This is a genomic window from Pedobacter ginsengiterrae (genome assembly GCF_039537385.1).
Taxonomy (GTDB): domain Bacteria; phylum Bacteroidota; class Bacteroidia; order Sphingobacteriales; family Sphingobacteriaceae; genus Pedobacter; species Pedobacter ginsengiterrae.
The window spans coordinates 1-115,343 of record NZ_BAABAK010000015.1 but is presented as its reverse complement, the minus strand read 5'-3'; the positions used below and the strand labels follow the sequence as shown (position 1 = coordinate 115,343).

92 protein-coding genes and 1 pseudogene are annotated in these 115,343 nt (G+C 39.8%); 51 read left to right on the top strand and 42 right to left on the bottom strand.

Features of this window, described 5'->3' with window-relative positions:
• Positions 1-299 precede the first annotated feature (299 nt).
• A complete protein-coding gene (locus ABD692_RS13560; RefSeq protein ID WP_344767824.1) occupies positions 300-683 on the top strand; it encodes a hypothetical protein in 384 nt (127 codons plus the stop codon).
• 174 nt (positions 684-857) lie between these two features.
• On the top strand, positions 858-1,112 hold the full coding sequence (locus tag ABD692_RS13555) for a cyclic nucleotide-binding domain-containing protein (protein ID WP_344767822.1): 255 nt from the start codon (positions 858-860) through the stop codon (positions 1,110-1,112).
• Between the two features lie 27 nt (positions 1,113-1,139).
• On the opposite strand, the gene uvrA is transcribed toward ABD692_RS13555, so the two are convergent.
• Complete coding sequence (uvrA, locus tag ABD692_RS13550; protein WP_344767820.1) at positions 1,140-3,644, bottom strand: excinuclease ABC subunit UvrA; 2,505 nt, start codon at positions 3,642-3,644, stop codon at positions 1,140-1,142.
• A 666-nt stretch (positions 3,645-4,310) separates the two neighbouring features.
• On the opposite strand from uvrA, the gene ABD692_RS13545 reads away from it, so the two are divergent.
• The 3 genes from ABD692_RS13545 to ABD692_RS13535 all read left to right on the top strand — a co-directional run bounded on the left by ABD692_RS13545 (position 4,311) and on the right by ABD692_RS13535 (position 7,454).
• On the top strand, positions 4,311-5,282 hold the full coding sequence (locus ABD692_RS13545) for an aldo/keto reductase (protein ID WP_344767819.1): 972 nt from the start codon (positions 4,311-4,313) through the stop codon (positions 5,280-5,282).
• Positions 5,283-6,113 carry a helix-turn-helix domain-containing protein gene (locus ABD692_RS13540; protein WP_344767817.1) on the top strand — a complete coding sequence of 277 codons (831 nt, stop codon included), beginning with the start codon at positions 5,283-5,285 and terminating at the stop codon, positions 6,111-6,113.
• Positions 6,114-6,485: 372 nt separating this feature from the next.
• The gene (locus tag ABD692_RS13535; protein WP_344767815.1) at positions 6,486-7,454 is read left to right on the top strand and encodes an NAD(P)H-quinone oxidoreductase; all 969 of its coding nucleotides are present in this window, start codon (positions 6,486-6,488) and stop codon (positions 7,452-7,454) included.
• A 144-nt stretch (positions 7,455-7,598) separates the two neighbouring features.
• Here ABD692_RS13535 and ABD692_RS13530 read toward each other — a convergent pair whose 3' ends face one another.
• Positions 7,599-8,417, bottom strand: a complete 819-nt coding sequence (locus ABD692_RS13530) for a zinc-binding alcohol dehydrogenase family protein (protein WP_344768482.1) — start codon at positions 8,415-8,417, stop codon at positions 7,599-7,601.
• A gap of 12 nt (positions 8,418-8,429) precedes the next feature.
• Positions 8,430-8,609, bottom strand: a complete 180-nt coding sequence (locus tag ABD692_RS13525) for a hypothetical protein (protein ID WP_344767813.1) — start codon at positions 8,607-8,609, stop codon at positions 8,430-8,432.
• A gap of 222 nt (positions 8,610-8,831) precedes the next feature.
• Between ABD692_RS13525 and ABD692_RS20985 the strand changes: the two genes are divergently transcribed.
• The 3 genes from ABD692_RS20985 (at position 8,832) to ABD692_RS13515 (ending at position 10,249) form a co-directional block, all read left to right on the top strand.
• Entirely contained in the window at positions 8,832-9,038 is a 207-nt protein-coding gene (locus ABD692_RS20985; protein WP_425567347.1) for a thermonuclease family protein, read from the top strand.
• Positions 9,039-9,466: 428 nt separating this feature from the next.
• The gene (locus tag ABD692_RS13520; RefSeq protein ID WP_316755490.1) at positions 9,467-9,757 is read left to right on the top strand and encodes an ATP-binding protein; all 291 of its coding nucleotides are present in this window, start codon (positions 9,467-9,469) and stop codon (positions 9,755-9,757) included.
• A gap of 120 nt (positions 9,758-9,877) precedes the next feature.
• On the top strand, positions 9,878-10,249 hold the full coding sequence (locus tag ABD692_RS13515; protein WP_316755492.1) for an ATP-binding protein: 372 nt from the start codon (positions 9,878-9,880) through the stop codon (positions 10,247-10,249).
• A 132-nt stretch (positions 10,250-10,381) separates the two neighbouring features.
• Here the strand turns inward: ABD692_RS13515 and ABD692_RS13510 are convergent, their stop codons facing one another.
• The 3 genes and pseudogenes from ABD692_RS13510 to ABD692_RS20980 form a co-directional block, all read right to left on the bottom strand.
• Positions 10,382-12,079: a hypothetical protein gene (locus ABD692_RS13510; protein ID WP_344767810.1), complete on the bottom strand. Its 1,698-nt coding sequence runs from the start codon at positions 12,077-12,079 to the stop codon at positions 10,382-10,384.
• 1,503 nt (positions 12,080-13,582) lie between these two features.
• Entirely contained in the window at positions 13,583-14,092 is a 510-nt protein-coding gene (locus tag ABD692_RS13505; RefSeq protein WP_344767808.1) for a hypothetical protein, read from the bottom strand.
• Positions 14,093-14,164: 72 nt separating this feature from the next.
• Positions 14,165-14,368, bottom strand: a pseudogene (locus ABD692_RS20980) (lysozyme inhibitor LprI family protein); the annotation flags it as partial.
• Positions 14,369-15,486: 1,118 nt separating this feature from the next.
• Here ABD692_RS20980 and ABD692_RS13500 point away from each other — a divergent pair.
• The 14 genes from ABD692_RS13500 (at position 15,487) to ABD692_RS13435 (ending at position 39,257) form a co-directional block, all read left to right on the top strand.
• Entirely contained in the window at positions 15,487-17,313 is a 1,827-nt protein-coding gene (locus ABD692_RS13500; protein ID WP_316755534.1) for a sodium:solute symporter family protein, read from the top strand.
• 21 nt (positions 17,314-17,334) lie between these two features.
• On the top strand, positions 17,335-18,516 hold the full coding sequence (locus ABD692_RS13495; RefSeq protein WP_344767805.1) for a glycoside hydrolase family 130 protein: 1,182 nt from the start codon (positions 17,335-17,337) through the stop codon (positions 18,514-18,516).
• Between the two features lie 489 nt (positions 18,517-19,005).
• Positions 19,006-21,831 (top strand): SusC/RagA family TonB-linked outer membrane protein, encoded by a 2,826-nt coding sequence (locus tag ABD692_RS13490; protein ID WP_344767803.1) that lies wholly within the window; start codon positions 19,006-19,008, stop codon positions 21,829-21,831.
• Between the two features lie 2 nt (positions 21,832-21,833).
• Positions 21,834-22,283: a hypothetical protein gene (locus ABD692_RS13485; RefSeq protein WP_344767801.1), complete on the top strand. Its 450-nt coding sequence runs from the start codon at positions 21,834-21,836 to the stop codon at positions 22,281-22,283.
• Positions 22,284-22,301: 18 nt separating this feature from the next.
• A complete protein-coding gene (locus ABD692_RS13480; RefSeq protein ID WP_344767799.1) occupies positions 22,302-24,101 on the top strand; it encodes a RagB/SusD family nutrient uptake outer membrane protein in 1,800 nt (599 codons plus the stop codon).
• A gap of 31 nt (positions 24,102-24,132) precedes the next feature.
• Positions 24,133-26,991, top strand: a complete 2,859-nt coding sequence (locus tag ABD692_RS13475) for a SusC/RagA family TonB-linked outer membrane protein (RefSeq protein ID WP_344767797.1) — start codon at positions 24,133-24,135, stop codon at positions 26,989-26,991.
• Positions 26,992-27,004: 13 nt separating this feature from the next.
• Positions 27,005-28,711 (top strand): RagB/SusD family nutrient uptake outer membrane protein, encoded by a 1,707-nt coding sequence (locus ABD692_RS13470; protein ID WP_344767795.1) that lies wholly within the window; start codon positions 27,005-27,007, stop codon positions 28,709-28,711.
• 11 nt (positions 28,712-28,722) lie between these two features.
• Entirely contained in the window at positions 28,723-29,283 is a 561-nt protein-coding gene (locus ABD692_RS13465; RefSeq protein WP_344767793.1) for a hypothetical protein, read from the top strand.
• Between the two features lie 27 nt (positions 29,284-29,310).
• Positions 29,311-30,870, top strand: coding sequence for an FG-GAP repeat domain-containing protein (locus tag ABD692_RS13460; protein ID WP_344767791.1), 1,560 nt, complete (start codon positions 29,311-29,313; stop codon positions 30,868-30,870).
• Positions 30,871-31,072: 202 nt separating this feature from the next.
• On the top strand, positions 31,073-31,780 hold the full coding sequence (locus ABD692_RS13455; RefSeq protein WP_344767789.1) for a ThuA domain-containing protein: 708 nt from the start codon (positions 31,073-31,075) through the stop codon (positions 31,778-31,780).
• Positions 31,781-31,804: 24 nt separating this feature from the next.
• Positions 31,805-35,224: a ThuA domain-containing protein gene (locus tag ABD692_RS13450; RefSeq protein ID WP_344767787.1), complete on the top strand. Its 3,420-nt coding sequence runs from the start codon at positions 31,805-31,807 to the stop codon at positions 35,222-35,224.
• A 151-nt stretch (positions 35,225-35,375) separates the two neighbouring features.
• Positions 35,376-36,869 carry a DUF5060 domain-containing protein gene (locus ABD692_RS13445; protein ID WP_344767785.1) on the top strand — a complete coding sequence of 498 codons (1,494 nt, stop codon included), beginning with the start codon at positions 35,376-35,378 and terminating at the stop codon, positions 36,867-36,869.
• Between the two features lie 198 nt (positions 36,870-37,067).
• On the top strand, positions 37,068-38,099 hold the full coding sequence (locus ABD692_RS13440; protein ID WP_344767783.1) for a glycoside hydrolase family 26 protein: 1,032 nt from the start codon (positions 37,068-37,070) through the stop codon (positions 38,097-38,099).
• A 9-nt stretch (positions 38,100-38,108) separates the two neighbouring features.
• On the top strand, positions 38,109-39,257 hold the full coding sequence (locus tag ABD692_RS13435; protein ID WP_344767781.1) for an esterase: 1,149 nt from the start codon (positions 38,109-38,111) through the stop codon (positions 39,255-39,257).
• A gap of 1 nt (position 39,258) precedes the next feature.
• Here ABD692_RS13435 and ABD692_RS13430 read toward each other — a convergent pair whose 3' ends face one another.
• A complete protein-coding gene (locus ABD692_RS13430; protein ID WP_344767779.1) occupies positions 39,259-40,134 on the bottom strand; it encodes an AraC family transcriptional regulator in 876 nt (291 codons plus the stop codon).
• Positions 40,135-40,437: 303 nt separating this feature from the next.
• Between ABD692_RS13430 and ABD692_RS13425 the strand changes: the two genes are divergently transcribed.
• The 3 genes from ABD692_RS13425 to ABD692_RS13415 all read left to right on the top strand — a co-directional run bounded on the left by ABD692_RS13425 (position 40,438) and on the right by ABD692_RS13415 (position 44,965).
• On the top strand, positions 40,438-41,631 hold the full coding sequence (locus ABD692_RS13425) for an AGE family epimerase/isomerase (protein WP_344767777.1): 1,194 nt from the start codon (positions 40,438-40,440) through the stop codon (positions 41,629-41,631).
• A 353-nt stretch (positions 41,632-41,984) separates the two neighbouring features.
• Positions 41,985-43,391 (top strand): glycoside hydrolase family 30 protein, encoded by a 1,407-nt coding sequence (locus ABD692_RS13420; protein ID WP_344767775.1) that lies wholly within the window; start codon positions 41,985-41,987, stop codon positions 43,389-43,391.
• A 2-nt stretch (positions 43,392-43,393) separates the two neighbouring features.
• The gene (locus ABD692_RS13415; protein ID WP_344767773.1) at positions 43,394-44,965 is read left to right on the top strand and encodes a carboxylesterase/lipase family protein; all 1,572 of its coding nucleotides are present in this window, start codon (positions 43,394-43,396) and stop codon (positions 44,963-44,965) included.
• Between the two features lie 1,281 nt (positions 44,966-46,246).
• On the opposite strand, the gene ABD692_RS13410 is transcribed toward ABD692_RS13415, so the two are convergent.
• The 6 genes from ABD692_RS13410 to ABD692_RS13385 all read right to left on the bottom strand — a co-directional run bounded on the left by ABD692_RS13410 (position 46,247) and on the right by ABD692_RS13385 (position 51,669).
• Positions 46,247-47,155 carry a hypothetical protein gene (locus ABD692_RS13410; protein WP_344767771.1) on the bottom strand — a complete coding sequence of 303 codons (909 nt, stop codon included), beginning with the start codon at positions 47,153-47,155 and terminating at the stop codon, positions 46,247-46,249.
• 1 nt (position 47,156) lies between these two features.
• Complete coding sequence (locus ABD692_RS13405; RefSeq protein ID WP_231490365.1) at positions 47,157-48,425, bottom strand: hypothetical protein; 1,269 nt, start codon at positions 48,423-48,425, stop codon at positions 47,157-47,159.
• Positions 48,426-48,427: 2 nt separating this feature from the next.
• Entirely contained in the window at positions 48,428-48,829 is a 402-nt protein-coding gene (locus ABD692_RS13400; RefSeq protein ID WP_231490363.1) for a hypothetical protein, read from the bottom strand.
• Between the two features lie 150 nt (positions 48,830-48,979).
• Complete coding sequence (locus tag ABD692_RS13395) at positions 48,980-49,645, bottom strand: response regulator (protein ID WP_344767769.1); 666 nt, start codon at positions 49,643-49,645, stop codon at positions 48,980-48,982.
• A gap of 6 nt (positions 49,646-49,651) precedes the next feature.
• Complete coding sequence (locus ABD692_RS13390) at positions 49,652-51,346, bottom strand: tetratricopeptide repeat-containing sensor histidine kinase (RefSeq protein WP_344767767.1); 1,695 nt, start codon at positions 51,344-51,346, stop codon at positions 49,652-49,654.
• A 113-nt stretch (positions 51,347-51,459) separates the two neighbouring features.
• Positions 51,460-51,669, bottom strand: a complete 210-nt coding sequence (locus tag ABD692_RS13385) for a hypothetical protein (RefSeq protein ID WP_231490358.1) — start codon at positions 51,667-51,669, stop codon at positions 51,460-51,462.
• A gap of 339 nt (positions 51,670-52,008) precedes the next feature.
• Between ABD692_RS13385 and ABD692_RS13380 the strand changes: the two genes are divergently transcribed.
• The 4 genes from ABD692_RS13380 to ABD692_RS13365 all read left to right on the top strand — a co-directional run bounded on the left by ABD692_RS13380 (position 52,009) and on the right by ABD692_RS13365 (position 56,356).
• Positions 52,009-53,094, top strand: a complete 1,086-nt coding sequence (locus ABD692_RS13380; RefSeq protein WP_344767765.1) for a hypothetical protein — start codon at positions 52,009-52,011, stop codon at positions 53,092-53,094.
• A 762-nt stretch (positions 53,095-53,856) separates the two neighbouring features.
• The gene (locus ABD692_RS13375; RefSeq protein ID WP_344767763.1) at positions 53,857-54,411 is read left to right on the top strand and encodes a hypothetical protein; all 555 of its coding nucleotides are present in this window, start codon (positions 53,857-53,859) and stop codon (positions 54,409-54,411) included.
• A 56-nt stretch (positions 54,412-54,467) separates the two neighbouring features.
• Entirely contained in the window at positions 54,468-54,980 is a 513-nt protein-coding gene (locus ABD692_RS13370; protein WP_344767761.1) for an SH3 domain-containing protein, read from the top strand.
• Positions 54,981-55,294: 314 nt separating this feature from the next.
• Positions 55,295-56,356: an HNH endonuclease domain-containing protein gene (locus ABD692_RS13365; protein ID WP_344767759.1), complete on the top strand. Its 1,062-nt coding sequence runs from the start codon at positions 55,295-55,297 to the stop codon at positions 56,354-56,356.
• 491 nt (positions 56,357-56,847) lie between these two features.
• On the opposite strand, the gene ABD692_RS13360 is transcribed toward ABD692_RS13365, so the two are convergent.
• From ABD692_RS13360 to ABD692_RS13345, 4 genes are all read right to left on the bottom strand, one after another.
• A complete protein-coding gene (locus ABD692_RS13360; protein ID WP_344767757.1) occupies positions 56,848-57,936 on the bottom strand; it encodes a nucleoid-associated protein in 1,089 nt (362 codons plus the stop codon).
• A 1-nt stretch (position 57,937) separates the two neighbouring features.
• Positions 57,938-58,816, bottom strand: a complete 879-nt coding sequence (locus ABD692_RS13355) for a DUF6602 domain-containing protein (protein ID WP_344767755.1) — start codon at positions 58,814-58,816, stop codon at positions 57,938-57,940.
• Between the two features lie 123 nt (positions 58,817-58,939).
• Positions 58,940-59,548 carry a hypothetical protein gene (locus tag ABD692_RS13350; protein ID WP_344767753.1) on the bottom strand — a complete coding sequence of 203 codons (609 nt, stop codon included), beginning with the start codon at positions 59,546-59,548 and terminating at the stop codon, positions 58,940-58,942.
• A 1-nt stretch (position 59,549) separates the two neighbouring features.
• Complete coding sequence (locus tag ABD692_RS13345) at positions 59,550-60,707, bottom strand: AAA family ATPase (protein ID WP_344767751.1); 1,158 nt, start codon at positions 60,705-60,707, stop codon at positions 59,550-59,552.
• Between the two features lie 191 nt (positions 60,708-60,898).
• On the opposite strand from ABD692_RS13345, the gene ABD692_RS13340 reads away from it, so the two are divergent.
• The gene (locus tag ABD692_RS13340; RefSeq protein WP_344767749.1) at positions 60,899-61,336 is read left to right on the top strand and encodes a very short patch repair endonuclease; all 438 of its coding nucleotides are present in this window, start codon (positions 60,899-60,901) and stop codon (positions 61,334-61,336) included.
• Between the two features lie 68 nt (positions 61,337-61,404).
• Positions 61,405-62,652 (top strand): DNA cytosine methyltransferase, encoded by a 1,248-nt coding sequence (locus tag ABD692_RS13335; RefSeq protein ID WP_344767747.1) that lies wholly within the window; start codon positions 61,405-61,407, stop codon positions 62,650-62,652.
• On the opposite strand, the gene ABD692_RS13330 is transcribed toward ABD692_RS13335, so the two are convergent.
• The 10 genes from ABD692_RS13330 to ABD692_RS13285 all read right to left on the bottom strand — a co-directional run bounded on the left by ABD692_RS13330 (position 62,653) and on the right by ABD692_RS13285 (position 74,508).
• Entirely contained in the window at positions 62,653-65,028 is a 2,376-nt protein-coding gene (locus tag ABD692_RS13330) for an AIPR family protein (protein ID WP_344767745.1), read from the bottom strand.
• A complete protein-coding gene (locus ABD692_RS13325; protein ID WP_344767743.1) occupies positions 65,009-65,995 on the bottom strand; it encodes a PD-(D/E)XK motif protein in 987 nt (328 codons plus the stop codon). Before ABD692_RS13325 ends, ABD692_RS13330 begins: the two co-directional genes overlap by 20 nt.
• Before the next feature lie 3 nt (positions 65,996-65,998).
• Positions 65,999-68,839 carry a Z1 domain-containing protein gene (locus ABD692_RS13320; RefSeq protein ID WP_344767741.1) on the bottom strand — a complete coding sequence of 947 codons (2,841 nt, stop codon included), beginning with the start codon at positions 68,837-68,839 and terminating at the stop codon, positions 65,999-66,001.
• Positions 68,836-70,293: an ATP-binding protein gene (locus ABD692_RS13315; protein ID WP_344767739.1), complete on the bottom strand. Its 1,458-nt coding sequence runs from the start codon at positions 70,291-70,293 to the stop codon at positions 68,836-68,838. Before ABD692_RS13315 ends, ABD692_RS13320 begins: the two co-directional genes overlap by 4 nt.
• 48 nt (positions 70,294-70,341) lie before the next feature.
• A complete protein-coding gene (locus ABD692_RS13310) occupies positions 70,342-71,097 on the bottom strand; it encodes an HNH endonuclease (RefSeq protein ID WP_344767737.1) in 756 nt (251 codons plus the stop codon).
• 64 nt (positions 71,098-71,161) lie between these two features.
• Positions 71,162-72,178, bottom strand: coding sequence for a CBS domain-containing anti-phage protein (locus ABD692_RS13305; RefSeq protein WP_344767735.1), 1,017 nt, complete (start codon positions 72,176-72,178; stop codon positions 71,162-71,164).
• Positions 72,179-72,242: 64 nt separating this feature from the next.
• Positions 72,243-73,172, bottom strand: coding sequence for a hypothetical protein (locus tag ABD692_RS13300; RefSeq protein ID WP_344767733.1), 930 nt, complete (start codon positions 73,170-73,172; stop codon positions 72,243-72,245).
• Between the two features lie 5 nt (positions 73,173-73,177).
• Complete coding sequence (locus ABD692_RS13295) at positions 73,178-73,489, bottom strand: hypothetical protein (RefSeq protein ID WP_344767731.1); 312 nt, start codon at positions 73,487-73,489, stop codon at positions 73,178-73,180.
• Between the two features lie 19 nt (positions 73,490-73,508).
• Complete coding sequence (locus tag ABD692_RS13290) at positions 73,509-73,943, bottom strand: hypothetical protein (protein WP_344767729.1); 435 nt, start codon at positions 73,941-73,943, stop codon at positions 73,509-73,511.
• 7 nt (positions 73,944-73,950) lie between these two features.
• Positions 73,951-74,508, bottom strand: a complete 558-nt coding sequence (locus ABD692_RS13285) for a hypothetical protein (protein WP_344767727.1) — start codon at positions 74,506-74,508, stop codon at positions 73,951-73,953.
• A 925-nt stretch (positions 74,509-75,433) separates the two neighbouring features.
• Here ABD692_RS13285 and ABD692_RS13280 point away from each other — a divergent pair.
• The 3 genes from ABD692_RS13280 to ABD692_RS13270 are packed head-to-tail and all read left to right on the top strand — an operon-like array spanning position 75,434 to position 80,692.
• Positions 75,434-76,060, top strand: coding sequence for a TlpA family protein disulfide reductase (locus tag ABD692_RS13280; protein ID WP_344767725.1), 627 nt, complete (start codon positions 75,434-75,436; stop codon positions 76,058-76,060).
• A gap of 2 nt (positions 76,061-76,062) precedes the next feature.
• Positions 76,063-79,314 (top strand): SusC/RagA family TonB-linked outer membrane protein, encoded by a 3,252-nt coding sequence (locus tag ABD692_RS13275; protein WP_344767723.1) that lies wholly within the window; start codon positions 76,063-76,065, stop codon positions 79,312-79,314.
• A 13-nt stretch (positions 79,315-79,327) separates the two neighbouring features.
• Entirely contained in the window at positions 79,328-80,692 is a 1,365-nt protein-coding gene (locus ABD692_RS13270; RefSeq protein ID WP_344767721.1) for a RagB/SusD family nutrient uptake outer membrane protein, read from the top strand.
• Positions 80,693-80,781: 89 nt separating this feature from the next.
• Here ABD692_RS13270 and ABD692_RS13265 read toward each other — a convergent pair whose 3' ends face one another.
• From ABD692_RS13265 to ABD692_RS13255, 3 genes are all read right to left on the bottom strand, one after another.
• Positions 80,782-81,162, bottom strand: coding sequence for a hypothetical protein (locus ABD692_RS13265; protein WP_344767719.1), 381 nt, complete (start codon positions 81,160-81,162; stop codon positions 80,782-80,784).
• A 142-nt stretch (positions 81,163-81,304) separates the two neighbouring features.
• On the bottom strand, positions 81,305-81,796 hold the full coding sequence (locus ABD692_RS13260) for a MauE/DoxX family redox-associated membrane protein (RefSeq protein WP_344767717.1): 492 nt from the start codon (positions 81,794-81,796) through the stop codon (positions 81,305-81,307).
• Between the two features lie 143 nt (positions 81,797-81,939).
• Entirely contained in the window at positions 81,940-82,503 is a 564-nt protein-coding gene (locus ABD692_RS13255) for a Crp/Fnr family transcriptional regulator (RefSeq protein ID WP_344767715.1), read from the bottom strand.
• 758 nt (positions 82,504-83,261) lie between these two features.
• Here ABD692_RS13255 and ABD692_RS13250 point away from each other — a divergent pair.
• The 9 genes from ABD692_RS13250 (at position 83,262) to ABD692_RS13210 (ending at position 95,260) form a co-directional block, all read left to right on the top strand.
• Positions 83,262-84,158 (top strand): metallophosphoesterase family protein, encoded by an 897-nt coding sequence (locus ABD692_RS13250; protein WP_344767713.1) that lies wholly within the window; start codon positions 83,262-83,264, stop codon positions 84,156-84,158.
• 52 nt (positions 84,159-84,210) lie between these two features.
• A complete protein-coding gene (locus tag ABD692_RS13245) occupies positions 84,211-85,296 on the top strand; it encodes an alkaline phosphatase family protein (protein WP_344767711.1) in 1,086 nt (361 codons plus the stop codon).
• A gap of 161 nt (positions 85,297-85,457) precedes the next feature.
• The gene (locus ABD692_RS13240; RefSeq protein ID WP_344767709.1) at positions 85,458-88,595 is read left to right on the top strand and encodes a SusC/RagA family TonB-linked outer membrane protein; all 3,138 of its coding nucleotides are present in this window, start codon (positions 85,458-85,460) and stop codon (positions 88,593-88,595) included.
• A gap of 11 nt (positions 88,596-88,606) precedes the next feature.
• Positions 88,607-90,115, top strand: coding sequence for a SusD/RagB family nutrient-binding outer membrane lipoprotein (locus tag ABD692_RS13235; protein WP_344767707.1), 1,509 nt, complete (start codon positions 88,607-88,609; stop codon positions 90,113-90,115).
• 2 nt (positions 90,116-90,117) lie between these two features.
• Entirely contained in the window at positions 90,118-91,074 is a 957-nt protein-coding gene (locus ABD692_RS13230; RefSeq protein ID WP_344767705.1) for a metallophosphoesterase family protein, read from the top strand.
• A gap of 90 nt (positions 91,075-91,164) precedes the next feature.
• Positions 91,165-92,538 (top strand): DUF5690 family protein, encoded by a 1,374-nt coding sequence (locus ABD692_RS13225; protein ID WP_344767703.1) that lies wholly within the window; start codon positions 91,165-91,167, stop codon positions 92,536-92,538.
• Complete coding sequence (locus ABD692_RS13220; RefSeq protein WP_344767701.1) at positions 92,531-93,694, top strand: TIGR03364 family FAD-dependent oxidoreductase; 1,164 nt, start codon at positions 92,531-92,533, stop codon at positions 93,692-93,694. The genes ABD692_RS13225 and ABD692_RS13220 overlap by 8 nt, the downstream gene beginning before the upstream one ends.
• 67 nt (positions 93,695-93,761) lie before the next feature.
• A complete protein-coding gene (locus ABD692_RS13215) occupies positions 93,762-94,349 on the top strand; it encodes a helix-turn-helix domain-containing protein (RefSeq protein ID WP_344767699.1) in 588 nt (195 codons plus the stop codon).
• A 212-nt stretch (positions 94,350-94,561) separates the two neighbouring features.
• Positions 94,562-95,260 (top strand): phosphonatase-like hydrolase, encoded by a 699-nt coding sequence (locus ABD692_RS13210; protein WP_344767697.1) that lies wholly within the window; start codon positions 94,562-94,564, stop codon positions 95,258-95,260.
• A 205-nt stretch (positions 95,261-95,465) separates the two neighbouring features.
• Here the strand turns inward: ABD692_RS13210 and ABD692_RS13205 are convergent, their stop codons facing one another.
• The 3 genes from ABD692_RS13205 to ABD692_RS13195 all read right to left on the bottom strand — a co-directional run bounded on the left by ABD692_RS13205 (position 95,466) and on the right by ABD692_RS13195 (position 98,914).
• Positions 95,466-97,178, bottom strand: coding sequence for a S41 family peptidase (locus ABD692_RS13205; RefSeq protein ID WP_344767695.1), 1,713 nt, complete (start codon positions 97,176-97,178; stop codon positions 95,466-95,468).
• A 497-nt stretch (positions 97,179-97,675) separates the two neighbouring features.
• The gene (locus tag ABD692_RS13200; RefSeq protein WP_344767693.1) at positions 97,676-98,266 is read right to left on the bottom strand and encodes a Crp/Fnr family transcriptional regulator; all 591 of its coding nucleotides are present in this window, start codon (positions 98,264-98,266) and stop codon (positions 97,676-97,678) included.
• A gap of 87 nt (positions 98,267-98,353) precedes the next feature.
• Positions 98,354-98,914 carry a hypothetical protein gene (locus ABD692_RS13195; RefSeq protein WP_344767691.1) on the bottom strand — a complete coding sequence of 187 codons (561 nt, stop codon included), beginning with the start codon at positions 98,912-98,914 and terminating at the stop codon, positions 98,354-98,356.
• A gap of 141 nt (positions 98,915-99,055) precedes the next feature.
• On the opposite strand from ABD692_RS13195, the gene ABD692_RS13190 reads away from it, so the two are divergent.
• The 4 genes from ABD692_RS13190 to ABD692_RS13180 all read left to right on the top strand — a co-directional run bounded on the left by ABD692_RS13190 (position 99,056) and on the right by ABD692_RS13180 (position 101,961).
• On the top strand, positions 99,056-99,967 hold the full coding sequence (locus ABD692_RS13190) for a LytTR family DNA-binding domain-containing protein (RefSeq protein WP_344767689.1): 912 nt from the start codon (positions 99,056-99,058) through the stop codon (positions 99,965-99,967).
• Positions 99,968-100,211: 244 nt separating this feature from the next.
• Positions 100,212-100,484 (top strand): helix-turn-helix transcriptional regulator, encoded by a 273-nt coding sequence (locus ABD692_RS13185; RefSeq protein WP_344767687.1) that lies wholly within the window; start codon positions 100,212-100,214, stop codon positions 100,482-100,484.
• Positions 100,485-100,517: 33 nt separating this feature from the next.
• Positions 100,518-100,754 (top strand): DUF3276 family protein, encoded by a 237-nt coding sequence (locus ABD692_RS20975; RefSeq protein WP_425567344.1) that lies wholly within the window; start codon positions 100,518-100,520, stop codon positions 100,752-100,754.
• 688 nt (positions 100,755-101,442) lie between these two features.
• Complete coding sequence (locus ABD692_RS13180) at positions 101,443-101,961, top strand: hypothetical protein (protein ID WP_344767685.1); 519 nt, start codon at positions 101,443-101,445, stop codon at positions 101,959-101,961.
• A 174-nt stretch (positions 101,962-102,135) separates the two neighbouring features.
• Here ABD692_RS13180 and ABD692_RS13175 read toward each other — a convergent pair whose 3' ends face one another.
• From ABD692_RS13175 to ABD692_RS13155, 5 genes are all read right to left on the bottom strand, one after another.
• Positions 102,136-103,050, bottom strand: a complete 915-nt coding sequence (locus ABD692_RS13175; protein WP_316755627.1) for a helix-turn-helix domain-containing protein — start codon at positions 103,048-103,050, stop codon at positions 102,136-102,138.
• A gap of 19 nt (positions 103,051-103,069) precedes the next feature.
• Positions 103,070-103,807, bottom strand: a complete 738-nt coding sequence (locus ABD692_RS13170; protein WP_344767683.1) for an SDR family oxidoreductase — start codon at positions 103,805-103,807, stop codon at positions 103,070-103,072.
• A gap of 13 nt (positions 103,808-103,820) precedes the next feature.
• Positions 103,821-104,798, bottom strand: coding sequence for an aldo/keto reductase (locus tag ABD692_RS13165; protein WP_344767681.1), 978 nt, complete (start codon positions 104,796-104,798; stop codon positions 103,821-103,823).
• 498 nt (positions 104,799-105,296) lie between these two features.
• Complete coding sequence (locus ABD692_RS13160; RefSeq protein ID WP_344767679.1) at positions 105,297-106,508, bottom strand: type II toxin-antitoxin system HipA family toxin; 1,212 nt, start codon at positions 106,506-106,508, stop codon at positions 105,297-105,299.
• A 47-nt stretch (positions 106,509-106,555) separates the two neighbouring features.
• Positions 106,556-106,846, bottom strand: coding sequence for a helix-turn-helix domain-containing protein (locus ABD692_RS13155; protein WP_344767677.1), 291 nt, complete (start codon positions 106,844-106,846; stop codon positions 106,556-106,558).
• Positions 106,847-107,965: 1,119 nt separating this feature from the next.
• Here ABD692_RS13155 and ABD692_RS13150 point away from each other — a divergent pair.
• From ABD692_RS13150 to ABD692_RS13140, 3 genes are all read left to right on the top strand, one after another.
• Complete coding sequence (locus tag ABD692_RS13150) at positions 107,966-108,385, top strand: hypothetical protein (RefSeq protein ID WP_344767675.1); 420 nt, start codon at positions 107,966-107,968, stop codon at positions 108,383-108,385.
• 8 nt (positions 108,386-108,393) lie between these two features.
• A complete protein-coding gene (locus ABD692_RS13145; protein WP_344767673.1) occupies positions 108,394-108,996 on the top strand; it encodes a cupin domain-containing protein in 603 nt (200 codons plus the stop codon).
• A 389-nt stretch (positions 108,997-109,385) separates the two neighbouring features.
• Positions 109,386-109,682 (top strand): Dabb family protein, encoded by a 297-nt coding sequence (locus tag ABD692_RS13140; RefSeq protein WP_344767671.1) that lies wholly within the window; start codon positions 109,386-109,388, stop codon positions 109,680-109,682.
• 50 nt (positions 109,683-109,732) lie between these two features.
• Here ABD692_RS13140 and ABD692_RS13135 read toward each other — a convergent pair whose 3' ends face one another.
• From ABD692_RS13135 to ABD692_RS13125, 3 genes are all read right to left on the bottom strand, one after another.
• Positions 109,733-109,957 (bottom strand): CDGSH iron-sulfur domain-containing protein, encoded by a 225-nt coding sequence (locus ABD692_RS13135; RefSeq protein WP_056087622.1) that lies wholly within the window; start codon positions 109,955-109,957, stop codon positions 109,733-109,735.
• A gap of 146 nt (positions 109,958-110,103) precedes the next feature.
• Positions 110,104-110,676, bottom strand: a complete 573-nt coding sequence (locus tag ABD692_RS13130) for a GIN domain-containing protein (protein WP_316755668.1) — start codon at positions 110,674-110,676, stop codon at positions 110,104-110,106.
• Positions 110,677-111,011: 335 nt separating this feature from the next.
• Positions 111,012-113,522, bottom strand: a complete 2,511-nt coding sequence (locus ABD692_RS13125) for a zinc-dependent metalloprotease (RefSeq protein WP_344767665.1) — start codon at positions 113,520-113,522, stop codon at positions 111,012-111,014.
• A gap of 225 nt (positions 113,523-113,747) precedes the next feature.
• On the opposite strand from ABD692_RS13125, the gene ABD692_RS13120 reads away from it, so the two are divergent.
• Positions 113,748-114,329, top strand: coding sequence for a hypothetical protein (locus ABD692_RS13120; protein WP_344767663.1), 582 nt, complete (start codon positions 113,748-113,750; stop codon positions 114,327-114,329).
• A 24-nt stretch (positions 114,330-114,353) separates the two neighbouring features.
• Here ABD692_RS13120 and ABD692_RS13115 read toward each other — a convergent pair whose 3' ends face one another.
• A complete protein-coding gene (locus ABD692_RS13115) occupies positions 114,354-115,190 on the bottom strand; it encodes an alpha/beta fold hydrolase (protein ID WP_344767660.1) in 837 nt (278 codons plus the stop codon).
• Between the last annotated feature and the right edge of the window lie 153 nt (positions 115,191-115,343).

Below are 115,343 nucleotides of genomic sequence, written 5' to 3'. Positions count from 1 at the left end.
TAAGCAATTAGCAACAACAACAGAAACATTTACCCTAATTCTATTACAATTACCGGGATTATTTACCCTAATTCTGTGACAAGAAAGCAATTGATTTACCCTAATTTTGTGACAAATTGTAGTTTGAAATTAAAATTGGTCAATTCTTAGGTAAGGACGATTACGCAAATTGATGGTTGCCGAAACCATACTTTATTGAAAGTGACGACATCAAAAAGGAGGGCAAAAGTGTGCGGGGTATTTAAATTACTTGTATTTTAGATATTTGGAAATTAGTTATTACCCTTAAAATAAAGCAAATGAAAAGAATCCTGATTTTAATTTCCGCAATTATTACAGTTATCGGTTGTTCAAAGGAGAAGAGTAATGATCAGTTCGGGCCAGAAATTCGGTTGTCAAACAGCAGCCAACTTAACTTTAAAAACGTCATCGTTGATACTGGAACTGGGCAAGTAAATTTTGGTGACTTAGACTCGGGAAAGCAGACAGAATATAAAAAATTTACTAAGGCATACGGATATGCATTTGTCAAATTAGAAATTGACGGGAAGACTTACATAATTCAGCCAATTGATTTTGTTGGAGAGAAGCCTTTAACTGATGGTCGTTATGCTTACCAGCTTAGCATAAATGGGAATCCAGGTCAATACAGCGGTTTGAATTTAAAGTTGATTAAGGAATAAATACGTTATACCTCTAATCCATGGAAACCCTTTTACTCAGAAAGCTGGTAAATTTCATGTTCGTACATTTTCCCATTTTTAGAATAATTGAACATAAGCGTTTAGACTGCTGGCTTAATTGAAACCACAGCACTCAGAAAAGGAAAATTACATTTTTAGATCTATATTGTAGCAATGGCAAAAGAAGAGCTCATCAATTTCGTTAAGGCGAATATTCCCAACATTAGCGTTACCCCGGCGGGGCTTGAAACCATTGCTGCACATTTCGAGGAAATCGAGTTTTCAAAAAATGAATTTCTTTTAAAACAGGGAAAGGTAAGTGACTATTATTATTTGGCATCAGGTTTTCTAAGGGCTTTTACTTTCGATGAGGTGTGTATTACTACCGAAAAATGTTCTCAACTCGTAGCGAGGGAAAAAATGGAATAAATTTATTTACTTTTTTTTTGATCGCTGCTAGGTTTGAATTGGATCTAAATATTGTTGAAGAAAAGGTGCCGTTTTGCTTTCCTTCACGCTGGTTAGGCCATTTGCTGGTCCGGAGAATAGGATCTTACCTCCCAGATCACCCGCGCCAGGACCGATATCAATGATCCAGTCGCTTTGGGCAATAACCTGCATATCGTGTTCAACAACAATGACTGTATTTCCCGCATCGACAAGATGGTTGAGCTGGATGAGCAACTTTTCAACATCGCCGGGGTGTAGGCCTGTGGTGGGTTCGTCTAAAATGTATAAGGCGGAACCACTCTGACTTTTTTGGAGTTCGGTGGCGAGTTTGACCCGTTGTGCCTCACCACCAGATAAAGCTGTCGCGGATTGCCCGAGCTTGAGATAACCTAAACCAACTTCCCGCAGTATCTCAAGCGAACGGTAAACAGCTGGATCCTGAGCAAAAAAAGTAAAGCCTTCATCGACTGTCATTTCCAATACCTGGGCAATATTTTTCTCTTTATAAATCACCTGTAGTGTATCGGGATTATATCTTGTGCCCCCACAGGTTGGGCATGGGGTGTAGACGCTCGGTAAAAAAAGGAGTTCGACCATGATGTAGCCTTCTCCCAGGCAGTGCGGACAACGGCCTTTGGCGACATTGAATGAAAACCTTCCGGCATCATACTTTCTCTTTTTTGCAAGAGGAGTACTGGCAAAACGTTTTCTGACCAAATCAAATAAACCGGTGTAGGTTGCCAGATTGGATCTTGGGGTTCTTCCAATTGGTTTCTGATCGACCACGATTAGTCTGGAAATCTTTTCCAGTCCCGAGGTAATTTTTCCCTGAACAGCAGGGGTTTTTTCGTTTGGTTGCAGGTCTTTTGCAGGCTCAGAATCCCCTTCAATTTGCTGACCCAGGCCATTGGCAACAAGCTCAACCAAAACCTGACTGACCAGGCTGCTCTTTCCCGATCCTGAAATGCCGGTGACGCAGGTCATTACCCCAAGGGGAAAGTCTATGTCAAGGTTTTTAATGTTATGGCGTGTTGCCCCATCAAGGCTAAGCATGGACAGGGGTTTGCGCGGGTCAGCTAAGGGGCGAGGTGCCCTATCAAAAAGAAAGTTGCCTGTCATGGACTTGCTGACTTTCTTAAGACCTTCAGGCGGACCGCTGTAGATAATCTCTCCGCCCTGCGAACCCGCGCCCGGTCCAACATCAATGATCCAGTCTGCATTTCTGATCACTTCGATTTCATGCTCGACGACAAAAATACTGTTGCCTGCCTTTTTAAGTTTGTAGAGTATGTTTAGCAATGCCTGGGTATCGGCTGGATGTAACCCCGCCGAAGGCTCATCGAGTACATATACAACTCCGAAGAGGTTGGAATGCACCTGGGTTGCGAGCCGAAGTCGCTGTAGTTCCCCCGGGGATAGCGTTGGAGTACTGCGCTCAAGGGTAAGATAGCCTAAGCCAAGTTCAAGCATAACAGAAAGGCGTGAACTGATGTCTGCGGAAATACGTTGGGTGACAATTTGCTTTTCGTTCTTTGCCTCTTGGCTGGCATAATGATTAAAGATTTGTGAAAGAACCGAAAGCGGCAAACGGGAAAGTTCAGCGATATCTTTACCTTCGAAGCTAACCGAAAGGGATTCTTTGTTTAGACGCTTACCCTTACAAATCGGACAGGTGGCACTGATCATATACTGCCTGACCCTGTTTCTCATCAGCTCGGACTGGCTGGAAGAAAACGTTTTAAGGATGTAGGGTTTTGCGCCGATAAAGGTGCCCATATAATCCGGCGTTCTTTTATCGCGGATTGCTTTGGCGGTTTCTTTTGGCGTGAAGCCGGGATATACCGGGGCTGTGGGCGTTTCCTGGGTAAAGAGTATCCAGTCACGATCTTTTTTAGCCAGCTCTTTCCATGGCACATCCACATTGTAACCCATTGATACCAGGATATCCCTTTGATTTTGGCCCTGCCATGCTTTAGGCCAGGAAGCAATTGCACCTTCACGAATGCTAATATTGTCATCAGGAACCATAGTTTGCTCGTTTATCTCAAAGACACTTCCAAGTCCGTGACACTCCGGGCATGCACCTTGCGGCGTGTTGGGTGAGAACCCTTCCGCATATATAATGGATTGACCTTCTGGATAATCTCCTGCCCGGGAATAAAGCATGCGCAAAAGATTGGATAGGGTAGTGACGCTTCCTACAGAGGAGCGCGTACTGGATCCGCCCCGCTGTTGTTGAAGCGCTACCGCAGGTGGCAGACCTTCAATAGAATCTACCTCAGGTACACTCATCTGGTTAAAAAGCCGGCGGGCATAAGGGGAAACCGATTCGAGGTAACGTCTTTGGGCTTCAGCGTATAGCGTTCCAAAAGCCAGTGAGGATTTTCCTGATCCGGATACGCCGGTAAAAACCACCAGTTTATCCCGGGGGATTTCCAGACTGACATTTTTTAGGTTGTGCTCCCTTGCTCCGCGGACTAGGATCATCTCTTTACTGCTTTTTTCTCTCATGGAGGTTTCGCTTTGAAGTAACTAAGGTAATTTAGTTCTTTATGGTAATGTCTTTGCACAACGCCCGCAGCTTCCCAGCATCAAGGTTAGGTAAGCGAAAGCGTTAGCGTTTTAAAGCGCATACGCACGATGAATTAAACTACGGCAAAGCTGAAAAGTTTGGTTTGGGAATAAAAAATCAATTCGCAGTGTTAACCAGATGGCCTCAAAGCCCGCCGTCCAACTATAGTCAAATTTTCTACAACCAAAAATCTAAGCGCTATTTCAATTGAATCTGTTCTGGGCAGAAGTTGTGATAAGTATGAATAAAACAGGTGCAAATCCAACAAGCTTTTTTTATCGTGCTACTAAAATATTCAAGGTTTTCTCTTTCCATCTCAGTCCATTAGGGCATAGGTTTGGCTAAAATCTGTTGTAGCTTTTCCTACTTATCGTTTACAGCAAGCTGCTTGGAGATTGTTAATGGAAAGAGCGATGTTAGTGAACTAAACAAACATCAATGAATATTTATTAAAAATTGTTCTTTCAGCTGATTATAAATGTTAGCTATTCACCCCCGCTGGCTTTGTTTGATATTTATTTAGCAACGCCCAAGTGAGCCGCACAAGCAAATTAATTGAGCTATCCAGACAATTTTATTTTCCTTGTAGACTGGATATTTGTGTTATGAGAAACATCAATCAAATTCAGTTAGGCCTAAATGGTCCTTTTGTATCCAGTCTTGGGCTGGGTTGCATGCGAATGTCCTCCATCTGGGGAGGAGTCACTCCAGATGAATCAGAGAGTATCGCTACGATTAACGAAGCTTTGGATCTTGGCATCAACTTTTTAAATACCGGTGATTTTTATGGTGCCGGCCACAACGAAATGCTTATCGGAAAAGCGATAAAAGGGAGACGGGATGATGCTTTTATTAGCGTCAAGTTTGGAGCGATTTTCCATAACGGTCAATGGTTGGGCCTTGATCTTAAGCCAAATTCAATCAAAAACTTTGTAAATTACTCACTTACCCGCCTTGGTATCGATACCATTGATCTCTATCAGCCTAGCCGGATGGATGGTAGCGTACCCCTGGAAGATATTATCGGAACCGTGGCTGAGCTGGTTAGCGAGGGTAAGGTCCGATACATCGGCGTATCAGAAATTACCGCTGAGCAGCTACGCATGGCCAACGATATTCATCCGATTAGTGCCCTTGAAATCGGGTATTCTCTAGCGGATAGGCAAATAGAAAATGAATTACTGCCAGCAGCCAGAGATTTGGGGATTGCCGTAGTCGCTTTTGCAAATACAGCGGAAGGTTTACTCAGCGGAGAACTAAGGGCACCTCTTAGCGATCAGGATTACCGTCAGCATTTCTCCAGATTTCAAGAAGCGAACCTGGTACATAATCTCCAAAAAGTTGAAATATTGAAAGATTTGGCATTCGCAAAAGGATTTACGCCTACACAGCTTGCGATCGCTTGGGTAAAACAGCAGGGCAAACAGATCATGCCTTTGGTAAGCATGAGTAAAAGATCGCGCCTGACTGAAAATATCGCAGCAATGGAAATTGAATTTAGCGAGGAAGAAATGAATACATTAAATACTACTTTTGCAATAGGGGCCATTAAAGGAGGTACCTATTTAGCGCGATAAATGGAAAGTCCAGCAGAAATTCTTCCCGGTGTAATCTTTTACTCTTATCTCTCTAGGCAACGGAGACAGAAAGCATGTTTTTGGAATCACCATACCCTAGTACTGCAGGTTTCCGGTGAATTCACACTGGAAACCTCTGAACAAAGCATTTCGATGGGAGCGGGAGAAATGCTACTAATTGGCAAAAACCAATTGGGTACCCTCACCAAGACGCCCGGCGAGAACGGGAGCTATGAGACCATTGTAATCTCACTTCAGGAAGACTTAATGCGTAAAATCGCCTTGGAAGAAAAAATTACCTCTGTTGGCAAATATATCGGAAGGCCAAACTTACTGATTCCCTCTAATGAATTTTTGCAGGGCTATTTTCAATCCATCGTTCCCTATGCAAGAAGTTCAGGAGCCAGCATGACTGATGAGATGGGTATACTGAAAGTAAAAGAAGGCATTAAACTATTACTCCTGGCGCTTCCCTCATTACGAAATTTCCTATTTGATTACGCAGAACCTTATAAAATTGATCTGGAAAAGTTCATGCTTAATAACTTTCAGTTTAATGTGCCTATAGAGAAATTCGCTCAGCTAACTGGCCGGAGCCTGGCGGGATTTAAGCGGGATTTTCAAAAAGCTTTTGATCTTCCACCTCGCCAATGGCTGCTATCCAAACGCTTAGATGCAGCAAAATTTTTGATTGAAAACAAGCATCAAAGACCTTCAGCTATCTATTTGGAGTTGGGCTTTGAAAGCCTTTCGCATTTTTCTCATTCCTTTAAAAAGAAGTACGGGTTAATTCCAAGTCATCTGACTAAGCGTATCGTCCGCCCAGAGTAAGATTATCAGGTCAGTAAAAGGAGAATTATTGCCATAATAGCATTTGATTTTTTATAGAGATTAATATTTTCTGGTGGCATCGCAAATCGCTGCAAAACTGTTGAGGTCAGACAAAGAGATTTTCGAAAAATACCTCGTCTGGAGATCAAAGATTTTCAAACTTGATAAATAACATAAATGGTGCCTTTAACATTGGTCACTATCAATGGCGTTAAAAATGCAGAAAGCCACCTAAGGGCTGGTCCATTCTGAAGTGGTAATGGATGCACTTTTCGATATATAAACAGGAATGAATTAAAAAGTGCTTACTATTTGGTATACGGTTTGTTATTATTCTCCAATCACTGGGGACCAATCTATAGAAAATAAATAATGAAAGCAGTTCAAATCACTGGCCAGCAAAGTCAACAGGAATTACAGTTGATGGATTATCCTGACCCATCTCCATCTGATCAGCAGGTCAAGATAGACGTTAAAGCCTCCGGGGTGAATAGAGCCGACCTAGCGCAGCGGAAAGGGAAATATCCGCCTCCTCCGGGCGTGCCGGAAGATATTCCCGGACTTGAGGTGGCAGGCATCGTGATGGAATGCGGAAAGCAGGTCGCCAGGTGGAAGAAAGGAGATCAGGTATGTGCACTGCTCGCTGGCGGGGGATACGCAGAGCAGGTGGTGGTAGAGGAAGGGCAATGTCTTCCAATCCCTAAGCGGCTATCCTTCGCCCAGGCGGCTAGCCTGCCTGAGGCTATATTTACCGTATGGTCAAATGTTTTTCAAAGAGGAGCATTAAAAAAGGGCGAACACATTTTAATCCATGGCGGTAGTAGTGGTATTGGCATTACCGCTATTCAACTGGCAAAAGCATTTGGCGCAAAGGTTTTCGTAACGGTTGGCTCTATGGAAAAAGCCAAAGCATGTATCTCGCTGGGCGCGGATGTTGCGGTCAACTACAAAACCGAAAATTTTGAAGACTTGCTTATCCATCAAGGTGTAGATGTGGTGCTGGATATGATTGGCGGGAGTTATTTACAACGCAATATCTCCATCATGCGTCCCGAGGGCCGAATTGTTTATATTAATGCGATGGAGGGAAATACTGCTGAAATAAACATTGCCCAGGTGATGCAAAAGCGGTTAACCATAACAGGTAGTACGCTCAGGGCAAGAGAATATGCTTTCAAAAAACAGCTTGCAGCAGAAATTCAGGATCAGGTGTGGCCATTGCTGGAAAGCGGTAGTTTTACACCCCAGGTTTATAAAACCTTCTCATTCGAGGAGGCTATGCTCGCGCATGAGCTGATGGAATCCAGTGAACATATCGGGAAAATTGTTTTGGTGCGTTAGTGGGACAGGATGCATTAAACGAATAATAGTAAAATTTTATCATTAGAAATCCAAAACAGCCTTATTGAGGAAAGCTGTTTTGGTTTACAAAGAGGCTTGAGATATGGGACTCATTTACAACATCAGCCTCACCTTGCTTTTGAATTAGTATTCAATTACGATTTTACCGATGGTTTTACCACTTTCCAATAATGCATGTGCCTGTTTTAGATTTTCGGTGCTAAAACCGGTGAGGTGCTCTTTGATTGTGGAAGTGATTGTTCCATTTTCGAATAACGTTGCAGCCTCACTTAAGATGTGGTGCTGACGAATCATATCTTCTGTTTGAAACATGGACCTTGTAAACATCAGCTCCCAGTGAAAACTTACGCTTTTCCCTTTCAATTGCCTCAAGTTCACGTTTTCTACTGGATCACTAATTGAGCCGATATGACCTTGCGGTTTGATTAGTGCAACCATGGCATCCCAGTACTGGTTGACATCCACAAAATCAACAATGAAGTCTACCTGATTGAATCCCGCCTGTTGTACCTCCTGCACAAGATTTTGATGGTCTACTACAAAATCTGCGCCTTGCCTTTTGCACCATTCTACGCTTTCCGGCCGGGATGCGGTAGCGATGACCTTTAATCCGGCAACCTTCTTTGCAATTTGAATCGCGATCGATCCCACCCCACCTGCGCCGCCGATAATGAGCAATGATTTTTCTTTGTCGCTTTCATTAATCCGGATGCGGTCAAACAAAATCTCCCAGGCGGTGAGTAGGGTCAAAGGCATGGCAGCAGCTTGTGCAGGAGTAAGGTTCTCAGGTTTCCTTCCCACGATGCGCTCATCTACCAATTGGTATTCAGAATTACTGCCGCTTTTATTGATGTCCCCCGCATAATAAACCATATCCCCTTTTTGAAATAAGCTTACCTCAGGGCCTGTCTCTTCAACCTCACCCACAGCATCCCAGCCAATTACTTTTGGCTGCTACAGCACCTTTTCTTTTGCGCTATTTTGACGAACCTTATAATCCACCGGATTGACGCTGATTGCGATAATTCTTACCAAAAGATCTCTGCCCTTTGCCTTTGGCTTCTCTGCCTGGAAAGTGATAAAGCTTTCTTCTTCGATAATTGGTAACGATTTTTTAAATCCTATTGCTTTCATTCAATATATCTTTGATTTTGTATTAATGAGGCTTGTAAAGTAGCCCTTCCCTTAAATATTTAAGTTCAGAAATATCTTACTAATTTAAAGCTCTTAAGGAAGAATTTTCATAACGGGGCTGTCATTTTAAAACTAGGGTAAGCTATGTGTTTGGATTTTGGACTTGTAGATTTCTTATATTTAGGCCTTTTCAAAACTAGGGTTTAAACTTCTGGGCTCAATATCGCTGTTATAATTAACGATAAAACAGTTGATAATCAGGAAATGGTTAAGCTGGGCATGGCCTGGCATTTTAAAAGGTACTCTAGCGATTCACTGTATGCAAAATTGGAAAATATCGCGAGGAAAAAGAAGGTGGGTTTATGGCAAGATAGCACTGCAATAGCACGATGGGATTGGCGGGGAACGAAACGTGCTTTGGTGAAGTAGGTATATTAAATCAACCATCAATCTGTTCCGGCGAATCCAGAATAAGCCTTATTTAAACAACTTTCTGATTAACAATTGCTTGCAAACAAAATTACGGCTAAGTAACTATCCAAAATGACTATTATTGGGCTCAAATGTTATCACTGAAATTTACGAAATGAATTTGCTTGACACAAGAAAAATCATTAAGCTATAATAAGCTATAGAGTATTAAGAAAGCCGAAAAAACTAATTTTTGTAAACCAGAGTTATTAAATCGCCATGAGTAACGAAGCTTTATTAAAACAAAAACTATCTATCAACAGCCAAAGTAACTCATTTTATATAAGTTTTGGCTGAAGATATTTTTTTATCCGCAGCCAAAACACTAAATTTTAACAATGTTTTGGCTGCAGATAAAATTGTTCTAATCTCTTGGAAGAAGAAATATGGAATTGCTCATCGGAAGAATAGCGGAAAAGAAAATATTGTCAGAGGCGCTTGCTTCGTCCTCATTAGAGCTCTTAGCAGTCTTTGGCAGGAGAAGAGTCGGAAAAACTTTCTTGATCCGATCGGTCTTCCGGAAACAGCTCATTTTTGAACTGTCGGGCGTTCACGATGCGAATGCTAGCGAGCAATTACTCAATTTCAGCAAGGCTATCGCAGATGCATTAGGCTCAGGATTAACTCCTGCAGCTCCTATACTTAAAAAAAGAAAAGCTGTAATTTTCCTTGACTAGTTCCCTTGGTTAAGCTCGCATAAATCAGGCTTTCTTTCTGCATTCGAATATTTCTGGAACCAATGGGCCTCACAGCAGCCGAACCTGATTGTTGCTATCTGTGGATCTGCGGCCACTTGGATGATCAAAAAAGTTGTCAACAGTAAAGGAGGCCTGCACAATCGTTTAACGCGTAAAATCCGTTTGTTACCTTTCACATTGCACGAGACAGAACAGTACCTAAAAAGCAATAATATCCATATGGACCGTTACCAGATGCTGAACATTTTTATGGCAATGGGCGGTGTGCCACATTATCTAAAAGAACTCAAAAAAGGGGAAAGTGCTAACCAGGCCATTGACAGGCTTTGCTTCACCAAGGATGGCCTTCTTTCAACAGAATTCGCAAACCTTTACCGCTCTCTGTTCGAAAACGCAGACAGGCACATTTCCGTAGTCAAAGCACTCGCGGTCATTAGGGCCTTTACACTAATTACAATCTTACTTATTTGATTTATGATGATATTGGTTCTTCAGATTTTATCGACGCACCTTTTCCTAGAGAATTATAAGGCAAAATCTCGCTGTTGAAATAATTTATTTTCTGTTCTGATTTTTTTTCTCCACCGTTTAAACTTAGAAGACTTAACTGGCTGATGACTTTTTACCCACATGTTGAACTAATAAATTGGCCCATTTCCCGTAAACCTTTTCTCTCTGTTTCACTATAAGCATAAGATTTTCCACACCATATTGCAAAACTACTATTTGATAGATCCGCTCTAATGTTTCTTCAAGCTTAGCAGGATGATCCATTTTCAGCCTCCTATCACGGTCACTATCGATTTTGGTAATAAGCCTTTTCATAAAGGCTTCCGCCGAATATTGGATTAACTGCTTTGTGTACAAAGCGATACTATCATAATCCGCATGTTCATCCAAATATGCTAATAGTCCTTTAAAATCCCCTTCCAAATTTCGCAGCGCGAGCGAAAAATCTGCAGCATCTTTATAAAACCCTGCAAGCTGTCTTGCATTTGCCAAAACTTGATTTCTCCATTTTTTAAATTGGGCATCAAGGTCAATACGGGAAAGAACAAAGGTATAATTGTCAAAATTAGGCTTGTATAGCAGCTCCCTTGAAAGAACTCCAACAAGCTTCTTGTCATCTTTGGTTTGGGTATAAATCTGTTTCAATCTTACCACATAATCCCTATCGTAAATAGAATCGGTGTTTTGATTAATTTGCTCAATACAGTAAGTTTCAGCAGTACTCAAATCTCCAAGCTCGATTAGAGAATCTATTAATTTAATGTTATACGCAATAGCATGCCTGATCGGCTGGAATATATCCTTGTATTCAGTAAAGTTTTTATTGATTACTACCATGTGCAGCAGCAACTGCAATAATTCTTTCGAGTCCTCGACTCTTTCATCTTTTCTAGCCTGATAAATTTCTGCTATAATCCCTGTTATCTTAGAGCGCATCTGGTCTGAGCTGGAATTAAATATATGCACGAATATATTCGTGTATTCCCGTCGAATCCCGGCATAACCATCAAGAAAAAATTCTTTCGAAAAATAGGATAGGCATTTAGTGGAAGTCTCATCATCGCGAATATTTAATAAAACCTCTTCTATCTGAGTTAAGATTTGCTTGAAATAAGTCTCAAACCTTTTACTGCTTGTGAGTATTCTATATTTGTATTCAATCACAGTAGCAATTAGGGCATGAACCTGCTTAAAATAATCTTCATTAGCTGGCTCAGCAAAATAGTGATCCAAAATCGGCTTATGAAGTTCCATCCACAGATCGACGATCTTTTTCACCTCAAAAACTTCGGCTTTTCGTCTTTTACTAATCACTGCCCTTACCGCATCATGGGTTAGCGCAATAATCTCCTCTGGTGTATAATTCTTGGATTTATCAGAGAATTCATTCATGAAAGCAATACTCAGATCCTTGTTTTTTTTCAACGTCTTTAGAACCCATTCTTTGATTTTTTCGGGATCAGCTTGCTCTATGGCGTGGTTTACAGGGTCAATCTTTTTGCTGACCGTGACCTTAGCGGCTGGCTTCATCCCTTTGGCAATAAAAGCCAAGAGTGCAATCTTATGATGGCAAAATGAGAGATTACTTTTGCATTCACAATTAGCGATGATCACGGCGCCTTTTTCTAACTGTAAGCTCACGTCATAACTTTTATCAAGTTCATCAACGTACGCCTCGAAATCTCCAGCCTTAACCTCATCACACTCTCTGACTGTGCAGCGCTGTGATTTTTTGATCAGCTCACTATCTAGTTTAGTCTTAAAATTCTTGCTGGTAATTTCGTCTTTCATTGTTCAAATTAGAATACTCAAAAATAGGTTTTTCACCCGATTATCTTAAGTATTATAGTTTATACACAAAGCAAAACGACTTCCTTAGCTTAAACTTAAGTAGATCTTCAAAGTTTAGTTTAGAATCTTAAGGAAGTTTAGCTTAACCAAAATTATTATGTTTCCCTGATTTAAGATAACCAAGTTGACGGTTTGGTATTATTGTTTCGGCGATTTTGAACAGCGAGATGTTTTGGTGAGGTTGACCATATATCCAATAAAGAGGATCATATTTTTCCTAGCCTTGCTTACCAAGGGCAGCATAGGGTTATTTGTAAACAAGGGATCACCTGGTCTAAAGTTTAATGGATTATAAAAAAAACATGTGACATCATTTTCCCGCTCAAGAACGTGATTCTTATAATACGAGACAAGTAAAGCTTGTGAAAGAAATTTAATCTTCCGTTATTCTCTAATAAAATTAGAAGAATAAAAGCTTGAATCAGAAAACGACCATTTATCTATAAATCAAAAAAAACTGGTAAGTTCGGAATCTGCCCACAATTATATTATCTATCGTTAAAATGTGAATTTTTGATAGGTCCTAAGATTCGCTTTTTTTTTTGTCTAAAAAAACGAAGATGTTTAGGTTTTAACAAATGCCGTATTAATGCCAATACAACAACTGGTCACTTTACTTTCAACATTTTCGCTCCATAGACTGAGTTTGAAATAAAAATTAGTTCGTAAAAAACTAAGGCAGGATTGAGATCAGCCAGGGCAAGAATAAGAAAAGGAGGCAAGCCTGCTGGATATATCCAAAACACGGTTGCAAAAATTAAAGTGGTTAAAATTCTTTATGACATTGCTGATCACCAGTCTGAGCAAAAGATTGCATAGAGTCTTTATGTAAGTTGCGCAACTGGCTAAAGGTATCTAAAAGTTTCTGATAAAATAACTTATGCTACAGGCAAATAGACTATAAAATAATATAGGTCAACGAGCTGTTGACTGATTGCCAACAAAATTCAAGGACATTTAGAGGTCTTATGTTTAGTTCCCCATTTTCTCTAAATTTGCAACCCAATATTGCAGAATTTAAAATAATCATACAGTAATAGAAGATTTCATATCGGATATATCCATCTTTAAGTATCAAATTATTAACTAATGTCGTTATTTTTCAACTTAAATAGTACTATTACTTTTGGATCCTCTATTTCCCGGATATCATGATCTTGTTAAAATAATTGATGTAATTAAAATACCTGTTGACCGACGCGTCTAATCTAAAATCTATTTTATCACAGTGTATTTTTTACGCTAAATAAAAAAAATATTTCCCCTTGAACTTGAACTTAATGGTGAAAATCACTGGGTTCTTTTAGTAAACATTAACCCAAGGTTCGCCAGGTTCAACCACACCATATTTTACAGGCGATTTTAATGAAAATACATTTAAGCCAGGTTTTGAAAAGCAGCAATGGATAATTTACATAGATATGCTAGAAAACATCTCTCATCTTATTTGCAGTAGTAAGCTTCGAAGTGCCCTTTAAAATCAATATTCTGTTCCGGCCATTTCACATTAACTTGACCGCTCACCCTATCCCCTGTGATGGAACTGATGGTGATAATGGTTTGTTCTGAAGAGAATAATGAACCATTCTGACCGCTTGGATCGCCCGGATCATTAACTAAGATATATGTATCATTGCCCGAAAAAGTGCCTGTCTTTCTGGGCACCGTCAGGCGTATCGAAAAATCACTCAATGGTGAACTACAGGTTTTGGATCCATCTCCTGTCATGTATATACTGAACAAGTCTTCGGGGCGGTAGTTGTTCATGCCAAATTTTGTGTAGCGCTCCAGTATGACTTTTGCCGTAAAAGGCGATCCGTATAACTTACCTGTAACAACCGGCGGTAGATCTATGTCAGGTTGGGGTTGATCTTCCTTTTTCTTACAGCAAGTGAATATGATGATCAGTAAGATTAAACTAAAGAATCGTTTTAGGAGCTGATAAAAAGTCATTGTTAGTGGGTTGGGTAAAAGTATATTGAATTGGTAGGATTAATAAATGCATCATTGAAATACCAGAATGTACTATGATTTCATCCTGACCGAGCCCAGACAAACTTCACCTTCTTGGATTCCGATAATCCATATATTTAAAAATTTAATCCGGTCTTTAGTCAGCGTTTCTAGGTATATCGATTCGCACATGGGTGCCACCGAAGCATAGGTTCCACGGTTAGGGTATTTTGCGGCCAGTTCTGAATCACGAAGTTGGATCCAAAGCCGCTGAGCATTCCTGAATTTTTACTGAAAATTGTTTCCCTGGAATAGCTTTTAAGGATCTTTTGGTATACGACATTTAGTTCCGCATCTGCCCTTTTAAAGTCTGAATAGGCCTTATTCATGGCGGTTTGAGACTGTGCAAAATTCGGAGCGATAAAGAGCATAATCATGACGAGAAAAGCCAATAGGAAAATCTGGGATTGGTACAGCTTTTTCATGGGTTTGATTATGGGTATTTGCAATCTAAACCATTGAAAGATTCTTTTGTTTTAGCAACTTGTTCACCATGCCCCGACACATCAAACATTCGGCCCGTTCTCGCCAATTTACAAATATAAAGCCGATCAAAAACTTACAGCAAATCTATTGCTGGTGGAGTCGGGGGCATTTATCCAGGTTTATCCATCACCTCCGATATTTTAAATTAAGGAAGTCATCCATTTTCAATGATACATCCGATTGTAAGCAAAAATAATCCTGGCAGTTGTGAGTTTCCCAATCTTCTGAACGAGGTTTATACTCAACTCTAGAAGCAGCCGAGTTGAACAACGGATTTCTGCCTGTGAACTCTGGAAATTTGAATGCAAGGCGAATAGAAATCCGCGGTCATTAAAATATGGTAAAATAAAATTGTACACTTCTCAAACGTTCATCTGCAAAACCACCAAGTCGCCTTTCCGGCTCTGTGTTGAGAAAAGGCGATTCAATGAAAAGGATGATAACAGGTAATAACAAAATCTCTCAGGCATACTCCAGCCAATAGATAATTTTGGTAAAATACTATCGACGATATTCACATTCCCCACCAACATTTTATTTACTTTATCAAAATCCTATCAGCCAATTATATCTCGAGAATAGGAGTTTATGCATGATATACATGTTTATTTCTTTACCGTAAAGCTAGCGTATGCTTTTAAAATACAAACATTGGATAAAATAGTATTAACATTTCATTCTTTTCAGGGCTACTTTTGATACATAAAAAAGCTGCGAATCTTATATTCGTTATACACTAACCAAACATCATATGAGCCATACTCCCATTTTAATTGAGGACGTTTACCACCTCGAATTTTCAGTATCAAACCCTTATTCATTAAGCAAACAAGCGATAAACGATTAAGATGAAGCTACACCTACTCGATATTTTAATCTTGGTCTTTTATTTAATTATGATGGTCTTTATTGGCTGGTATTACCGCAATAAAGCCCGTTTAAATAAAGAAAGCTACCTGATGGGCGGCAAAAAATTGCCTTGGTATATGCTCGGCTTAAGTGATGCTTCAGACATGTTCGATATCAGCGGAACAATGTGGATGGTGTCGCTTTGCTTTGTTTATGGACTCAAGAGCATCTGGATTCCGTGGCTATGGCCTGTTTTCAATCAGGTTTTCAACATGATGTTTCTTGCCAAATGGCTAAGACGATCAAATGCTGATACTGGTGCGGAATGGTTAGCCACACGTTTTGGCCTAAAGGGCCGGGGTGTAAAGGCGTCCCATAACGTGACCGTCGTTTTCGCCCTAATCGGTTGCCTGGGATTTTTAGCATACGGTTTCATTGGTCTTGGCAAATTCGTCGAAATTTTCATACCCTGGAACATCGTGGAGCCATACGTACCTTTTAGCGTCAGCGCACAATATGTTCCCCATTTTTATGGTATCCTGTTCACCTTATTTGCAACCTTTTATTCCATACTCGGGGGAATGCATAGTATTGTATTGGGAGATGTTATCAAATACATCATCATGACCATAGGCTGTATTGCCATTGGTTATATAGCCTTTACTCACCTGCAGAGCCAGTCCATCCAGACCCCAAAAGGTTGGGCCAACCCATTTTTTGGATGGAAACTCGAGCTGGACTGGTCGAATATAGTCTCTGATGCCAATAAAAAGATTGCCGATGATGGTTACGGTTTATTTGGCTTATTTTTTATGATGATGCTATTTAAAGGCGTCTTTGCAAGTCTGGCAGGCCCCGCACCAAATTACGACATGCAAAAAGTACTCTCGACCAGCTCCCCGAAAGATGCCTCGAAAATGACAGGTTTTGTTTCTATAATACTTTTACCCGTCCGATATACTATGGTCATCGGGCTTACGGTTCTAGCACTTTTATATTATAAACAACTCGATTTAAGTTCTCCAACAGGAACTGATTTTGAGCGCATACTACCAGCAGCCATCAATTCATTTTTGCCGGTAGGGGTATTGGGTATCGTACTTACAGGTCTTATGGGTGCATTTATGGGCACTTTTTCAGGAACTTTAAATGCCGCTCAAGCTTACATCGTAAACGACATTTATCTTAAATACGTAAAGCCTGAAGCTTCTACTAAGCAAATCATGACCATGAATTATTTAACCGGGCTAGTGGTGGTTGTGGTGGGAGTCTTTCTGGGTTTTTTTGCCAGAGATGTCAACAGCATTTTACAATGGATAGTTTCAGGTCTATATGGGGGCTATATTGCCGCGAATATGCTAAAATGGTATTGGTGGAGATTCAACGCGAACGGCTTTTTCTGGGGCATGCTTGCAGGGATCGCTGGAGCTTTGGTCTTCTCTCACTTCTTTAGTGGTATTGAATTCCTTTATTATTTCCCGGTACTGTTCGTCATTTCCATCATCGGCGCTCTGGTGGGAACCTATAGCGCTCCTCCAACAGATGAGCAGGTTCTAAAAAGCTTTTATCGGACCGTTAGGCCTTGGGGGTTCTGGAAGCCTGTTCATGAACTGGTGGTAGCAGAAAGCCCTGAGTTTAAAGCAAACAAGCGCTTCAAACTTGACATGTTCAACGTAGCGCTGGGGATTCTAGCCCAACTTTGCCTGACGGTGCTACCGATGTATTTTATCCTTTGGATGAAAACGCCATTAATCATCACCATTGTACTTATTGCCATAATTGGGCTGATATTAAAACGCACCTGGTGGAATAAATTAGAAAATTAGATTTTTAGACTTTAACATAAAATGAATTTTAACAGCAGACTGGAAAAAATAATAGCGCAATATGAATCGCTCATCGGTCAAAAAAACGAAGCAATAGATTATACTAATGGGATTTTTCAGCGTTACGTAAATCCCGTGCTTACCGCCGGCCACGCGCCTTATAAATGGAAGTATGATTTGGATGAGAATAGTAACCCTTGTTTAATGGAACGAATCGGCATCAACGCAGTTTTCAACTCCGCGGCGATCAAATTTGGAGGTAAATACGTGCTGATGGCAAGAGTGGAAGGGAGTGATCGGAAATCTTTTTTTGCTATTGCCCAAAGTGATAACGGCATCGATAACTTCAGGTTTTGGGATAAGCCAGCCATCATACCACACCTTGAAGGCGAAACGAATCTCTATGACATGCGCCTTGTTCAGCACGAAGATGGTTGGATTTATGGTGTGTTTTGTACCGAAAGCCGTGATGCTTCGGCTCCTGATGCAGATCAATCTTCTGCAATTGCGCAATGCGGCATCGTTCGCACCAAGGACCTTATTCATTGGGATAGATTAGCGGATTTCAAAACCCATTCCGCCCAGCAGCGAAATGTCGTTTTGCATCCAGAATTTGTGGATGGTAAATATGCATTCTACACCCGCCCCCAGGATAGCTTCATTGAGGCAGGCAAAGGTGGAGGCATTGCATTTGGACTTGCTGATGATATAGAGCATGCCAGCGTAGATGTGGAAACTGTCATCGATAAACGAATATACCATACAATTTACGAGGCGAAAAATGGCCTGGGTCCCGCTCCGATAAAAACCGAAAAAGGGTGGTTGCAGATGGCGCATGGCGTACGAAATACTGCCGCCGGTCTTCGTTATGTTTTGTATTTATTTTTGAGTGATGCAAATGATCTCACAAAAGTCACTCACAAACCTGCAGGTTATTTTCTCTCCCCAGAGGGCGAGGAGCGGGTGGGCGACGTATCAAACGTTGTCTTTTGCAACGGCTGGATAGCAGACGGGGACGGACAGGTGTTTATTTACTATGCTTCCTCTGATACCAGAATGCATGTGGCTACATCAAGTATAGATAGGTTGTTGGATTACACTATGAATAGCCCACAGGATGGATTCACCAGCGCTGCTTCAGTACAGGAAATATGTAAGCTGGTTGAAAAAAATCAACAATTGGAACTCATAGAAAAGCGCTAAGAGATTCTGTTAACATACAAATTCGCAATTAATGCATTAGGATAGGTTAAAATACTATCAGTTTTGGGTTAAATGAAAGAATTTTTTTGAAGGTAGTAGGTTGAAGTGAATTTTTAATTGGTTTAGCCCTTGGAGGGCCCGTAGTAATATGGGTCCTTTTTTTGCCTTTTTAGCAGCCTGCAACTTTAGACAACAGGCAATAAAAGCCATATCTAAATAAATGAAAGATAATCATCGACTTTAGGCACATCGGCAGCTAACAGAAGATTCAATTTACCATAATCATTCAATAAACTATCGCGCTACAAATTCTCCTTAAAAAAATTTTGAACAAGCAGAACAATAACGTACAAATTCATTTGGTTTTAAAGATTATCTATACGAATTATACCACATTTTGTTAAAATACCATTAATTAACGGGCAATTTCTTAACTAATATTGCCTATACAATTTGCACCCTGCAAATCAACTAACCAAAATAATCTTTATGAAAAGTTTTTTACACACAACAGCGGTGTGCCTAACCTTTTTACTGGCCTTCACTTATCAGCTCTTTGCCCAGCAAAGAAATGTGACAGGCGTAGTCAGCGACGATAGCGGCCAACCCTTGCCTGGTGTTTCGGTGATGATAAAAGGTACCCAGCAAGGCACCTCCACTAATGGCGAAGGGCAATATTCCTTAAATGTATCTTCATCTTCTGCAATCCTGATTTTTAGGGCAGTTGGTTACGCAACCCGTGAGCTCGAAGCGAGAAGTTCAACAATCAACCTTTCATTAAAATCGACTACCGGCGATTTAGATGAAGTTGTAGTAAAAGGATTTGGAACCCAACAGAAAAAAATTACAGTAACGGGTTCGGTCTCTACCATTGGTGGCAAAGAACTCATATCTACCTCGGTATCCAATATATCCAATATGCTTGTCGGTAATGCTCCGGGTGTGTCAGGGTTACAGCAAAGTGGAGAGCCTGGTCGCAATAATGCAGCCATTACCATCCGAGGGGTATCCACCTATGCCGGGTCAACTGATCCACTTATCGTTATCGACGGGGTGCCAGAGCCGCCTGAGCAAACCTACTCGAGGTTGAACTCTATGGATGCCAATGAAATTGAAAGTATCAATATTCTCAAAGATGCATCTTCCACTGCAGTTTATGGCGTGAGGGGTGCGAACGGTGTTATTATCGTGACCACAAAAAGAGGTAAACTTGGCAAGCCTGTTTTAAGCGCATCAACGAATTTCGGTTTCACAACAGCAGCCAATTTGCCAAAGAACGTAAGCTCTTATGACTTTGCTCTAATGCGTAATGAGGCCATTCGTACCGAGCAGAGCACCTATGGCGTATCTGCTTTTAATGATTACCTTTTCGATAGCAGCGATCTGTGGAAATTCGCGAACAACCGGGATTATACCCCGGCTGAAGTAGCTAATTATCCAGGCCTCACCAGCACTCAAAGGGATGCATTGAATGCCAGTCCTGCACTATATTATTCAAGCCGCGATCTCTTTAAAGACCAGTTTGGTGGCAAAGGCCCACAGCAACAATTTAACTTAAACATCGCTGGTGGTACTGAAAAAGTAAAATATTATACCTCACTAGGTTATTTTTCCCAAGGCTCCATACTTCAGAATACAGATTATTATGGCGCCAATACCAAATCAACCTATGACCGCTATAACTTCCTGTCCAACTTTGATATAAACGCGGTGAAAAACCTGGCCATCTCGGTTAATCTATCCGGGCAGTTCGGCACCATCGTTGGACCTGGCATCGACGGGGGCACTTCGCTCAATGACCGCTACAAGATCATTATGCAATACCTTTATGACACCAACGCAATGATGGCGCCAGGTATTATAGATAATAAACTCATCAACAGTATTGCCGGTAATCCAGGTACGGCATCCAACCCACTGGGTCGTAAAATCGGAAGTTTACTGGGTAACCAGAACTCTATCAGGAACTTACTTGCCAGCGGAACAGAAACAACATATGATTCGAGATTAACCGGACGTATCGGGGCTAAATACACCATGGACTATTTAACTAAAGGTCTATCCCTTCGGGCTAATGTGAATTATGAAAATAATTACTCAAAAGCAACAACTTACCGCGTAACTCTTCCAGAGTTTTCTGTCCGCCGAAATCCCATTGATCCAAATATCCTGGATTTTTTTGGTGGGGAGCGTACCTCCTCAGGTACGTTTAATCCTAACCCCAATCATAATAGTGTGAACCGTACTTTTTACGTGGATGCAGGAATTGACTATGCACGTACTTTTGGTAATCATAGCGTTACGGCCCTTGTTCTTGCGAATGCACAAAAGTATTATCTGCCTATAGATAATTTTAATACCCCATCAGGAAATATGGGACTTGTGGGCAATGTCGCCTATAACTACAAAGAGCGTTATCTGGCTGAAATCAGCGTTGGATATAACGGCACCGAACAGTTCGCTGAAGATAAAAGGTTTGGCCTTTTTCCTGCATATTCACTGGGATGGGTCGCTTCAAACGAATCCTTTTTTCCTAAAAATGACTGGATAACTTTCTTGAAATTCCGGGGGTCATATGGACTGAGCGGGTATGATAAAATTGGTGGCGACCGCTATGTGTATCTTCCCAGTACTTTTGTGATTAATCAGCCAGGGTATTATTTTGGCAACGGTGACGGATCAACCCCAAATACGCTAACCACAGGAACAAATGAAAGTAAACTTGGTAATCCGTCGGTAACCTGGGAAGAAGAAACCAAAAGAAATTTAGGCCTGGAGGCGAAATTTTTCAAAAATAAACTGTCCTTAATCATTGAAGGCTTCAAAAATGACCGGACTAATATTTTCACCCAGCCTGGTACCATCCCGGCAAGTTATGGGGTGGCAGTAGCGAATGTGCCAAGAGCAAACTTGGGCATCATGAATAACAAAGGTTATGAGGTAAGCTTAGGCTGGTCAGAAACCAGGGGACAGGTTGGCTATAACATCAACGCTTACCTGAGTTATGCCAAAAATAAAATCGTTTACAATGCAGAGGCGCTCAACCCATACCCTTGGATGAATACCTCAGGTTATAGTTTTGGTCAGTACAAAGGCTTTGTATCTGATGGTTTTTACAATACCCCGGCAGAGCTTAACAACCGTCCTGTATTAACTTATAATGGTAACCAGGCTGCCCTTGGAGATATCCGCTATAAAGACATCAATGGTGATGGTCTAATAGATGCATCAGATCGGGTGCCAATAGGTTATACCAACCGGGCATTGTATGATTTTAGTTTAAAAAGGGCATCAATTATAAGGGCTTTGATTTAAACGTGCTTTTCATCGGCAAAAGCAAAGGTTCATTTAATATCAATAACGGAATGAATCATCCATTTGTGAAAAATGCAGGAAACGCATTCCAATGGCAGTTTGACGGTAGATGGACCCCTGAGAAGGTAGCCAATGGGGAGAAGATAACTTTTCCTAGAGCCACCATCGCCGGTTCAGCCAGTGAGGCAAACAATTACCAAAATTCTGATTTCTGGTTAGTTTCTACAGCTTTTAAGAAGTTAAAAAATATAGAACTCGGTTATACTTTCAATAATTACGGATTTATGAAAAAAGCCCGCATCAGTTCTCTTAGAATTTATGCAAATGGCAATAACCTTTTCACATGGGACAATGATTTTGATGAGATTGACCCTGAACAAACTGATAGCGGAACTTCTTACCTTTTTCCGCTAACCAGGGCTTTCGTTTTCGGCGCCAATATTCGTTTTTAAACCTGATTATCAAAAAATATGAAAAAGATAATTTACTTCATCTCCGCAATAATAGGCGCAACTGGCCTTTATTCTTGCCAGAAAGAATTTTTAGAAAAACCTGAAACTACAGGGAATACGACTATAGAGACGGTTTTTGCCTCCTCTGTTGAGGCGACCAAGGCGCTCGCCAATGCGTACAGGACTTCGCTTTGCCAAGGTCTTTTTGATAATGGCGGCACCAATATCGGAAACGGCACACTTTCCGGCATTTCTGGCGAGGCCATGCCTGGAGAAAGCTGGGCGGATATTTATGCTGCTTACAGTTTAGCAGGACTTACCTCAGAAAGGAGTACTGATAATTTTGCAAATAACTTTGTAGCCATCAGGCGTAACTACATCATCTCAGAAAACATTGATAAGGTCCCTGATATGGATGGGGCCACGAAAGGTTACGTAAAAGCTGAAATGGCTGGCTTAACCGCCTACCGTTATATGGGCATGTTCATCCGTTATGGCGGTGTGCCGATTGTGAATAAAACCTTTATTTCTTCAGATGATTTAGCTATTCCCCGGGCTACCCTGCAGGCAACACTCGATAACATTATCCAGTTAAGCGATGCTGCTTACGCCGGGCTTCCAGACAGCTGGCCGGATAAATCTGTAGGCAGGCTGACTAAAGGCGCTGCACTGGCGATAAAAGCCAGAGCATTGCAATATGCTGCAAGACCTTTATTTAATTCGGCAACACCGTATTTGAGTTTAGGGGCAAACAACAATATGATATGCTTTGGAAACGTAAGTCAGCAAAGATGGACTGATGCGGTTACCGCCAACGAAGCTGTCATTGCGTGGGGAAAAAGTCATGCTACCGACATCATCAATACCGGAGGTGGTGCAAATACCCCGAACCCCAATGCACTTGATGACTACGGAACTGCAACCTCAACACCAAATAATAAAGAAATATTACTGGCCTATAAATTGGATAATAATGCCAATAACATTAAAATGTTCAAGTTCTATATCCCTGTCCGAGGATCTTCAGGAAGAGGCGGTAATGACATTAATAACGAAAGATATCTAACGGATAATGCAGGGATGATCACCAATTTCCTTCGCATTTATTATAAAGCAGATGGTACTAACCAGGACTGGCCAAAGGTAGGAGATGCGGCAAGACCATACACCGACTACAATACGCGTATGCAGCAGATGGAGCCAAGATTTAAGGCAGATAATTATGCACATGGAATTGATGCCTGGAATAACCCGGGAAATTCAGTCTGGTCATATGATAACATCAATTCAGGGGTGAATATCTCAGGATCCGGAAAAGGCGACGCACAAAGCACCAAATTTTATTACAAAGCAGGTACTCGCTCGTGGTTTGAGTGGCCACTGTTCCGTATGTCTGAATTCTACCTGAATTTAGCTGAAGCATATAATGAACTGGGTAATACGGCCAAAGCGCTTCAGAACCTAAACATTGTACACAATAGAGCAGGTCTTCCAAGTATCACAGAAAGCGACCCTTCAGCGCTTCGCCTTTTAATACAACGGGAATGGAGCATAGAGTTTTATAAAGAAAACCGCAGGTATTTTGATGTTAAACATTGGAAGCGTTCTGATATTGCCAGTGGGGTGATTGGCGGGCAGTATGAAGAATTCAGGTTTACTTTTGCTCCTGGCAAAAGCAATCCAGCCATTACTGCAGATATATTATCCTACACCAATAACAATACTTTGAGCCCCTATTGGAACGCAAAGATGTATTTAGAACCCATTCCACTTTCGGAGATTAATAAACGCATACTGGTGCAAAACCCAGGTTATTAAACGCTGAAAACAAACTAACCATACAGGAAATATGACTAACCAATATATAAAAAGCACTGTTCTCTCCGCCTGCCTGCTCCTGGGCACAGCGATGAATATTGCCGCACAAAATAAAAGCCTAAGGGATAGCGCGGCCATGGATACCGCGCGCATAGAGCCGGGGAGGCTGCTTAATATCAAAAAAATTAACTCAACCGCTGCCGTCTCATCTGTGAGCGGTGAGGCTTTGTATCAAACCCCGACCATGAATTTAACCAATACACTGTACGGCAGGTTGAATGGCTTGAGTGTCAACCTTGGCTCAGGTGAGCCAGGTTATGATAATGCCGCGCTTGGAATCAGAGGCGTGGGATCGCTATCCTCGAGCTCTGCTGGTGGCTATAATACCTTTAAGGTATTTGTCGACGGCTTTGAAACCAATCTCAATTACCTAGCTTATCTCTCCGCTGCAGAAATTGAAAGCATCTCGATTTTAAAAGATGCAGCAGCACTTGCCACATTCGGGATGCGCGGGGCCAATGGGGTGATTTATGTCCTCACAAAAAGAGGAAAAGTCGGTAAGCCGACCATTTCTTTCCAGGCAAGGACCGGTATTCAGAAAGCGATCAACATCAATAAACCCCTTGATGCTTTCGGGTATGCTAGCCTGTATAACCAGGCCATTAGCAACGACAAAGGCAGGGTATGGTCGCCTCTTTATTCCCCTGCGCAGTTGCAAGGTTATAGAAACGGCACGGGAACCAATGTTGATTGGTTTGATCAGGTGTTAAAAAACCATGCGCCATATACTGACGGTGACCTGAGTTTTACCGGTGGGGATGATAATGCCAGGTACAACATCGTGATGGATTACGCCAACCAACAAGCCTTATATAATGTCAAGCAAACCGATGCCACTTCAAATTCGACAGTCAAACGTTATAATTTGAGATCAAACCTGGACTTTAAAATGTTTGACATATTTGAAGCTAAGGTAGATCTTGGCGCTAGAATTGAAGACCGCAAAGCGCCAAACTACAGCGGAGCCAACCTGTGGCAAAATCTCTCGCGTTATCCATCCAATATTTATCCGGTAAGGGATGGGGCTACCGGAAATTACTCTGGCACCTCGCTTTTTCCCGATAACCCCGTAGCATCTATCAATTCACTTGGCTGGTTTTCTTCTCACAGGCGCATCCTTCAGGGAAATTTCACACTGAAAGAGCGTTTGGATGAACTCACACCGGGCTTATATTTAAGTCAAGCCTATTCATTCAATAGCTATTCGCAGAGTAATTACTCTAAAACGGCAGATTATGCCCGGTTTTTTAATGGTCAGCCCGGTGGTCCAACAAACGTACTCACTCCGCTCAGAGCAACGGGCATGATTCCCGGTGGACAGGAAGACTGGAAACAGCTCATGGGTACAATCGGTTATGAGAGAAGTTTTGGAAAACACCAAATTTTATCTGCACTAAATTACCACCAGTCTGATTTTAAAAGCGATGGGGGCGCCGATGCTTATATCTATCGTTACCAAAATATCAGTGGACGGGCCAACTATAGCTATGATAACCGCTATGTTGCCGAACTTGGTTTTTCTTATTTCGGAGCAGATGGTTATGCGCCAGGCAACCGGTGGGGATTTTATCCCGCGATTTCTGCCAGCTGGATAGTTTCCAATGAGGAATTCTTAAAAGACAGCAAATCCATCAGTCTGTTGAAACTACGCGCATCTGCCGGAAAGACCGGAAGTATGGATTCAGAAACCCAGAATAGTGGACGCTTTCTCTATCAGCAGTATTACAATAACAGTGGCACTTTTTACACTGGAAACTCCAGCATCACGGGTAACTCGGGCCTAAATCAAAACATTTTAGCCAACCCCGATATCTTTGCCGAACAAAGCCTAAAATACAACTTTGGGGCAGAGGTGACTTTCTTTAAAAAACTCAGCCTGTCGGCAGATGTATTTTTAGATAAGCGTAGTGGTATCCTTACCCGCGACAATACCATTACCGGAATTTATGGCACAATAAATAGCTTTGCCAATCTTGGTAAAGTAACCAATAAAGGCTTTGAACTTTCTGCCAATTTCTCAGATAAAAAAGGAGATTTTAGTTATGGCATCTGGGGACAGGTGGCTTACAATAAAAACAGAATCGACTATTTTGCTGAAATTCCCCAGCCTTATGAATACAACCAGCAAACCGGGCGCTCAATAGCCCAGAATTATGGCCTTGTTTCAAACGGGTTTTATCAACTCGAAGATTTTAATGCCAATGGCACATTAAAAGGCGGTCCGGTGCCTGCCTTTGGCCTTGTTCAGCCTGGAGACTTAAAATACCAGGACCTTAACGGGGATAATATTATTGATGAAAAGGACATTACCTCAGTTGGTAAATCCCTATTTCCGCAAATGACTTATTCCTTTGGTGCAAACTTTAGCTATAAAGGTTTTGACTTAAGTGCACTATTTCAGGGTATTGGCAGCTCATCAGTGAATATTTTAAGTGCAGCCCCTAATCAGATTCAAGCCTTCGTTGGCAATGGAAATGTATTTCCGGTTGCACAAAATGCATGGGCTTATTATCCGGACCAGGGCATTGATACCAGGGCTAGCGCGAATTATCCACGCTTAACTACGGCCGCGAACAATAATAATTACCGCGCGAGTGACTTTTGGGTGAAAAGCAGGGATTTCCTGCGACTGCGTAACGTAGAATTAGGTTATACTTTTAGTCCTGCTTTTGTTAAAAAGCTTTCACTTTCTAACCTGCGCTTTTATGTAAATGCTGTCAATCCATTAACCTGGAGCAGGCTGGAAAAAGACTACGGATTAGACCCGGAAACGCTAAGCGCTTATCCAGGCATTAAATCATTCAATACCGGGCTGTCGGTTACTTTTTAATTTAAAAAATAAAATGATGAAAATCAGAGCACCATATTTGACCCTCTTTTTCGCCGGCCTGCTTTTAATCAGTGCCTGTAAAAAAGATTTTTTGGATACCAGGATGGATACACTTCCAACACCAGAAACCATTCAGACCACAAGAAGTTCGCTGACCGGCTTTGCGAATGCATTTTATGCACCGATTGGTTTTGCTGTAGGATTTACTACTTTAGACAATAGCTTTTTTGAAGCTGCCACCGATGATGCACAGCAAACCCTAACCTTCGCCCAAGGGGTAATCCCTTTTAATCAGGCGACTTTGAGTGAGGCTAACCCTTCGACAGAGGTAAACAAGTATTATGCCTGCTACGAAGGTATCCGCGCGGCGAATTTCTTTTTGGATTATTCTAAAAACTGGAAGGCAATGATCAGCCAGAATCGCGATACCCTGACGGACGTGACAAATTATAACCGCGATAAACTCTTCATCAGTGCTTACCGTGGTGAGGCGCATGTTGCAAGGGCCTATTATTATTCTGAACTTATTAAACGCTATGGCGGGGTACCTATTGTCAGCAAAACGCTGCAGCAGGCTGGTGGCGATTTAGCAGTGGCAAAGTCCAGTTATGATCAGGTGGTTGATTATATCGTTTCCGAAATCGATACCTACAAAGACTCTTTAGTTGTGAGCTGGAAAACTAATGGTTTTTCAGACCAGGATGGACGTTTCTCTAAAGGGTCAGCGCTGGCGATAAAAGCACGTGTACTTTTATACGCGGCAAGTCCTTTGCATAACCCATCAAATGATCCAGCCAAATGGGTCAGGGCAGCGGCCGCCGCCAGGGAAATTATCAGTACGCCTGCATTTGGTTACGCGCTTCATACCGGAGGGTACGGGAATTATTTTCAGGGAAATAATTCACTCAATAGCGCCGAAACCATCCTTGCTATTCGCAGGCCTGCATCCAATGATTTAGAGCGTGCCAATTATCCCATTACAACTACTGGTGGCGCGAGTGGGGTGACCCCATCCCATAACCTTGTGGCCGAGTATGAACTCAAAGGCAGCGCCGATCCTGCCAACATTTATGCAAACCGCGATCCAAGACTTTCAGAAACGGTGGTATTAAATGGCAGCAGTTGGAACGGTCGTACCATTGATCAGTCCGCGGGTGCAAGTGATGATATGGCTAAAACCAATACTTCTCGCACAGGCTATTACTTAAAAAAATTCCTGGCGCCAAATCTGGATTTAGTGAACAACGCCACCGCGCAACATCAGTGGGTAGCCTTTCGTTATGCTGAGGTGTTGCTTAATTACGCTGAGGCGATGAATGAGGCTTACGGTCCGGATGGCACAGCGCCTGATGCGCCAGCGGCGATGACCTCCAGAACAGCACTGAATATGGTGCGTTCAAGGGTAGGAGTGGCTATGCCAGCAGTTTCGATAGGGGGTAAAGATGCTTTTCGCGCAGCAATTAAGCATGAACGCAGAATTGAACTGGCCTTTGAAGACCACCGCTACTGGGATCTGCTTCGATGGAACGATGCTGGCACACTATTAAATCAGCCTATCAAGGGGGTTAAGGTAAGTAAAAATACAAATGGCAGCTTCAGTTATAACATTGTTGATGTCGCTACACGGACCTTCAGGGCTCCGGCGATGTATTACTTGCCGTTTCCAAGAGCGGAAGTTGTGCGCTCAAACGGATCAATTACCCAAAATCCAGGCTATTAATTTTAAAAGCAATGAAAAAAATATTTTATAATTCCGCCATTTTGCTTGCGCTATGCGCCGTGGCGCTTTTGTTCTCCTGCGAAAAAAACGATCAGGACTTAGATTATGGTGATGCTAAAATTTATATGCCCCAGGGCTTAAGCTCGAACCTTAATTACCTGGTACCAAAAGGTCTGGATTCTGCTTCTCGGAATTACACTTTGGATACAAAGAATAATCAGCTCAAGGTGATTCTCGGTGTAGCAAGGAGTGGAAAGACCACTGATGAGGGCTACTCGGTAAATATCAGCACCAGGGCAGATACCATCAACACTTTGATAGCATCAAACCTGCTAACTAATACAGTACTCCTGCCGGACGGACTCTACAGGCTTCCTGGAAGTATTTCCGTGCCTGAGGGGCAGAGCGCAGGCACATTTTTGCTGAGCATTGATGCCGCCCAACTTAAATCGGGCTACAGCGGAAAAAAAGTAGCGCTTGCGGTGGCAATTTCCTCGCCAAGTAAATTTTCCTTAAGTGCGGTAAATAACAAGGTTATCGTAATTATCGACGTGAATGCGTTGAAACTTTGATAAAAGACTCGCTTACATCCCTAAAAATTGAGTAAAAGCAAAAGAAATATCATGATAATCACCATTGCGCTTTTTAGCGCAATGGTTTTTTATATCCTTGATAAATCAAACCTTAAAACTCCGAAACAAAACTTAAATTTTAGTACGGCAGATGAGCAGCGTGGTGAGTTGCTGGCTAAAAGATACTGCAGCTCCTGCCATCAATTTCCCGAGCCTGCCCTGCTGCCGAAAAACAGCTGGCGAGCTGCGGTACTTCCCGCAATGGGCATGTTTTTAGGAGTGGAAACCCCAAGCGTTTCGCTAAAGGCAGAGGGAGGGAATCTCATCCCCTCCAGTCCGCTATTATCCATAAAGGAGTGGCAGGCTATCAAAACCTATTATATTGATTCCGCCCCGGAAAGATTTGCTGAAGAGGAAAGAAAAGAAATTACGTTTGGCCTTCCATCTTTTGAAGTCCTGTTGCCAAAGCAAGATATTTTCTATAGTAATCTTGCTTTAGCAACTTACGTGAAAATTAGTCCGGAATCCAACCATTGTCTGCTTATCCAAAACGGTATATCAAACCAGTTGTACCAAATCAATGCCCGGCTAGATACTATGAAATCTTCAAAGCTGCCAGGGACCTTAGTGGATATGGATTTATCTGCCAGGCCTAATCTTGCCACTTTCATTGGGGAAAATTATATGGCTAGCCAAAGCAGTGGCGGGTGCGTTTACGAGCTCAGCCCTGCTGCACTTCATCAGCTTTCAGGCAGAAAACCGATATTTCCTTCACTTTCAAGGCCAGTTAAAAGTCTCAAAGCGGACTTAAATGGCGACGGGTTAAAAGATATTTTAATAGGTGAGTTTGGAAGATTCACTGGTCAGCTCTCATGGGCGCAGGCGAGTAAGAATGGTACTTACAAAAAGCACATTTTGAGACCGGTGCCTGGCATAATAGATTTTATGATAACCGATGTGAATGGTGATAATAAAGCGGACATTTATGCTTTATTTGCGCAAGGCGATGAAGGGATTTTTCTGTTTAGAAATCTTGGCAACGGTAAATTCGATACTGAAAAAGTATTAAGCTTCCCCCCGGTTTATGGATCGAGCAGTTTTGAACTCGTTGATTTTAACCAGGACGGCTTTAAAGACCTTTTGTATACCTGCGGGGATAACGCAGACCTCTCTCCGGTACTAAAACCCTACCATGGCATTTATATTTTTTTCGGTGATGAAAAAGGGAAGTTTAGAAAATCATTTTTTTATCCAATGAACGGCTGCTATAAAGCTATTGCCCGCGATTTCGATTTAGACGGGGACTTGGATATAGCTTCTATCAGCGCATTTCCTGCCGCATCGAGCCCTTGGGAAGCGTTCATCTATCTCCAAAATCAAGGCAATCTATCCTTTAAGGGTTTTACTTTAGCTAAAAACGTCCCTTTTCAAAAAGGACTAACGATGGATAGTGGAGATTTTAACGGGGATGGTAAAATAGACCTTTTACTTGGGAACAAATATTACAGCTCGGATAAAACTGGTAAAAGTCAGCCCTTATTTATGCTACTAAGAAATACTTCATCGGTAAGTAAAAAAACCAAATGAAAACCAACCAGAATTTTTTAAAGTCAGCCAGTGTATCTATAAACCTCAGCGCAGTGGAGACTTGTGCACATGCGCTGGGTAATACTTTCAAATGGCTTATAAAGCGCATTTAAGCTGAAGACCGGCACATTACAATCCATGAAGATGAGACCAGGATTTTATCGGAAGACATTTTTTATACTAAACAACTTTAAATACAGATATGAAAAATATATTTACTTTACTCCTTTGCATTAGCCTGAGTTTATTAACCAGCGCCCAGAAAAAAGTATTGATCTTTTCAAAAACAGCGCGTTACCACCATGAATCAATTGATGCAGGTATCAAAGCGATAAAAAAACTTGGCCTTTTAAACCATTTTTCTGTAGATCAAACTACAGATTCCTGCGCACTAAACGAGAAAAATCTAAAGCAATACGCTGCAATAATCTTTTTAAGCCCCTCTGGAAATATTATCGACAGCGCAGGAAAAGCAGCAATGCAAAAATTTATTCATTCGGGTAAAGGATTCGTCGGTATTCACGCGGCTTCCACGATAGAGAAAAACTGGAGTTGGTATGGAAAGCTTGTTGGCGGGGTATTCACCGGTCACCCCGAGCCTCAAACTGCAACCCTTCACCTGGAGGATAGCAACCATCCCGCTACTAAATTTTTTCCGCCATCCTTCTCCAGAAGAGATGAGTGGTATAACTTTCGGGACTTGCAAAGCGGGCTGCACGTATTGCTCAGCGTAGATGAAAAAAGCTACAATGGAGGCGAAAATGGCGCCCATCATCCTATCGCCTGGTACCATGACTTTGAAGGGGGAAGGAGTTTTTATACTGCGCTTGGCCATTTCCCGGAACATTATGAAGACCCTTTATTTTTAAAACACCTGCTCGCTGGTATACAGTATGCCTTGCAGGATTAATCCAGCCAATACGATAAAACTTCAATGATGAACAATTCACTACAAATAAAATATTATACGCTTCTAATAAGCCTGCTCCTTTTTTTTGTTGAGGCCTTTCAGGCGCCAAAGTCAAAACCAGCCTTGCTTATTTTTTCTAAAACTGCTGGCTGGCACCACAGCTCGATTCCTTCAGCAATTGCTGCAATAAAAAAGATAGCAGAACAAAAAGGATATAGCGTAGATACCACCACGAACGCAGCTTATTTTAATGAGCAAAAGCTCTCTGCTTACAACGCCGTAATTTTTAACTCAACAACTGGCAATGTGCTTAACGCAGAACAGCAAACGGCCTTCGAGCGCTACATTCAGGCCGGCGGAGGCTATGTAGGCATCCACTCCGCGGCTGATACCGAATACGATTGGAGCTGGTATGGACAACTCATCGGCGCTTACTTTGATTCCCATCCGCATAATCCAAATGTGCGTGAAGCTTCAATCCAGGTCAGCGATAAAAGCCATCCGGCAAGCAGCAATTTGCCGGAAAGCTGGACAAGAAGCGATGAATGGTATAATTACAGGTCTTTCTATCCCGGCATCAAGGTCCTGGCGAGCCTGGATGAGGATAGTTACGATGGAGGAACAAATGGCACCGGACACCCTATTATCTGGTATCATGAGTATGATGGCGGACGCGCTTTTTACACTGGTCTGGGGCATACCGAAGAAAGTTATTCAGAACCTTTATTTTTAGCTCAGCTTGCCGGCGGCATTGAGTATGCGCTTGGCAATGGGGCGAAGCTTGACTATGCTAAAGCCTATGCCAAACCAATCCCGGAGCAAAACCGCTTTACCAAGACTATCCTTTCCACCAACCTAAATTCCCCGATGGAGCTAGCTCTGAGCGAAGATGGCCGGATATTCTACACTGAACTTTTCGGTAACCTGTATGTCTATAATACCAAAACCCAAAAAAACACCCTGGTTGAAAAATTAGCGACCACCAATATCGGGGGTACCGGGCTCATTGGCATAACGCTCGATCCTGAGTTTGACAAAAACAACTTTATCTATCTTTATTACGCGCCAGAGGGCCAAAGCCAGGAACCACTTCATTTTAACCTATCCAGGTTTAGCTTATCAAAAATGAGTGTCTTGGACTTATCTAGTGAAAAAATACTACTGCGTGTTCCGGTTGAAAAAAACAGCGGCTCCCACCATGGCGGCTCGCTCGCCTTCGATAAGGAGGGAAATTTATACCTTTCAACGGGTGATAGCAGCAGCCCTTTTTCTTCTGAAGGTTACGCTCCGCTGGATGAGCGCCCGGGTGAAGTTAATTTTAGCGGCGATGCTCAACGCAGCGCCGGTAATACCAATGATTTCAAGGGAAAAATTCTTCGCATACATCCCCAGGCTGATGGAAGCTACAGCATTCCACAAGGTAATTTATTCAAGCCAGGGACACCAAAAACAAAGCCTGAAATTTACGTGATGGGAACCAGGAACCCCTACCGAATTGCGATGAATCCAAAATCCTCGACCCTTTATTGGGGCGACATTGGCCCGGATGCGGGGCAGGAAAGCGAGCGGGGTCCAATGGGCTTTGATGAGGTGAACCAGGCTAAGTCCGCGGGCAACTACGGATGGCCCTATTTTGCTGGCGATAATCAGGCCTATGCGCATTGGGACTTTGCAAAAAAGACCGCCGGAGGCAAATTTGATCCTGAAAGACCAGTGAACCATTCGCCAAACAATACCGGGTTAAGCCAGCTGCCGCCGGCCAGGGGTGCGATGATCTGGTATCCTTACCTTGCTTCCAAGGAATTTCCTGAACTTGGGCTTGGAGGCAGATGCATCATAGGCGGAACTTTCTATAGCTATAAGCAAACTGGCGCTGTAAACCGCTTTCCGGAGTATTATGATGGCAAATTTTTTATTGCCGACTGGATGCGGAACTGGGTATTCGCCTTGAGTTTTGATGAAAAAGAAAACTATGTGCGAAATGAGCCTTTCATGGAGGCCAATGGAAATTTCAAAAGGCCCATTGATATGGCTTTTTCCAGCGATGGTATACTCTACATGCTCGAATATGGCTCTGTATATGGAGCGGCCAATGCGGATGCTTCCCTGGTGAAAATTGAATATAACACCGGAAACCGAGCACCTGTTGCCAAAGCAGAAATTATAAATGAAAAAGAACACCAGCGGTTGGACAAAACAGTATTTTTAACTTCCGAGCGAAAAAATTTCCCCTCCCATCGCAGCATTGCGGGTAAAGCGCCACTACTGGTAAACTTTCGTGGGCAAAAAAGCTATGATTTAGATGACGATGAGCAGCTCAGCTACCAGTGGCAATTTGAGGGCAAGGTTTTTGCGTCCAATAAAATTAACCCTGTATATACCTATAAAAAGCTAGGTACCTTTAAGGCCATTCTAACGGTACGTGATAAAAGCGGCGCCAGCGCAAAAGACACTTTAATCATAAAAGTCGGTAATACCCCGCCAGTGGTCTCTATTTCTAGCGCTGACAATAAATCATTTTTCTGGGCTGATAAACCCTTTACTTACGCCATCCAGGCCAGTGATAAGGAAGATCTAAAAATTGCACCTAAGCGCTTGAAGGCTTTTTATACTTACCTTTCGGCTGGTCAAAAAAATCAATCCGAGCAGCCCAGTTATTCAGGTAAAGCGCTAATGGCGGCCAGCGACTGTAAATCCTGCCATCTGGCGAATGCTAAGGCCATAGGGCCAAGTTACTTTGATATCGCCGCCCGCTACAGTTTCCAAAACGGCTCGGTAGAAAAACTTGCGGAAAAAATTATCAAAGGAGGTGGGGGAAGCTGGGGGCAAACAAGCGTGATGAGCGCCCACCCGCAACTTTCCACCAGCGATGCAAAAGAAATCGTAACCTATATCTTCTCTATGCCGCAGGAGAAAACCGCCCAGCGCATCGCGCTTGCCAAAACCGGCACACTGAAGTTAAATTCAATGAAAGATGAGCCTGAAGGTGGCTACCTGTTTCAAGTAAGCTATACCGATGGCGGAGCAAAGCCCATTGGGCCGCTTTCCAGCACCGAAGAATTTTTCTTACGAAGCCCGGTTATCAACCCTGCGCTGGCGGACGCTCATGTGGGTTTTGAGCGCTTCCGCAATAGTTTATCTGAAGGAGATAATAAGGCTTATATTTTATTAAAACAGACGGACCTAAATGGGATTAAAAATTTCACATTTAACTATGCCTCCACCATGGATGGAGAAATCGAGGTTAGGCGGGATTCGCGTGCAGGACCCTTAATCTCAAAAATTAGCTACAATTCAACCGGCTCGTTTGATAAATATGCTGATATCGTAAGTCCAGTCAACGCTCTCATCAAAGGCAGACATGACTTGTATTTTATCATGCGGCGCAGACAAAGTCCGTATAAAGGCATTATAAAGCTTGGCAGGATAACTTTTGGAAGATAATCCTCTTTGTTGTATCAATTATGTGAATAAAATTTGAGTACAGGATTTTGTTAAAATACTATTAACGCTCAATACATCCACTCTTGTAGATTTGAATCTAACACTAATGCTAACCAAATCCAATTTCCCGGGAAATTCCGGAATGAAACCTATGAAAAAAAATATCTCTTTTTGTTTTGCCTTTGTTATTTTGATGAGTTTTTCTGTGCAGGCGCAAAATCGTATTATAAAAACAACCCAGATTAATCCGGTTGTGAAAACCTATGAAAAAGCAGAATGGACAATCGAATTGCAGGCAGATTTTGATAATCCATATTTTCAGGAAGATTTAGCCCTTGACATGCAGCTTACTTCTCCTACTGGTAAAAAAATTAATCTGCCATGTTACTATGAATCCGGGGAAACTGGAAAGCGCTCGCTTTGGAAGGCGCGCTTCAGTGCCCAGGAAAATGGAAGCTATAAGTACAGGTTCGCGCTGCGCAAAAACGGCAAAGAGGTTTCTTTAAGCAAACCCTCTTCATTTAAAGTGTCAGCATCTAAGCTTAAAGGCATTTTGCATAAGGGCAATGACTGGACCTTCAGGTTCGATAATGGAGATGCTTTCAGGGGCATTGGAGAAAATATCTGCTGGGAATCAAGAGATGATGATGATTCAAAATATTTTAAAGACCTTCATGAGAATCCCAAGTATAACTATGAGTACATGCTCCCTTCGCTGGCTAAACATGGTGGAAATTATTTCCGGACCTGGATTTGTTCATGGAATTTGCCCCTGGACTGGAAAAGTGGAATAAATAACAGGCGATACAGCAATTCCCCGGCCTACTTTAATCCAAGCGCGATAGAAAAAATGGACCGAATGGTTAATTTATCTGATTCACTGGGCCTGTACATTATGCTCACTTTAGGTCCGGGATCTCATGATGCAAAAAATGGGCGTTATGGGGTTTCTTCTGCCAATTTTTTCATAGACGAAAAGGCTAAGGAGGAATACCGCAACCGCCTGAGGTTCATTATTGCCCGCTGGGGTTACAGCAGCGCGATAGGTGCCTGGGAGTTTTTTAACGAAATTGACAATGTTCAGTTCAGGGATAAAAACAATCCAATTCCAGCTGAACATATCGTACAATGGCACCAGGAAATGGCAGACTACGTCAAACAAACCGACCCCTTTAAACACCTGGTGACCACCAGCATTTCTCACCGGGATTTAAAAGGACTAAATTCCATAGATGCCATAGATTTTAACCAAAAACACATTTACAAAAACAACCGTGCCCTGCCTACCACCATTATAAGCTATACCAAAAACTATGGTAAACCATATGTGATTGGTGAATATGGCTATGAATATGACTGGTCTAAAAACTTCGATGATTTCGCTGATGGCATGGATTCAGATTTTAAACGTGGATTGTGGTATGGCCTTTTTTCACCAACGCCCGTCTTGCCGCTTTCCTGGTGGTGGGAGTATTTTGATAACCGTGGCACAGATAAATATATTGCTAATGTTCGCCGCATCCAGGACGAAATGATGCAGTCTGGAAAAGGCAGTTTTGATAGCCTGAGGGTGAAGAGCACTAATACGGCTATTGAAGTGTTTAGCGTAAAATGCGGCGCTGATATTTTTTATCTACCTGTATAACCCGAAAGCTGAAATCCAGAAAACTGATATTAGCTTGCCTGTTACCTTGTCAAATTATAAGCTTACTAAATATAACTGCGAAACCCAGCGTTTTGATGCAGATCTGAAAATTTCTGCTATTGGTGATAGCTTGGACATTAATAACTTAGAGCTTGCCCCTAATACAGATTTTGTTTACATTTTAAAGAAACCTTAAAGATGAAAAATAGCCGATACGCTTTAATTTTAATAATGCTTTTTAGCTTTAGCCATTCCGCTTTCGCGCAAAATCTTACTCGGCAGAAAGGGAAGAAAGACGTAAAAACGACGAAAGGCCCCACCCGGTTTAAATCACTGAATTACCTTTACTCGGTTTCGGGAAAATATACCATTTCTGGTATACATAACCGGGAACCAAATGCAGAACCAAAAAAATGGACGCAGGAAGTATTCAACACGACCGGCAAATATCCCGGGCTTTGGAGCGGGGATTTTCTATTCCAGTCTGAAAATATTCAAAACAGACAAACGATGATAAATGAAGCTGCGGAGCAGTGGAGGAAAGGAAGTCTTGTTAATATCATGTGGCACGCCTGTAATCCTGCGCTGGAGCAGCCATGCGGCTGGGATAAGCAAGGGGTGTTAAGTAAATTAAGTGATCAGCAGTGGAAGGAGCTTTTGACCGATGGAACTTTGATAAATACCAGGTGGAAGTCAATGATGGATGAGATCGCTTTATATCTAAGCCAACTCAAAGAAAAAAATGTGGAAGTGTTGTTCAGACCTTTGCATGAAATGAATCAGGGCGTTTTCTGGTGGGGCGGCAGGCCTGGTGCTGAGGGTACCAGAAAACTCTACCAGCTGACTCACGACTACTTAAGCAAAACCAAAAAGCTAGATAACCTGATTTGGGTATGGGACATACAGGATTTTAAAACCCTGGAAAAAGATGCGGTAGATTATAATCCTGGTGAAGATTACTGGGACGTTGCTGCGCTGGATATTTATGATGATAAAACAGGATTCAGCCAGGAGAAGTATGATATTATGGTAAAAGCTGGTGGCAAAAAGCCCATCGCCATTGGTGAATGTCAGGTATTTCCTACTGCGCAAGTGATGGCAAAACAGCCAAAATGGACCTTTTTTATGGGCTGGTCAGAATTAGTATTCTCACACAATACCCCTGCTCAATTAAACGCTTTAATGAAAGCTGACAACATCATCTCTTTGGATGAGATGCATGGCTGGTAAAATATACAAATGATGAAAAAAATTCTCTTTCTTCTTTTAAGCCTGGTTTCCTGCACAATCCTGGCGCAAAAACCTGCTAATACTTACAGCGTTCAGGGATGGTGGGGTCCGGCCTCTCCACCATATTCTCCGGTAGTGGAAAATGATAAAAGTATTGTTTTCAGGTTTAAAGCCAAGTCTGCCAAATCGGTTAAACTGCTTTTTGGTGAATGGGACATTAAGCCCGTAGAGATGCAAAAAGACACTGCAGGAAATTGGGAAATTAAGATTGCCCCGCAAAAGCCGGGAATTTATTCCTATGTGTTTTCTGTAGATGGAATTCAGACCCTTGATCCTAAAAACCCGGTTGTAAAATCCGGTACTGAGCTTTACGGGAGTATCGTGGAAGTGCCTGGTGATAAGGCAAGGTTTGATGAGATTCAAAACGTCCCGCACGGAATTTTGCAATCCATTAAATATCAGTCTTCGGCTTTGGGTAAACCTAGAGGGATGTGCATTTTTCTGCCTGCAGAATACCAGACTAGTCCAAAGCAAATTTTCCCTGTTTTATACCTGCGTCACGGTGGGGGAGACAATGAAACCAGCTGGAGCCAGAGCTCCGGGAAAGCGGATGTAATTTTAGAAAACCTTATCGCTGAAAATAAAGCAAAACCGATGCTTATTGTGATGACCAACGGGCTAACAGACGGCAGCTGGGCAGGAGGGAGCAGCAAAGAAGGGGTTGAGCAGTTGGAACAGGAACTTTTAAAGGACGTTATTCCATATGTAGAGAAAAATTACCGCGTCCGGGCGGATAAAAAATCCAGAGCCATCGCAGGGCTTTCCATGGGCGGCGGGCAGGCTTACTTAATTGGGCTCAAAAACCCAGATAAATTCAGCTACATTGGCGAATTTAGTGCAGGGTTGTTGAGTGATGCAAAATTTGATATTAATGAACGGGTGCCTGGGGCTTTTGCTAATCCAGCTAAACTGAACAAAGAAATTAGCCTGCTTTACCTCGCCTGCGGTAAAGAGGACCCAAGATACCAGGGACACCTGGCGTTAGATTATGATCTAAAAACAAAGGGAATCAACCATGAATTTCACGATAGTTCAGGCGGACATGAGTGGAGATTCTGGCGCGAGCAGCTCCATAATTTTATGCAAAAAATCTTTTAAATCAGATAAATACGCGCTTGCCAACATAGTTTTCTCGGAACTCTTTTGGCGTGCAGCCTTTTTTACTTTTGAAGGTACGGTTAAAGTTGGCCATATTATTAAAGCCGCAAATAAAGGCAATTTCAGCTACAGACTGGGTCGTGTCAATAAGCATTCTGCTGACATGTCCTAGCCTGATTTCGTTCAGCGAATCAATAAAGTTATAACCGGTGCGTTTTTTAATAAACCGGCTGAAGGATGCTTCTGGCATGTTGGCTATCTTGGCTACTTCAGAAAGGGTGATAAGCCTATTGAAGTTATTATTCATATACTCAAATACCTTTTCAATCCTTCTGCTATTATAATTATAATCCTCCTTAGTAAAACTGGAATCCGAAAGGAGTTTGGTATCCCTGGATATCGAGAGATCATGTAATATTGATAGTAGCTCTAATATCGAGTCAAAGCCACTTTTCTTACTCAAAGCCAAAAGACGCGGGGAAATGCGTTCAATGGTTTCCTTGGAAAAAAGCACACCACGCTTACTCTGCTCAAACATATTACGAATGAAAGAGAGCTGATTGCGCTTTAAAAACTTTTCATCCAATAAGTCCTTATGAAACTGAATGGTGACCTCTCTGATGTCCTCACTTACGCAATTATGAGTGAACCAGCCGTGGGATAAATTGGAGCCTACCAGCACCAATTCCTGCTCCTCTATTTCAGCTATATGATCACCTACAATCCGTTTCGCTCCGGCCGCATTGAGCACTAAGTTGAGCTCCATGTCCTCGTGGTTGTGCAGCGGGAAATCAAATTCTTGTTTGGTTCTGGAAAAAATGGTAAAACAGTCGTTCGGAGTCAAAGGGGTGATTTCCCTGATTACATTTTTAGACATATCATATTTGGTTATACAGGGCAATATAGTTAAAAAAACACTACAAGTTTAGCTCCAACTCTTAAGTGATATTTTGAATAAAATTGGGATAAAAGCTTAAAAGAGGGCTATATGGGCTTTCTGCTAAACTTTTTATAAAAAATTATACCATTTGTCTTAATTCTTAAGGTAAAATAATATCAAAAAATGCTCGAATAGTACAAGCGCTGTAGTCATAATGCATTTAGTACCAGCTTATGTTAAAAAAATATTAGTTTTATCAGTTCAGTCCAGTTAGTTTTAGCCAAATTAAATTTATAGATTATGCCAGCTACATCCCTTCCAAGCACTTCAGAAATTGAGTTCGAACTACAAGCCATACTCCGTTACTGGAAACAGCGCAGCAGAGATAATGAGTATGGTGGTTTTGTCGGCCAAATTGATCAATCAGAGCAGATTATCCCTAGCGCTGATAAAGGTTCAGTTTTAAATGCAAGGATTCTCTGGAGTTTTTCTGCCGCCTATTTAAGGACCGGCTCAAAGGAGGATTTAGAAGTCGCTGAGCGGAGCTACCTATACATAAAAAGCCATTTCATTGATTATACTTTTGGCGGGGTATACTGGACAGTTGATTTTAAGGGAAACGCGAAAGATAAAAAAAAACAAATCTATGCCATTGCATTTACCATTTATGGCCTTGCCGCCTATTTTAGCGCCAGTGGTGATGAAAATGCTTTAGTGCTTGCTAAATCCTTATATGCTGATATCGAAAAACATAGTTATGATATAAATGAGCTGGGATATTTTGAAGCTTTTGCCCGAAATTGGACGCAGTTAGATGATTTGCGCCTGAGTGATAAGGATGCAAATGAAAAAAAAACAATGAACACCCATTTGCACATTCTGGAGGCCTACAGTTTGCTATATACCTTGTGGCCTGATGAAGGCCTTAAACATCAGATAATAAAGCTGCTGGAGGTTTTTCGAACGTATATCTTAAAACCTGATGGCCATTTAGGGCTATTTTTTAATGAATACTGGGATCCTAAATCCGAGGCTATTTCTTACGGGCACGATATTGAAGCTTCCTGGTTATTGCTCGAAGCAGCTGAAGCTGTAAAAGAGGTTGAACTCATTACCGAATTTAAGCAGTTAGCCCTTAAAATCAGTTTAGCAGCGATAGAGGGTATTGATAAAGATGCGATGGTATATGAATTCAATCCAGAAAACGATCACCTGATTGCAGAAAAACACTGGTGGGTACAGGCCGAAGCCTTAGTAGGATTATATAACGCTTTCCAGATTTCTAAGGATGAAAGATTTCTTCAGCACTTCAATAAAATCTGGAACTATACCACTACTCAGCTCATTGATAAAACCAACGGCGAATGGTTTTGGGGCAGAAAAGAAGATGGCAGTTTGATGGCTGGAGAAGACAAAGCCGGATTATGGAAATGCCCATACCATAATAGCAGGGCCTGTTTAGAGCTGCTCAATAGAATTCAAACGCTAGCTTAAATTTGGCGGGAACGGGTGAGAGAAAAATAATAATTGCATCAGGCTAATTGCTAAATTCACAATTGCTGGAGAAAAGTTTAGTTAGGCCCTTGAGGCTGAGTGTATATTAAAAAGTAATCCCAGCTGAAACAATCTAAGCTCGGCCTTAAGAGAGAACTAATTGTCAAGGCTTATCCTGGAAATCTCGGAAAGGAAAGCTTGCAAAAGGAATAACCGTTTTGATGATTAGTATAGGGGATTGAGATTTGTTGGTCAAATTGGAGGCCATCAATTCAAAACATTATAAATTGTTAAAATCCTATTAAAAAAAGGGTAACCTGGGGCTTAAATTTGTGTAAACCAAGTATACCTTTATGCCCAGATACCCCCAGTTTATTTATGCGTTCAAGCTCGCGCTCTTTCTTATTTTAATCAATACTTTTACTTTTCAGCTTCAGGCACAACTCAAGCCGGAGGGTTGGGAGACCAGCAATGATAAAACGATGCTTTTATCAAAAATGAATAATTTTGAGCGAGGAGCTGGGCAGCCAGAAATCATTAACATCAACGCCGAAAAAAAATATCAATCTGTTGACGGGTTTGGTTTTGCGCTGACAGGTGGCAGCGCGCAACACCTCATTCGCATGTCCGCTCCGCAAAGGAAAAAGCTCTTAAGTGAACTGTTTGGAAATGGACCAGACCAGGTGGGGATTAGTTATCTTCGGGTAAGCATCGGGGCATCTGATCTCAATGAATATGTCTTTTCTTACGATGACTTAAAAGCAGGGGAAACTGATGCGGAGCTAAAGCATTTTTCCTTATCGCAGGATGAAAAAGATGTGGTGCCTGTTTTAAAGGAAATTTTAGCGATATCCCCAAAAATAAAGATTATGGGTTCTCCATGGTCGGCCCCGGTATGGATGAAGTCAAACCAAAATGTTCAGGGTGGAAGATTAATGGATAAGTATTATAGCACTTATGCAAATTACTTTATGAAATACATCCAGGCAATGAAAAGCCATGGAATTGTTATTGACGCGGTGACCATTCAAAATGAACCATTCAATGATGGCAATACCCCCAGTATGCAGTTTTTGGCCAAAGAAGCGCTTCTTTTTATCCGCGATCATCTCGGGCCCTCATTTAAACGAGCAGGTATAAAAACTAAAATTGTTCTTTACGACCACAATTGTGATGCCCCGGAATATCCCATTTCAATATTGGCAGACCGGGAAGCAGCAAGCTACATTGATGGTTCAGGTTTTCATTTATATGCCGGTCAGACTCCTGCGATGGGCAAAGTACATGATGCCTTTCCCAATAAAAACATATATTTTACGGAAATGATGGCTGTAAGCAAGGATGGAGGTTTCAATACCGCTTATCCTGTGGGAAGGATACTCATCGGTGCCCTACGGAACTGGAGTAAAAATGTGATTCTCTGGAACCTTGCTGCGGATCCTAAATATAACCCGCATACAGATAATGGCGGCTGCTCAATATGTCAGGGAGCGGTAACCATTGATGGAGATAAAGTTCAGCGGAACCTGGCCTATTATGTCATTGCGCATGCATCCAAATTTATTCCTTTTGGATCATCAAGAATTGAGAGCAGCCTGACCACAAAGGTTAGCAATGTAGCCTTTTTAACCCCGGAGGGAAAACGGGTCCTTATCGTCTCTAACAATTCGGCTGAACCACAAACGATCAAAGTCATTGAGGGAGGTCAATCTTTTTCTTACACTATAAATAAAAGCTCTTCAACGACCCATATCTGGTGATTATGATTAAAATAAAAAAGTATACTACGCTATTGCTGCTCTTATTTTCAGTGAGCCACGCTTTCGCTCAGAGCAAAATTACAAAGGATGAAACCTTGGTCACCCTCAAAGAAGGGAAAATTAAGGGCGCTATTTTGTCCAGCTCTGTGGTAGCTTTCAAGGGTATTCCTTACGCTGAAGCCCCCATAGGTGAGCTCAGATGGCGTTCACCAGTTCCTAAAAAGAACTGGAATGGAATAAAAAACGCGGTGGCTTTTGGTTCCAGGTCTCCTCAGCGCAACAGTTACGATGACATGGTATTTAGAAGCGATGAAGAAAGTGAAGATTGCCTGTACCTTAATATCTGGAAACCTCGGGTAGCGGATGGTAAGTCCTTGCCCGTGGTAGTGTATTTTCATGGAGGAGGGTTTTCCAGTGGGGATGGATCAGAGCCGAGGTATGATGGAGAAAGCATGGCGAGCAAAGGAGTTATTTTTATTACTATAAATTATAGGTTAAGTGTGTTTGGATTCTTGGCGCATACTAGCCTGTCCAAAGAAAGTAAACGGGGAAGTTCTGGTAATTACGGATTGCAGGATCAGAATGAAGCGTTGCGATGGGTGAAGCGCAATATTTCAGCTTTTGGAGGAAATTCGGATCAGATCACCATTGCTGGGGAATCTGCGGGTTCTATGTCGGTTTCTGCCCAGATGTGTTCACCACTTTCCAAAGGACTTTTTCAAGGGGCAATAGGGCAAAGTGGGTCGGTGTTAGGGTTTGAACCGCCTGTGAGCTTAGCAAATGCGGAGAAGATAGGTGCGGAATTTGCAAAAGCTTGCGGAGCAAATAGCATTGATGAGTTGCGAAAAATTCCGACTAAAGAACTTTTAAAGCGGTCAAAAGATTACTGGTTTCCCCTAACAATAGACGGTTACTTTTTCAAAGAACAACCACTTATTACCTACAGCTACGGGCGTCAGATGGATGTGCCACTCCTGGCTGGATGGAACTCGGCAGAGCGAAGCAGGAATACTATTCTTTCTAATCAGAAACCTACAGTTGAAAATTATAAGGCCGGAGTGGAAAAGCTCTTTATGTCCAAAAGCAAAGAAATATTGTCACTGTATCCGGCAACTGCAGATGAACAGGTCGCACAGTTAGCAACTGACCTTTCTAGCGATCGCTTTATTTCCTATTCTACATGGAAATGGATTGATGTGCATAGCAAAACAAACGGCTATCCAGTTTATCGATATTTGTTCTCTAGAAAACGTCCAGCTTTTATCGGACAGGGATCACACAATGCAGACGTCATGGGCGCGGTACATGCTTCGGATATTGAGTACGCCCTTGGGAATCTCAACCTAAATAAGAGTTATAACTGGGAGAGTGAAGATTTTGAAACTTCAAAAGTCTTTCAGTCTTATCTGGTAAACTTTATAAAAAGTGGTAATCCAAATGGAGACGGTCTTCCCAGGTGGTTTGGCCTTCAAAGCAGCATTCCCAAAGTTATGATTATTGATAATGATAGTAAATCTATACCTGAAAAGAACGGCAAAAGGTATATGCAGCTTGATGGAATACTGAATCCTTAGTTTCTTTTGTAATGCCTTTAATTTGTTAGTCATCGAGTGCTAATCCAATCTCGGAGCAACCGATTAATCTGAAACCGTTGAATCACACGCTATTCGCTGTATTTCGTTTCGTAGTAAATTTAGTAATTATTGCTGTGATATTTTTAGTATTTATTGTTGTGTTTATTTTTGTATTCGTTGTTGTTTTGCGTTTCGTGTTTTTCGTTTTTATGTTTGTTGCAGTGCTTGTTTTACGATCTGTATTCGTATTATCCTTTGTCAAATTGGATAAGCCAGAGCACATTGACCCCGTCTTACAGGAAATAAATTTGCTGTAAAGTTTTGCTTTTCTGTATTTTGGACAATTGGCAGAAAGGGGTCAAATTAATTGAATTATGCAATCAAGCAGCTTTCGTCTAAATAAACTTGCGGATTACAATGGTCTTTCACAGATAATACACGAAAAATCTTTAAAAAAATAAAGCCCTTGATTTATCATCAAGGGCAGTCTTTTAAGCAACCGAAACTAATACTAAAACTAATTTAGCTTAGCACAGCGGGAACACTTAGGTTTACCACCAGTTCCTTGACGGAGGTTCTCTTTTTCAATGTTGTTACCCTCTGTACACCTGTTGTCATCGTGGTAAACATTTTGTTTGATAGAGTGAAATGCAGCTACTTTTGCCATAATAATTTTGTTTAATAAATGAAATGTAAAAAAGCCCATTTGTCACTACAATTCATTACGGATATCCGTAAATCGATTTTTTTTTAAATTTTTAGCTACAATAGTCTTATGACAACAATTATTTTTTAATTGGAAAGGCACATTCCTAAGACCATATTCGTCCAATTCAAAACGCTAATCGACAAAAATCTATCTATAGATAATTAATTGTGCATTAATGAACGAATTGAACACATAGAGAGGCTTAATAGCTTTAGGTTTGAAGTATTTGCCAATCCACAAAATAGTCAATAAGTATATTAGAATTTAAAGAGGTTTGAAAAAATTAACTTGATTAAAATAGTTAGCATGTCCTTAGCTTGTTTTTAGTTATTGCTCCATCATTTATACAGAAAATATATTTTTTCTCTATCCAATATCAAAAGAAAGAGGCCCGCTGCAAGCACTTACCCTTTTTATGATGCAGCACCAATCTAATCCTACCCACACCGATAACAGTTATTGGAAAGTTTAGAATAAATTTTTAATCTAAAAGTGCTTCGAATAACAAACTGTCTACAAGCATTGCGCGAGAAGAGCAAATGGCACGTCCAAAGGAAGGGACGCGCCAAAGCTTATTTATTCGAGAGCAAATTCTTTATAATCGTATCCATATAGGTAGGCAAGTCTGTGCCCTTGATCTGATAATCTGTGATACCCATCTCTCTAAGCCAGTCCCCCCAATACTTGTTAAGTACATCCTCCTCAAAGGGCTTGCCTTTCTGCGGGTTTATGCCAATCACCAAAACTTTCAGGGCTTGAAGGCCGGAAGTTGCAGGTAAGAACCCGAACTTTCCTTTATTCATTCTATCTGAGTAATCAGGCACATTCAGCTTGGCTTCTTGTATCAATTGTGGGCTCAAAAAAGAAGTTTGATTTCCAACCTTCAACTTGTTTTCCCTATGATAAAGGTAACCGTCGGTCAATATGACAAGTATATTATTATGAGCAGGCAAAATGCATTGGTCTTTTACTTTGTTCTTAAAAAAGCTCCAGATGTCAGCCCCGATGTACTTATTTTCCTTCAGTGCTACCTGATATATCTTTTGAGAAGATGAAATATATTCAGGTGTGATGCTTGCGATTTTATCAGGCGTAACGGTGGATTTGTCGAAGAGAAATTTCATCTTTCTTGCTAATTCGTTTATTTCTTTCGATTTAGGCTCAGGTTCGAAAAAAAGTTGCATGCTTTCATGCATGCTGCTAATTTTCGTTCGGTTTACATGCTCCTGAAAAGCCTTCGCTAGACTTTTTATATAACCTAAGTCTCTTTGATAAATTTCCATCGTCTGGTTTGGGTATTTTTTTGGATCTATCCTATCTGAAAGGTCCAGGAAAATACTCAGGTTAAGGTTTTTGTTTAGGTTTTTTTGGCTGACCGGGTTTTCTTGTTTTGCCTGTTTTGTTTCTGGATTACAGCAGGTATGACCAATCAAAATCATCAAAATGGCGGTCGCCAGATTTAGGCCTTTATAGTTTTTCATATCAGGAAACTTTAGAATAAATTAAATGTTGGTGCTGGGGCTTGAACAGCTCATGTTCTTTAAGGTGCTCGTCGGCTATCGCAGCACACTCTCCAAGCATTTCATTCTTCTTCGATTCTGGAAGAGCCAATTCACCATTAATGGCTTGAAACCATCCCTCTATATATTGGTTATGATAATGCAGGTACTGTTTGACATTGAGTATAAAACCGTCAACCTTATTTTGGAGCTCTTCAATTTTGCCTTTGATGGTGCTCATTAGTTGTTTTGTATCTTCGATGTCAAGCAAGATTTGGCTTCGAACCTCACTTAAGCGTTGGAGTTCCTGCTGCTTGTTGCGTATGAAAGCTTTTATCTTGTCAATATTTTCATATTCCTTCATCACAAAGTCAAAGACCAATCCCCATATGATGTATACCACAAAACCTGCAAAAATAATCATCCAGAACTCTGCCTCTACAATGGCTACCTGTAAATTATACGCTGGGCTCGAGGGTGTTTTGTTAAAATCATATATTTTTTTTTCAATCTGGTAGGCTAGTAGTCCATCAAACAAAAATGTAATGAGGAACAATCCGATGAGCCTGAAAACATTTTTTATACCTTTTCCTTTTTGCATCATATGTATGATGTAACCAAGTCCGAGAAAAACCGTAGGAATTGTGACTACCAGCGTACCTTCCAGCCAGCTGTCCCTAAAGGCAATATTGAGTGATTGAGCGTCAAAAATTGCCGTACTTAAACTGTCGTCTGCGAATACTTTAAAAAGGGCCGAGTAAGTAGCAGAGATATAGAACACAAACAGATAGATAGAAATGGGGATAAGCAGCAAAAGACCAATGTAGAACAGAGCATGAGGTTGCTTGGTATCGGTCACCCCGTGTTTTTCCGGGTTGCTTCGGACCGTTTCGATATCTTGTTTAAGCATTTCAATTTTTTTGTCCTGTTGGGTCAACTTGTCCTGGTGGATGGAAAGTGCAGTCTCAGCATTTCTAAGTTCACCCTCTTGGCGAGTCTTGTCCTCCACATATGGCTGTTTGAGTTTGTGTTGCTCCTCTTTAAGCCTGCGGCATTGTTCCTCAAAACTGCTGTAGACATTCTGTAAACAGGCTTTTAGGGTCAATGCTTTTCCTGCAGCCTTTAATGATGCACCATAGCCACTTTGATAATAGCTCATGCGCACTTGTACCTCCTGGTTATCATTTTCGCTCTCCAGTTCGCGAGATGGCAATTGTTTTTTTAAAGAAAATAACTTATTGATGGCTTCCATAGCTAATCGTTTATTTTAGTTAATACTTGGGTCAGGGACATTTCTTGTTTGGCGCATTCCAGCAGGAAAGCACATATTGCATCTACATTTGCGTCTTCAAACTGGAAGCGGCGACAGAACTTCTGTAAAGTACTGTATTCATCGTCCGTTATTTCCTTATCCGCCCAAGTCATTACAGCAAGGTCGTATAAGTATTCGATGCGGTCTCCTTTGGAAGTTGGGATTGACATCCTGGCCAGTGGGTCGGTTAAAATCCGTTCTAATTGGTCTGTTTCAATACCTCTATGTTCTGCGAACAAATAGAGCTGCTTCATTTCAGGTGAGTCAAAATTTTCATCAGCACAGGCCATTTGGTAGAGCCGGAGAAAGCGACTCTGAAGGTTTGCGGTAATTTGGTTTTCCATTTTCGTTTGTAGGGTTTATTTTTCAGTTGCGGCTTGGTGGCAGCTATTATTTTATAACCCAAAACTAAATGTCAAAAAGTAGGAAATTGTACGGAAAACCGTAATTGATGTGGGACGCTAGAAGATAAAAAGGCAAGAAAAGGGTGGGACTTAAATAATGCCCATATCCTTACAAAAAGCTATCAATTGTTCATTTTTTTTGAAATCCAATACAGTTTTGATATGGTTGAGACGTTTTTCCATAGAACTTTTTCCAGTTGGGGAAATACCCAATTCAACAAGTATAGCTGGTATGTCCTGTAGTTTCTCTCCTTTGGCCAGCAGAGACAATACGGTAATATCATAATTATTAAACTCATGACTATGTGTTGGACTAATCTTTTCCCTTATCCCTGCCGGCATATAAGTCTGTCCTTTTGCAACTGCCATAACCGCCTTTTCAAGCTCAATTGCATCCATTCGTCCTTTCTGGACATACCCATTAACTTTTAACTCTTTAAAATAGGATTGTATTTTCGCGGGATGCCCTTCGGCAGAAAAAACAATTACTTTTAGTTCCGGCTGAAGCGCTCTGGCAGCTAGGATTAAATCTACCCCACTTTTGAGCGCTTGAGTTCTATGATCTTCGACAAATGAGATGTCGGAAACAAGCAATTCATAAGGATGACCTGATAAAAGCTCGTTGCGGAGGCGGGTAAGGGCATCATCACAATAATATACATAATGGCATACAGGTATGCTAAGTTCTTCAATTGTTTTGGCAACAGCTTTACTGCTGGTCTGGTGGTCTTCTGCCACAAGTACTTTTTCGAGCATAAATTTTTAAGTTAACGGTATTTGAATCTGGGCCTCTACGCCGCTGCTACTATGGTGGCCAAATGTAAACACTCCCTTTAATGCCGTAATACGGCTTTCCGTATTCAGCAATCCTTTGCCTGCATTATTATCTTTTGACAAGCCTTTTCCGTTGTCGCGATACCGTATTTCGAGTTGATTTTGCAGTATTTCAAATCGTAACACAACCTGGGCGGCGTTACTGTGTTTATCCATGTTGACTAATAATTCCTGAATTATCAACAGCACCTCTTCCTTGATTTGTGCATTCAGACAACTATTGAGTTTTTCTTCCAACCCCACTGTGAGGATTTTGGTCTCAGGATTAGAAAAGGAGCGGATTAGCTCATTTAGCCGGTCGATGAAATCCATTGGACTAGCAGATACGGAGTGGGATATCCGCCTAGACTGGTTATATAGGATTTCAATCTGGCTGATCAGCCCCTGTTTATCAATGGTGGGGCTATATTCTACTTCAGACATCATGCGATATAGGCCATTAGCGACCACATCATGGATTTCCTTGGATGTTTTAAGTTTATTTTCTTTGATTTGTTCCTGGGCCTGATGGGCTATTCTTTTTTTACGCTGCCGGTATACGGCAACAGAAGTCAGCAGCGTTAGTATTATAGCGAAAACAGCAATGCTAAGCCAAATGTTCCTTCTGGCAATCTGAAGTTTTTTTTGCTCGTTTTCTTTTTCCAGCCTGAGTTTTTCGGATTTGTGCTTTTCAGTTTGATATCTAATTAGCGCAAACTGATTTTTTGAGGCATTTCTTATCCCAGTAAGACTGTCATCTAACTGACGATAACGCTTAAAGTAAAAAAGTCTCTTTAAAGGTTCAAGTTCAGCGAGTTTAGCCAAGGCTTCCAGTTCATTGTCAGGATTATTTAGTGCCAGGGCCAGACGGTACATCAATTTGCTATAAAACAATGCTGAATCTGGTTTGACGCGCAAATAGTAATCCGATAAATGTGAGTAACTCGAATTCTGGCCCCAAAGGTCTTGCGTCTGTCGGCGAATTTTCAGCGCCTCCAAATACATGGGCACAGGAATGAAATGCGAATTTGATAGAAACTGCGTTTTGGCCAGATTAGTCAAAGTCCGGGCTTTATTTGCATCCGATGGTCGGGCTGACAAAACTTGGTTGTAAAATCTAATGGCCATAGGATACTTTACTGATTCGCGGTAGGCATTGGCCAGATTGTTTTTAGTGATGTGCATGTAGCTACTATCGGTGATGAGCGGGATGGCCTGAGTATAAAAGTCAATGGCATCGGCATATTTTTTCAAATCATAGGAGGCAATGCCCAGGTTGTTGAAATTGGAAACCAGATAAGGATGATCTCTTTTTTGGTTAATCTGTAGATATTTTAAAGCCTCGAAGCTATATTCTTGGCCATCAAAACTATCACCCGATTCGGTCGCGATAATTCCCATAGATCCCAGAGCAATAGCTAAATTAAAACTGTCTTTATCTTTCGCTGAAAGTTCCCGAGCCTGGTTAAAAACTAAAAACGCTTCATCAGTTTTCCCATTATCCCATAGAGTATTGCCTTTAGCAATCAATGCATTTTTGACGGGTGCGTTAGCTACATCATCTTTGCGTTTATTTTCCTTAAAACAGGAGGAAAAAAAAATGCAGATTAATACTAGTAACTGGTGGGTGAGTGGGCGTTTCAAAATATTTGTTTTTGTCTAAAGTAGCAAAAACAATTTCTATTAAAAAGTTTCAGACCCTATTACATAAAGCGAAAGCCCAGGCAGGTACTCTCACCTACCCGGGCTTGCTTTATTTATGGTTTTGGAGGTCTTATCTGGCCATTGTCGCCATTATGTCCTCCGCCATCGCCATCTTCGCCGCCATCTCCTGGATCACCAGGATTACCTGGGTCTTCATCTGGGTTACTGCTATTAACTTGTACTGTAGAATTTCCGTTTCCGCAAGTTTGTTGCGCAGGGGATGCCAAGCCCAATAGTATGGCAATAAAAATTGGTAAAAACATTTTAGTAATTTTTTAATTGTTGCTCAATGACAGGGCGTACCGATCTATTCGATAGCTTGCTGTGTTTTTAAGCGGCGCCGCTTGTTGGGAAGGTTTTTGAGCTGCGGGGGGTAGAAAAGGAATTGCTTCCCGTCAAAACTTTTTCGACCCTTTGCAGCTCTGATGATATCACCAGCTGGTTTGTAAATGATATCGCTGGTGATTTCGAATACAAAGTTGTGGGTTGACAAGTGGCTGATGGTAAGGTGGTTCCGATTTTTCTGATCTTTCCGTTACGATTCCGGAAATCCGTAATTAATTCCGTATTTTCCGGAATAAATTCGCTCAAATTCCGAATAGATGTTTTCAACTTATAAGCAAGCGGTACTAAATAATTACGACCAGCGGAAGACTGCTGGCACACTACCATTAAGGCTGCAATCCCCAACTCCTGCCAGCGTAAAGGAACATTTGATGCAATACCTCGAGCAGCACTTTGATGCAAGAAAGGACAGAATAATACTAGAGGCTTTTTTTGGCAACCAGAATGATGCGGAAGGTTTTGCCAAAAGGTTGAGCAGAATGGAGATTAATAAGTTTAAGTCTGTTATCAAATTCTTAAAGGGTAAAACCACAAATCCAGAAGATAAACAGGTACACCTTGCTGCCCTGCTGACTAATTTTGAGCGGCCATATGAATTTGGGAAGGATTATAGTGAGCACTTAAGTGCACAGCTGACCACCGAGGAGAAGGAGGGAACAAATGAAACCTCGAATGTGGGGCAAGTTAGTCCGAAAAGCGAAACTGATGTTGATATAGAGGATAGAGAAGCGGAGGGTAAAAAAGGCTCGTTGGAGGGTCAATATTTTAATGAAAATATAGGTGCAGATGACAGTGAAGATGCCATTGATGATGGACTGGAAATTGAAAAATCTACGGAAAGAACCGCATCTAACGAATCTGATCCCGAGACAACAGCTCCAACCACGCAGGAACCGATCAAAGGAGAAGAGGAGGAAAGGAATTCATGGTGGAAAGATGAGTGGGTAAAAAAAAGTGTAGCTTGCTTATTATTGGTGATACCAATTTCAGCGGGATTTCTTTTAAAAAATCAGATTGGCGGGAATTTAAATGGCGAACAGTGCATGTATTGGAAAGAAGACCGTTATGTGGCAGTGAGCTGTGATGCAAAACTGAAAGAAGATGTTGAAAAAGTAGCCTTGGATACCATCTTATTAAATCATTTTAGGATGATTACCAAAGCAGACACGATTACCGAGCGTTCGATTGGAAAAATTTGGTATTTAAAGCATGAGAAAAAGTTTGAATATTTCACCATCAGAGGAAATCATCCTATCCTTCGCCGCAGGTTGAGTAGGTTAAGTGATTTGATTTACAGAAATGAAATTGAATCCAGGCGTTTAGAAAATGCCAAGGAGTTTTGATGAACTGAGCTTCTGTTTAAAATGCCGATGATTTTTTATAATAGCACAAATCTGTAAAGAAAGATATTTAAGAAAAAAGTCAATAATTATAAGCTCGAAGAGTTTAAGAGAGGGGTAAAAAAGGCCTAAAGCAACTACACTTTAGGTTGTAAGCAAAACAATTATAGCAACTTGACCTACCCCTGAGTTATTGTTTTGAGGTGGACTAAAGAAAAGCGCAATAGCTGCAAAGAATGGACTTAGTTAGCAAAGGTGTGAGGATATACTTAAAAGAGGATTTTTAGTGTCGTGTGTGAGTGTTACACAAATTCTTATAAGTAGACAGCTATTCCGAGACTAATAGCTAAGGGGCAAATCAATACCGCTGCAATGCCAATTGAGATTATATGTTAAATCAATTCACTTATTACCAAACCATATCAAATGTAAAACTTAACATAGGTTAAAATTTATAACTGTAAATAATTTTTCAGGTTAAAGAGTTTTACGCAGGACTTCCTAATCCTGCGAATTTAATATGGATTGACATTATATCGTAAATGGCACAACATTGAAGCTTTTTCAAGCATACTTTGTTTTTGAAGTTGAATGGTTTTTTGCTTCAAAATATTATCAAAAAGAAACCCCAGCAATAGATATTTTAAAAGATATAAAATCATTATTTTCCTATTTGATTTAGAAGGTGATTTCACTTACGGAAACCCGTAAAGATGTTTTTTTGATTTACAATACCTTGGCTGATGTTAACTAAAATAAGAAAGTATGAAAAAATCTTTTACAAAATCGCTTAAGTTTACTTCGCTAGTATTTTTGGCCGTTATGATGAGCAGTTCTTGCAAGAAAGCAGAACAAGGTATCATCAAAGAAGCAGAACAAACTCCTGTCCTTTATTCATATGAAGTTACTTGTGATTATTGCAATATTTCATTTACCGATGCAACTAATCAGATAAAAACAATAAGTAGTAACGTTGGTAAATGGAGTTACAAAATCCAGAAACAAGTTTCCTTTGACTTGAAGTTAAGCGTAGCATCCACCACTTCAACTTATCAGACCATTCAGGCTTACATCCTAAAGGATGAAGATCCGGTTTACGGAAATCTCGGTTATAACCGTGCTGAAATTTCATACAATATGATATCTGGCAATGGTACCTCAAGTTTTGGCAGCTATGTTTCAACGACCCCCAGCGGCGGGAATGGATCTGGTGGAGGAACAACTGCACCTATTTCCTCTGTTTGTGGGGCAAAAAACAAAACCGGAGGATACTGCAAGCGAGTAGTTGTAGGGGGCGGTCGATGCTGGCAGCACAAGTAAAATGCTTCTGGGATATTTAAAACGTTTTCTTCTTAAAACAAATTAAAATAATAATTATGAAAATATTTATTTCAATAGGATTAATGTGTTGTTATTTCTTTGCCAATGGCCAAAAAGTATCCTCACTTAATTTAATCAATGAAAGCAAGTTAGGAAGGTGTACCGGCTCAGCCTATTGTTCGGCGTGTAGAAACTGCTCCCGCTGCGCCCACTGTGGTAGTGGAGGTACTTGCGGGGTTTGTTCCCCAAATGTGCAATCTCCAAATACTGTTCAGTCTAGAACGAGTAAAACGTTATCTATTTATAAACCTCGCGCAACTAGTATGGTTAATAAAAAATCTTCATCGGTTGGAAAGGGTGGTTTTGCGAATGATTTAGTAGAATCTTTATCTGTAGTAAGGGTTAAAGAAATCAATCTCCACTCAGGACCAGGGTTGTCCTATCCAGTAATCGAAAAGTTAAAGCTTAATCAAAAAGTGAAAAGGCTCGCCAAAATAGGAAAATGGGCGAGAGTAAAAGTTTCCTTCTCCAGGACATTGGGGTACTGCAAGCTTGAAGGAATAAAATAATTGCAGAACCGGAATAACAATTTAAAGGAATAGTAAGATGTATTTTTATCTGCTAAAGCTTTATTTTTTCTATAAGCCCGACAGATTGAAAACGAAAATTAGCGGCCTGATAACCAAATCGAATATCTCCACCAGGTGCTAGATATTATATGGCTTGTTAGCTTATTGATAAATTGGCGTTAGCCGAGAAATTGTAGCAAACTTGGTCCAGTTACTATTGTTTACCGATTGGATATAATGCATTGTTGGCAATTTTATATATTGGCGATTCTAAATGAATTTCTTTATTTTTCACCAAATCATTTTAGTTGCCAATGAATATGCTGCCTTCACATCCAAAACTGCCAGTTCATTTGCTTTCTGCGTGCTTTAATTATACGGTAGCGAGTTATAAATTTTATTGGTTTCTGTCTCTTTTAGATGCGGTGGAAGCTGGAGAAAACCGTATTGCCAAGCGGAGGCTTTTTGCTGGAATGGTCGCTAATGGGTGGTATACTTATCATTATTTTCATTTGAATTTCGGTCGGCAGGACAAGCTAGGTGTAGCGATTGATTTTATTAAAGATCGGGAAGGAATAAATGTGGATGAGAAGAGGGGAATCATTATTCAGCATTTACTTACAGAGATAACTAAAGAAACCCACCAGGTACTAATGCATTTTGATCAAGAGGTGCCGCACCGTTTTTTAAGTCCATGGTTTCTTGGAATGGGAGATAATTGGAAACAGGTTTACTTAGCTTCTCAGAATTTTGAGAGAAATGTACCATACGCTTTGTTTAGTGATGAGATAGAAATTAATCCAGATTGGTTCGAGTATCTGTTCGAAAACATTGGTATTCTACGCGGGTTTTGTTATTGGAAATTATCGCTTTATCTACAAAAGTCAAATCCTAATGTCCCAGATATTGCTGGAAAATTGATACGTCCGCCATTTCGAAATACTTTGACTAAGCAGCGTAAGTTATTCTGGGATGTGGTATTCAGTGAGGTTGGGCAAATTGAATGTATCTACACAGGGCAACTTTTGACACTTGATGATTATGCGGTGGAGCATTTTTTGCCATATGCTTTTGTATGCCATGATCAGATATGGAATCTGATACCAGCGGACAAGCGTTTTAATATGACTAAATCAGATCGATTGCCCCCTTTCGATAGGTACTTTGACCAGTATTTTAATTTACAACACTTAGCGATCACTACCGTTACTAGAGTTCAACCTAAGAATAAATTTCTACTTGAATATCTTTGTTTGATACCTGACTATCGAATTGGGCAGGTTTATGATGTGGAATTGCTTAGGCAACGCTTTCGAGATGCTGCCCATCCAATGATCACCATTGCAGCCAATAATGGTTTCGAATTTATGGTATAATTTGGTTTATCCTAATTATTTCTAGAAAGCAAATATTAAACATTGCCGACGAAACCAGAACAAGTTTTATTTAAATAACTTTCTGACTAACAATTACTTGCAAAACATAAATCCAACTCACTAACTGTCAAAATGACCGTTTTTGGCTCAAATGTTACCACTCAAATCTACAAAATGGATTGAAATATTGCAAAAAGAATTATACTGAACATATCTTTAATAAATATTTATAATCGAAAGATTAATATTTGGAGGGCAAAGCACAGGATTCGTATACAATAGGCCAACTAATAAAAATTTAGTCTAAAAAATAGGAGTCAAAGCACTATCAAAGTTTATTGCGTAAATGATTTACCTGGTGCTTATCCTCAAAAACCTTTTCAGTGAGCTAATTTATCTTAAAAAGGATTTCAACGGTTTTTCAATTTTCAAATCTTTGTTTTTCCTAAATAATCATGAACGAGCCCAACTAACAATACCGAATATGAGGTTTATTCCGTGTTTTCATCATCACGATAAAAAGAGGGATTCAGCGCATCAGTTTTGATCACAACCAATCTAGCAACGTCCCTGGATTCGATTTGCGCAATCAGTGACCTTAGCTTGGTCTCTTGATTTGGATTGATAATCTGAAGATTCTCTACCAGATCTGGTGGGCCGGATATTTTAAGTTGGCTGGTAATCTGTAAGGAAGATTTCTGTAATGCGGCGTCGACCAGTGACAGGTCCTTCGAGAATGATCTGGGAAACTTGGAGAGCACCTTGGTATGATATTGCGTTACTAGGCCATCCTTTTCAAAATACTCTGTGTAGGATGCCGGATCAACGATATCTACTGCCGACTCCCGGTAGTCTGCCTTAATTTTGGTTTTTAGTAAACGTCTTGATTCAAAGTCCTTTACATTACCATCCACGAAATCCGAAAATTCCTTAATGAAATTGTTGGTCCTGAGCTTATCGTTCTCATGAGTGGAAAAGCCCAAAAAATCACGATAGAAATAAGTGGCCAAATCATTTTTTTGAGCCGTGAAATTATCGTCATAAACATAACTATCAAAGGATTTTTTCTCCATGGACCTTGGATCATGGTGAATCAAAATACCTATCTTAAAAAATTCCTTAGCTGGTGAGAGAAACAATTCCTTGATAAGCTCAACCGCTTTGCCATTGATAATCAATGCTTGTTGCAATTCGGCCTTGATAACAATGACTGAACTAAGCTTATCTAATGACGCGTCAATAACAATCAATAGTCCGCCTGGTTGCGTTCTTTTTTGATGTGCTGCCGCTGCAAGTTCCGCAATCAATACTGACTTATCCAGAAAGTCCTTTTTATCAGTTTTAGAAAGGTTCTTTGCGTAATCATAGAAGCTGTCGGTCTCCATATTTTCTACCGAGGTTTCAAAAAAACGTTTGGATTTACTAATTGCAGATTCAATTCTTTCCAAAAGGGTTGCTTTTGTATCTGGATCCAAGTTGTGCAGGTCGGTCGAAGCTTCTGTATATGCATCATTCTTGGTTGTTTTCCCGATGATCTTGTGTATGATAACACGTTTGATGTCAATTTCTTTGAATTTCATTTTAGAGTTCGTTTAATTCTGATATATCTGTTTCGTCTATGTCCCAAATGTTTTGTGCATATGTCAGATACGGTGGCTTTTCGAGTATACTTGAACTGAGGTGCTGCATCAGACAGAATAGTAAATAGGACAGGTTTTTCCCCGGATCGTTACTACGGATAAATCGCCATACATAGTCCTGTGATTCGGTTTCGAATTCAGGATAAATATTGATCGAAATGCTTCCGCTTTCAAGGTCTTTTTTATTGAGTAGCACAAATACTCCCTCATTGAGAACAACGGTAATCCCTGGCAAATTGGTCAGCGCCCCCCCGGTAAGATAGGCATCCTTTAACTTCCCGATATCTTTATCGGTCTTTACAGCGAATGCAAAAAGAAAAAGTGGATTTCTCAACGGGTAATCTGTCACCTTACTGTCCAGTCCTATAGGAATATTGCCAGAAAGAATCACATTGTTCGCAACAGGATTACGCACAAGCCTGTCCCTGAGATCTGCAAATGATGCAGCACAGGAAGTTACATTTAAGGGATTCCATGTAGCTTTACACTCGCCCAAGGCGTATACGCTTTCATAGTAGAAGAGCTCAGTTGAATCCTTTACCCGGGACATTGATCGGTAATCAATGTTTTCGGTAATGATTAGATCGTATTGCTTACTCACATTAAGTCTTTTATCGACAACATGACCATTCCCTAATCCATACCTTTGTGGCAAAAGCTCGGAAAGAATATTTCGCAGGGTAATTTCTATCTCATTGCCACTGGCCTTTATATCCCTCAGTCCATGTAAGACAGCCGACATCTTCGAAGAGATATTGATCTGGTCCGCATAGGTATTATATAGAGCTAATAACTGAAGTGTAATGTCTTTTTTGACCATGTAAGCAAATCCGATAGGTATCAAATATACTAAAATTAATAGTATTTTTTTTACAGGTGTAGCCTTTAAGCCCATTATCTATCTAAAACTACATAAATGTCGGTCAGATTTTTGAGCAAACAGTTAGAGCTGCCTGATTAGGTCATTGGCGACATCCTGCATATCTTGAGGCAAGTTTACACTCAAAGGCTCACTCTTTTGCCCAATCCCCTGAGCACTGTTCAATGAATTTACTTCAAGTTCGCTCAGTCGAAAGAAATCATAAGTAAATTGTCCCTTGGGTTTTATTGGGCTGAACTTTACCATTTCTTTTTGGTTCCTGATCACCACGTCCAAGCTCATATGTTCAAAATATTCATCGAGATTAGGATGTATCAATAAATATTTGTCCGTATTCCTTGGATCTTGTTGCACCATATGCTCATCGAGAAGAAAATCCAGTCGATCCTTTTTGATAAGCATATTGCATCGCTTGCAGGAAATATTAAGATTGAAGAGCTCAAATATAAAATCCGCATACTTCGATTTGGGCAGTACATGCTCTATATCAATGACCATATTAAATCCACCTCTGAAACTACTTTTGCAGTAGCAACAATGTCCTCCCGAAATACCCCTATAGTACGCCTTAATTTTGTCCTTAACCGGTTTTATGGAATCATTTGCCCACACATCCCCACCCGCAGCAATTGCTTCAGTAATGAGCACCTTATCGTTATCATTTAAAGGCATGTTAATTTCTGTTTGCTATAATTAATGACCCAAGTTCAAGTACTCCACCTAAAACCGATTTCTGTTTGGGGTCATAGGCATTATCACTGAGCTCGTTAATCTGGTTTTGGAATTCAGAATATGAGATCACACCGGATGAAAGCTGGTTCATTTTTTTTACCATCGTCTCGGAAAGAAAACGGTTTTCCGGCGTGGTCACGTCAAACAATTCTTGATATAGCTCTTCAACACCTGTAGATTCCTGCTGTTGCAGCTCGAAAGGCCCATTAATACTTTTGAAAACCGAGACACGCGAACCGAGCTCTATTTCTGCGCTATTGACAATCAGTGGAGAATGGGTAGCAATATATATTCTGGGCTCATATTGATAAACTAGGTCATATAGCGTGCGCACATATTCAGTCTGCCATTTGGGGTGCAGACTGTTCTCCGGCTCGTCAATCAAAATCCTTGCGCCGACATCCATATGAACGGCGAGGAAAACAAAAGTCGTAATCAGCGTCAGCTCGCCCGAACTTCCCTGGTTGGCAATGATAAACCTACCATCTCTATTCAGATAAACTTCTATATCTCGAATTATCTTGGCCCTCTTCAGCAAGGATTCATAATTGAGCAACTCCAATATGCCAGCCCCTGTAAATTCCAGAAAATTGTCCCGGTACAGGTTCACTGGAATAAGCTCCTCGCTACTGTCAGTCATCTTGTTATATTGCATCAGAAGTAAGGAAATGATTTCTGCCTCTTTCTCATTGATGTTACCATAACGTAAACTATTTTGGAAATCCGGTTTTAAGCCTACAACCTTGATACCAATAGTGGGGTTGAAGTTAACATATTCCAAGGTTCGGGCAACCCGTTGAAAATCGCCATTATCTGTTTCGAACATTTTTTGCAATGCAATCTTTAGGGTCTTTCGGACCAGAGCCTTTCCATTTGAAGCCTTAAGTGTTTTGATCATCCGGTGACGATAGTCGAACTTGTCATGGATCGTATTGGCAATAGCAATTACTTTTCTGTCTTCATTCCTGGCAAAATAAGAAGACAGTTCCCGCAGTAATGAGCTTTTTCCCGAACCATTTTCGCCCACGAGTATATTAACTTGACTTCCACGGCGGCTGATCAGGTCATCGCCGGGTGCTAAAGGAATAAAATAATACATAAGAGAATTTTAGATACTGGCTAAAATATGAAAAAAATGAACACTATTCTTTAGACGAAGTACAAGATCGAATTTGATCTCCAAAAAATCTTACCGTCGATGTTCTTTCTTACTCGTTACTTTTTATCTTAGTGTAACAATCATTCTTGCAAAACGCCTAACAAAATCCTTAAAGTTTTTGTTATAATATTATGGCAGACGTACACAGCAAAGAAACTCGCTCCTACAATATGAGCCGCATTAGGGGCAAAAACACTAAGCCTGAAATGCTGGTTCGCCAGTTTCTACACGCTAATGGCTTTAGATACCGACTTCATGTAAAAGATTTACCTGGAAAGCCAGATATCGTTTTGTTTAAATACAAAACAGCAATTTTTATTCAGGGCTGTTTCTGGCACGGTCATGATCAATGCAAATATTACGTGGTTCCAAAAACAAAAACCGATTGGTGGCTTAGTAAGATAAACGGAAATAAGACTAAAGATATAATCAATATCAATTCATTAAAAAAAGCAGGCTGGAGAGTTATTGAGGTATGGGAATGCGAATTGAAACCTAAGGTAATGGGGACTACACTTCAGACATTAGTAGAAACACTGTACGATCTGAGCAAGGTTCCACAAAACTGAACGTTTTTCGTTCCAAAACATGGAACGCTGGGAAAACTTTTATAACTTCGTCCTCTAATTATATTTACGTGAACTATATCGATCTCTTCGCTGGTGCTGGAGGCCTCTCGGAAGGCTTCAAAAGAGCTGGTTATTCTCCTGTTGCGCATGTCGAGATTGATGCTGCGGCTTCGTACTCACTTAGGACAAGAGCTGCTTATTATTATCTTAAAGAAAGTGATCGCCTAAATTATTATCATTCTTATTTAAAAGGGGATATTACTCGAAAAGACCTTTACAGTTTAATACCTGAGGAAATTTTAGACTCAGTAATTAACCTCGGGATCGGCGATGAAAATAATCAGGAAATTTTCAGTCGTATAAGTAGAAACATTCAGGGTAACAACGAAATAGACCTTATCGTCGGCGGACCGCCGTGCCAAGCATATTCTTTAGTGGGCAGGGCAAGGTCTGAGCATGGTATGAAGAAGGATTCCCGTAATTTTCTTTACGTTCAATACGCAAACTATCTAGAGAAATATAAGCCTAAAATGTTTGTATTCGAAAACGTGCTGGGGTTAAAGTCTGCAGGTGGCGGAGTTTATTTACAGAATATGGAGAAACTCTTTTATAAAAAAGGGTATAGCATTCATATTTTTTCGGTTAAAGCAGAAAACTTTGGCGTATTACAAAAGCGCAGGCGTTTGATTATCATTGGCTGGAGACAAGATTTTATCCCAAATCTGCCAGATTTAGATAATTATAAAAGTGGCCTGACTGCTAATGTATCAAACTTATTTGCTGATTTGCCGGCCATACAGGCAGGGGAGGGAAAAGATAAGTTTTTAAATTATACTTCTGATAAAAACGAATATCTTGAAGCTGCTCATATACGAAACGGGATCACCACACTAACGCAGCATATTGCCCGACCACACGCTTTACAGGATAAGGAAATCTATCGTATTGCCGTTGACAAATGGAATTATAACAAAGAACGTCTCAATTATAATGATTTACCAGATCGCCTAAAAACCCATGAGAACAGATCTTCTTTTTTTGATAGATTTAAAGTCGTGGCCGCAGACCTGGAGGCATCACAAACAGTGGTTGCTCACATCGCAAAGGATGGACATTATTATATCCATCCCGATAATTTACAAAACAGGTCAATTTCTGTTCGTGAAGCAGCTCGGTTGCAATCTTTCCCTGACGATTTCTACTTTGAAGGTGTAAAAGAAGGTATAAGTCGTACCGCAGCCTTTAAACAGATCGGTAATGCAGTTCCCTGTTTACTGGGCCAGCAAATAGCTACCGTTGTCGAGCAATCATTTTGATTATATTATTATTTTAAATTTTTCTAATTTTTTGATTGACTCGTAAGCTTTAATCAAAGCTAATTCTCTTACGCTTTCTTTTTTCTGAAGCGAATTATGGACTGATTTTATATTTCCTAGTTCAAGATTATCGAATATTTTCGTTTGCGCTGCCACATCTATAATTCTTTTCCACTCTTCCTTTGACAGCAACAGAAGTTTATCATAGATAAACTTCACTTCAATAACTTCATTATCTTCCAGTTTAGATAAGGTTTTGATCCTTTCTATCAATCGAGGATTTTCATTAATATATTTTAAAACCTTTTTGCCAAAAGAAACTTCTCTCGACGATAAATTTTTATTGTCCTTGATTTTTTTGAGTAGATCAAATGCCAGATAGTAATCAAAATCCTCTGGTTTATCTTTATCGACATACGTTCTAAAGCCATCCCAAAACTTCAAACCCATTTTTCTGATCTCACTTATCGTAAATAAATCATTTTCAAGTTCATTGGTATCCGTTTCTTTTTCAATTTCCCTCAAATCTCTATCTTTTTCAGAAACAAGAGCCTTAATTATACTTTTTTCTAAATCCTCCGAATAATTTGCATTTTTCAAATTTACCCATGAAGATTCCTTTTTGGCATATTCAGAAAACAATGTGTTATTTGATGCTTTTAGTAAATGTTGATAAACGAAAATCATTAGTCTTTTTAAAACGCTGTTTAGTTCATCATCAGTTTTTTGCTCATCATAAATCTTCCAAAGATCGAGTCTGTTTTTAGTTAAATAATGAAAATATGATACCGTATATGCCACAGTAAAGGATTTTAAGTTAGTATCTCCAATAGCATCGACGTTTTTTCTGCCAAAAAGTTTATCAACAGATTTGAAAAGAATTGCATTAGCAATTAACTTTCTGTAGAAATTTTCTCCAGGTAGCTTATTCTTCTTAACCAACTCTTCAACTTTTTTTGTATAATGAATAAAGTTCTTTTGCGAACCTAGAGACACATGATGGGGTTCTAGATCCCAAATATTAATGTATTTAGCAACATCAGATTTAACGAATTTTAATGTATTGGGGTTTTGTTCCTTAAACTTTTTCTGCTGGCTTGGCGTTTGCTTATTTAGAGTTTCTCTGTATTGACCACTCGCACGTTCAAAAAACCATAATATAGATTGATTTCTATTTTCTGGGTTAACAACATATTTTCTTCTAGAAAGGCTTTCGATCTGAACAAAATAAGGGTTGTTTGACGACAAATCTAATTCCGTAACTTTATTTTGGCTGTTCGCAAATCTGGCAATATTTGGTACTTCTTCGTTTTTTTTCTCAATATCTTTGATAACAGTAAGTTTCATCTGAACAAAAATTTTATCCAGAGCAACGTCCTTATATTTTTTTTGTGTGTGATATAATGAGGCTGTTGTTTGTCCCCCATTAACAATTTGAAAATCGCTCAAATGCGTTATCGTTAATTGGCCACCGACAATAGCAGTCGTAACATTCTCAGCAGTTGCAGTAATACCATTGTTATATGGTAAAAACATCTGCGGCTTATCCCGTATAGTTTCCCGTATACCTTTGTTAAACTTTCCAGCTTGCCCCAGGAAAGCTCTTACATTACTTTCCAGTAACTCATTTGAGAATTCCTTATAAAGCCGCGCAAGAACCTCCCCCGGAACAATGGCTAAATAACAATCGTAAATTTCATCTATTGATGGGACCTTTAAACAAGGAAGCCCAAAACCATTTTCATTGAATTTTTTAAACTCTATTTCTATTGGCTCATGTATGCTATTTGCTTCATTGATTTTGAATAACCTGTTGATATCCCATGTATGTACGAATACTCCTATGCTGTTTATTTCAATTTGTTCTTTATCATGATTTGAAAAACCATTAATCAGAAAAAAAATATTTATCCTATCGAAGTCCTTCCCTTGTTTTGAAATGATTTTTATTAGCTCAATTAGCTCAGTATGCGAATGATCTATGTAATCTATATGCCTTTTTAAAGCACCATTAATAAATTTCTTTATTTGGTTGAGAGACTTAATATAATCAGCCTGAGTAATATTGTAATCATAGCTATCATTCTTATAGTAAGTGATGAATAAGTCTAAGGTTTCAAAATAGGTTTTGTTATTCTCATCTTTAAACTGATCTTTTAGACAATAGCCATTTATTTTCCAGTCAATACCTCCTTGATTATTAGGATGAACATAGGATAAAACCCTAGCACCTTCAGATTTACCGATAGTTTCTAAAACCTCAATGCAATACAGGGTAAATTTATCTTCAAAGCTGGCTCCATCGCCATCTGAATAAACTAGCGATGCGATATCGGATTTTATTTCTTCTATGTAATTAGTGAGAGCTCTTTCCATTAATTAGATTATTAGTTATACTTTGTTCAATTTTGAAATTTTCAACTGCTGATATTTCGATGGAGTAGGAAGTGTCATAAATTCCTGATGGAAGCTGCGATTTTATGATTCTTGGAAATTCGCTGGTAACGGCATAGGTATATATTTCTTTAGACCTAAACATGGTATTGTAATATTCTTCGTCAATTTGTAAATAACCTAACAACAACAATCTCTCGTTAAATAGACTCAAACTATTAAAGTTTGAACTCAATTTAATTCTTATCTGGGAAACTAGAGAATTCAATGTAAATCCATTTCCTTGCACATGTTCAACAATGTACAGAATCAAAAATAATCTATTGAGATTTTGAATATCTAATTGCCCTTCATTTGTTATTTTTAATTTAGGATGCTTTGATGAAGTCAGCTTTACTTCAATTCCTATATCACCAAATCTGAAATCCTTATCATCAAAATCAGGCCCCATCCAGGCATTCAATATAACGTCAGATTCTATCCCGGCATCTAATAAGGAATTAATAAAAAGTAATTCTCCCAAAAGTCCCTTTTGATATTCAAGTGATAGCCCATTAAAGTTGATTTTATCAAAAAGTTTTTTCCATTTAGAAATAACATTAAATGTTTTGGTAATCGCTTCCTTTTCGGTTATACTTTCGGCAATATCTTCCAAAATATTCTGAATAAAAAGCGAAAAAATATCTTTCAAATCATTGTCTAATAAATAGATATTTAGTTCGCGGAAATCTTCCGTTTCAACGGGAAAAATTTCGACACCTTTAAAGCGGTATTTATTAAGTTCTGGGAATTCCATCATTTTTGAAAAAGACATTATGTACAAATGCTGCCCAGTAATATGGTTACTTGCGGCATAGCAATTGAGATGCAGAATATCTTGTATTCTCGTTCTGATAATGATGTCACTGGTTGGCTTCTGCGTTTCCCAGACTGATTTAATATTAACCATATACTATTCGCTATCATTATTAGGGGAATCGTCATCATCTTGTGGCTCTTCATCAAAACCATCGAAAATTGTAGTAGTATAAGATGTTTTTACCTCATTTTCAATTTTAGGAAAATGAAGACTATAGCCGATAATAGGTATCCCATAATCAACATTAGGCGTTCCCCTCTCATCTAAGGCGTAGATTAAAAGTAATCCCTTCTTTTCTATGGCTCTTTGCTCTTTAATATCTTTATTGCTCTTCAACCCATTTAACACTAGATCAATTTGCCTGTCTTTTAGGTCATCAATTTGATTCTTCGCAATTAAATAGTAATCACTTCCCCTAGTTATCTTTGGCTGATTACGCACACTACACCCTAACGTAATTTTCTCTCCGTTAAAATGCAATTCAAAAGTCATGGCATCTTCCTTTGCTTGTCTTTCTTTCAAAGGAGTATTCCCGGCATAATCAATAAATACCTTGTCATCTGTATTTGAAATAATGCAAATACTCCATTGGCTAATATTTAAGTTTCTAGATTGTGTTTTAATATACTCGCTCAATGTTGCATTTTTAATACTTGGTTGTTCAATTTTAAATGCATCAATAAAATCACAAATTGAATTATTTTCCTGATTAGGGTAAAATAAATACCTTATTTTTCCTCTTGTCTCTTGTCTGTTCTCTAACCCCGGTAATCCAATTGCTGAAATTAAGCTGTTTAATGCTTTATAATTATTCTCAATCGCCTTTTTTGTTTTAAGCAACTGATAAGTTTGGGGGTTCGTTCCAGAAAAGGAAATATCAATGCTTTTTGAGAAATTGAGTTTAGCCAAACTTGTGATAGTCATTAAGCCATGATGGTTTCTGACCTTTAATCGGAAATCTTTTGGGCGTTGATGTGATGCAGTCATTTCATCAAAATCATTCCGCATCTCTTCGGTTGCCATTGTAATATGGTTGAACCATTCAAAAATCTGTTCAGTAGTATATAACCTGCATAAGTCTACATAGCCAGGGCGATAGCCAAACCATCGGCCCATTTGCATTAACGAATCATACATTTTTGTGGTTCGTAGATAATAACTAACAGACAATCCTTCTAATGTAATCCCTCTTGATAGCCTGCTTCCCCCCACTGCAATCACAGATAATCCATTTTCGTATCTAGCATAGTCAATCTCCTCAATATTGTGGTATTCCAAATTAGTTGTAGAGCGTGTCCCGTGAACGGATCGGACATCAATTTTTGATGCTGCTTTTTTTAACTCTTTCTTAACATCTTCCCAAGAATGATGTTTGATTCGGATGTCTTTATAATCTAAATTCTCTAAAATATTTTCAGTGGTAGGTATAAAGTCCGTTTCATACAATACTTTTAGCTCCTGTAAAAGACTATTGTCATCACTATTAATTGCGTTTGTAAACTCCTTGGTTTTTGCATTAACTAAGTAGGCAACTCTATCAATCCATTTCACTAATAAGGCAACATGAACTAACATTGAATTATGTTTATTTCCATGCCCTCTCAGTCTACGAATTGCACAAGTTAAAATGAATGATTTTATCGCCTTTTCCAAGCTGTTTGGAAGATATTCTGGCAGATCTCCTTTGTTTAACTTATTTATGGTTCTAAAGAAAGGTGGATCAAAATCATCAATTTCTCTAAAGATATCCAAAGGTTCCTTTTCCTCACCATCAGCGTTTTCAAATCCAAATACTTTTGCCGCGCCAAAGTAGTTTGTTGGCGCTTTAATATTGATTATAAAATCTCTTGGAAATAAATCTTCCCCAATTTTGTATTCTTTATTTTTTATAATAGTTTTTAGCTCATCATTATGTTCTTGTGAAATAAATAAATTTGCATAGGGCGTAGCGGTATAACCTATAAAAGTATTTTGGTTAAAAAGGTTTAACAGTGTTCTAATTAAGCGATTGATCGTCTTTATATCTTCAATGCTTTTTGAAGCATTTACAGAGGCCGCATCTGCTTCATCATCAATTATTAAAACCGGTACGTTAAAAAGTTTGGGCGATCCGTCAACGATTTTCGCGTTTACATCTTTAGCAAACCAATCTATTAGGTTTTCTAAAATGCTTTTGTGCTTCTTAATAACAAACACAACTGGATTTTTTCCGATGGGAATATTTAATCTGTTTGCTATAGATTGACTAAAATCCCCTTCATCATTGTTTTTGTAATACGAGGAAGTTAACGAGTAAATGTCAGTATTTACTTTGTATTTACCAACCCCAATAATTTTGTTTTCTCCTTTGTTATTAATAAAAGCAGAACTGTTTCTGCCAATATACCCTGAATCTATTCTTTCCTGTGTTTGTCTTCTTAAGGAGCTAATTGTTCCGGCAATAACGATTATTACTTTATAACCCGCATCAGTAGCTTTGTTAATCAATCCGACATAATTAGATGTCTTTCCAGATTGCACGTGGCCTACGACCATTCCACGCCGATCCCAAGAATTACTGTCTTTGGGATTTATACATTTATCTAATATTTTATCAGTAAAATCGTCCAAATCATTAACAGGAAAAGAAGGGTCATTTTCAGACATATAAAGTTTGTACCTGTTCCATAATTCAAAATTGATATTTGCTTTTTCATCATTTAACCAAGGTGTCACGTCTTTGTCGTAAAGTTCAGTTATTGTACCTTTACCAATACTGAAATCAGCCCTTAATATTTCAAATAATTCTTGCTTATCTAAAATTTGACCATCAACAATGTTGATGGCTGAGGCCTTCTCTATAACATTTAACAAAATGTCATCTGTAATATCGCCTTGGTGTAATGATAGTAATGTATGCGAGATTGCTCTGGCAGATTGAAGTAAAGTACTCATTTTAGATAGTCGTTAATTAATGGAAATAGATTAAATGGAGTAGCATTCATTAACTGTTGCTTAGCTAATGATTCTGGTATTCCTTGCTTTAGGTAAATATGATAGATTTCTATAGCCAAACTAATGAGCTCGTCGCTGGGTATATCGCTGTGTTTTTCTAGCTCATGAAAAGCTGGGTCTTCATTCTGATTACTTAATATCAACTCGATAGGCACATTTTCTTCTAGTAGTTTTAAGGCCTTGCATAAAAGTTTATTGTTTTCATTGAGTAATGAACTTATAATAGGATGCTTTTTATTTATTCGATATTTCTTTATCCCTTCTCTTGTAATTTCATCCTTCCAAAGCGGCTCATAAGTATTAACAGAAAATTCTGTAGACGTTTTCTGCCCACGCCAATTATATATTTTAGCAGATTTAATAATAGCAATCTTTGCAATTCTGGAGAGCTCTCTTCTTATTTCAATCGGAGGGGTTGCGGTAGATTTTTTTATATCTAAGTTCCAGTTAAAATCATTGTTATTAGAAAAATTTACAGAAATACGTGCCAGCTTAGAATAATCCCTTTTCTTTTCTAAACCTAACCAATCACCAGCTACCAACAATCTATCTCCTCTATAAACATAAAATCCTTGTTGCTGAAACCATCCCAATGCACCACCTGACTTTTCGTAATCCACTTTACCTATTTCTGACATATGTGGCAATATAAAATAAGTGATTTCTACATTTCCAAATACTTCAGGCAAGCCCATTTCTGGCTTTGGTGATAGGTTAAGTAAAAAAGGATTATATGAATCGATCTTTTCATTTTGAAAATAGATCTTAACTTTTTTTGTTTCAATAAATTTATGGAAGACCAAACTCAAATGTTCTCTTACATTTTCCATTTCCTGGTAAAATGCATTTTTTACCGCTTCGTTATTCGTATCGGCGTTCCCAACTATTCTATCTAATTTTTCCCACAAAACTAAGGTGCCAGACACTTGCTTCTCAATGACATCTAAAAAAGAGTTTTCTGAAACAAAATCTAAAAGGAACCATTCATTTTCATCATTGATAAAATCAATATCCCAACAACGCTTAATAACATTATGGTTTTCTTTTTTAGTTACGCACGTAAGTCTTTTGCATTGCGAAAATGAAGCAGTTTTTAAACCCATACCGAACCTGCCCAAGTCTTTCTCGTGTCGTTCGTCCTCTGGATCTTTACTTCCAGGAGTCATAGCAATTACCAACTCCTCTTGATTCATCCCTCTTCCATTATCATAAATAGAAATGAAAGAATTCGGTCCTTTCCATTGATATTCAATACGGATTTCATTTGCGTTTGCAGAAATACTGTTATCTACAATGTCCGCTATTGCTGTTGACAGATTATAGCCAAAACTTCTATAAGAATTTATGGTAGATTTAGGTTTAGGTTTTGCAGTTTCGGCTATATAGTTTTTCATATTTTAAAGGAAAATAATTCTTCTTTTAGATCTCTTACAGGCCGCTAATTATGCATGAGGGGAAGGAGATCCATCCTGGATTTTTGATTTCAATTCATTCACAGTCAGCACTATTCCTTTTTTTCGATGCATCATTCTGTGGCAATTAGCACATAACACTACCAAATCAAATTCTGGATCTGTTGTTCTTTTTATTTTTCTATTTTCGCCCATAGGTTTTAAATGATGTACTTCAGCCCATTCCGCTCCCCAATTTCCATATGTTTTTTTAAAATTAAAACCGCACACTGCACAATCATAACCATGGATTTTGAGAGCAGCATTTCTTAAAGAGGCATTCCGCTCAATTTTGTGTGAAATATACACTTTCACACCACCTTCTGTCCTAGCATAGGTAAAGTCCGTTTCAGATTCTTCAATTGCCATGAGGTTGGCAATTTCTTGTTTATGTGCTTCTATATCTAAACGACTATACTTTTTGACATTTTTCCAAATTGTAGTCTCGTTGTGCATTTTAAAGGCATTAAAAACATCTAGGTTCAACCCACTTAATTTAATGAGATTTCCATTTTTATCTTTCCAACCTTCTCTATTAGTCTCTGGAAAATGAGCATCAAAAGAATCTCTTGCATTTTTTAAGCTGTGCTCAAATGTTTCAATACTTCTACCTTCATTAAGAGCCTCAAAAAACATACGATAAGCTTCTTTCCAAGAATTTGCTTGTAGATTTTCCGGTGGGTTTGAGCATCCAAAACGGCTAAGAAAATAAGCAACTTCGATAAAGGGTTTCCCTCGTCTTATCATAAATTATCGCGATTTTAGGTTATCTCAGAAAGAAATTGATTAAGTCATCCATCTAAGGTTATTTCTACATTGTGTTAATTATCGTCGTCAAGAAATTGAGGACTTGCCGCAATGCTTCTAAATCCTTTTGCTCAATTTCTTCTGGTTTGAAATGCATTACATCATTTCTAATAATCCTAGTTTCTTGAAGCATCTTTTGTAAAATTACACGATCGATACGCAGACCCAATTTTGCGTACAGTTCGGGGTTTTCCATAATTCTTACATAATGTCCAAAGTTCAAATCTGCTAAAGAGTGGATTTCTTTGTCATGTTTACTTAGATCTAATACTTTCTTGATGTCATCAAACGTTAGTTTTCCGTCTAAAAGGCGTCGTACGAGATTTTCAATTTGTTCTATGATTAAAAATGGTTCCGACAGCTTTAAGAATTGTTCACCTAAGTCTGTAGCCGTGACAATCCCAGAAATAGTATTTTTTTTATCTCGTACAAGTATAACCTCTTTAGCCAAAATGACATTCATAGCTTTGAAGATTGGTTCATCGATATTTAATACTTCAACATCCTCTCTACAGTCTAAAACAGATTCACATTTTTTGCCAAGCGTCAATGCAATACCTATAGATTTCCAGCTTATCAAACCGAGTACATCTCTCGTACCAGATAATATCGGCAGTTGCGAAAAGTTATATCTTAACATCATTGTAGTAGCCTCTATTAAAGGTGTATCCTTGTTTACTCCTAACAAGCCACAACCTCCTTCTTCCTCAACCAAATTGTTAATGTTTGCTGCTCTTAATAAACTTAACCTAGGTATAGCATCTGAGTATTTTGGTTTTTTAACTTCGCCACTAGCAGCCAACTTGGGTTTAGGAATTATCTCTATTTCACCGTAATAGTAAGCATTGCCAAAATCAAGATTAGTAGTCAATTCGTGTTTTTCCAAAAGATTGTTAATAGCCTCTATTACTTTCCAGCCTCTTTTAACCACTCCATACTTACTACAGATTATTTGGGGAGTAGTTTTTTTAATCTTCTTCGAATTTTTGATTTCTTGAAAAAATACTTCTAATGAACTCATTTATAAGTGCGTTATATTATTGAATGACGTGTGTTAATTGATATTAGGGATTCACTTGCTAATTTTAAAACGGTAACTGATCCTCAGTTTTTATTTGATCTGAGCATGCTCGACAACATTCCAAGCCAAAAGTCTCCAGCGTAATTTTATCAAATTCCTTATCTTTAAAATCGAATTTCCATCGCAAATATTCCAGAAGTAAAGAGATAATCTCGTTAATTATTTCTTTAGCGGAGTTGAATTTATTATTGATCTTACTAATGCCATAGTTTGTAGCAAAATCTTCACTGAAAATATCGGATAGGGCTTCCTTAATAGTAATATCTGGCTTTCCATTTAGATGTCTAAACTTCGAAAGTATCCTTGTATTTTTGCATGGGAATTCATGATTAAATTTCGTTTTTAAATAATCTAGCCTTCCTTTGAAGTATGCGTAGTCAAATTCTTTTTCCACTTTAACATTATTACTATTTGGTTTTTCAACCACTAATAAATTTGAGTTATTAGCAATATGAGCTATTCCATATAGCTTAGGATATTTACTGTTGAATGCGAGGATAATGAAATCTTTACTTATTGCTTTAGCTTTGTATTTCTCTGCAAAATTGTTAGATTGAAACCATTGCCTGTACTCATCAATGGCATCTAATCCAAGCTCACGAATTTCATTGGGGATATGAAAATCGATATAGTCTTTTTTAAGTAGTTTACAGTTTGCGTCAGCATGAAACTTAGTTTTGCCTCCCTTATTGAAAACCCATTCTTTCGTATCTTCCCTTTCAGGTATTGGCTGAAAGTACTCTATGCAAAATTTATTCTCATCCTCGAGTATAAGCTTATATTTAAAAAGATACGCCAAGTCTCTTTTATTAAATATAACATAGAGTTCTTTATCTTCATAAATGTGCTCCAAAAAACTAGTAAGGTTAATTTCAAAGTCAATCTCAACTATTTGACATAGTTTACTATAAGAATATTGAGTCAAGTAGGCCATAACTACTATGCAGATTGTCTAGTTAATTTAAATGTATCTGGCCCATGTTTTTCTATTTTAATCATTCCACCTGCTTTTATCTCTAATTCATCAAACGCTACATCCGTAAAACGAATTATATGCGAACGTTTCACTAGATTCTTAAAGCGTAAATAATGATCATTCTTGACTACAATCTTTAATTCAGAATCATTTTTAAGAAATAATGGTTTGAATGCTGCCGTAATTCTAATTTGCTTATTCTTGATATCATTCGCTGTAATTTTATTACCTACAGAGGGAATGATGAATGCGATTGGCTGGTGATTGTTATTCATATCGAGCGTTATTTTTTATTTAAATCAATTTGTAAATTTTTTCAGCATCTTCACCATTTTTAATTCTCTCTTCATCATCAGATAATGAAACCGACTTGTTAACAAACTCGTGTGGATAGGAAGATATATGGCTGATTGCTCTGGTTAAACCTAAATTTACTGCACACACCACTACGTCACACCCTGCACCAACCAAATGATCTATCATGCTTTCCACACTACCTTTTCTTTTGCGTTGTAAACCATTCTGGTAATCACCCATAGTGGCTATGCCCACTTTTACTCCTTTTTTCTCAACAATGTCGATAAAGTCATATTGGTCACGGTTGCCGAGTACACCAAAATATTTAGGTACCTGCACATATCCAAAGAGCAATAAATACTGATAAACGATGTTTAATGTTTTGGACTTTCCCCTATTAGAATCTCCTCTGAGTGCGATAATTTTTGCCATCTTTATTTTATATGATCTTCACCAACCTATAATACAAAGGTTTTGGTCCTCGACCCTTCCTTGCTGTATGTTTTCTATCCGTCTTTTCAATGTTTTCCCTAAATGTTTTTTTGAAACGATTTATAATATCACTAACCGAATAAGTTTCGTCATATTTTTTACTAATACTATTCACAATTTCCTCCGCTAAAAATTCATCACCAACTTTAAAGGTTGATAATACATCGCTTATGCGGTTATTAATTTCACTTGAAGTGTAAGTAGTTTCTTTTGCAGGACCTTCTTTCTTACGATATTCAATTCGTTGCTTAGTTTTTTCTGGAAGTGAGTCTAAGGAAGGGATGGGATGATTAGGATTCCCAAATTCATAATATCGAAGGCTAAAAATCTGTGCGATTTGTTCTAAAGTATATAGTACAACACTTTTTTCATTTTTTAGAACGCCATCAATTACATCCTTTTTTGTTTGCACTAAATATGCAATATCAATAGACTCTAACTCGAATGCCTTCAAGTATTTCTTTAGAATTTTTGAATATTCCTTTGAAAGGTCTATTTTAATCATAAATAATGTAAATTATTTTTTCTTTTATACTATTGTTTTACTATATTTGTTATCAGTTATTTAAAGCGACAAATAGAGTAGGGCCTAGCCTTGCTTTAACGATGTCACTCATGAGTGAAAACCGTCAAATTTCGCATGAGCCGATCGTGAGTTCGCCGTATCTATTGAGTTTTGCTATCTTCGCGATATCTTATATTCAATAGGGCGGACTTCATGTTAGTCTTTTGCGAACTCAGATCTCGGTCTGAGTGGTTCTTGACGGTACCTCACTCAAAAGCATTGGAGTTCGCCTTATTGGTTTTCTGACCAATCTGGTTTCCACCTGCTTTATTGAGTTCACATCGTTTTACATAAAACAACCGTTTATGAAAACGAAAAAATTAAGCGCCATCAAAATGTATCACCTCCAGGAAGTGGTACTAAGTCATTCCCTCAAATTCTTTTTAAAGAACATTATTTGTTCCCCATCGTAATGCTTGCCAGAATTCCAAGTTAAAATATAGCCCAAATGAGCAGAGGCTAGTGTGAAGAGAGCGCACAAAGTCCCAGCGGGTTAATTTAGCTTGGTACCAGCCCTTTATTGCTGATTAAGCAAAGGTGCAGCACAATGGTTTTTCGCAATCCCAAGGTAAGTATCTTTTTCCTAATAACAAATACGGTTTCCCGTATCCGCATGTTTATATGCGGAAGGGCTGGTTTTTGCCTTATACTTTCAATAATTAATTACCCTTATTCCAATTCGTATGTGCCTGATAAAGTTTTATCTATTCGACAGGCTTTACGCATTGAAGCCAAGAAATCCAGAGTGATAATATTTCCGGGCAGGCTTAGCATCCAGGTTAAATGAAAATAGGTTCTTATTATAATGCACCTGCCCGGATATATTATCACCTTTTTCTAGACCAACTAAACCAGCTTTTTTGAAATGAAAAAATTAACGATAAATGTCGTACCGGCATTGCTATGCCTTTTAGTGAAGAGTTTTCTTATCTGCATGTTCTTATCAATACTGCTGACTTTACTGTTAACTGCAAACAGTAGCTCAGCACAACAACCTACGGCAGCACCCTTGACAGTCGGCAGTCAGCTACCCGTAGATCTTTGGAAAGCCCCACTAGTATCTGTCACTCCTAAAGGCGACAAATTTTTTCCCCTTCAGGATTTTAAAGGCAAAGCCATTATAATTGATTTTTGGACTACATGGTGTGCGCCATGCCTTGCGAACATGCCAAAACTGGATAGTATCCATTACGAAAACAAAGGGCAACTGCAGGTCATTATGATGAATGCCAGCGCCAGTCAGATTGGATTTGTCAAGGAAAGGAAGTTTATAAAAGACTACCTGCTTGCACGAAATAAATTTCATTCGCCATTAGTGCTTCGAAATGACCTCTTCAGGCAATACCTGTATTTCCGTATAGTCCCGCACTATGTGTGGATTGGCGCGGACGGCAAAATTAAAGCCCTGACCGATCATTTGCAGTTTTCTCCGGCGAATATTGCAAAGTTTCTATCAGGTGCTGACTTAGATCTTGAAATTAAAACCCACTAGCCATGAAAAATATGAATATGGATATACATCCAAGGAAGTGGAATATACTGCTTGCAGTATTAACACTGCTATTAATTGCCTTTTCTTTTTTAAGTACCTACGGGCAACAGACTAATCTTTCAACAATTAAAGGACACATACGCTTTTCAGATCTTAAAGTGAGGGCAACTATTTCTACCAGATTCAACGGACGTACGCAGTCCGATGAACAGGGTAATTTCTCCCTAAAGATTAGCCGACTGCCTGATACGCTTACAGTTTATGCCATAGGTTATCAGAGGCAGCAATTACTGGTTCAGACAGGGAATGAAGAATTCGCAGTAGAGATGACTACAGACGCTTTTCTGCTAGACAGCGTTCAGGTTAACACCGGTTACCAGGTGAGCAAAGCTAATGAAATCAATGGCAATGTATCTGTTATTTCAGCTGCTCAGCTTAATGAAAGGGGCGGATCAAATATTTTAGAAAGACTGCTTGGACAAAGCACGGGGCTGGTGGCCAATGTAGGTAAAAGCACCGGAAATGTAATGAACAAGACTGGCCTTACCGTTCGCGGACTGGGCACGATTAATGGTCCCCTGGACCCACTTATTATTTTCGACGGCTTTATTTACGAGGGAGACATCAATAACATCAACCCAAACGACATCGAGCAGGTTTCTATTCTAAAGGATGCCTCGGCGGCTTCTATCTGGGGAGCAAGGGCAGGTAATGGCGTAATTGTTATTACCAGCAAAAAAGGAAAATTCAATCAAAAAACAGAAATAAATTTTTCAGGCAGCATGCTCATCCGGTCTCTGCCGGACCTGTACGCTATGCCACAAATGTCCGTTTCGGATTATATCGACTTCGAGCGCACACTTTTTTCAAAAGGTTATTATGATACCAGGATAAATTCCACCCCTTACCTGCCAATATCCCCAGTGGTCGAGTTGCTTTCAAAACAGCGGCGGGGGATCATAAGTGCGCTGGATACTGAAAACGGGATTTCAGCGCTCAAGGCAATCGATTCCAGAGAGAACTATATCGATGAATTTTACACCCATCCGCTTACCGTTCAGTATAGCCTTGGGATCAAGGGCGGCTCAGAAAAGACCAATTATTTTTTATCCGCAAGTGTGGACAATACCAAAGGGGAAACCTTTGCAAAAACGGATAAAATAAATGTCAATTTTGCAAATACAGTTAAACTTGGTAAGCTGCTCAGCTTGAATACAAAGGTATATTTTACGGATATAAAATCAGGCTCAGGCAGACCAGCCTACAATTCGCAGTCAACAGGTGGAAGGGCACTTCCTTACACTTCATTTCGAAACGCCGACGGAAGCCCGGCTGCTCTGGATATGAATTACAGGAGTGTATTCACCGATACCCTTGGCGGTGGAAGGTATCTGGACTGGAAGTATTATCCTGCAGAAGATTATATGAACAGCATATTGACCTCGTCACGCCAGGAGATTTATTTCAATGGTGGCCTGAATTATAAAGTGCTGAAGTTTTTGAATGCCAGTGTATCTTATCAGTACCAAAGTCAGCGGGACAGGGCAGACCAGTACAATAATGAAAGAAGTTATACTGCTCGCAATCTCGTCAACTCTTTTAGCAGGCTTAACCGTTCTACCGGAGTGGTGACCTATAATGTTCCGCTTGGCGGTACAAGCAGCCTTAGCGAGGCGCTGGTCAGCAGTTATACCCTTCGTGGCCAGCTAGATTTGGACAGACATTTCGGCAAGCATCACATCAATGCAATTGCCGGCCTTGAAATGAGGCAAAGCCATGCTGAATCCAGCAGGGCGACAAGATATGGATACAACAGTGACCCGCTTACCTACCTTGGGGTTGACCAGGTTACCTACTTTGCCAATCCGGCTACAGGTGGTTCCGCGCAGATACCTTCGGGCATTTCCGCTGGTAACACCACTTACAGGTTTCTTAGCCGATATGCCAACGCCGCCTATACGTTCATGGACCGCTATTCACTATCGGCAAGCGTTCGGGCCGATGGCTCCAATATATTTGGGGCAAGTACCAATGATAAATGGAAACCCCTATGGTCGGCAGGCCTCGGATGGCTTTTATCAGAAGAGGAATTCTTCAAGGTTTCATGGCTACCGCGTTTAAAATTAAAGGGAAGTTTTGGGTACAGTGGAAATGTGGATCTGACCCGTACCGCTTCAGCCATCGGGTCATATAGTGTAAATAATGTTTCATTGCTACCTTTTACCAGGATTGCAACCATAAATAACCCGAGTCTAAGGTGGGAACAGCTTGCCCAGATGAGTATTGGTCTTGACTTTACGCTAAAGGGTCAGGTACTTAGTGGTTCGGTTTCTTATTTCCGGAAACGCGGAAGCGACCTTTATGGTCCCGCCCTATATGATTATACAGCCTGGGGAGGAACAGGCTCACTGACCCGAAATGTTGCTGACATGAAGGGCGAGGGACTGGAAGTTGATCTCCACAGCATAAATCTGAGCATAGAGGGTTTCAGGTGGACAACCGATGCTTATCTGAATTACAATGAGTCCAGGACAGTTAAATATCTGGAAACACCCACCTCAGGGTTATCGGTGCTCATTGGTGGAAGCAATGTCATTACCCCGGTAATCGGCCTTCCTCTATATTCAGTAGCGGCTTATAAATGGGCAGGGCTTGATGCCTCTGGAAATCCGATGGGCTACCTGAATGGCGTGCCGAGTACCGATTATAATGCAATTGTACGCGAGGGCGCCTCAAGTGGCAATAACATCAGATTCATCGGTTCAGCCATTCCTGTGCACTACGGCTCGTTAGTCAATAATTTTTCTTACAAAGGATTTACGCTGTCTGTTAATCTCTCTTATAAGGCCGGATATTATGCGCGCCGCACCGGGCTTTCTTATAGTTCACTGGTAGCCAATGGCGTGGGTAATGCAGATTATGAAAGCCGGTGGCAGAAGCCTGGTGATGAGCGCATGACCAATGTTCCATCATTCGTTTATCCGGTGAACGCTGCAAGGGATGGGATGTATACCAATTCGGAAATCAACATCTTCAAAGCAGACAATATCAGGCTGGATTACCTTAACCTGGGTTACAAATTCCAGCCTTCAATTTCTAAAAACTGGCTGAATAACCTGGAGCTGTATGGCGGAGTTCAGAATCTTGGCGTCATTTGGAAGGCAACCAGCCTTAAAATCGATCCAGATTACCTGAATAATATCACACCTCCCAAATATTTTTTATTTGGTATCCGTGGAAATTTTAACCTATAAAAGCTAAAAGATTATGAAAAATTACATCATTATAATTATACTGCTTACTTATTTTGCCTTCTGCTCAGGCTGTAAAAAGTATCTTGAATACAAATCAGACGCAAGGCTGGTTACCCCAAGAACGCTAAAGGATATACAAGGGATACTCGATGATGGGGAGAAAATGAACCTGCGGAACACCCCTTCGTTAGGGGAGAGTTCTGCAGATGATTTCTTTATGCTCCCTGCCAGCCTTTCCGCCCAGCCGCTCACCAACCAGCAGGTTTATCAGTGGGCGCCTTTTGATATCCGTTATGGGAATGATTGGAACCTTGGATACCAGGCCATCTATAACGCTAATTTGTCGCTAGAACTCCTGGAGAATATAGAACGCACCACCGCAAATGCTCAAGGGTGGGATAATGTTAAAGGCTCGGCACTTTTTTTTCGCTCCTTCCATTTCCTGAATCTGGTAACCCAGTACGCAAAGATTTTCGATGAACGCACGGCAGGAGTAGACCTGGGTATAGTGCTTAGGACTTTTTCTGACTTTAACATTCCCTCAACCCGTTCAACAGTACTGGATGCCTACAGCCGGATAATTGCAGATCTGACTACGAGCATCACTTTGCTGCCCAATTATCCCCAATCTAAAGTTAGGCCCTCAAAAGGGGCGGCACATGCACTGCTGGCCAGGACTTATCTTTTTATGGGAAATTACACGCAGGCCAGGAATGCGGTAAATGAAGCACTCAAAATTAATTCAGCATTAATGGATTATAACGCTGACCCATCCATCGGGCCTTTCAGCGCAACTTCTTATGTACAAAGGCTAAATACGGAAACTATTTTTTATGCAGAACAGGGACTGGAAATTGTCAATCACGGCACTTCCCGTTCAAGGATAGATTCTGTTCTGGTATCAAGCTATGCGGCGGCTGACCTTAGAAAAAATGTGTTTTTTAATATGATTTCCGGTTATGCGCAGTTCAGGGGTAATTATACAGGAAATACTAATGTGTTTTTTTCTGGTATTGCAACCGACGAGCTCTACCTGATTCGCGCAGAATGCAATGCCTATCTTGGAGAGATAGCTTCGGCGATGACCGATGTTAATGACTTGCTGCGCAAACGGTGGAACAAGGCTATTGCTTTCGTGCCAGTCAGCGCAGCAAGTCAAAAGGAAGCGCTTAGCAAAGTTCGCCTGGAACGCAGAAAGGAATTGCTGATGAGGGGATTACGGTGGGTTGATTTAAAAAGGTATAACAGGGAAGGGGAGAATATTACCATTTTCCGGAATATCGGCGGGAAGTTAATCAGCCTACCGCCGAACGACCCCCGTTATGCACTTCCGATCCCGGTGGATGTTATTGAGCAGTCTGGGATTCCACAAAACTAATTCATATCAAAACTTCCAGTTATAATGATTTTGGGTGGTCATGCATTTGAAATAATTTATCAGGGAGGGGTAAACCCTCCCTGATACTTTTAGTTCTGTTGTCTATTGTAAATCACAATAGAATTATCAGCAGAACCCGTAACGCGGGGAGCTGCGATTAATGGATCAGATACCAGCGCTGCACTTGAATTCAACGTTGGTGTTGGTCCGCTTGGATTGTCAACAAAGGTATCTTCAATTTCAATCGCACAGGCCAAAGCATTTCCTTCCGGACAAGCTTCTTCACCGTATACCCAGTTGCTCTCATCTTCAACATCAGCCTTAGTCATTGGAACGGGACCTTCATAATGGAAGGTTAACTTAGCGCGTGCTCCAGTTGCTTTTTTCGAAGAAGTGAATGCACTTTGCGTAAAAACAAGACCAAACCCTAATACAAGTGCTACCAGGCCTAAATTGATTTTTTTTAACATAATGATTTCTGCTTTATTGCTTTTGAAAAAGCAGATGAAAAAGTTTAGTTATAAGGTATAATTGCTGCGCTTTAGCATGGCTGGATAAACGGCAAAGCGCTTTGTGTATTCCCGGGTTTATCGGCCGGGCATCTATAATAATTCAATTTTTCGCCTTGCGTCCCCCTTTCCTTTTATGTTCAAAAAATAGACAGTAAGTATTTAAAACCATGAAGAATATATTAAACCATAAATGCGTTCTCCAGGTCATTTTAGCTATCAGCCCGCCGCAGCTGCATGGTGTATTAGGAAAGAAGTCTGCTAAAACCAAAATGACGTATCCTGTGAATGCGAGTAACAATAGAAGGGAAATCCATAGTCCCCATTTTCTTTTGTTTAAGATTAGCCAAATAGCGGCTGCTGCTTCCAGGATTGGTATGGCAAAAATGAGCATCAGGTTGATTCCCTTTGAGAATGGCTGTTGATACATTTGTCTCTGGAAGAGCGTTAAATCTGCAAGCTTTACAAATACCGCATACGACCAAAGCAGAATCAGTAAAAATAGTTCAGCTGAATAAATATAATAGGACGGGGAGTGGTTACTTTTTAGTGTTGAACCAGCTGGGCTTTTATCAATATTTTTCAAAATTTCCATAACGATTATCTGAATACAGATTAAAGTTCGCCGGAATGAAAATGGGGAAGGTTACTCCGCTTTGGTTATTTTTACTCTTTTTAGATAAGTATAATTATTGCCTTTTTGCAGGACACTTTAGTGGGAAAAGATACTGTAGAAGTTTAACGGTATATTTTTTTAATCCTGTAAAGGTATTTGGATTCGATGTTTAATATCGAGGCTAGGATGTCGTGAATGGGAAGGTAGATGAGTCTGGGATGTTGGCTTTCAAAGTAAAGAAACCGCTCTCCTGCATTTTTAATTCTTAGCAGCAGCTCTCTTTCTTTTCCCTCCCGTAAACCCTCTTCGTATATTTCTAAAAGCATCCTGTAAATCCTTGGCTCTTTTATCGCTAGTTCTTCTACGCTGGCTAAATTTAGCGCATAACAATGACTATCTTTCAAAAAGCTAATGTATTCAATGCCAGGATTAGAGGAAAAAATTCCCTTTGTGGGTAACAAGAACCCGCTTTCCGTAATCCATGAGGTTTGCTGCGCTCCATCTGAATCGAAGTAACCTCTGACCAGTCCCTCCTCTATAAAATAGAGTACCGGCGTAGAATAAATCGGCGTTACCAAAATAGCCCCTTTATGGAACACTACTGGCACGAACATATCAACCAACAAATCGACCAGCCGTTTTTCAGCAGTTCGAAGGTTTTGTAATTTACAGATGAGCCTTTGCATATATTTAAACTGTTATCTTAAAAATTAAGATAAGCTTTCAGCGGTCACCGGATCTGCGCGTAAATACATTAAATTTTATCTAGGTTTAGCTTATAAAGTGCTGAATTGACCAATTGTCAATAAAGTCGATTTATGAGGGTTCTTTAACTCAAAAAAACGTCGTGTAATTTTAGAAAGTGATTCGGTGGCAAGGATTTGTAAAATGGTTGGAGCGCGAAACACAAAGTTGGTTAAAATACAAGCCTTAGCATAAATTCAATTTTTGCTTTCATCTCCACTTTCGGGCTTATTTGGCATTTAAATTTTACTCAACTGTTATCAAAGGGCAAGTTACTTCAATAAATAAATCGACTTAGCCAAAAGTAAATTGGGTAAAATTATTCAACTATGGCAAGCTAGAGCCTAGCTTAGAACCGATGAACATTAACTGCCAGTCCTAAAAAAAATTCGATTTAGGCTTATGAGATAAAGCGAAGCCAATTGACCCCTTCTCGCCAAAAAAAACATCGTAACTGCCTGTTTACTGATGAGTTCATAAAATAATTGAAGATTGGTGAGGTAGGGGTCAAATAGGTTGGTTTATCCAGTGAGTGCAGGACGGCTTAAGACATTATTATTTTCAGTTATGTCTAGCTACGTCATAATTTCTTGTCGAGCATTTAACAAAATGTTAATACCAATTATATGATTTATTTGTTAACAAAGTTTAGTTTTGCTAAACATTAAAAATTGGAGAGATAGGTATAAATTTAAAAGCGATGAAAAGAAGAGAATTTATAAAAAGCAATTCCATAGCGGGCGCTCTGGCTGTCTTGCCTGCTGGAATAGTTCTGGCGGATACGGCCGTTTCCAAACCAATACTTACCCTTGCCCACATCACAGATGTTCACATCAGGGGCAACGAGAATATTCCGGACAGAGCCTCTAAGTGCCTGTCAAAAGTACTTAAACATCAACCTGATTTTATATTGAACGGCGGAGATTCTATACATGATGCCTCATATGATAATGTTACACGCGAACAGGTTATCGCACAGTGGGAAACCTGGGATAAGTTTATCGCAGCTACAAATCTCAATGTTTACAGTTGCATTGGAAACCATGACCCATGGTGGAAAGCCCCTGATAAAACAGATGACATGTATGGTATTCGATATGTTGTAAAAAGACTCAAAATTCCGAACCGATACTATAGTTTTGAAAAAGCAGGCTGGCATTTTATTGTTTTAGATGGAAATAATGATGGCATCAAATTAGACCCTGAACAAATGGCATGGCTTAAAAAAGATTTAGACAATCTTAAATACGGCACTCCTATTCTTATTATGTCTCACTATCCAATTCTCACAGTAACCGGCACCTGGGAAGGAGGGCAACATAGCGATCACAAAGAGCTGAAATCAATATTTTTTAAACATAGGGATAAGGTTAAAGTGTGCCTGAGCGGTCATCAGCATCTACTGGATAGAGCCTGGTATAACGGGGTTGAATATTATTGCAACGGCGCAATGAGCGGCTTTTGGTGGGGAAAGGGAGACGAAAAATCCGCGGCCGGATATTATTATCAGGAAACCCCACCGGGCTATGCTATCCTAAAATTATACCCTGACGGCAGTCACGAAAATAAATACATCCCATTTGATCATCAGATCTAATCAATCAGAATTCATCACTGGTATAGCCTCGCTAAACAAAAAATGCATTATCATGAAAACTAAATTATTACTAATTATCCTCTTTTGCGCCAACATGGTTCATGCACAAGAGACAAAAACAAAAAACGTTGTCTTCATTTCAATCGACGGCTACCGTTGGCAGGAAATTTTCAAGGGCGCTGATTCTTCGTTACTAAAAAATAAACGCTACAGAAAACAGGATTCGGTATCCGCTTTTAAAAAATTCTGGGGTGCTGATGAAAAAGAACGTCGTGAGAAACTAATGCCATTCTTCTGGACCACTATTGCTAAAGAAGGGCAACTATATGGAAACCGTGATTTAGGTAACATGGTAAATCTGAGGAATAAATATTGGTTTTCTTATCCAGGTAGAAGTGAGACCATAACGGGTTATTATGATGAAAAGATCAATTCAAATGACTATCCAAATAATCCCAATGAGAATGTATTGGAATATATTAATAAGCAAAAAGGTTTCAATGGAAAGGTAGTAACCTTTGCGGGCTGGGCGCCAGTATCAAAGATTGTTAACCGCGATCGCAACCAGATGCCGCTGATTAATCCCTTTGAAAAAGTTAAGGGAAAAAACCTAACAGAAGCCCAGGTATTGGCCAATGAAATACAAGATTATATTCCAAATTATTTTGGAACTTCTGTACGTTGGGATATGGGCACATTCGCTATTGCCAAAACCTATATAGCGGCCAACCATCCACGCTTAACTTATATAGACTTTGTTGATCCTGATGATTTGGGACATGCGGGACAATATGATTATTACCTGGATGCCGCCAGCTATTTGGATGCCATGATTGCCAGCCTTTGGAAATCCATGCAAGCCGATCCCTTTTATCAAAATAATACCACCTTTATAATCTGCCCGGATCATGGCCGTGGAGTAGGCGCAAAATGGACCGGGCATGGTTCTTCTGCCGAGCATTCAAATGAAACTTGGCTTGCAGTAATTGGTCCGGATAGTAAAGGTTTGGGAGAAGTAAAAACAGCATCTCAAATTTATCAGGATCAGATTGCACAAACGCTGGCAAAACTGTTAGGTTTTACCTTTAAAACAGATCATCCAGTAGGAAAAGAAATTAATACGGTTTTAAACAAATAATATTAATGTTAATAATTGATGAACCAGCATTTTTTAAATGCTGGTTTTTTGCGTTTATGGAGGCTAATATAATTTAGGGGGTTTACAAATACTTAACAAAAGTTTAGTAATGTGTTTATAAACAAAGTTTAGTTTTGCTAAACAAAATCAGAAACTATATTATGCAACGATTAAAAGTTTTAGGCAAAATACTCCTGGCGGTATTCTTGCTGTTTTCTTCAATTACTACATATGCCCAGAGCCGAATAACTGGAAAGGTTATGGATGCCGGGGGAGCCATTCCTGGTGTAACTATTACCAATAAGGCGAATGGGAAAAGTACTTCAACCGATCTAAATGGCGGTTTCGCTATCGCCGGAAACAATGGTGATGTACTCGAATTCAAATCCATTGGTTATCAAACCAAACAATTTAAGGTTACAGATGGATTAGCAATCAACATTACGCTTGAATCAGACAGTAAAACGCTTAGTGATGTTGTAGTAACTGCACTAGGTATCAAAAAAGAAAAAAAGGCTGTGGGTTATGCGATCCAGGAAGTTAAAGGAACCGACCTGGTAAAGGCAAGAGAGCCAAATGGTATTAACTCTTTAACGGGTAAAGTAGCTGGATTAACCATTACGCCGAGTGCCAATCTATTTGGCGATCCGGGAATTTACTTAAGGGGCCAATCCGGAGTATTGATTGTTGTCGATGGCGTTCCCATTAGCTCTGATTCTTGGAATTTAAGTCCTGACGATATTGAAACTTATTCTGTATTGAAAGGTGCTAACGCAGCCGCACTTTATGGAAGTAGGGGACAGCGTGGAGCAATACTGATAACCACTAAAAAAGGAGGTTCAATTGATAAGGGCTTTACTGTAGAGTTTAACTCAAGTACCCAACTGCAAACCGGTTATAACGCTATTCCGGATTACCAGACTGCTTATGGTGCTGGAGATAATTTTAAGTACGCGTTCAAGGATGGAAAAGGTGGCGGTATAAACGATAACGATTATTTTGTATGGGGACCGCGTTTTGAAGGACAACTGATCACACAATATAACAGTCCGATTGATCCGGTAACAAAAGCCTTAGTTCCGATTCCCTGGCTTGCCAGAGGTACAGATAACCTGAAGAATTTCCTCAGAGACGGACTTTTAAGTACCAATAATGTAGCCATATCAACCAAGAGTGAAGTAGGTGATATGCGTTTCTCAATTTCTCAGATGCTTCAAAAAGGTACTGTTCCCAATACTAAACTGGGAAGTACGAACTTTAATTTTTCTGGGGGATTGAATGCCGGGAAGAAGGTAAGGTTTGAGACCAATATCAATTACAACAGGCAAATTACTCCAAATTATCCGGATGCCAATTACGGCCCAAATAGTTATGTCTATCTGATGAATATCTGGGGCGGAGCAGATTATGATGTACGTGATCTTCAAAATTATTGGAAACCAGGCTTGGAGGACATTCAACAATATAACAGAGAATATACCATCTATAACAATCCATATTTTACCGCCTATGAAAACTTACATGGATATCAGAAAGATGATCTTTACGGCCACATTCTGATGAAGTACAACATTACTCAAAAGCTGAACTTCAACTTGCGTACCAACGTAAGTACCTGGAACCGTACCCGAACCAAGCAGATTCCGGTATCGGGAAACTTTTATAATGATGGGGTAAACCAGGTTGGCGGTTATCAGGAAATTTATGATAAATTCTGGGAGAATAATACCGAAGGCTCATTAAGTTATACAGATCAGTTTAAGGACTTCGGGTTTAAATCTTCAGTTTTTGCAAACCTAAGATCGGTAAAGGTTAGTTCCTTAAGTGCCAGTACCAATGGGGGATTAATTGTTCCAGGCGTTTACGATCTATCTAATACCGTATTACCCTCAGTTCCAGCAAATGATTATGGACAAAGGCAAGTTGCAAGTGCTTATGGACTCATAGATTTGGACTACAAAAATTACATTTTTTTAAATTTAACGGGAAGGTATGATAAGTCAACCACCCTTCCAACCAGACACAACGCATATTTCTATCCTTCAGCATCTTTAAGTGCGGTAATTTCACAGATGTTTTCGCTTCCAAAGACCATTTCATTTTTGAAGGTGAGAGGATCCTATGCGAATGTGGCATCTGATCTGGTTAATGAGAGTTCGCAATATGATATTTACAAGCTTAACGCTACTTATACACCATATTCTACACGTTGGAATAATAATACAGGCGTGAGTTACAGTGGGGTATTAACCAATCCGGATATATTAGCGGCAAGGGTAAAAACAACTGAATTAGGTTTAGAAGCCAGATTTTTAAATAATAGAATCGGTTTTGATGCTGCAGCATTCTATAATGTGGAGGGACCAGGTATCGTAAACCTTGAGGTAAGCCCAACATCGGGCGTAACCTCAACGCAAAAAAATGCATTTACTTATTTGAGAAAGGGGGTAGAGCTTACCTTGGATGGGAGCCCGATCAAAACGACTAATTTCATGTGGAATATTGTGGCCAACTGGTCAACTTCTCACCGTTGGTTGGATAAAATTGATGGTGTTTTAGAACGCGACGGCTTAATTAAAGTTGGAGATCGGGCGGATGGTTATTTTATTACCGATTTCCAACGAGATGCGAATGGAAAAATGATTGTGGGCACTAACGGACTTCCGGCTCTAAATCCTTACAGAAGTCTTGCAGGTTATAGCGATAATGATTTTGTTGCAGGCATTAACAACTCTTTTAGATATAAGAACATCGGACTGAGCTTTCAGGTTGATGGAAGATTTGGCGGAAAGATTGCCAACGCCGTTGATGATTCGCAGTGGAATTCTGGTACTGCCCCAGCATCGGATAGCCCATACCGTTTGCTCGATTGGGAGAACCGGGCCAACGCCGCATGGAAAGGTAGCGTGATGACCGATGGAGTGAAAATTGTTAGCGGTGCCTTAAATACCGATCAGGATGGAAGAGTTATTTCTGATACCAGGGTTTTTGCGCCTAACGATGTACGGGTTTTATATCAAACCTGGGCAAGAAACTTTAATCGCTCTAATTATGAACTCATGCGCAGCAGGACTTTTGTGAAATTAAGAGAGGTTGTGCTTACCTATACTTTTGCTAAATCATTTTTAGAACGCTCCAAAATAATCAATGCGGCAAGTGTATCACTCGTAGGAAGAAACTTGCTTTATTTCACAGGAAAGGGTACTCGTAATATGGATCTCGATCAGTTTATTTCCGGAGCAGGTTTGCAAACGCCATCAGTTAAGAGCTTTGGCTTAAATTTAAATATCACTTTCTAAAACATAGGGTTATGAAAACTAAAATATATTCTATTCTTGCATTGAGCCTGATTTTTATCAGCTCGGCGTGTAAAAAAACAGAAGAGTTACAAAAGGATCCAGCGGCAATACTAAATGCAGCACCAAAACTAATTTTCACAGGACTGCTACTTAACAGCTCGCAGGCTCCATGGTCGACAGACCAGCGGCACAACCAGTTTATGGTTATGAATGAGGCCTATTATGGTAATCAATCTTATAACTGGACAACTGCAGATTACAGTGCGTATACACAACTTCGAAATGTACAGCAAATGGAAATCGAAGCACAAAAGGTTGGCGATCCTGCAAAGGCTTACTTAGCGCTCGCAAAGTTTTTCAGGGCCTATTTCTTTATTTCGGCAACCGATATGTTTGGTGATATACCGATGAGTGAAGCATTAAAAGGTGCAAGTTCGGGTAATTTTTCACCAAAATACGATGCACAGAAGGATGTGTATGCCCAATGTTTGAAACTATTAGAGGATGCTAATGCAGATCTTACTCCCCTCGTTGCAACGCAGGTAAAAGTTGATGGAGATTTCTTTTATAACGGCGATTTGGCAAAATGGCAAAAACTGGTTAATTCTTTTAGATTAAGGGTTCTCGTTTCGTTGAGCAAGCGTGCTGATGATACGCCTGAACTTAATATTAAGGATCAATTTGCAGCTATTGTAACTAATCCGGCAAAATATCCGCTGATTTTAACCAATGCTGATAATTTTCAACTAGTTTATAATACTTCTAATGTATCCAATAACTATCCACTATGGCCATCAAACGGCGTGGTATTGAAGAACGATCTTCGAAACAACCTGGGTTCAACTTATATGAATATCCTGACCAGAACAAATGATCCAAGGATATTTGTCGTGGCTTTACCAACGGATTCGGCCAGGTTAAGCGGAGACGCAGCTTATGCAACCAAGTTTAGCTCTTTTAAAGGTGGAAAAACTGGTGAGCTGCAAACTACCCTGAAGGATCAGGCTATCGCCGGAAAATTGAGCATGATTAATTTTGATTACTGGCTTTCTTCGCCATCTGGCATTCCTTGCGTACAATTGGGCGCTGCAGAAACCAATTTCAATATTGCTGAGGGCATTAACCGCGGCTGGGCATCAATTAATTCTGCAATTTATTATGAGCAGGGCATTAGCGAATCGATCAAATTTTACGGAATTACAAATCCAGTTACGATTTCTGCATTTTTAACCACAAACGCTTATGCTGGAAATAATGGTACAGGCCTGAGTCAAATCCTGGAGCAAAAGTATGTTTCATTTTTTCAGAATTCTGGTCGCCAGGCTTACTATAATTATAGAAGAACTGGTATTCCAAAATTTGATATTGGCCCGGCAAACGCCAATAATAATCTTATTCCAACACGATGGGCTTATCCTACCAGTGAATACACAGTTAATGCCGCAAACCTAAAGGCGGCATTGCAAAGACAGTTTTCGGGGGCTGACACCCAGAATGGGGTAATCTGGGCAAATAAATAAAAATGGAAGATTTAAAAAGAAGAGGGTTTCTAAAACAAGGCCTGTTGCTCGCTGGAGCAGCAGGCTTAGCTACAGGGCCAATAAATACTACAGCCAGTGAAGATTTTCGCTATGCAGCTAAAACGGTATTGAGTTTTGGTTTGATTACAGATCTTCACCATGATTTAATCCAGGATGGACAATTAAGAATAGAAGCTTTTGTAGCCGAAATGAATAAGGTGAAGCCAGATTTTATTATGCAGATGGGCGACTTCTGTACACCCAAACCAAGCAATAAACCATTGATGCAAGCATGGGAAAAGTTTAACGGACCAAAATATCATGTAATTGGCAATCACGATGTGGACGGTGGATTTAATCACCAGCAGGTGGTTGAATTTTGGAATGCAGCAGGGGTTCATTATAGTTTCGATCTTAAAGGGTATCATTTTATTGTACTCAATGGTAATGAAAGACCGGAAAACGATACCAGTAAAGGATATCCCAGATCAATTTCAAATGCTCAATACGATTGGCTGGAAACAGATTTGCAAAAGACAAAATTGCCAACCCTTATCTTTTGTCATCAGGGAATCGACAATGATCTCGATGGTATTAAAGAAGGTGCAATGCTGAGGTTACTATTTGAACGAACCAATCAAAACCCAGGACACGGAAAAATATTAGCTGTTTTTAGTGGGCATAATCATGAAGATTATCATAACAATTATAATGGAGTAAACTATATCCAAATTAACAGCGCTGCCTATCAATTTGGAAGAAAGGGCAAAAACTATGAGTTTGTACATACTAAAGAACCACTTTGGGCCCTGGTTAGTCTTCATGCGAATGGTGAAATCAGGATTAAAGGAAAAACCACAACCTATTTGGATGGGAGCTTAGAATATGCAGGGTCGGATTATAAAGGTTATCCAACCGTTCCGGTTATTTCAGATCGGTTGATTAAAACAAAAATTTAAAATAAAATTAACATTAAGGCAATACGCAATGTGTCTGTTTATACCCTCAGCATCAGTGATTAAGCCAGCCGAAAATAAATTTACAGCATAATGGAACTATTAAGCTTTGGAAGAAAAAAAACAGCAAAATGGTCACCTCTGGCTATTACCTTATTGGCTTCACTTGCAGCTTTTAGTTGTTATACCAGTATGTATGCCTTTAGAAAAGCATTCGCTGCAGGAACTTATGAACAACAAAGTTTTCTTGGTGTGGATTATAAGATCTGGCTGGTCATTGCGCAAATGGTGGGCTATACCTTAAGTAAATTCTACGGAATCAGATTTATTGCCGAGGTATCAGGAAAGAGTAGGGCCAAAAACCTTATCCGTCTTATCCTCTTCGCCTGGTTGTCGTTATTGGGTTTCGCGCTCGTACCAGCGCCCTATAACATTATTTTTCTCTTGCTTAATGGTTTTCCATTGGGCATGATCTGGGGGTTGGTATTCAGTTACCTGGAAGGAAGAAGGACAACGGAATTTATGGGGGCTGTAATGTCGATCAGTCTGATATTTGCCTCTGGTTTTGTGAAAACGGTAGCGAGGATAATAATGGAGCTCTTACCCATTGGAGAATACTGGATGCCCTTTGTTACTGGTTTATTGTTCATGTTGCCTTTTCTACTAAGCGTTTATGGATTGGAATTGATACCGCCACAAAGTGAGGAAGATCAACGATTACGAACCAAAAGAATTCCGATGGATGCTAGCCAAAGAAAAGCTTTTGTAAAGAGTTTTCTCCCAGGAATTGTTTTTACGCTTATCATTTACGTACTGCTTACAATTTTAAGGGATATGCGGGATAATTTCGAGGTTGAAATCTGGGCAACCCTAAATATTCATGATAACCATATTTACACAAAAACGGATACGCTCGTTTCGATTACCGTATTGGTTATTATGGGCTTATTGATCCTCATCCGAAATAACCTCAAAGCATTCATCGTGATTCATATCATCATTATTAGTGGTTTTGCCCTGGCAGCGCTGGCTACAATAGGATTTGATCTCCACTTAATTGGACCGGTCGCCTGGATGAGCATTGTAGGTTTAGGACTTTATATGGCTTATATTCCTTATAATGCGATTTTTTATGAGCGAATGATTGCCAATTTTCATTTTGCTGGCAATATCGGGTTTATCATTTACCTTTCAGATTCAATGGGGTATTTAGGCAGTGCATCAGTATTAATCTATCGGGAATTCGGTACGGCAGATATTAGCTGGGGGCTTTTCTTTAAGCAAACGGTATATGTTGTATCCCTTGTTGGTAGTATTTTTGGTTTTGCCTCCTTAATCTATTTTAAGCGGAAAACATTTATTTACAAAAAGTTTAAGACAACATTGCCAAAAACCCAAGCAAAAGATAATTTATTGGGTGCAGATCGGTCCGTAGAGGCAAATAAAATAATATTAAAATATGAATAAAGATAATTATGACCTCATCGTAATTGGAGGAGGAATACTGGGAACATTTCATGCACTTCATGCCCTAAAGCTGGGTAAGAAAGTGCTTCAACTCGAAAAAGATAATTACCCGGTCGGTTCAACAGTCAGAAATTTCGGTCAGGTAATCCCATCAGGAATGACTGGTAAATGGTTTGAATACGGTATTCGTTCACTACAGATTTACCAGGAAATTCAGGGTGAGTTTGACATTTCTGTGCGCAAAAACGGGAGTGTGTATATCGGCTCAGATGAGGATGAGGTGATGCTGTTGCATGAATTGAAAGCACATTACGATAGGCTTGGCTATAACCAGACCATGATGAACCAAAAGCAGGTTTTGGAAAAATACACATCAGTAAGATCAAGCTATGCCAAAGAAGCACTTTTTTTTGGGGATGAGATCAGTGTGGAGCCTGAACGGATGATCTATCGTTTACAGGAGTATATGCAACAAAAATTTGAGTATTATTTGCTTCTTTATAATGCGCCTGCAATTGACTGTGAACCTAATGGAGATGGAGTGAGGGTGAAGATTTCGAATGGCAATGTTTTTTACGCCGCCAAAGCAATTATTTGTAACGGATACGAGTTTAAGCTGCTTTTTCCTGATGTCTTTAAAGAAAGTGGGCAAGTTATAAGTAAACTTCAAATGATGCGAACAACGTCTTTAAACCCTAAAGGCTTAGCCGGAAATATACTTACGGGTTTAACTATTCGAAGATATGAAAGTTTTGAAGAATATTGCCCATCGTTTAAAAGCGTAAAAACTCCAGATCATTACCTGGAACTACGGGAAATGGGCATTCATATGCTGTTTAAGACTGCTGTGGATGGTAGTATTATCATTGGCGATAGTCATGAATACGCAGATGTGAATAGTTTTGACAATCTTGGCTTTAACATCAATTCGCATATCAACGAGCTTATGCTGGCTGAGGCAGAAAGAATTGTAGATTTAGAAGTTAGAAAAATAGCCAGTAGCTGGGCAGGTTATTATCCTCAACATCCTGACAAGCATATTTTGGAATTTGATTTTGATGATTGTATTCATATTCGTACCTGCATTGGTGGTAAGGGAATGACGGCCGGAGCTGGCTATAGCGAGGATAGTTTACATAAAATTTTTAATGTTTAACCAGACGAGTTTAATGTGGAAAGCTTTGTTTATAAATTTGATTTAGTATTTTCGGCTGAAGATAAAAATGGAAGAAAATACATTAATACACATCAGTAACCGAATCAAGGAAATTAGAAGAGAAAAGAACATAACCGTTCAAGAACTTGCCGACCGTGTTAACGTAAGCAAAGGACTCATTTCTCAAATTGAGAATAACCGTACGATTCCCTCGCTATTGGTATTGGTTAATATTATCAGTGCCCTTGAGGTTGATCTTAACCAGTTTTTTAAGGATATTAATCCGGGAGCATTGCCCGCTGTAATCATTAGAAGAAAAGAGGATTACGATACTTTTGAAAAGGAGCAGGCTGTAGGTTTTCTCTACCAAAGGATTTTCACCAAAACCATGAAAAACTCTACTGTAGACATTGTTTTACTGGAGCTGGAGCCTGATGCAACCAGGCCAATGGTAGAAACCGAGGCCTTTGAATATAAATACATATTATCGGGAAAAGTAAATTATGTGTTTGAAGATCAAACCTACACTTTAAACCAGGGAGATTCTATGCTTTTTGATGGTCGCCTGCCGCATACACCCAAAAACCCAACCAATGAGAAAGCTATAATGCTTATTGTATATTTCTTCGAGCAAAATGGTAATGGGCCGTTGTAGAAGTTGTTCTCCGTTACCAATCATTATATATTTGTTTGTTTTTAGAAGCTGATTCAAATAACGAAATCTGGGCCATGTAGCACAAATAAACGAATTAACATAAATTTAATATTCAATAAGCCTAATTCATGTAAACAATGTTTAGTTTTGCTAAACATTGTGTTGGTCAATAATTTGTTTTTTATCGATCAATAAATTAGATTTTAATGAAAATGGAAAATATATCAATGGTTGTATTCGACATGGCGGGTACTACTGTAAATGAAGATAACCTTGTATACAAAACACTTTTAAAGGTGATAAATGATGCTGGATTTGAACTTAATCTGGAACAAGTATTGGAGTTGGGCGCTGGAAAAGAAAAAAGACAAGCGATTCGTTCTTTGATCGATAATTTCTATGCTGAAAAAAATGAGGATGTGATATCCAAAATTTATGAGCACTTTATAGTTGAGCTTACGAATGCATACAAAGAGGAGGCTATTTTACCACAGCCAAATGTAATTGAAGTATTTTTCCAGTTAAAGCAAAAAGGAATTATAACGGTTTTGAATACCGGTTATGATAGAAAAACGGCACAAGCGATTATCGATAAATTAGGATGGCAGGAAGGGATTGAATTTGACGGACTGGTAACTGCATCGGATGTGGAGCACAATAGGCCAGATCCAGATATGATCTTTTTTGCCATGAAACGCTTCAATATTAAAGATAGTGAAAGCGTAATTAAGGTAGGTGACTCAACAATTGATATTCTTGAAGGTAAAAACGCGGGCTGTGGCATGAGCATCGGAATAACAACAGGTGCACATTCAGCAGAACAGTTGGAGAAAGCAAATCCGGATAAGGTTATAAACGATTTGGCTGAATTAATGATAATGCTTGAGAAGCGTGAACACTCAGCCTACTAGTTGCCAAAAAAATAAGGAACATGTGGCTTGAAATCAGTTTATTGATTGCATAAGTATATAAATCAATGACGATGATAACATGGAATAGGTTGCAAGTATAAGAATTTAGTTACCATGAGCTCTATCAAAAAACGGTGGAATAATAAGACATTTGCTTAGTCATTACAAAATAAGGACGGATTAATGGGTGAACCTTTTCTTAAATTCAGTCAGAGTTAATCTTTTTATCATTAATAAATTCTAATGCTGTTTTCAATAAAGGATCAGTTTTATTGATCACATCATTGATTGTATAGGAAACCGGAATATCTATGTGGATGCCGATTCGTTGTGTTTCCGATCCGTCTGGGTAATATATCCCTAGTCCGGAAAAATTAATTCGGTAACCACCAGGAAGAACCGTCCGGGTAACATTGCCATCGGCTCCGGCAGTCTGGTTTCCGATAACTGTAACATTGGCAGCGGTTTTTAATGTCATACATGCCCACTCTGCGGCACTTTGGGTCCGGCTATCTACAAGCAGGATGATTTTTCCTTTGTAGAAATTAGGATTTAATTTTCCAACTTCTGAATAGGCTGTTCCCTTGTTTGCTACCTCATACTTGAACGTGCCAGGCAAATTAAAATTTGGACGGGTCAAACGGCTGTACATTTTTCGTTCACCCAATAAGTATTGTGGGATGGTATAGGTGCCTGTGCCATTAGTTGGATAATTCCTCATGTCAAAAATGATAGCCTTTGTATCCATCAAAGGCTGCATTATGCTGTCTATGTTTTGCTTATTGATATTGCTGAAAAACACATATCCGATGCTGTCCTCTAGCAATCGGTAAGTAATCGGGCTTTCCATTTCAAAAAAATTCTTATACTCCTTTAGCAGATCACGCTCCTTTAAATCAATAATCGCTTTAAATTTTTTTCTGTCCCGTTGGTATCCTGAAAGCAAAGCGGTTTTATTTTTACTGTTCAGAAGCAGATAATGTAAGCTCTTAATTTTTCCACCGTTGTTCGATGCCGGTATATAGTCCCAGTACGCTTTGATCTTTCTTTTCAGCGGTACGCCATCTATTGCTTCTATAACGCTACCTGTTTTAATCAGGGACTGCGGATTGCTGCTGTCCGCCCTCACCACAACAGCCTTATTTGCTATTATGCGAAAATCAAATGAAGGGCTGTATTTTCCTGTGAAGGTATCGTACACCTGCGGCCATAGGCCGCCATGCGAGTCATTAATGGATGCAGCCATTTTTGCTATGGCCTTGTGGTAGGAAACGGTATCCGTTGCATGAATTATCTGGGGAATCAGCTCATTTAATACACTGTCCCACGGCCTGCCAATAGCATATTTATAAGGGTAAAAATAATTAATGACATTCCAGAACCTGAAAAGGCCTAGTAATCTATAGTTGGTATTCGGAAATGCCATTTCAGGATAGGGCTTTTCGTTCGGTGTATAAATGGTGCTGTCATTATCGGGATTTGGCTGGGCATAAAAATTTAATCCCCTGTAAGGATGTTTTGAAATAAATCCTAATGCAAGTTTGTTTTTTACCTCCAGCTCTTTATTGTCTCCAATCCAGGTATGGTCAAGGTTACGGGTATTTATAGCTGCGTTTTCTTGAGGAAGATATGGCCCTTCGGTATCTTTTCCTGAAATGGTTAACATCTTTTGTACCTCTATGTTAAGTTGTTTATTAGTCTTTGATTTTGACAGGCTATTCAGGGCGGATATGAGTACGGAATCCCAATCCTGTTTTCCTGTTGAAACACCCGGATGATAGTACTTCAGCAATCCCCATGTCTTACAAAGAATTCCCAATTGTGCGATCTCATTTTTATTTTGTGCTTTTAGGTATTGCGATAATGAACATAAAAGAATAAAAAAAAGGACGACGCTAATATTTCTAGTTTTTCTCATGGATTTAATTCGCTACGGGTGGTAATTTAATAGATGACGCAAATACTGTTCTGACGTTGCATGCTTGTTTCATTCACGTAAGTTATATTGGCTTGCAATTCGACTTTGCTAATGTGAGCATCTATTTGAACGATCAACTTATCATGCTTCAACTAATCAATAAACGGGCTCTTTTCGATAATATATTGGAAAATGTAAACACCAGTGAATAATTCTTGTAATTTATAATTAAAATTTACGCACATATAATACATCACTTCCAATTTTAGCTTTTTACCCAAATAACTTTTCTGTATTTGCTTCCAGCTTTGTTAAAGCTTCTATAAGATGCTGCTCCATGTTCATTTAATTTTTTTGTTCACGTTACGTGAACATTCGTAAATAGTGAACATAAATTATAATTCCAACTATTGCTACTGTTTATCAATTCTTACACTATTGGAAAGCTTAAAGTGGAAATATTTTACCTTCTCTGATTACCCCTGATCAATGAGGCATCAAATTCCTTTCGCGCTCCCTTCATACTTTATGTGTTTCAATGTACTCTCAGACATGCCCAGAAATGAGGCAATATTCCTCAAGGTACCGGATTGAAATATTCCGGGATTTTCCTGCATGGTTTGCAGGTAACCTTCGGCGTATTTCTGGTGCTGAACCATGTCCAGGTGCTCACTGAGGAGGCTGATCATAAGCTCAAGAAATCCTCGGTTAATGAAATGATATTCGGGGAATAGCACATGCAGATATTTTAGATGTATATGCGAAATGCTGATGACGGTTGTTTTCTGCTCCATGGTAATAAACCATTTGGATAGCGTATCTGGTCCGCTCAAAGGAAGAATAAGCTGCGTGCTGGTATAAAACCATAGGGTGAGCTCCTCTGCCGTTACTTCATCATACCGGTATACCCTGGCGCATCCACTCACAATATAGTTTAGCTCCTTAGGATATTTGCCGGCCTGAAGAATAGTGTGATTTTTGGGGTACACAGTTTCCCTTACGCTCGCCTGCAAGTAATCGGTGAGCTGATCGGAGACATCATGGAATTGGTTGAGGTAGTCAATAAAGTTTTGAAATGAAGTGCCCATAACAGTTCTATTAGCAAAGTAGCATCTAAAAGCCCTGCCGGTTTCCTGGTTTGTCGATCATGACCTGCCGGCAGGACTTTTTAAGCTTTAATTTTCGGAATAGCTAATGGTAAAAGTGAGACTTTGAAGTTCACTAAAGCCTAGTTCACTATCAAAGCTACTTTGCCTGTTCTTGCCAAGGTCAATGAGTTTCCCCCGGTCATCTTCTTCCTTTAGCTTCTGATGCTCTTCTTTGATGAGCGAAATGGGAAGCCTCCCTGAGATAAAATACTGCATTTCTGATGCGGCAGTTGCAATAAACTGGTCATCGATCTGCTCAAGAAAGGCAAGCTGGGAATCCTCAAGGATGAAGTTGTTCTCCATCCATAAGCGGAAGTTTGCGGCACAGGCTGCCGCTTCCTGCTGCAACTGTGGGTCTGGAAGGGCATAGATTTGCGACAGCAAATCACTTACGCCTTCTGGGGTAAATGGGACTTTTTGCATAATAAAATAGGTTAAATGAGTGCCTGAGGTCTGGCAGGCATTAGCCAAAACTAAAGCCCATAATTTCAAATTAAAATAGATGGGGCCACTGGGCATGTCCCAGAGGCCCATGAATCTTCTTGAGCAGACCCTTATAGGATTCAAGCCGCCTAATGCAGGTTTCATTCGTATTGTTTTTCAGGAGGTATAGTAGGTTATTGACGGGTCAAGCGAAGGGTTTCATTACCACTTAAGCTATCTGTTTTCAGCATACTGCTTTGAATTTTTATAAAATATTCCTATTTTGAGTCAGCAAACTACCTGTTTATGGAAAAAAATTACCTGGACATTCCTCCACAGAAGAGGTATTTTTCAATATATGTGCGCATTCTGCTCGCCTTCCTCGGCTCAATTTACTTAATCATAGAAGGCCAGCACAAACCCGCGATGGTGATCATTCAGCAAAAGAACTTCTATGTCTCGCTAGTCTTTAGTTTTTTTATCGCCATGGTGCTGCTCAAAATCATCCACTACATCTCCATCAACCTGGATAAGGGTTGGGACTGGAAGAGGAGACCCGTTTTAAGGTTAGTGCTTCAGGTTGTTTTCGGGTTCTTTGTCGTGCTTTATTTAAATTTACTTTTAGTAAAAGGCGTTTTTCATCTGCTAGATGCCGACTTTAAAAAAAGCGGTTATATGCTTGTGGAATTTCCAAAGGTAAAATGGATGCTGGGCACGATGAATTTTCTCTACTGGATTAAAGCATTGGCTCCGGGGCTGCTTAGCTGGAAACATTTTAAATCAAGGCTTGATGCGAGTCCACCGTCAATATCACAAGAGCGAGCGCGAGGAAGAGAGATTGATAGTGAAGCTGCTTTAAAGGATGGCATCGAAGGCATCATTGGAAAACTTGGTAACAAGACCAAGCATATCAGTCTGGATGAAATCGCCTGCATCAAATGTGAGTCTCGTTCAGGGTATGTATATCTAAAGAATAATGCGGTATTTAATATTGATTACCGCACACAGGATTTAGTAGATGTTTTAGACCCAACTCGTTTCTATCAGACCAACAGGGGAATCATTTTTTCATTGGATGTGATAGAAAGCTACAGAAGGGATAAAAAGGAGGGCGTGCTGATCTTAAAAGAAGAGATTAATCCCGAAGTTTCCAAAATTGTGAGTAGGGAACGCTTCCGGGAATTCAAGGCCGCATTCGATAGGAAAATGCAGGCTTAAGATTATTGATTCGAAACTGAGAATAGGCTGTTTTGATTAATAAAATGCTGTATTTTAATTGCTTGTAGTCAAAAATGCACCATTTTTCTTGTTTTTTTTGGCGGCAATGATTAAATTCGTTTGTCGATCATGCCTTTCCTGGTATAATTCATTCCATTAATGCAGTACTCCCGTATCCGGGATTTTCATGCTCCAACGCCTATCGCTGTTTTTTGATGGATCATCTCCAATTAAATTATTGCATATGACTAAGATCGACACACTCCTAGACCTCCTTTATAAAATTTATTTAATCCTGAGTAACCAGCAGCCCTCAACCCTGCCTCCTGCGGGCACAGACCAGGAGCCCATGACCCGGCAGGAAGTTAAAGACTATCTTGGAATAAGTGAGAGCACTTATAAACGCAAGGTGAAAGATGGTACACTCCGGCCGATAAAAATGCCAGGAGGAGACCGGTTTTACAAACATCATCTCATTGAGGCGCTAGGGGAGAGTAAAAGAAAAGGCCGGATATAAAAGTACTGATGACTCACATTTTTAAACGTTAAAATGAAAGACATAAATTTTTACTCTGAAACGTTTTCTTCCGGTAGAAAACATTATTTTCTGGACATAAGAAAAACGCAAAATGGTACCATTTACTTAAGGATCTGCAGAAGTGATGAGCTGGGCGAGCGGAAATATGTACGCTCCAGCGTCATCATTTTTGATGAAGATTTTGAAAAGTTCATTCAAGGGCTCTCTTCGGTTTTTCACCACGCGGCTTACCTTTTCAAAAAGGACTAGCCTATAGGCAATAACCTCCCTTTACCACTCCCTTACTTACTACTTAGAACCCTGCTGAAAATTAATATTCGGCAGGGTTTCTTCTTTTAGCTGCTCTGAGCTTAAAGAGCTCTATTCTAAAAGCCAATTTACTATAAATCAAGTTCAAATTGGTTCAAAACAGCTCATTTAAGCTCAATTGAGCTCTTTTTTCGTACCTGCAAAATTTCCAGGTTAAGTTTGATTCATGTTGATACGCCGCTTTATTTCCGCTTTGGGAAACTGTCCTTGGATTGGCACTAACACCACTTCTCAAGAAGCATTTTAAAAAAAGGGATTTTAAATGCTCTAGCCTTTAGAGCTGATTTGAAAGCCGTTCTGATTAGCCCTCTGAGAAATGGGGAAAAGTCAAGACTAGAATTTAAATGCAGCTATAAAAGTGAAACTGTATCAATAAGATTCCTGTAGGCCCGGCCTGCAGGATGATCGGATAAGTTAATCCAGGCTTAGGCCGCAGGGGGAATATATCCGCCAAGCTCTTTGACATATAGGAATGAAGCATTATTCTGCGAGTAGCGGAAAATCCTGCGAAGTTGAGATCATATCAATATAACGAACGCGCAGGGGCAGGCCAGGTGCCCTGTCCGTATGGACTGATGCTAAACTCATTCGCTATGATAACCCTGTGGTTATTCAAAAGCGATTTGAAATGGATAACCATAACCGCATTTCCGCACTCCAGGCCTATAAACTGCTTTGTGGTCAAAGCTTTCAGAAGGATATTTTTGTGCAGGATCTGGATGATTTAGATGGGAATAAAAGTAAACGGATCCCAGTCTGGCACAAACTCGACTTGAAGGTCACCGATAAAGATGGGGAGCACCCGATGAAATTCTTTTTCCCTGAATATGGCTTTGATTTAGCGCATACATTGGACAGATATCCAATTCTGGACATGCAGGATACAGAGAAGCGGGAGTCGGTGATCAAAGCGCTTAGGTTTGGTAACCTGATTTCGCTCAAAATGGAAGTAGAAGGCAAAACCATTCCAGTATATCTTTCAGCTGACCCGGAATTCAAGTGCCTGAATGTATATAATGAGCACATGCACCCTTTACGAAACGAACAGCTGTTCACAGGGACCGATCGCAATCAAAATGTAGCGCCAGGTTTTTCCCAACCAGTAGATGAGCCTGGGCAACAAGCTAGCTTTAAGATAAAAAGATGAATCGTCTTTCTGCCCCATCCAGGCCTTAACTTCATCTTAAAAAATTCAGAGCTGAGCGGCTAGAGGATGTATAGCATTTAAGTTTAGCAAACTCTTTTTTTAGAACATCAGCGATTCCTATATTTAACCAGTGTCAACGGCGTAAAGCTTTTAGCTATCCGCTTTTTGCCTTCTTTAATTAAATGAATGTCTGAACTCCAAAGGCGAAAGAGAAGTTTTGCTTTTGAAAAGTTTGCTAAGCGATTGGGAATGCTCAAAGCCCAACTGGTAAGCAATTTGCGAAACAGAAAGCGTTGTTGTTGATAATTTTTCTTTAGCTTTTTCTATGATTGCGTTCTGGATGTATTGCTGGGTGTTTTTTCCAGTCAATGAACTCAGCATATCACTCAAATAGCGTTGTGACAGCTTTAATTCCTCGCTGATATATTTAACGGATGGTAAACCTGTTTTTAGACCCTTTTCTCCCTCAAAATAGTCGTTTAAAAGTTCCTCCAAAGCGGTTATGATCTCATGATTGACTGCTTTTCTGGTGATAAATTGCCGGTTGTAAAAACGGTTGCTGTAATTTAATAACAACTCTATTTGTGAGACCAAAACATCCTGGCTGAAAAGATCAATGTTGTTGGCTAATTCTCCCGCTATCGAAGTAAATAAACCAGATATGATTTCCTTTTCCTTTGCCGAGAGAAATAAAGCCTCTGAAACATCGTAGGCGAAAAAGCCATAATGATTTATCGTACTGGCTAAGGGGTAATTTCGGATAAAGTCCGGATGGAAATACAAAGCAATCCCCTCATAGCTTTCTTTTTCTTCAGGTGAAAAAACGACTTGGTTTGGCTTCAAAAAGGCTAACCCTCCTTCTTCAAAATCGTAATATCCTTGCCCGTATTTGATGTGTCCTTTAAAGGTCGGCTTGAAGGAAATCTTATAGAAATCAAGACTCACTTTTTGCCCTTTAGGAAACCTTTCAATGGAGATATTATTGTAATCAACTAGGGTAATCAACGGATGCAGTGGCGCAGGAAGTTCCAGTAATCGAGCTAATTGCGATATGCTCTGAAGGTGACTGATGTTAGCTTGTTGGTGCATTTTGCTTTTATGAATTTAATCAATTTTGTTTTGATGGACGAATCACAATGTCACCAATTTCAATATCCTTGGGTTGGCTTACTGCATAAATTACGGCGCTGGCAATGGCGATGGGATCGATGGCAATCTTTTGCATCCCTTTTTGGACCGCTTCTTTCATTTCCTGGTTTTTAATGTTGTTTGCAAAATCTGTTTTCACAAACCCGGGCGAAATACCGGTAATGCGTATATTTCCTTCTGACTCTTGACGGAATGCTTCCCCGATCGTGCGAATGGCATTTTTAGTTCCTGCATAAACGCCTTGCATGGGTACGATCTTTATTCCTGAGGTTGAAATGATATTAACGATGTGACCAGATTGTTGTTGTTTGAAAATGGGAATTGCAGCCGCCATTCCATACAAAACGCCCTTAAGGTTAACATCGATCATTTCCTCCCATCCCTCAATATCCAGATCTTCTATACCGCTTAGTTGACTCACCCCTGCATTATTAACAATGACATCGAGCTTTCCGTATTGCCCCACTGCGGTATCAACCAGATGCACAAGGTCTGCTCTATTCTTTACATCAATCTGAGCAAAGGTGGCCTCACCACCCTCGCTTTTTATTTCTTCAACAAGCGCGCTCAATTGTGCTTCTCGTCTAGCGCCCAGCACAACCTTGGCCCCATTTTTTGCAAGTTCCATCGCAATGGCTTTACCCATTCCGCTGCTTGCCCCTGTAATGGCAACCACTTTTCCTTTTATATTTTGCATGGATGTTATCTTTTTACTTGTCTATTTGTTTTTCTAAAAATTCAGGATAGCGGTCGCCAAGGAGGGTAATTCCATTGACTGTTTTGTCAATTTTTGCAAGTTCATCGCAAGTTAATACAACATTTGTACTGCCAATGTTTTCCTCTAATCGATTCAGTTTTGTAGTTCCGGGAATGGGTACGATCCAGGGCTTTTGTGCTAAGAGCCAGCTTAGCGCCAATTGTCCGGCTGAAATATTTTTTTCTTTGGCAATCTGCGAAAGCGCTTCCACTAAAACCAGATTGGCTTTTATGTTTTCTTCGGTGAAACGGGGAATAATATTTCTTCGGTCAACATCTTCTAATTTTTTGTTTATTATGCCTGTAAGGAAGCCTTTTCCTAAAGGACTGAAGGGAACAAAACCAATGCCCAGCTCTTCTAAGGTTGGTATGATTTCATCTTCCGGCTCCCGCCAAAATAGGGAGTACTCACTTTGTAATGCGGATACCGCTTGTACTGAATGTGCTTTTCGAATCGTTTTAGCACTCGCTTCCGATAATCCAAAATATTTCACTTTGCCTTCCTCTATCAGCCCTTTGACTGTTCCTGCAACATCTTCAATTGGAACATTAGGGTCGACTCTGTGCTGATAAAGCAAATCGATGTAGTCTGTTTTCAATCTTTTTAAAGATGCTTCGGTGACTGCTCTGATTGTTTCGGGTCTGCTGTCTAACCCCACCGCTGGCCTGGCATCCTTACAACCGAATTTTGTGGCGATTACGATGTCTTTTCTATAAGGCTGTAATGCCTCTCCAACAATTTCTTCATTGGTGTAAGGTCCGTAAGCCTCGGCGGTATCAAAAAAAGTTATACCCCTTTCAACTGCATTTTGCAGCAGGCTTATCGCATCTTTCCTGTCAAGACCTTTGCCATCCAAAAAGTTTAAACCCATACAGCCAAAGCCTAATGCGGAAACTTCCAATCCACTATTTCCTAATTTTCTCTTTTGCATAACTCATTTTAATTATTTATAATCCTCTTATACAAAATTCCCCATTGCCGTGCTTTAAAAAGTAGCCCAGTTGGTAATTGTTGTAGTCAGATTGTAGGGACTGGCGTCCGTGAAATCTTATCCCCTCGAATTCAACCATATTATTCTCAAGAATATTTATATTTGAGTTTTTGGATGCCTCAGTTATCTTGTGAGTGTCTTCGGATATGATCCTTTATAATATTCATGGTTTCCCAATAGGTATATCACTGGTTTAGAGGGAATATTTTTCTTAACCCATTATATCCCTTTTGTCCCCAAGTTTGTATCACCAGCCAGGATAACGAGATCAGCATTGCTAAAATCAAAATCTGATAACCCAAATTCTTGATGCAAATCACTAATTATCTTTATTCTCATTTCTTTAACTGATATGTAACACACTGATAAGGTTTACTATCCTATAAATACCCGTGTTTTCTTCTAATTTGGTCAAGGTATTTATAATAATTCCTTTCGTCATCCAGTAATTGTTCTAAATGCGGGAGACATTTCTTCTCGTTCAGACCTAGATATTCCGAGTTTAGTGGCTATCGTTCGCCAATCCTTTACAGCTATTGAAACCTCTTTAATGATTTTGTGCATTTGATTTTCTTTTAGCTGAAACAATTCGCCAACACTTAAAGCCAAATCGAAATCCAACGCATTATTGTCCATATCAATATTAAGAGCCAATCCATTTTTATCTACTGAGGGATTGATATCGTACGCAGGCGATAACCTCCATCCATTTGCTGTCAACAAAAAGCCATGATTTCTTAAATGATCATCCGTGTTGGAGATCGCTATGTTAAATACTATCCTTCTCCACAATTGATGCAGGTCTTTTTCTATGTTCGATCCATAACGCTGTATAAAATCTGCTATCTCAAGATAACTAGGAGTAGCATCTCTAATGCTATCCTCACTATTTTTTGTCATAGTCATAGCAGAAGCAAAATGAATACGCTCACCCATATCCCGATCAAACCGCCTCGATAAAAATGTACGATAGGGTCCTTTTACCTTTTCAAGTGTACAAACTGGCATATTGATTCCAGCCTTGGTCGCCAGTTTATAAGCTAAGTATTCCCATGCAGCCTTATCAATTATATCAGCTTTTGAGGGAAACTTTGCAATACACAAATGACCATCCAAATCAACAACATTTGCTTTTGGTCTTGCTCCACCCAGCGATGATCCTGGCGCAAAAAGCATTGGAATCCAATCACCACCATTTTTCCCTTCCTCATCTTCTTCGTAAGCTTTTACACTTGCCTGTAGCTCCCGAAGATGAGTAATTGGTGGAGTAGGATTATTCTTGTTATCATCAAGAAAAGGTCCGTTGGGATCTAGCTTGAACCTTAATGCTCCCATCCTGGAAGCATCATGAACGCCCAGCAAAAAATCAATTTCGTATAGTTTCGGTGTCGCGTCCCCTTTGGCAAAAGCAGTTTGTGCAGCACGACGTAACATAAGCTTTCGTCCCCAGGTATCCGGCATTGAATCCATAAATATACCAAAATTGTCTTTTTTGTCGGGGTATTGGGTTCCTGAATATAAACCGATTTCAGGATCAAGCAAAAACAACTGATCAGACTTTAGCCAACCCCGGTCGTATTCAAATCCAAATATCCTATTTCCTTTACTCTGCTGAGCAGAAATCACCCCTATGCACCGTGGGGCATCCATGCCTTTCCAGTGAGCATATACCCATATATCAGTCTTTGTTGCTGCCATTACTTTAACAAATCTAAGTCTTGAAGTTTTCTCCCAAGTTCATCATCTACAGCCAGCTTAAGGAAATCTTCATGCAGATTCAGTGCCTTAAGTACATTGAAATATGCCCCCATAGACACTCCGGGATTCCCCCGTTCTATTTTACGAAGAGTAGCTCTTTCAATAGCAGCGCGTTCTGCAAGTTGTATTGCAGTTAATTTTCTGCGCTTCCTGGCAAGCGTGATATTTTCGCCTAACTGATCCCAAATCATTTTATATTTTGGAAATACAACAACCTTCTTCGATCTCATAATGAGTATAATTATACCCAAATATAGTAATTATGGAGATATTAATACTCATTGATGCCCTTGTATCACACGATTTCTACAAATGAAGGTTGATAAAAAATTAAAAATGGATAACATTCTACTTAATAATTACGTAAATGAGCATAATATTACCCATTGATAATTATTTCGCTTTTACCTAAAGAGCTTTATAACTCACATAGTATTCCAGATCGAGCATGCGTGTGGTCCATGGATTGGATTGCATTGATTTCATATTCCATGAATTTTGATGGTTCTTGTAAACTGGTAACCAAAGTATTCTCTTGAGACATTTCCAATTTGAGTTTTTCACTCATGGGAGCATTTGTTGTAAACGCATAGGATATTAAGAATGAAATCTCAAAGATCATTTTCTCAAGCTGGCAGTAGATGATGAATTTGGTAGAAAACTGCAAAACATAAAACTCTTAGTCGGTTTAAAAGATAAAGGCAAATAAAAACCAAGTAGTTCATTAATATTGCTAAGGCAATAATAAATCGACAATTGTGACTTGGTTTCATGATCCCATGTTTGCAAAAGTATTGGAACTAGAGCAAAAAAAATAATACCAAGATTCGTATCAACGCGCTATTGGTGATAGAGAATATCTTTAGGTTTAAAAAATGCTGATTGCGGTCCTCCTAATTGATATTTCGACAGATTTTGATACTAAAGCAAGTATTGCGACAAGAAATGAATTTATTGCGACAGATAGAAACAATTTTTTTGTCGCAATAAAACAAATTGTGATAAGTAGCGCTAAAGATAAGCCGAAACTTTGCTATGTTTGCATAAAGCGTTTGATAATTGCCCTAGATCTCTCATACCTCTTACGTTTTCCTTTGTTTGTATTAGGCTTATAACTGCATCCCTTAGCATATAGGATGTACCCTGATTGGACTATAACCGAAGCTCCCTTTACATATCGGGTATTCATCTGGAAGGCAATGAAATTCAGATGAAATTTATTTATTGTAAATTTTTTAGTATTTGTACGATGGTAACTAAGTATTTTTCTTTAATTCCTTTAGGTGTGTAAATGTTTGCATAAAACAGCCATTAATCAGCTATTTGCGTATATTTAAAGAAAAAACCAAATGCCCCGTTACAATACGCTCTGTGAGGAAGATATCAGAAAGCTCATGCTTTTAAAGGACGATAGTTTCCATAAAGCCCTCTATGAGAGTTATTGCTCCCCAGTTTATGGGCAGTTTTCAGTCTTTTGCAGGGATCGGGCCAAGGCATACGAATTAACAGGAAAGGTATTTGAAATTGCCAGGACAGAAATGGAAAACGGCATGCCCATCAAAAGAAGGCTGCTGATTTGGCTGATGAACATCGCAAGAAAAGTCTCAAGAGAATATCTTTTGGACTACTCGGTCAAAAAAAGCGAAAACAACAGGTGTATCAAAAGACTTGTGCTTACAGAAGGCTTTAGCCCAGGGGAGGCCGCCAGGATATTGGACATAAGCAACCATGAGGCGGTCATAAGACTAAGGCAAAAACTAAAAGAATAATACAGCAGATGGAGTTAAAAGATTTTATAAATAACGGTATGCTTGAACTTTATCTGATGGGTTTATTGAGCCCTGAGGAGGTTTCTTTAGTTGAGCGCATGCGTAGCGAATATCCCGAAATTAATTCAGAGCTTGCAAAAATTGAAGACTTTATTGAAAAAGATGCCATGCGAAATGCGGTATCCCCGCCTGAGCAAATCGATAAAAAAATGGAGCTGATTTTTGAAGGTCTTGAGGCGGAACAAAATATGCAGTTATCGCTGTTGCCGCTCATCAGTGCCTTCTCCAATTCAGATTACTGGCTGAAACTGGTATCACCATTACTGCCAAAGATCCATTCTGGAGAGCGATTCGAAAAGCTTTTGCGTCACGGGAACGGCGTAATGCAGGTTCTGGTTCGTTCCTCAAGCGACATCGAGGAAGAAATACATGACCGCCTGGATGAGAGCTTCCTAATCTTGGAGGGAACTTGCATCTGCAGGATTGGCAACTCCTCCTTTAACATGGGACCAGGTGATTTTATGCAGATTCCACTGTATCAGCCGCATAATGTAAGCATTACATCCGCTTCAGTCACCGCCATCTTGCAGCACGTTGAATGCGCGGGATGAACTTAAACAACAACGGCTTATAAATTCAGCCCCAGAATTTACTTGCATAAATGATTCGGCGCAAGAGGAAGAGCATTTGTCTGTTAAATCCTATCCCATACCCTACAAAATCCTTTATTGACTAATTGAACTTGAAGATTTTTTCCACTTTCTTCTTTAAAGGGCTCAATGCTGAACATCCGGTAAACTGTATCGGCCTACCGACCTTGCAGCTGATGTATATTTTGTCAAATAATAAACCTGTTAAGTCACTCTGTTTGAGCAAGGCTGCAATTGTTAGCCTTAGACTACAGGTAAGACTAGTTTTAGTGTGCGTGGTATATATAGAAATATTGAATTTGATTTACCTATCAATGCTTAATCTTTATATTTGACGAAAAATAAAGAAAATGATAGCACATCACGTATTGTTCTGGTTAAAAACCGATATTTCTTCAGAGCAAAAAACTGCTTTTCGCAAAGCACTGGAAACATTAGAAAATATTGAAGTTGTAAAAACTTTTCATGTTGGTACGCCAGCAGCAATTGAGCGTGCTGTGGTTGATATCACCTATACATTCAGTTTAATTTTGTTCTTTGAGGATATGGCTGCACATGATCTTTATCAGGTACACCCATTGCACAAAGCATTTTTGGATGAGTTTAGAGTGTACTTTGAGCGCGTTGTTATTTATGATGCTAAATAAATTAATTCTAAAACAGAAAAACCTGCATTAAGCAGGTTTTTCTGTTTGTATTAAACTTTTTTTGGAGGCAAATCAAAGGCAATGGCTTCATGTTCGAAGTGACCATTATGAGCCCCATCACAAAATGGTTTATTTTTAGATAGTCCACATCTGCAAATGGATAATACCGTTCTGCCTTGTAATCCGTATTCGTTGCCATTTCTATCCACGATTTCGAAATCGCCCTCTATCTTTACCGACCCGTTATTGTTAATTGTAAGTTTTGTTTTCGACATAAATATGTTTTGTTAGTATGGCAAAGCTAAAACTTTGTTTGCTGCCAAATAAATATGTTTATTATTTAGAAACATTCTCCAATTATTTAATGCTGGTGAAGAGGAAAATTTGATGGACAAACAAGGTAATATTAATGTCTGTAAGGTTAGTCGGCATTTTGTGTATTGTTGCTCATTTTTTGGGAAAGGAAATTATTGGTTACAAGTTTTGACGCACCATTGGAAAGAAGTGTAAAGCTTTTTGCATTTCCTTCAAGCTTCAGTATAGAATGATCTGAAATTTCGGTGTATAAACCCTCTGCATTTACGTTCAGGTCTGCCCAGGCATTATCCTTCATGATGATTTGTAGATACTTGATATTTATTGCACCCTCACAGCGAATTACTGCCTGGTTATGGGCCTCAATTCTATAAATATCGTTTGTGTAAACTACAATTTTTGATTTTAGCCGATCATTGCCAACAATGTGCAGTACCCTGTCTTTTTGAATTACTTTTGCTACTCCCTCATTATCATGCGAGAAATGTATATCTATTTTTGGACTCCAAACCAATAACACTTCTACGTTACCCGTTACAACAATCTTATTAAAGGCTGCGATTTTGCTTGGTCTAACTGTTTTTGCTTTTAGTGCGTAAGTTGCTCCGGGATTTACCAGTGCAACACATAAGATTATACTCAGAATGAGAATGATGTTCGTTTTTAAGAATGCTTTCATTTTAACTTCTTTTAAATTGTTTTTGATTTATTACTTCGTTAAGTATGCTTAACATCATTGCAATTGCGAAGCTTGTGCCAAATGATTTTATCTTAGTTAACTGCCTGTTAATGGGTGTTTTGGTTGTTGTGTTTATGTTCGGTTTCGAACAGTTCTGTGCGTAAGTGAACAAGGCTTTATGGTTTGCCAGTTTTTATCCGAACGAGAGCTGCGGGGCCAGCGAGATAAAGTAAAACCCCAATAAATATTAATTTATTGGGGTTAAAAATTTATGGTGAATGATATTATAAATTAAGTGAGTTATCCAAATTATGTAGCTCACCCAGCTGTATATGCTATTTCCAGTCTTCTGTAAAATCCATTCCACCCATTCCAATAGGCGCACCTGGAGGCATTACTTGCGCTGGTGCAGGTTGAAATTTAACTGGAGATTCTTCAAATTCCTTTATCTGAGATAAACCAAATAAAATATTTGCTTTTTGTTTAGCTTCGGCTTCTTTTAGTCTGCTATTCATCCACGATTTTAATTCGTTAATTTCCAATAATGCCTCTCCCCGAACGCTTTCAGCGGCTTTATCGTTGGCGGCAAGTTGTAGTAAATATTTTAGCGTTAGGTTATTTACCATAACCTGCAGTTGGCCTTTATATCCTTTTACTGGTTCTGCTTTCCAGGTTTTGTCAATCAGTTTTTCGATAACGGCCATTAAGCCTGGTTGCTCCGCATCACGCGAATTATATTCGACCAGGCGGGATGCTCTTTCAGGGTTTAAAAGTGAAGAAATTGTTTCGTTAGCTGCTGCCTCAGCAGTAGCAATCGGGTCGAAAGTTGGGCCCGTATAGCCGCTAAAGGTTTCTGCCGATGCTGGATAGCCAGAAGGACGTGGTGGTATTTTTTGTATTAGGCTTTCTGGTAAAGCCAGGGCATCAGGGCTAATGGTTGCGACCAATGCATCAAATGCAGCCCACTGCTGAGCAGGATCGACCATCTTGGTGGGTTTCTGGCCATCGTTTTTAACGGCATGGGTAAAATATAAACCGCCTATATTTTTGGCAACCGCTTCAATTTCGTAACGGTGTAATAAGTAAATGGGTACCAATACTTCTTCAATGGTCGACATTGGCGCATCCTTTACAATTGCTTTCTCCGAGAAGGTATCTAAAACCTGTCTGCGGATTTTCATTAACCTGTTAAGCTCTGAGATGGTATTTTCGCCATCTTCCCATTGATTTGCATTCGGATGTGTGTATCCCCCAATATCTGGAATGTATTGAAAGCCTTGTTTTAAAGTTTCATTCATGATTTTATCGAGTTCAGCATTTTCATCTGCGCCTTTTGGAAAATCGCTATAGCCCCACATTATGGCTCTTTTATCCCAGCTTCCGATTCCTTTTGCATAAGCATCAGATAGATCGATACTCCCGTCCGCTTTTTGCTTAATGCGAGGGAAAGGATAATCCATCACGGAGGCGCGTTCTTTAGGGCTTGCGGCAAAATTATGATTTAAACCAAGGGTATGACCAATTTCGTGGGCTGATAACTGTCTGATGCGGGAAAGTGCCATTTCTTCCATAACCTTACTTACTGGTTTCCCATCGGTGTAAGGTTGCAATAAACCCTCTGCAATCAGGTAATCCTGACGATGGCGATCGGAGCCCAATGTAACTACACCTTTAATAATTTCTCCAGTACGCGGATCGCTATAAGATGAACCATAAGAGAAGGCTCTCGGGCTACCAGCACGTGTAATCCAGTTTACTACATTATAACGAATATCCATAGGATCGGCACCTTCTGGCAATTCTTTTACCTGAAAGGCATTTTTGTAACCCGCGGCCTGGAAAGCTTCGTTCCAGAAAGCACCACCTTCTATAAGGGCTTTTTTAATTGGCGCAGGTGCACCGCGGTCGATGTAGTAAACAATTGGTTCTACTGCCTCGCTTAGTTTTGCATTAGGATCTTTTTTCTCCAGGCGATGTCTTCGTGTAAAGCGCTTAACCAACGGTTCGTTCATCGGCGCCGAAAAATCAGTATAACTAAATAATTGATAGCTAGATCGGGGATCGAACTTGCGTTGTTTGAAATTTCCATCAGGCAATTCAACAAAAGATTGATGCATTCTAACGGTAACCGCATTTGCATCGGGCGCAATATTGCCTCTGCCACTTGGTGCACCACCTGTGAAAGTCAACATCGCTTCAAATTCTGTATTTTTTGGGAAGTTGCGTGTGTTTGGCAGGTAAACTGCAGAGCGGGTTTCGTCTACCCGATAGGTTGTACCACCAGCTGCCGCCCCTCTGCCGCCTGCGCCACCCGAAGAGGCAGGAGCGCCAATAGTTCCGCCAATATTCTGGCTATCCCTAATGATAAAAGGAGTTAGGTCTATTAAAATCTTGTCGCCTTCTATCGCCACGGGCGCAAAGCCCCATATTACAGATTTGGCAAATGAACCCTCAACGGTTTTTATTTCATCGGGATTGTTATTTCCTGCACGGTACGCAAGATTAGGTTCTAATAAAAATACTTTGGGGCCAACTTTAATGAAGCGGGCAACATTGGTAGAAGCACCGCCACGTTCGGCGTTTCGGCCTGCACCATCGGTTAACGAACTGAAATAAAGAAAATCTTTATCGAATGTACTGATCTCTAAAAATACCTTTCCAGTTTTTTCATCATAATAAAAATTGAAATAACCTTCGTTCTTTTTAAAATCTTTGGTAAAAGCAGAAATGCTTGCAGCGGGGGCTGTATTTTGCGGACGGCTATTGGCAGGCGTAGTTTGCGCCTGTAACGCATCGGGTATGGATAAAACAGCAACAATAGCCAAAGCGTAAAATTTTTTAATCATAAAGGATAGTTTTGAGGTTTGAGGTTTTTGGAATAGTATCAATAATAGAGTTAGAGACCTAATACTGATATGCTAAAACAAATATAATTTAAACCATGATTAACAATTACTTAGCCAGGTAACTTTTTGATGGTATAAATTTTTTTAATTGAAAAAGCTAATTTTTTAAGGATGATGTAGCGATAGGCGTAATCCATTCGTTTTAATAATATAAACAATTAAACTATGCGCTATCTACCTATTTTACTGATCATATTATTATCATTCGGTTGCTCAAAAGACTCGATTAATCCAAAGGATGGACAAATTGTGGAGCTATTTGTAGATCACTATGCTGAAACAAGCAATCAGAGGATATCTTTACTGCCTGGGAAGGAATTAATTACCACATATTTAGAAGGATTTGATGAACGGGAATTGGGATACACTTATAAAGTTAGAGCGAGAACATTTTATCCTAAAGTACCACCTCAGGATGGGCCTAATAACTGGTTTATATTTGAAAAGGTTTTGAGCAAAGAAATATATAATAGCACAGAACCTTTTAATATCTCGTTAAAATATAATGGTTTGTTTGGAAGTGGTATTGCGTTTGCTTTTAGAAATCAGGTTTTTGAGTATGGTAACTATACGTTGAGGCCTGAGAATGACGCAGTGAAAAAGCAATTGGAAGAGGTGTTACTGCTACGCTCTAAGCTTGAAAGTGATTATCAGTATGCAATAAAGGTAATAATCAATGCTGAAGTAATACATGACCCAAGCAACAGAAGCAAAGGTTATATTGTTAAAAGCGTTGCTGTGCAATAGTATTTATTTGATGGGCTTAAAATTTTAACGCTTTAGAAAATCTGTAATCAGGATGGCTGTTGCCTCGGGTATTTTACTACCACTTTCAGTACTGCATATTTCTCCTATAAATGAGCCATGAGTGCCTGGTAAAACAACTAATTGCGCATCAGGAATAAGTTTAGCCATTTGCACGCTGTGTTCAAGTGTAACCACATCATGCTGGGCAACGATAAGTAAAGTTTTAGCCGCTATTGAACGGAGGCTCTCATCAGCATAATCTTTAAAATTCAACATTCGGTTTTTATCCTTTTCAAACATGTTCTGTAGTTTTTTTTGATCGGGTGTTACTTTTAAGAAGGCTGTTTTTAAAGGTTTGGGCATATTATCTAAGGTTGCCTGTTGCATACCTTCAAAAAAGCCTGGTAACAAGCCGTCGCGTTTATAATTGGCAGAAATGACGACTATTTTATTAACAATTTCAGGATGTCTGATTGCAATTTGCATGGTGGTAGTTCCGCCGTTGCTAAAGCCCAGAATATTTGCTTGTTTTATTTTGAGGTGTTTTAATAAAGCTGCCACATCATTTGCATCTTGTTCAAAGGATTCTGCGGCATCTCTATCGCTTGTTCTGCCATGAGCCTGAAGTTCTACCGCAATTATTTTTCCGTATTTTGAAAGTAATGGAATCAAGTTGCCAAAAGAGGTTTCGATGGTGGAGCCCCCGCCATGAATTAAAACCAGCGGCGTACTGCCTGATCCATAAGTTTCGTAGTACATACTTAACCCGTTTATTGGGGCATAACCTGATTTTTTTATGCTATTATTTTGTGCACAGCTCGTATGGTTAACCGATAAGAGCAGCATAGATTGTATTAACATAAAAATAAGTATTTTAGTGAAGGACATATTGCCAGGGTTTACACAAAAATAGATAAGAATCGCTTTTGTTTTACGGTTAGGATAAGGGATCAAGCAAAAAAGTTGGGGAGCAATTCTATGCATAAATTTTAGATAATCTGAACAGAAAGAATT

What these genes read in the sequence shown, in the direction of transcription:
- ABD692_RS13130 (WP_316755668.1), bottom strand. Translation starts at nt 110,676, where the DNA reads ATGAAAGCATTCTTAAAAACGAACATCATTCTCATTCTGAGTATAATC.
- ABD692_RS13350 (WP_344767753.1), bottom strand. Translation starts at nt 59,548, where the DNA reads ATGCCTTTAAATGATAACGATAAGGTGCTCATTACTGAAGCAATTGCT.
- ABD692_RS13380 (WP_344767765.1), top strand. Translation starts at nt 52,009, where the DNA reads ATGTTTTCAACTTATAAGCAAGCGGTACTAAATAATTACGACCAGCGG.
- ABD692_RS13205 (WP_344767695.1), bottom strand. Translation starts at nt 97,178, where the DNA reads ATGAGAAAAACTAGAAATATTAGCGTCGTCCTTTTTTTTATTCTTTTA.
- ABD692_RS13300 (WP_344767733.1), bottom strand. Translation starts at nt 73,172, where the DNA reads ATGGCCTACTTGACTCAATATTCTTATAGTAAACTATGTCAAATAGTT.
- uvrA (WP_344767820.1), bottom strand. Translation starts at nt 3,644, where the DNA reads ATGAGAGAAAAAAGCAGTAAAGAGATGATCCTAGTCCGCGGAGCAAGG.
- ABD692_RS13330 (WP_344767745.1), bottom strand. Translation starts at nt 65,028, where the DNA reads ATGGAAAGAGCTCTCACTAATTACATAGAAGAAATAAAATCCGATATC.
- ABD692_RS13470 (WP_344767795.1), top strand. Translation starts at nt 27,005, where the DNA reads ATGATGAAAATCAGAGCACCATATTTGACCCTCTTTTTCGCCGGCCTG.
- ABD692_RS13405 (WP_231490365.1), bottom strand. Translation starts at nt 48,425, where the DNA reads ATGGAAGCCATCAATAAGTTATTTTCTTTAAAAAAACAATTGCCATCT.
- ABD692_RS13340 (WP_344767749.1), top strand. Translation starts at nt 60,899, where the DNA reads ATGGCAGACGTACACAGCAAAGAAACTCGCTCCTACAATATGAGCCGC.
- ABD692_RS13195 (WP_344767691.1), bottom strand. Translation starts at nt 98,914, where the DNA reads ATGAAACCTGCATTAGGCGGCTTGAATCCTATAAGGGTCTGCTCAAGA.
- ABD692_RS13540 (WP_344767817.1), top strand. Translation starts at nt 5,283, where the DNA reads ATGGAAAGTCCAGCAGAAATTCTTCCCGGTGTAATCTTTTACTCTTAT.
- ABD692_RS13345 (WP_344767751.1), bottom strand. Translation starts at nt 60,707, where the DNA reads ATGTATTATTTTATTCCTTTAGCACCCGGCGATGACCTGATCAGCCGC.
- ABD692_RS13145 (WP_344767673.1), top strand. Translation starts at nt 108,394, where the DNA reads ATGGAGTTAAAAGATTTTATAAATAACGGTATGCTTGAACTTTATCTG.
- ABD692_RS13215 (WP_344767699.1), top strand. Translation starts at nt 93,762, where the DNA reads ATGGAAGAAAATACATTAATACACATCAGTAACCGAATCAAGGAAATT.
- ABD692_RS13120 (WP_344767663.1), top strand. Translation starts at nt 113,748, where the DNA reads ATGCGCTATCTACCTATTTTACTGATCATATTATTATCATTCGGTTGC.
- ABD692_RS13310 (WP_344767737.1), bottom strand. Translation starts at nt 71,097, where the DNA reads ATGATAAGACGAGGGAAACCCTTTATCGAAGTTGCTTATTTTCTTAGC.
- ABD692_RS13555 (WP_344767822.1), top strand. Translation starts at nt 858, where the DNA reads ATGGCAAAAGAAGAGCTCATCAATTTCGTTAAGGCGAATATTCCCAAC.
- ABD692_RS13475 (WP_344767797.1), top strand. Translation starts at nt 24,133, where the DNA reads ATGACTAACCAATATATAAAAAGCACTGTTCTCTCCGCCTGCCTGCTC.
- ABD692_RS13230 (WP_344767705.1), top strand. Translation starts at nt 90,118, where the DNA reads ATGGAAGATTTAAAAAGAAGAGGGTTTCTAAAACAAGGCCTGTTGCTC.
- ABD692_RS13255 (WP_344767715.1), bottom strand. Translation starts at nt 82,503, where the DNA reads ATGCAAAGGCTCATCTGTAAATTACAAAACCTTCGAACTGCTGAAAAA.
- ABD692_RS13400 (WP_231490363.1), bottom strand. Translation starts at nt 48,829, where the DNA reads ATGGAAAACCAAATTACCGCAAACCTTCAGAGTCGCTTTCTCCGGCTC.
- ABD692_RS13150 (WP_344767675.1), top strand. Translation starts at nt 107,966, where the DNA reads ATGCCCCGTTACAATACGCTCTGTGAGGAAGATATCAGAAAGCTCATG.
- ABD692_RS13370 (WP_344767761.1), top strand. Translation starts at nt 54,468, where the DNA reads ATGAAAATATTTATTTCAATAGGATTAATGTGTTGTTATTTCTTTGCC.
- ABD692_RS13235 (WP_344767707.1), top strand. Translation starts at nt 88,607, where the DNA reads ATGAAAACTAAAATATATTCTATTCTTGCATTGAGCCTGATTTTTATC.
- ABD692_RS13525 (WP_344767813.1), bottom strand. Translation starts at nt 8,609, where the DNA reads ATGAAAGCAATAGGATTTAAAAAATCGTTACCAATTATCGAAGAAGAA.
- ABD692_RS13425 (WP_344767777.1), top strand. Translation starts at nt 40,438, where the DNA reads ATGCCAGCTACATCCCTTCCAAGCACTTCAGAAATTGAGTTCGAACTA.
- ABD692_RS13160 (WP_344767679.1), bottom strand. Translation starts at nt 106,508, where the DNA reads ATGGATGCCCCACGGTGCATAGGGGTGATTTCTGCTCAGCAGAGTAAA.
- ABD692_RS13325 (WP_344767743.1), bottom strand. Translation starts at nt 65,995, where the DNA reads ATGGTTAATATTAAATCAGTCTGGGAAACGCAGAAGCCAACCAGTGAC.
- ABD692_RS13495 (WP_344767805.1), top strand. Translation starts at nt 17,335, where the DNA reads ATGAATTTTAACAGCAGACTGGAAAAAATAATAGCGCAATATGAATCG.
- ABD692_RS13175 (WP_316755627.1), bottom strand. Translation starts at nt 103,050, where the DNA reads ATGCACCAACAAGCTAACATCAGTCACCTTCAGAGCATATCGCAATTA.
- ABD692_RS13465 (WP_344767793.1), top strand. Translation starts at nt 28,723, where the DNA reads ATGAAAAAAATATTTTATAATTCCGCCATTTTGCTTGCGCTATGCGCC.
- ABD692_RS13500 (WP_316755534.1), top strand. Translation starts at nt 15,487, where the DNA reads ATGAAGCTACACCTACTCGATATTTTAATCTTGGTCTTTTATTTAATT.
- ABD692_RS13305 (WP_344767735.1), bottom strand. Translation starts at nt 72,178, where the DNA reads ATGAGTTCATTAGAAGTATTTTTTCAAGAAATCAAAAATTCGAAGAAG.
- ABD692_RS13535 (WP_344767815.1), top strand. Translation starts at nt 6,486, where the DNA reads ATGAAAGCAGTTCAAATCACTGGCCAGCAAAGTCAACAGGAATTACAG.
- ABD692_RS13420 (WP_344767775.1), top strand. Translation starts at nt 41,985, where the DNA reads ATGCCCAGATACCCCCAGTTTATTTATGCGTTCAAGCTCGCGCTCTTT.
- ABD692_RS13270 (WP_344767721.1), top strand. Translation starts at nt 79,328, where the DNA reads ATGAAAAATTACATCATTATAATTATACTGCTTACTTATTTTGCCTTC.
- ABD692_RS13320 (WP_344767741.1), bottom strand. Translation starts at nt 68,839, where the DNA reads ATGAGTACTTTACTTCAATCTGCCAGAGCAATCTCGCATACATTACTA.
- ABD692_RS13480 (WP_344767799.1), top strand. Translation starts at nt 22,302, where the DNA reads ATGAAAAAGATAATTTACTTCATCTCCGCAATAATAGGCGCAACTGGC.
- ABD692_RS13505 (WP_344767808.1), bottom strand. Translation starts at nt 14,092, where the DNA reads ATGACTTTTTATCAGCTCCTAAAACGATTCTTTAGTTTAATCTTACTG.
- ABD692_RS13190 (WP_344767689.1), top strand. Translation starts at nt 99,056, where the DNA reads ATGGAAAAAAATTACCTGGACATTCCTCCACAGAAGAGGTATTTTTCA.
- ABD692_RS13135 (WP_056087622.1), bottom strand. Translation starts at nt 109,957, where the DNA reads ATGTCGAAAACAAAACTTACAATTAACAATAACGGGTCGGTAAAGATA.
- ABD692_RS13520 (WP_316755490.1), top strand. Translation starts at nt 9,467, where the DNA reads ATGGAATTGCTCATCGGAAGAATAGCGGAAAAGAAAATATTGTCAGAG.
- ABD692_RS13200 (WP_344767693.1), bottom strand. Translation starts at nt 98,266, where the DNA reads ATGGGCACTTCATTTCAAAACTTTATTGACTACCTCAACCAATTCCAT.
- ABD692_RS13185 (WP_344767687.1), top strand. Translation starts at nt 100,212, where the DNA reads ATGACTAAGATCGACACACTCCTAGACCTCCTTTATAAAATTTATTTA.
- ABD692_RS13165 (WP_344767681.1), bottom strand. Translation starts at nt 104,798, where the DNA reads ATGCAAAAGAGAAAATTAGGAAATAGTGGATTGGAAGTTTCCGCATTA.
- ABD692_RS13250 (WP_344767713.1), top strand. Translation starts at nt 83,262, where the DNA reads ATGAAAAGAAGAGAATTTATAAAAAGCAATTCCATAGCGGGCGCTCTG.
- ABD692_RS13450 (WP_344767787.1), top strand. Translation starts at nt 31,805, where the DNA reads ATGATGAACAATTCACTACAAATAAAATATTATACGCTTCTAATAAGC.
- ABD692_RS13410 (WP_344767771.1), bottom strand. Translation starts at nt 47,155, where the DNA reads ATGAAAAACTATAAAGGCCTAAATCTGGCGACCGCCATTTTGATGATT.
- ABD692_RS13155 (WP_344767677.1), bottom strand. Translation starts at nt 106,846, where the DNA reads ATGAGATCGAAGAAGGTTGTTGTATTTCCAAAATATAAAATGATTTGG.
- ABD692_RS13545 (WP_344767819.1), top strand. Translation starts at nt 4,311, where the DNA reads ATGAGAAACATCAATCAAATTCAGTTAGGCCTAAATGGTCCTTTTGTA.
- ABD692_RS13245 (WP_344767711.1), top strand. Translation starts at nt 84,211, where the DNA reads ATGAAAACTAAATTATTACTAATTATCCTCTTTTGCGCCAACATGGTT.
- ABD692_RS13220 (WP_344767701.1), top strand. Translation starts at nt 92,531, where the DNA reads ATGAATAAAGATAATTATGACCTCATCGTAATTGGAGGAGGAATACTG.
- ABD692_RS13430 (WP_344767779.1), bottom strand. Translation starts at nt 40,134, where the DNA reads ATGTCTAAAAATGTAATCAGGGAAATCACCCCTTTGACTCCGAACGAC.
- ABD692_RS13210 (WP_344767697.1), top strand. Translation starts at nt 94,562, where the DNA reads ATGGAAAATATATCAATGGTTGTATTCGACATGGCGGGTACTACTGTA.
- ABD692_RS13435 (WP_344767781.1), top strand. Translation starts at nt 38,109, where the DNA reads ATGATGAAAAAAATTCTCTTTCTTCTTTTAAGCCTGGTTTCCTGCACA.
- ABD692_RS13515 (WP_316755492.1), top strand. Translation starts at nt 9,878, where the DNA reads ATGATCAAAAAAGTTGTCAACAGTAAAGGAGGCCTGCACAATCGTTTA.
- ABD692_RS13560 (WP_344767824.1), top strand. Translation starts at nt 300, where the DNA reads ATGAAAAGAATCCTGATTTTAATTTCCGCAATTATTACAGTTATCGGT.
- ABD692_RS13445 (WP_344767785.1), top strand. Translation starts at nt 35,376, where the DNA reads ATGAAAAAAAATATCTCTTTTTGTTTTGCCTTTGTTATTTTGATGAGT.
- ABD692_RS13440 (WP_344767783.1), top strand. Translation starts at nt 37,068, where the DNA reads ATGAAAAATAGCCGATACGCTTTAATTTTAATAATGCTTTTTAGCTTT.
- ABD692_RS20975 (WP_425567344.1), top strand. Translation starts at nt 100,518, where the DNA reads ATGAAAGACATAAATTTTTACTCTGAAACGTTTTCTTCCGGTAGAAAA.
- ABD692_RS13360 (WP_344767757.1), bottom strand. Translation starts at nt 57,936, where the DNA reads ATGAAATTCAAAGAAATTGACATCAAACGTGTTATCATACACAAGATC.
- ABD692_RS13490 (WP_344767803.1), top strand. Translation starts at nt 19,006, where the DNA reads ATGAAAAGTTTTTTACACACAACAGCGGTGTGCCTAACCTTTTTACTG.
- ABD692_RS13510 (WP_344767810.1), bottom strand. Translation starts at nt 12,079, where the DNA reads ATGAAAGACGAAATTACCAGCAAGAATTTTAAGACTAAACTAGATAGT.
- ABD692_RS13265 (WP_344767719.1), bottom strand. Translation starts at nt 81,162, where the DNA reads ATGTTAAAAAAAATCAATTTAGGCCTGGTAGCACTTGTATTAGGGTTT.
- ABD692_RS13295 (WP_344767731.1), bottom strand. Translation starts at nt 73,489, where the DNA reads ATGAATAACAATCACCAGCCAATCGCATTCATCATTCCCTCTGTAGGT.
- ABD692_RS13455 (WP_344767789.1), top strand. Translation starts at nt 31,073, where the DNA reads ATGAAAAATATATTTACTTTACTCCTTTGCATTAGCCTGAGTTTATTA.
- ABD692_RS13395 (WP_344767769.1), bottom strand. Translation starts at nt 49,645, where the DNA reads ATGCTCGAAAAAGTACTTGTGGCAGAAGACCACCAGACCAGCAGTAAA.
- ABD692_RS13385 (WP_231490358.1), bottom strand. Translation starts at nt 51,669, where the DNA reads ATGTTTTTACCAATTTTTATTGCCATACTATTGGGCTTGGCATCCCCT.
- ABD692_RS13275 (WP_344767723.1), top strand. Translation starts at nt 76,063, where the DNA reads ATGAAAAATATGAATATGGATATACATCCAAGGAAGTGGAATATACTG.
- ABD692_RS13125 (WP_344767665.1), bottom strand. Translation starts at nt 113,522, where the DNA reads ATGATTAAAAAATTTTACGCTTTGGCTATTGTTGCTGTTTTATCCATA.
- ABD692_RS13225 (WP_344767703.1), top strand. Translation starts at nt 91,165, where the DNA reads ATGGAACTATTAAGCTTTGGAAGAAAAAAAACAGCAAAATGGTCACCT.
- ABD692_RS13285 (WP_344767727.1), bottom strand. Translation starts at nt 74,508, where the DNA reads ATGATTAAAATAGACCTTTCAAAGGAATATTCAAAAATTCTAAAGAAA.
- ABD692_RS13170 (WP_344767683.1), bottom strand. Translation starts at nt 103,807, where the DNA reads ATGCAAAATATAAAAGGAAAAGTGGTTGCCATTACAGGGGCAAGCAGC.
- ABD692_RS13365 (WP_344767759.1), top strand. Translation starts at nt 55,295, where the DNA reads ATGAATATGCTGCCTTCACATCCAAAACTGCCAGTTCATTTGCTTTCT.
- ABD692_RS13415 (WP_344767773.1), top strand. Translation starts at nt 43,394, where the DNA reads ATGATTAAAATAAAAAAGTATACTACGCTATTGCTGCTCTTATTTTCA.
- ABD692_RS13240 (WP_344767709.1), top strand. Translation starts at nt 85,458, where the DNA reads ATGCAACGATTAAAAGTTTTAGGCAAAATACTCCTGGCGGTATTCTTG.
- ABD692_RS13290 (WP_344767729.1), bottom strand. Translation starts at nt 73,943, where the DNA reads ATGGCAAAAATTATCGCACTCAGAGGAGATTCTAATAGGGGAAAGTCC.
- ABD692_RS13315 (WP_344767739.1), bottom strand. Translation starts at nt 70,293, where the DNA reads ATGAAAAACTATATAGCCGAAACTGCAAAACCTAAACCTAAATCTACC.
- ABD692_RS13180 (WP_344767685.1), top strand. Translation starts at nt 101,443, where the DNA reads ATGGATAACCATAACCGCATTTCCGCACTCCAGGCCTATAAACTGCTT.
- ABD692_RS13355 (WP_344767755.1), bottom strand. Translation starts at nt 58,816, where the DNA reads ATGGTCAAAAAAGACATTACACTTCAGTTATTAGCTCTATATAATACC.
- ABD692_RS13115 (WP_344767660.1), bottom strand. Translation starts at nt 115,190, where the DNA reads ATGTTAATACAATCTATGCTGCTCTTATCGGTTAACCATACGAGCTGT.
- ABD692_RS13280 (WP_344767725.1), top strand. Translation starts at nt 75,434, where the DNA reads ATGAAAAAATTAACGATAAATGTCGTACCGGCATTGCTATGCCTTTTA.
- ABD692_RS13375 (WP_344767763.1), top strand. Translation starts at nt 53,857, where the DNA reads ATGAAAAAATCTTTTACAAAATCGCTTAAGTTTACTTCGCTAGTATTT.
- ABD692_RS13260 (WP_344767717.1), bottom strand. Translation starts at nt 81,796, where the DNA reads ATGGAAATTTTGAAAAATATTGATAAAAGCCCAGCTGGTTCAACACTA.
- ABD692_RS13140 (WP_344767671.1), top strand. Translation starts at nt 109,386, where the DNA reads ATGATAGCACATCACGTATTGTTCTGGTTAAAAACCGATATTTCTTCA.